100 protein-coding genes (2 of these 100 cut by a window edge) are annotated in these 114868 nt (G+C 72.2%); 48 read left to right on the top strand and 52 right to left on the bottom strand.

The genetic code is table 11. The features are described from left to right. Positions 1-1221: the 3' portion of a protein kinase domain-containing protein gene (locus tag N7925_RS02920; RefSeq protein ID WP_274342923.1), read on the top strand. It extends 408 nt beyond the left edge of the window; the window shows 1221 of its 1629 coding nt (coding positions 409-1629); the start codon falls outside the window, past its left edge; it ends in the stop codon at positions 1219-1221. 90 nt (positions 1222-1311) lie between these two features. Here the strand turns inward: N7925_RS02920 and N7925_RS02915 are convergent, their stop codons facing one another. The 7 genes from N7925_RS02915 to N7925_RS02885 form a co-directional block, all read right to left on the bottom strand. Further along, the gene (locus tag N7925_RS02915) at positions 1312-1557 is read right to left on the bottom strand and encodes a hypothetical protein (protein ID WP_274342922.1); all 246 of its coding nucleotides are present in this window, start codon (positions 1555-1557) and stop codon (positions 1312-1314) included. 71 nt (positions 1558-1628) lie between these two features. Further along, entirely contained in the window at positions 1629-2033 is a 405-nt protein-coding gene (locus tag N7925_RS02910; protein ID WP_274342921.1) for an SHOCT domain-containing protein, read from the bottom strand. 104 nt (positions 2034-2137) lie between these two features. Next, entirely contained in the window at positions 2138-2638 is a 501-nt protein-coding gene (locus N7925_RS02905) for a nucleotide triphosphate diphosphatase NUDT15 (RefSeq protein ID WP_265597914.1), read from the bottom strand. 113 nt (positions 2639-2751) lie between these two features. Then, positions 2752-3651 carry a hypothetical protein gene (locus tag N7925_RS02900; RefSeq protein ID WP_274342920.1) on the bottom strand — a complete coding sequence of 300 codons (900 nt, stop codon included), beginning with the start codon at positions 3649-3651 and terminating at the stop codon, positions 2752-2754. After that, on the bottom strand, positions 3648-4661 hold the full coding sequence (locus tag N7925_RS02895) for an SPFH domain-containing protein (protein ID WP_274342919.1): 1014 nt from the start codon (positions 4659-4661) through the stop codon (positions 3648-3650). The genes N7925_RS02900 and N7925_RS02895 overlap by 4 nt, the downstream gene beginning before the upstream one ends. Before the next feature lie 56 nt (positions 4662-4717). After that, entirely contained in the window at positions 4718-5512 is a 795-nt protein-coding gene (locus tag N7925_RS02890) for an SDR family oxidoreductase (RefSeq protein WP_274342918.1), read from the bottom strand. A gap of 388 nt (positions 5513-5900) precedes the next feature. Continuing rightward, entirely contained in the window at positions 5901-6530 is a 630-nt protein-coding gene (locus tag N7925_RS02885; RefSeq protein ID WP_274342917.1) for a TetR/AcrR family transcriptional regulator, read from the bottom strand. A 160-nt stretch (positions 6531-6690) separates the two neighbouring features. On the opposite strand from N7925_RS02885, the gene N7925_RS02880 reads away from it, so the two are divergent. Continuing rightward, complete coding sequence (locus N7925_RS02880; protein ID WP_274342916.1) at positions 6691-7734, top strand: phosphatase PAP2 family protein; 1044 nt, start codon at positions 6691-6693, stop codon at positions 7732-7734. Next, a complete protein-coding gene (locus N7925_RS02875; RefSeq protein ID WP_274342915.1) occupies positions 7731-8705 on the top strand; it encodes a hypothetical protein in 975 nt (324 codons plus the stop codon). The genes N7925_RS02880 and N7925_RS02875 overlap by 4 nt, the downstream gene beginning before the upstream one ends. Here the strand turns inward: N7925_RS02875 and N7925_RS02870 are convergent. Next, positions 8620-9114, bottom strand: a complete 495-nt coding sequence (locus N7925_RS02870) for a hypothetical protein (protein ID WP_274342914.1) — start codon at positions 9112-9114, stop codon at positions 8620-8622. The two genes, N7925_RS02875 and N7925_RS02870, sit on opposite strands and share 86 nt — an antisense overlap. Positions 9115-9475: 361 nt before the next feature. Here N7925_RS02870 and N7925_RS02865 point away from each other — a divergent pair, with 361 nt between their 5' ends. The 4 genes from N7925_RS02865 (at position 9476) to N7925_RS02850 (ending at position 12830) form a co-directional block, all read left to right on the top strand. Then, the gene (locus tag N7925_RS02865; RefSeq protein ID WP_274342913.1) at positions 9476-10528 is read left to right on the top strand and encodes a glucose 1-dehydrogenase; all 1053 of its coding nucleotides are present in this window, start codon (positions 9476-9478) and stop codon (positions 10526-10528) included. After that, positions 10467-10817 (top strand): YetF domain-containing protein, encoded by a 351-nt coding sequence (locus tag N7925_RS02860; protein WP_331618191.1) that lies wholly within the window; start codon positions 10467-10469, stop codon positions 10815-10817. The genes N7925_RS02865 and N7925_RS02860 overlap by 62 nt, the downstream gene beginning before the upstream one ends. Before the next feature lie 9 nt (positions 10818-10826). Next, positions 10827-11339, top strand: a complete 513-nt coding sequence (locus tag N7925_RS02855) for a gluconokinase (protein ID WP_274342912.1) — start codon at positions 10827-10829, stop codon at positions 11337-11339. A 216-nt stretch (positions 11340-11555) separates the two neighbouring features. Further along, positions 11556-12830, top strand: a complete 1275-nt coding sequence (locus tag N7925_RS02850; protein ID WP_265597904.1) for a cation:proton antiporter — start codon at positions 11556-11558, stop codon at positions 12828-12830. Between the two features lie 153 nt (positions 12831-12983). Here N7925_RS02850 and N7925_RS02845 read toward each other — a convergent pair whose 3' ends face one another. Continuing rightward, positions 12984-14999 (bottom strand): NADPH-dependent 2,4-dienoyl-CoA reductase, encoded by a 2016-nt coding sequence (locus N7925_RS02845; protein WP_274342911.1) that lies wholly within the window; start codon positions 14997-14999, stop codon positions 12984-12986. Between the two features lie 215 nt (positions 15000-15214). Between N7925_RS02845 and N7925_RS02840 the strand changes: the two genes are divergently transcribed. After that, entirely contained in the window at positions 15215-15742 is a 528-nt protein-coding gene (locus N7925_RS02840; RefSeq protein WP_274342910.1) for a DoxX family protein, read from the top strand. Beyond that, positions 15742-16317, top strand: coding sequence for a DUF7144 family membrane protein (locus tag N7925_RS02835; RefSeq protein ID WP_274342909.1), 576 nt, complete (start codon positions 15742-15744; stop codon positions 16315-16317). The genes N7925_RS02840 and N7925_RS02835 overlap by 1 nt, the downstream gene beginning before the upstream one ends. On the opposite strand, the gene N7925_RS02830 is transcribed toward N7925_RS02835, so the two are convergent. The 3 genes from N7925_RS02830 to N7925_RS02820 all read right to left on the bottom strand — a co-directional run bounded on the left by N7925_RS02830 (position 16275) and on the right by N7925_RS02820 (position 19770). Then, a complete protein-coding gene (locus N7925_RS02830; protein ID WP_274342908.1) occupies positions 16275-18416 on the bottom strand; it encodes an MMPL family transporter in 2142 nt (713 codons plus the stop codon). The genes N7925_RS02835 and N7925_RS02830 overlap by 43 nt on opposite strands. A 146-nt stretch (positions 18417-18562) precedes the next feature. Then, positions 18563-19063 carry a MarR family winged helix-turn-helix transcriptional regulator gene (locus tag N7925_RS02825; RefSeq protein ID WP_265597899.1) on the bottom strand — a complete coding sequence of 167 codons (501 nt, stop codon included), beginning with the start codon at positions 19061-19063 and terminating at the stop codon, positions 18563-18565. Positions 19064-19191: 128 nt separating this feature from the next. Further along, positions 19192-19770 (bottom strand): fasciclin domain-containing protein, encoded by a 579-nt coding sequence (locus N7925_RS02820; protein ID WP_274342907.1) that lies wholly within the window; start codon positions 19768-19770, stop codon positions 19192-19194. A 169-nt stretch (positions 19771-19939) separates the two neighbouring features. Between N7925_RS02820 and N7925_RS02815 the strand changes: the two genes are divergently transcribed. After that, entirely contained in the window at positions 19940-20782 is an 843-nt protein-coding gene (locus N7925_RS02815; protein ID WP_274342906.1) for a DUF1206 domain-containing protein, read from the top strand. Here N7925_RS02815 and N7925_RS02810 read toward each other — a convergent pair. Next, on the bottom strand, positions 20767-21312 hold the full coding sequence (locus N7925_RS02810) for a DUF4383 domain-containing protein (protein WP_265597896.1): 546 nt from the start codon (positions 21310-21312) through the stop codon (positions 20767-20769). The genes N7925_RS02815 and N7925_RS02810 overlap by 16 nt on opposite strands. A 214-nt stretch (positions 21313-21526) precedes the next feature. Here N7925_RS02810 and N7925_RS02805 point away from each other — a divergent pair, with 214 nt between their 5' ends. Continuing rightward, the gene (locus N7925_RS02805; protein WP_274346385.1) at positions 21527-22507 is read left to right on the top strand and encodes a MerR family transcriptional regulator; all 981 of its coding nucleotides are present in this window, start codon (positions 21527-21529) and stop codon (positions 22505-22507) included. A gap of 21 nt (positions 22508-22528) precedes the next feature. Here the strand turns inward: N7925_RS02805 and N7925_RS02800 are convergent, their stop codons facing one another. Continuing rightward, positions 22529-23737 (bottom strand): cysteine desulfurase-like protein, encoded by a 1209-nt coding sequence (locus N7925_RS02800; protein ID WP_274342905.1) that lies wholly within the window; start codon positions 23735-23737, stop codon positions 22529-22531. Between the two features lie 574 nt (positions 23738-24311). Here N7925_RS02800 and N7925_RS02795 point away from each other — a divergent pair. The 6 genes from N7925_RS02795 to N7925_RS02770 are packed head-to-tail and all read left to right on the top strand — an operon-like array spanning position 24312 to position 40510. Beyond that, entirely contained in the window at positions 24312-25253 is a 942-nt protein-coding gene (locus N7925_RS02795; protein ID WP_274342904.1) for a sterol desaturase family protein, read from the top strand. 57 nt (positions 25254-25310) lie between these two features. Continuing rightward, positions 25311-34826: a non-ribosomal peptide synthetase/type I polyketide synthase gene (locus tag N7925_RS02790; protein ID WP_274342903.1), complete on the top strand. Its 9516-nt coding sequence runs from the start codon at positions 25311-25313 to the stop codon at positions 34824-34826. Next, positions 34816-36498, top strand: a complete 1683-nt coding sequence (locus N7925_RS02785; RefSeq protein ID WP_274342902.1) for a phytoene desaturase family protein — start codon at positions 34816-34818, stop codon at positions 36496-36498. Before N7925_RS02790 ends, N7925_RS02785 begins: the two co-directional genes overlap by 11 nt. After that, positions 36495-38219 (top strand): phytoene desaturase family protein, encoded by a 1725-nt coding sequence (locus N7925_RS02780; protein ID WP_265597891.1) that lies wholly within the window; start codon positions 36495-36497, stop codon positions 38217-38219. The genes N7925_RS02785 and N7925_RS02780 overlap by 4 nt, the downstream gene beginning before the upstream one ends. After that, the gene (locus N7925_RS02775) at positions 38216-39271 is read left to right on the top strand and encodes an MDR family NADP-dependent oxidoreductase (protein WP_274342901.1); all 1056 of its coding nucleotides are present in this window, start codon (positions 38216-38218) and stop codon (positions 39269-39271) included. Before N7925_RS02780 ends, N7925_RS02775 begins: the two co-directional genes overlap by 4 nt. Before the next feature lie 48 nt (positions 39272-39319). Continuing rightward, positions 39320-40510, top strand: a complete 1191-nt coding sequence (locus N7925_RS02770; RefSeq protein WP_265597889.1) for a cytochrome P450 — start codon at positions 39320-39322, stop codon at positions 40508-40510. 118 nt (positions 40511-40628) lie between these two features. Here the strand turns inward: N7925_RS02770 and N7925_RS02765 are convergent, their stop codons facing one another. The 6 genes from N7925_RS02765 to N7925_RS02740 form a co-directional block, all read right to left on the bottom strand. Further along, positions 40629-41666: a hypothetical protein gene (locus N7925_RS02765; protein ID WP_265597888.1), complete on the bottom strand. Its 1038-nt coding sequence runs from the start codon at positions 41664-41666 to the stop codon at positions 40629-40631. Between the two features lie 29 nt (positions 41667-41695). Further along, positions 41696-42976, bottom strand: a complete 1281-nt coding sequence (locus tag N7925_RS02760) for a TRAP transporter large permease subunit (protein WP_265597887.1) — start codon at positions 42974-42976, stop codon at positions 41696-41698. 4 nt (positions 42977-42980) lie between these two features. Further along, positions 42981-43613 carry a hypothetical protein gene (locus N7925_RS02755; protein WP_265597886.1) on the bottom strand — a complete coding sequence of 211 codons (633 nt, stop codon included), beginning with the start codon at positions 43611-43613 and terminating at the stop codon, positions 42981-42983. Continuing rightward, the gene (locus tag N7925_RS02750) at positions 43610-45739 is read right to left on the bottom strand and encodes a hydantoinase/oxoprolinase family protein (RefSeq protein WP_274342900.1); all 2130 of its coding nucleotides are present in this window, start codon (positions 45737-45739) and stop codon (positions 43610-43612) included. Before N7925_RS02750 ends, N7925_RS02755 begins: the two co-directional genes overlap by 4 nt. Before the next feature lie 222 nt (positions 45740-45961). After that, on the bottom strand, positions 45962-47575 hold the full coding sequence (locus N7925_RS02745; RefSeq protein WP_274342899.1) for an FAD-dependent oxidoreductase: 1614 nt from the start codon (positions 47573-47575) through the stop codon (positions 45962-45964). 86 nt (positions 47576-47661) lie between these two features. Then, positions 47662-48762, bottom strand: coding sequence for a LacI family DNA-binding transcriptional regulator (locus N7925_RS02740; RefSeq protein ID WP_274342898.1), 1101 nt, complete (start codon positions 48760-48762; stop codon positions 47662-47664). Between the two features lie 426 nt (positions 48763-49188). On the opposite strand from N7925_RS02740, the gene N7925_RS02735 reads away from it, so the two are divergent. Continuing rightward, positions 49189-50466 (top strand): pyroglutamyl peptidase, encoded by a 1278-nt coding sequence (locus N7925_RS02735; protein WP_274342897.1) that lies wholly within the window; start codon positions 49189-49191, stop codon positions 50464-50466. Between the two features lie 6 nt (positions 50467-50472). On the opposite strand, the gene N7925_RS02730 is transcribed toward N7925_RS02735, so the two are convergent. Beyond that, positions 50473-50934, bottom strand: coding sequence for a ribonuclease domain-containing protein (locus N7925_RS02730; RefSeq protein ID WP_274342896.1), 462 nt, complete (start codon positions 50932-50934; stop codon positions 50473-50475). A gap of 157 nt (positions 50935-51091) precedes the next feature. On the opposite strand from N7925_RS02730, the gene N7925_RS02725 reads away from it, so the two are divergent. Beyond that, positions 51092-51385: a barstar family protein gene (locus N7925_RS02725; protein ID WP_265597880.1), complete on the top strand. Its 294-nt coding sequence runs from the start codon at positions 51092-51094 to the stop codon at positions 51383-51385. Positions 51386-51465: 80 nt separating this feature from the next. Here the strand turns inward: N7925_RS02725 and N7925_RS02720 are convergent, their stop codons facing one another. Beyond that, on the bottom strand, positions 51466-52164 hold the full coding sequence (locus N7925_RS02720; protein ID WP_274342895.1) for a hypothetical protein: 699 nt from the start codon (positions 52162-52164) through the stop codon (positions 51466-51468). Positions 52165-52459: 295 nt separating this feature from the next. Between N7925_RS02720 and N7925_RS02715 the strand changes: the two genes are divergently transcribed. From N7925_RS02715 to N7925_RS02705, 3 genes are read left to right on the top strand one after another with little or no spacing between them, the layout of a single operon-like run. Next, positions 52460-53947, top strand: coding sequence for a DUF4331 domain-containing protein (locus N7925_RS02715; protein WP_274342894.1), 1488 nt, complete (start codon positions 52460-52462; stop codon positions 53945-53947). Continuing rightward, on the top strand, positions 53944-55206 hold the full coding sequence (locus N7925_RS02710; protein WP_274342893.1) for a tetratricopeptide repeat protein: 1263 nt from the start codon (positions 53944-53946) through the stop codon (positions 55204-55206). The genes N7925_RS02715 and N7925_RS02710 overlap by 4 nt, the downstream gene beginning before the upstream one ends. A gap of 3 nt (positions 55207-55209) precedes the next feature. After that, positions 55210-56895 (top strand): nickel/cobalt transporter, encoded by a 1686-nt coding sequence (locus tag N7925_RS02705; RefSeq protein WP_274342892.1) that lies wholly within the window; start codon positions 55210-55212, stop codon positions 56893-56895. Between the two features lie 40 nt (positions 56896-56935). Here N7925_RS02705 and N7925_RS02700 read toward each other — a convergent pair whose 3' ends face one another. The 3 genes from N7925_RS02700 to N7925_RS02690 form a co-directional block, all read right to left on the bottom strand. Further along, positions 56936-58891, bottom strand: a complete 1956-nt coding sequence (locus N7925_RS02700; protein WP_274342891.1) for a SpoIIE family protein phosphatase — start codon at positions 58889-58891, stop codon at positions 56936-56938. 612 nt (positions 58892-59503) lie between these two features. Next, positions 59504-60172 (bottom strand): class F sortase, encoded by a 669-nt coding sequence (locus tag N7925_RS02695; protein ID WP_274342890.1) that lies wholly within the window; start codon positions 60170-60172, stop codon positions 59504-59506. A 52-nt stretch (positions 60173-60224) separates the two neighbouring features. Beyond that, entirely contained in the window at positions 60225-60857 is a 633-nt protein-coding gene (locus N7925_RS02690; protein ID WP_274342889.1) for a hypothetical protein, read from the bottom strand. A 497-nt stretch (positions 60858-61354) separates the two neighbouring features. On the opposite strand from N7925_RS02690, the gene N7925_RS02685 reads away from it, so the two are divergent. Next, positions 61355-61930, top strand: a complete 576-nt coding sequence (locus N7925_RS02685; protein WP_274342888.1) for a DUF6479 family protein — start codon at positions 61355-61357, stop codon at positions 61928-61930. 284 nt (positions 61931-62214) lie between these two features. Here N7925_RS02685 and N7925_RS02680 read toward each other — a convergent pair whose 3' ends face one another. Continuing rightward, positions 62215-63768, bottom strand: a complete 1554-nt coding sequence (locus N7925_RS02680) for an FAD-dependent oxidoreductase (protein WP_274342887.1) — start codon at positions 63766-63768, stop codon at positions 62215-62217. A 772-nt stretch (positions 63769-64540) separates the two neighbouring features. Between N7925_RS02680 and N7925_RS02675 the strand changes: the two genes are divergently transcribed. Together N7925_RS02675 and N7925_RS02670 are read left to right on the top strand one after the other, a co-directional pair. Further along, a complete protein-coding gene (locus N7925_RS02675) occupies positions 64541-64969 on the top strand; it encodes a hypothetical protein (RefSeq protein ID WP_274342886.1) in 429 nt (142 codons plus the stop codon). 140 nt (positions 64970-65109) lie between these two features. Next, a complete protein-coding gene (locus tag N7925_RS02670; RefSeq protein WP_274342885.1) occupies positions 65110-65784 on the top strand; it encodes a DUF6766 family protein in 675 nt (224 codons plus the stop codon). A 45-nt stretch (positions 65785-65829) separates the two neighbouring features. On the opposite strand, the gene N7925_RS02665 is transcribed toward N7925_RS02670, so the two are convergent. Next, a complete protein-coding gene (locus N7925_RS02665) occupies positions 65830-66051 on the bottom strand; it encodes a DUF6480 family protein (protein ID WP_265597868.1) in 222 nt (73 codons plus the stop codon). Positions 66052-66207: 156 nt separating this feature from the next. Between N7925_RS02665 and N7925_RS02660 the strand changes: the two genes are divergently transcribed. From N7925_RS02660 to N7925_RS02585, 16 genes are all read left to right on the top strand, one after another. Then, entirely contained in the window at positions 66208-66624 is a 417-nt protein-coding gene (locus tag N7925_RS02660) for a CBS domain-containing protein (RefSeq protein ID WP_018955605.1), read from the top strand. Positions 66625-66970: 346 nt separating this feature from the next. Further along, on the top strand, positions 66971-67957 hold the full coding sequence (locus tag N7925_RS02655) for an NAD-dependent epimerase/dehydratase family protein (protein ID WP_274342884.1): 987 nt from the start codon (positions 66971-66973) through the stop codon (positions 67955-67957). An 11-nt stretch (positions 67958-67968) separates the two neighbouring features. Further along, complete coding sequence (locus N7925_RS02650; RefSeq protein ID WP_265597866.1) at positions 67969-69603, top strand: carbamoyltransferase family protein; 1635 nt, start codon at positions 67969-67971, stop codon at positions 69601-69603. A 29-nt stretch (positions 69604-69632) separates the two neighbouring features. Continuing rightward, the gene (locus N7925_RS02645; RefSeq protein WP_331615446.1) at positions 69633-70598 is read left to right on the top strand and encodes a glycosyltransferase family 2 protein; all 966 of its coding nucleotides are present in this window, start codon (positions 69633-69635) and stop codon (positions 70596-70598) included. Then, positions 70595-71149 (top strand): D-glycero-alpha-D-manno-heptose-1,7-bisphosphate 7-phosphatase, encoded by a 555-nt coding sequence (locus tag N7925_RS02640; protein WP_265597864.1) that lies wholly within the window; start codon positions 70595-70597, stop codon positions 71147-71149. The genes N7925_RS02645 and N7925_RS02640 overlap by 4 nt, the downstream gene beginning before the upstream one ends. Further along, positions 71146-72153, top strand: coding sequence for a glycosyltransferase family 9 protein (locus tag N7925_RS02635; RefSeq protein ID WP_265603728.1), 1008 nt, complete (start codon positions 71146-71148; stop codon positions 72151-72153). Before N7925_RS02640 ends, N7925_RS02635 begins: the two co-directional genes overlap by 4 nt. Next, a complete protein-coding gene (locus N7925_RS02630; RefSeq protein ID WP_265597863.1) occupies positions 72150-73112 on the top strand; it encodes a glycosyltransferase in 963 nt (320 codons plus the stop codon). The genes N7925_RS02635 and N7925_RS02630 overlap by 4 nt, the downstream gene beginning before the upstream one ends. Continuing rightward, on the top strand, positions 73109-74347 hold the full coding sequence (locus N7925_RS02625; protein WP_274342882.1) for a glycosyltransferase: 1239 nt from the start codon (positions 73109-73111) through the stop codon (positions 74345-74347). The genes N7925_RS02630 and N7925_RS02625 overlap by 4 nt, the downstream gene beginning before the upstream one ends. Then, positions 74344-74973: a D-sedoheptulose-7-phosphate isomerase gene (locus N7925_RS02620; protein ID WP_274342881.1), complete on the top strand. Its 630-nt coding sequence runs from the start codon at positions 74344-74346 to the stop codon at positions 74971-74973. The genes N7925_RS02625 and N7925_RS02620 overlap by 4 nt, the downstream gene beginning before the upstream one ends. Next, positions 74970-76433: a D-glycero-beta-D-manno-heptose 1-phosphate adenylyltransferase gene (gene rfaE2, locus N7925_RS02615; protein ID WP_265597860.1), complete on the top strand. Its 1464-nt coding sequence runs from the start codon at positions 74970-74972 to the stop codon at positions 76431-76433. Before N7925_RS02620 ends, rfaE2 begins: the two co-directional genes overlap by 4 nt. 5 nt (positions 76434-76438) lie before the next feature. Next, positions 76439-77455, top strand: a complete 1017-nt coding sequence (locus N7925_RS02610; RefSeq protein WP_265597859.1) for a glycosyltransferase family 9 protein — start codon at positions 76439-76441, stop codon at positions 77453-77455. A 49-nt stretch (positions 77456-77504) separates the two neighbouring features. After that, on the top strand, positions 77505-78395 hold the full coding sequence (locus N7925_RS02605; RefSeq protein WP_274346384.1) for a glycosyltransferase family 2 protein: 891 nt from the start codon (positions 77505-77507) through the stop codon (positions 78393-78395). Beyond that, complete coding sequence (locus N7925_RS02600; protein ID WP_265597858.1) at positions 78392-79288, top strand: glycosyltransferase family 2 protein; 897 nt, start codon at positions 78392-78394, stop codon at positions 79286-79288. The genes N7925_RS02605 and N7925_RS02600 overlap by 4 nt, the downstream gene beginning before the upstream one ends. 544 nt (positions 79289-79832) lie before the next feature. Further along, positions 79833-80210, top strand: a complete 378-nt coding sequence (locus tag N7925_RS02595; RefSeq protein WP_274342880.1) for an ANTAR domain-containing protein — start codon at positions 79833-79835, stop codon at positions 80208-80210. Positions 80211-80477: 267 nt separating this feature from the next. Next, positions 80478-81293, top strand: coding sequence for a SigB/SigF/SigG family RNA polymerase sigma factor (locus N7925_RS02590; RefSeq protein ID WP_274342879.1), 816 nt, complete (start codon positions 80478-80480; stop codon positions 81291-81293). Positions 81294-81470: 177 nt separating this feature from the next. Continuing rightward, on the top strand, positions 81471-83750 hold the full coding sequence (locus N7925_RS02585) for a catalase (protein ID WP_274342878.1): 2280 nt from the start codon (positions 81471-81473) through the stop codon (positions 83748-83750). Positions 83751-83896: 146 nt separating this feature from the next. On the opposite strand, the gene N7925_RS02580 is transcribed toward N7925_RS02585, so the two are convergent. From N7925_RS02580 to N7925_RS02550, 7 genes are all read right to left on the bottom strand, one after another. Continuing rightward, the gene (locus N7925_RS02580) at positions 83897-85165 is read right to left on the bottom strand and encodes a cytochrome P450 (protein ID WP_274342877.1); all 1269 of its coding nucleotides are present in this window, start codon (positions 85163-85165) and stop codon (positions 83897-83899) included. 51 nt (positions 85166-85216) lie between these two features. Continuing rightward, on the bottom strand, positions 85217-86017 hold the full coding sequence (locus N7925_RS02575; protein WP_265597853.1) for an SDR family oxidoreductase: 801 nt from the start codon (positions 86015-86017) through the stop codon (positions 85217-85219). Then, complete coding sequence (locus N7925_RS02570; protein ID WP_274342876.1) at positions 86014-87039, bottom strand: polysaccharide pyruvyl transferase family protein; 1026 nt, start codon at positions 87037-87039, stop codon at positions 86014-86016. Before N7925_RS02570 ends, N7925_RS02575 begins: the two co-directional genes overlap by 4 nt. Then, a complete protein-coding gene (locus N7925_RS02565) occupies positions 87039-88172 on the bottom strand; it encodes an FUSC family protein (protein WP_265597852.1) in 1134 nt (377 codons plus the stop codon). Before N7925_RS02565 ends, N7925_RS02570 begins: the two co-directional genes overlap by 1 nt. An 82-nt stretch (positions 88173-88254) precedes the next feature. Then, positions 88255-89049 (bottom strand): SigB/SigF/SigG family RNA polymerase sigma factor, encoded by a 795-nt coding sequence (locus N7925_RS02560; protein WP_274342875.1) that lies wholly within the window; start codon positions 89047-89049, stop codon positions 88255-88257. Between the two features lie 342 nt (positions 89050-89391). Then, positions 89392-89625 carry a DUF2945 domain-containing protein gene (locus N7925_RS02555; protein WP_274342874.1) on the bottom strand — a complete coding sequence of 78 codons (234 nt, stop codon included), beginning with the start codon at positions 89623-89625 and terminating at the stop codon, positions 89392-89394. 84 nt (positions 89626-89709) lie between these two features. Continuing rightward, positions 89710-90120 carry a four-helix bundle copper-binding protein gene (locus N7925_RS02550; protein ID WP_265597849.1) on the bottom strand — a complete coding sequence of 137 codons (411 nt, stop codon included), beginning with the start codon at positions 90118-90120 and terminating at the stop codon, positions 89710-89712. Between the two features lie 213 nt (positions 90121-90333). Between N7925_RS02550 and N7925_RS02545 the strand changes: the two genes are divergently transcribed. Further along, positions 90334-90813 carry an SRPBCC family protein gene (locus tag N7925_RS02545; RefSeq protein WP_274342873.1) on the top strand — a complete coding sequence of 160 codons (480 nt, stop codon included), beginning with the start codon at positions 90334-90336 and terminating at the stop codon, positions 90811-90813. Between the two features lie 65 nt (positions 90814-90878). Continuing rightward, positions 90879-92513, top strand: a complete 1635-nt coding sequence (locus N7925_RS02540) for a phytoene desaturase family protein (protein ID WP_274342872.1) — start codon at positions 90879-90881, stop codon at positions 92511-92513. Here the strand turns inward: N7925_RS02540 and N7925_RS02535 are convergent. From N7925_RS02535 to N7925_RS02495, 9 genes are all read right to left on the bottom strand, one after another. After that, a complete protein-coding gene (locus N7925_RS02535) occupies positions 92498-93625 on the bottom strand; it encodes an amidinotransferase (protein WP_274342871.1) in 1128 nt (375 codons plus the stop codon). The genes N7925_RS02540 and N7925_RS02535 overlap by 16 nt on opposite strands. Before the next feature lie 248 nt (positions 93626-93873). Beyond that, on the bottom strand, positions 93874-94815 hold the full coding sequence (locus N7925_RS02530; RefSeq protein WP_274342870.1) for an SDR family oxidoreductase: 942 nt from the start codon (positions 94813-94815) through the stop codon (positions 93874-93876). Positions 94816-94986: 171 nt separating this feature from the next. Then, a complete protein-coding gene (locus N7925_RS02525) occupies positions 94987-95490 on the bottom strand; it encodes a hypothetical protein (protein WP_274342869.1) in 504 nt (167 codons plus the stop codon). Further along, a complete protein-coding gene (locus tag N7925_RS02520; protein ID WP_265603726.1) occupies positions 95487-97970 on the bottom strand; it encodes a molybdopterin oxidoreductase family protein in 2484 nt (827 codons plus the stop codon). The genes N7925_RS02525 and N7925_RS02520 overlap by 4 nt, the downstream gene beginning before the upstream one ends. A gap of 63 nt (positions 97971-98033) precedes the next feature. Next, on the bottom strand, positions 98034-98633 hold the full coding sequence (locus N7925_RS02515) for a flavodoxin family protein (protein ID WP_265597843.1): 600 nt from the start codon (positions 98631-98633) through the stop codon (positions 98034-98036). Between the two features lie 122 nt (positions 98634-98755). Next, positions 98756-100231, bottom strand: a complete 1476-nt coding sequence (locus N7925_RS02510) for an aminotransferase class I/II-fold pyridoxal phosphate-dependent enzyme (RefSeq protein WP_265597842.1) — start codon at positions 100229-100231, stop codon at positions 98756-98758. 53 nt (positions 100232-100284) lie between these two features. Beyond that, on the bottom strand, positions 100285-101172 hold the full coding sequence (locus N7925_RS02505; RefSeq protein WP_265597841.1) for an SDR family oxidoreductase: 888 nt from the start codon (positions 101170-101172) through the stop codon (positions 100285-100287). A gap of 123 nt (positions 101173-101295) precedes the next feature. Then, positions 101296-102351, bottom strand: a complete 1056-nt coding sequence (locus N7925_RS02500) for an NAD-dependent epimerase/dehydratase family protein (protein WP_265597840.1) — start codon at positions 102349-102351, stop codon at positions 101296-101298. Between the two features lie 39 nt (positions 102352-102390). After that, entirely contained in the window at positions 102391-103575 is a 1185-nt protein-coding gene (locus N7925_RS02495) for an alcohol dehydrogenase catalytic domain-containing protein (protein ID WP_265597839.1), read from the bottom strand. Positions 103576-103713: 138 nt separating this feature from the next. Between N7925_RS02495 and N7925_RS02490 the strand changes: the two genes are divergently transcribed. Beyond that, a complete protein-coding gene (locus N7925_RS02490) occupies positions 103714-104250 on the top strand; it encodes a cysteine hydrolase family protein (protein WP_265597838.1) in 537 nt (178 codons plus the stop codon). Positions 104251-104319: 69 nt separating this feature from the next. Here the strand turns inward: N7925_RS02490 and N7925_RS02485 are convergent, their stop codons facing one another. The 5 genes from N7925_RS02485 to N7925_RS02465 form a co-directional block, all read right to left on the bottom strand. Continuing rightward, positions 104320-104727, bottom strand: coding sequence for a VOC family protein (locus N7925_RS02485; protein WP_265597837.1), 408 nt, complete (start codon positions 104725-104727; stop codon positions 104320-104322). An 81-nt stretch (positions 104728-104808) separates the two neighbouring features. Beyond that, complete coding sequence (locus N7925_RS02480; protein WP_265597836.1) at positions 104809-105789, bottom strand: TIGR03557 family F420-dependent LLM class oxidoreductase; 981 nt, start codon at positions 105787-105789, stop codon at positions 104809-104811. A gap of 198 nt (positions 105790-105987) precedes the next feature. Next, entirely contained in the window at positions 105988-106656 is a 669-nt protein-coding gene (locus tag N7925_RS02475; RefSeq protein ID WP_265597835.1) for an HAD family hydrolase, read from the bottom strand. A 22-nt stretch (positions 106657-106678) separates the two neighbouring features. Continuing rightward, the gene (locus N7925_RS02470; RefSeq protein WP_274342868.1) at positions 106679-107152 is read right to left on the bottom strand and encodes a DUF5709 domain-containing protein; all 474 of its coding nucleotides are present in this window, start codon (positions 107150-107152) and stop codon (positions 106679-106681) included. A 52-nt stretch (positions 107153-107204) separates the two neighbouring features. Next, complete coding sequence (locus tag N7925_RS02465; RefSeq protein ID WP_265597833.1) at positions 107205-107531, bottom strand: plasmid stabilization protein; 327 nt, start codon at positions 107529-107531, stop codon at positions 107205-107207. Between the two features lie 322 nt (positions 107532-107853). On the opposite strand from N7925_RS02465, the gene panD reads away from it, so the two are divergent. After that, on the top strand, positions 107854-108294 hold the full coding sequence (panD, locus tag N7925_RS02460) for an aspartate 1-decarboxylase (RefSeq protein WP_265597832.1): 441 nt from the start codon (positions 107854-107856) through the stop codon (positions 108292-108294). Between the two features lie 46 nt (positions 108295-108340). After that, a complete protein-coding gene (locus N7925_RS02455; RefSeq protein WP_274342867.1) occupies positions 108341-108694 on the top strand; it encodes a GNAT family N-acetyltransferase in 354 nt (117 codons plus the stop codon). Positions 108695-109347: 653 nt separating this feature from the next. On the opposite strand, the gene N7925_RS02450 is transcribed toward N7925_RS02455, so the two are convergent. The 4 genes from N7925_RS02450 to N7925_RS02435 form a co-directional block, all read right to left on the bottom strand. Then, positions 109348-110727 carry a diaminopimelate decarboxylase gene (locus tag N7925_RS02450; RefSeq protein ID WP_274342866.1) on the bottom strand — a complete coding sequence of 460 codons (1380 nt, stop codon included), beginning with the start codon at positions 110725-110727 and terminating at the stop codon, positions 109348-109350. Positions 110728-110818: 91 nt separating this feature from the next. Then, entirely contained in the window at positions 110819-111616 is a 798-nt protein-coding gene (locus N7925_RS02445) for a family 1 encapsulin nanocompartment shell protein (protein WP_265597829.1), read from the bottom strand. Further along, on the bottom strand, positions 111616-112689 hold the full coding sequence (locus N7925_RS02440) for a Dyp-type peroxidase (protein ID WP_265597828.1): 1074 nt from the start codon (positions 112687-112689) through the stop codon (positions 111616-111618). The genes N7925_RS02445 and N7925_RS02440 overlap by 1 nt, the downstream gene beginning before the upstream one ends. Positions 112690-113021: 332 nt before the next feature. Then, on the bottom strand, positions 113022-113555 hold the full coding sequence (locus N7925_RS02435) for a DUF5709 domain-containing protein (protein ID WP_274342865.1): 534 nt from the start codon (positions 113553-113555) through the stop codon (positions 113022-113024). A 257-nt stretch (positions 113556-113812) separates the two neighbouring features. Between N7925_RS02435 and N7925_RS02430 the strand changes: the two genes are divergently transcribed. Beyond that, positions 113813-113956, top strand: a complete 144-nt coding sequence (locus N7925_RS02430; protein ID WP_265597826.1) for a hypothetical protein — start codon at positions 113813-113815, stop codon at positions 113954-113956. 333 nt (positions 113957-114289) lie between these two features. Further along, a protein-coding gene (locus N7925_RS02425) for a UDP-N-acetylmuramoyl-L-alanyl-D-glutamate--2,6-diaminopimelate ligase (RefSeq protein WP_265597825.1) crosses the window boundary here: on the top strand, positions 114290-114868 show its 5' portion. The gene runs 897 nt beyond the window's last position; only the first 579 of its 1476 coding nucleotides appear in the window; it begins with the start codon at positions 114290-114292; its stop codon lies off the right edge, out of view.

The raw sequence follows: 114868 nt of genomic DNA, 5'->3' as shown, positions 1-114868 counted from the left end.
GACGTCAAGCCGTCGAACGTGCTCCTGCCCGTCGAGGGGCCGCGCCTGATCGACTTCGGCATCTCGCAGGCGCACGACCTCACCCGTACCCAGTCGGCGCTCGGCACCGTGGCCTACGCCGCGCCGGAGCAGGCGCGCGGGGAGCCGACGTCCGAGGCGTCGGACATGTTCTCCTTGGGTGCGACGCTGTTCTACCTCGCGGTGGGCCGGCCCCCTTACCGGGACATCGAGCAGATCTCGGCGATGGAACTGCTGGTACGCGCGGCCACGGGAGACGTCGACACCTCCGGCCTGCCACCTGCCCTGGCCCCCTTGGTGCTGCCCTGCCTCGACCTCGACCCGCGCTCCCGCCCCGCCCCGGACGAGCTCATCGCCTACTGCGCCGACCACCTCGGCGGCAGCCCGGGGGCGCACGGCGGCGGGGGCCTGCTGGACTCCCGCTGGACCGACGCCGTCGAACGGCACCGGGCCGAGCGCACCGATGCCCTGCGCCACGCGATCCGCCGCGTCGACGCCTCCGCGGAGCTCTCGACCGCGCGGCACCGCGCCGGACCGGATGAGCCGACCCGTCCCGTCGGCTCTCCGCCCGCCACCGCGCGCCTCACCGGAAAGCCGGACGTCGAAGCACCCTCGGAGGTGCCGCGGCGACGGCGGCGGTCCCTGGCCGCACTGGCCGTGGCCGGACTGCTGGTGGCGGGAGTGCTGCTCTGGCAGCCGTGGGATGGCAAGGGAGGGGCCGAGGCGGCGGGCGTTCCCGACGAGCCGGTGCGGTTCCTCGAAGTGGAGAGCGAGCAGCCCGGCGCCTGCCCCGCCCCGGACGACACCGCCGCCTCCGACCCCTTCACCACGCCGCGGCCGGCCGTGCCGGAGGGCCGGGGCTTCACCTCGGACGACCGTGAACTGTGTGTGGTCGTCTCCACCGCGACCGGCTTGACGGTGGACAGGTTCGAGAAGGTGACGGTTTTCGAGGACGAGGCGCAGGAGGGGTGGGCGGTGCGGGTGGTGTTCCAGGACGACGACGCCGAGAAGTTCGCCGAGCTGACCGGCGCGGTCACCGGCCGCACTCCGCCCGCCAACGCGCTGGCCATCGTCCAGGGCGAGAACCGTCTCCTCGCCAGGGTCGCCGTCCTCGGCCGTCTCGCGGGCGGCGACGCGGTCATCGCGACGAAGCTTGGCCACAACGAGGCACGCTTCCTCGCCAATGTGCTCGGGGCGGCGTAGCGGGGTATCGGTCGGGGTCCCGACGCGCGGCGGGACGGCATGCTCCGTCCACTGGAAAGTGGGCGTGGACCACGCGGGACCGACCGCGGGTCACGGCTGGGTGTGGAATGTCGTGATCAGGCAGGGAGACACCGGCACGGCGGTGGCCGCGGCCGCCTGCGCCACGGAGATCGCGCTGGAAGGGGGCGTGCCCTGCGGCTGCGGCGAGGACCGGCCGACCAGACAGAGCAGGCTGACCACGGCCACCAGGAGCACGAGCAGACCGCGCAGCGCGACGGTGGCCGCCGCGGAGGTCGTCGCTCGCCTCATGTACGCCTGCTCTTCCTCGAAGATCACCCCACGATAGAACACGCGAGCAGGGCTCCGGCCCTCGGCCTCGGGCGAGGGCCGGAGCCCGGAGCCCTGCCTCAGGCGAGCAGCTTCGCCTTCGCCCGCTCGTACTCCTCGGGGTTGAGCGCGCCCTTGTCCTTGAGCTCGGCGAGTTTCGCCAGGTCCTTCACATGGTCGCTGCCGCCGGATCCGCCCTGGCTCGTCGCGGCTTCGCGCACGTAGTTGCGGAACGCCGCCTCCGAGTCCTTGGCCAGCTTCTCGTCGCGTTCGTGCATGCTGCGACCGCGGGCGATCAGGTAGATCAGTACGCCCAGGTACGGCAGCAGGATGACGAGGACCAGCCAGCCCGCCTTGGCCCAGCCGTTCAGCGAGTGGTCCCGGAAGAGGTCGGTGACGACCTTGAACAGCAGGAAGAACCACATGACCCAGAGGAACAGGTACAGCATGGTCAGAAAGACGTCCAGGAGCGGGTAATCGTCCATGGGCCTACTCCCTATCGTACGGATGGTCCCCTATTCATACAGTGGGTCCGATTAGTTCGCATCTGTGGTTACGGGGGAGGCCTGCGAGCGGCGAGGGCGATGCGTCAGGCGCGGTTCTCGTCCGGGGCGATGCGCAGCACATGCGCGGGCGGGTGGGTGATGCCCAGCTCCGGTCGCCAGACGGCGAGGATCTGCGCCGACGGGTCGAACAGCGGGGTCGGCAGGTCCTCGGGCGCGGTCCACCGCCAGGCGCTGATCAGGTGCGGTTCGGTCACCTCGGGGACGCCGGAGGCGAGCCGCACGACGGCCGCCATGCTGATGCGGTTGATCCCGCCGATCACGTCGTGGACCATCGCGACGACGTCCACGGCTGCCTCGTCGACGACCAGGCCCGTCTCCTCGCGCAGCTCCCGGGCGGCCGCGGCGGCGATCGACTCGTGCGTCGCGTCGACCTTCCCGCCCGGCAGCTCCCACGTACCGCTGTGGTGCCGGCCCAGCAGCACGCGTCCCCGGCCGTCCTCGACGATCACGCCGACCCCGAGGGCCGCCTGCGCGGTGGGCGGGCGGGTGTTGCGGGCGGGCTCGGTGACAGGGTCGGCTGACATGGTGCTGGTTCTCCGCTCTCCGGTGCCGGGTCCGGACCACCGTAGCGAAGCGGCACGGGCGGCCGGGGCGGCGATGGCCCGGGCGCCCGGGGCGGCGGCGGTGGCGGGTGCGCTCAGGTCACCAGGCGCAGCGACCTCTCCGCGATGCCGAGCCGTACGCTCTGCCCCCAGGTCAGCTCCAGGGCGTCGGACTCCATTCCGTCCCCGAAGACCACGACCCGGTCCGACTCCACGGTCAGCCGCAGCCCCTGCCCGCGCCCCAGCTCGCCCGCCACCCTGGACGTCCCGGTCGCCGGGGAGGGCCAGGCCTCGCGGACGAACCACAGGAGGCGCGCGTCGCAGGGCGCGGGCAGCGGCAGGGTGCCGCCGCGCTCCAGCCACAGCGAGCGGAGCCACCCGGTGGCTCCCGTGCCGGTGCCGACCAGCACCCCGGAGGAGGCCTGCGCTTCCCCGGGGGCGCTCTCGCCGTCGGGGCCCAGGCGGTAGCGGGCCGTCTGGTGGCCGGGCGGTCCGAGGTAGATCTCGTTCAGGGCGAGGAGGCGCTGCGTGTCGTCGGCGACGGCCTCGACCATGGTCAGCTCCTCGGCGCTCCCTCCGGCGGCGGTCGCGGCGCGCAGCAGGGCGGCCGCGTCGGCGTGGCGGTGGCGGACCAGGACGCCGGGGTTGCGCCCCGGGTCGGTGTCGATGCCCACCACCGGCTGTCCGGACAGGTACTTCGCGGTGTTGGCGACCAGCCCGTCCTGGCCGACGACGACCACCACGTCCTCCGGGGCGAACAGGAAGCGGTCCAGGTCCGCCCGCTCCACCCGGGAGCTGCGCCAGGTGAGCGGCACCGCCGCCGCGACCTCGCGCAGCGCCCGCCGGGTGTCCTCGTGGCGGCGGGCCACCTCGTCGATCGAGCGCCCCCGGCTGGACAGGAAGAACGCGGCCTGCCCGTGCGTCCCGTGCCGGGCGAGCAGCTCCTCGTACTCCGTCCGCCGGTGGACGAGCACCGCCCGGGGCGCCAGGCTCACGCGCCCGCCCCGCCTTCCGGACGCCCGAGCTTGGCGAGCAGCCCGGTGAGCACGTCGGGGGAGAGGGTGATGCTCTCGACGCGCGGCAGGTTCTCCGCGAGCCGGGTCGCCGCCAGGGCGTGCAGCGTGGCCGGATCGGCATCGCCGTGCACCCGCAGCCAGGAGGCCTGGGCCTCGGCCCGCGCCGCGCCCGTCTCGCGCGCCGCCTCGGCCTCCGCGCGGGCCAGGCGTACCTTGCGGGCCGCCTCCGCCTCGGTCCGTACGCCGTCGGCCGCGGCCTTCTCCTCGGCCTCGCGGCGGGCGTTGGTGCCGCGCTGGTCGACCAGCTGCTCCTCGCGCCGGGCCAGTTCGATCTGGCTGGCCAGCTCGTTCTCGGCGATGGTGCGTTCGCGCTCGACGGCCACGGCCCGCCGTTCGTAGGTGGCCCGGTCCGCCTCCTGCTGGATCTGCTCGCGGGCCGGGGTGCGCAGGGCGCGCTCGACTTCGGCCTCGGGGCGGATCGCGACGACGCGCACGGCCACCACGTCGATGCCGGTGGCCGGGAGGCGGGGCTCGGCGGTGAGACCGGTGGCGACCCGTTCGCGTACGGAGGCGACGCCGTCGACCAGGGCCGCCGCGAGCGGCGTGCGGGCCAGTACGTCCAGCGTGTGCTGCTGCGCGGTCTCGGTGAGGAGGGTGGCGATCTGTTCCAGCGGTGCGCCGCGCCAGCTCCCGGTGTCCGGGTCCACGGAGAAGTCGAGCCGGTTCGCAGCCTCGGCCGGATCGCTGATCCGGTAGGTGACGGTGGCCTGCACGGTGACGTCCTGGAAGTCGGCCGTACGGGCGTGGAACGCCATGGCCAGCTCCCGGTCGTCGACCGGCACTTCGGAGAGCGCCGCCGACAAGGACCGGTACCAGAAGCTGAGCCCCTGGCCGTCGTGGGTGAGCCGACCGCGGTGGTGGTGGCGGATGTGGGCGGTGGGCGCGGAGCGCAGGTGGCGCCAGCCGAAGCGCCGGGTGATGTCGGCCATGATGGGGACCCCCTCGATTTCGTCAGTACGACGATAAGGGATGGGAGTGAATAGAGTCAAGGTGACGAAAAGGGGGGCGTGGTCCGGTGGGGCGCATGCCTGGCCGGGATCTCGCCGCCGCCGTGGACGGCGAGATCGGCGCCGTTGACGTACGAGGAGAGGTCGCAGGCCAGCCAGAGGCAGGCCCGCGCCACGTCGTCCGGTTCCGCCAGTCGTCCCATCGGGACGATGCCCGCCATCGCGGCCCCGTCGTCGTCGCCGTACAGCGCGGTGGCGTTCTCGGTGCGGATGAGGCCCGCGGTGATGTGGTTGACCCGGACCCGCGGCGCCCATTCGAGGGCCAGCGCCCGGGTCAGCCCGAGCAGGCCCGCCTTGGCCGCGGAGTAGGCGGCGGTGCCCGGCTGCGGGTCGTGGGCCGAGACGCTGCCGATGTTGATCACGCCCCCGCCGTCCGGCTGCTCCCGCATCACCAGGTTCGCCGCCTGGGCCGTGTAGAAGGGGGCGAGGAGATTGAGCGCGACCACCTTCTCGACGAAGCGCGGCGATACGGTCGCCGCGTCGGCTTCGGGGGAGCCGCCGGCGTTGTTCACGAGGACGTCCAGCCGGCCGAACCGCTCGACGGTCGCGGTGACGAGGTCCGCGGCCTCCGTGGGGTCCCGCAGGTCCGCGACCCGGAACGAGGCCTCGCGCCCGCCCGTCGACGGCAGGGTCGCCGGCGTGGAGCGGCCGCAGACCATGACGTCCGCACCGCTCGCGAGGAAGGCCCTCGCCAGCGCGGCCCCCAGGCCCCTGGTGCCGCCGGTGACCAGCACCGCTCGTCCGGTGAAGTCCATCGCGCGGGACTGATCCATGGTCCGCCCTCACTTCTGGCTCCGGGGTCCCGTCTTCTGGGGCCTGGCCTTCCGAGTCCCGCCTTCTGAGGCCTGGCCTTCCGGGTCCCGGTTTCTGGAGTCAGGCGTTCCGGGGTCCCGCCTGCCGGAGTCCCGCCTTCCGGGGCCCTGCCGGGGAATCACCCCGCCCCTGCGGCTGCCCCTTCCAGAATCTACCAAGCGCTTGTTAGAGGATCCAGGGGATGGACGGTCCGGGTAATAGGGGCGGGCCGTGAAGAGGCGCGGACACACGGGCGGCCGGTGGCCTCCGCAGAGGTCACCGGCCGCCCGGGCGGTGCGCCGCCCCCGTCCCCACGGTGCGGCGCGGGTGGACCGCCGCCCATCCGCTGGGGCGGGCGGTCCACGTCTGTCAGGACTCCGGCGCTCCCGCCGTGAGTCCGAGACTCGGAAGGATCGCCATCTCGACGAACCGGGTCAGATACGCCGCGTCGGCGTAACGCCCCTCCAGCAGCGGCCGGGCGCGCATCACGCCGAGCAGCTGGGCCGCGACGAACTCGGCCCCCGGAAGGTCCGCCGGGATCTCGCCGCGCTCCCGGCCCCGCCGGACCATCGTGTCGATCGCCGCGATCTCCGGCAGGATCAGCGCCTCGCGCAGCGCGCACAGCAGCTCGGGGCTCTGGAGCGCCGCATGGCTGAGAGCGTGCATCAGCGGGGTGTCGCTCCCCGAAGCCTCGCCGATCGTCCGCGCGGCCTCCAGCAGGTCCCCGGCCAGCGTCCCGGTGTCGATGTTCGGGAGCCGCATCCGCCGGGTGCCGTGCAGTGCGGCCACGACCAGCTCCGGCTTGGAGCCCCACTGCCGGTACAGCGTCGACTTGCCGCACCGCGTGCGCGAGGCCACGCCCTCCATCGTCAGCGACTCGTAACCGCTCTCCCGCAACAGCTCCAACACCGCCCCGTAGAGCTCCTGTGCCCGCTCCGGTGTGATCTTCGACCGGCGGGACGTGAGGGCTGACTCCTGTGCGGAATCGGGCGACGGCATGGGCTGTACCTCCTGCGGCGGTGCGGTGAGGTTCTCGATACGCCAGTGTACCGATACGCACGTGTACCGATACGTCGGCGTATCGGTACACTGGCGTATCGATACGGCGTGGAGTTCACCGGGCCGTCCTGACACCGCTTCGCATCCAAGGGGGCACCGGGTGACCTACGCCCGCACCGAGCCCACGGACCAGGAGCCGGACATACGTGCCCGACCGCCCCTCGTCCGCGAGTTCTTTCTCGTGGCCGGACTCTTCCTGGCCTACAAGTTCGGCCGCAGGGCCGCCAACGGTCATGTCGAGGAGGCGTTCCGCAACGCGGGGAACGTATGGGACCTTGAACGTGCCCTGCACCTTCCCGGCGAGGGCGCGGTCCAGGGGCTGCTGCTGCACAGCCAGCCCCTGATCCACGCGGCGAACACCTACTACGCCGCCGTGCACTTTCCGGCCACGGCCCTCTTCCTGGTCTGGCTCTACTGGTGCCGCCCCCGCCACTACGTCCGGTCGCGCCGCGTTCTCGCCGCGCTCACCGCCGCCGCCCTGGTCCTGCACCTGCTCTTCCCGCTGGCCCCGCCCCGGATGCTGCCGGTCGCCGGACTCGTCGACACCGGCCAGGTCTACGGGCCGACGGTGTACGGACAGACGCCCGCGACCGACACGATGGCGAACCAGTTCGCCGCGATGCCCTCGTTGCACGTCGGCTGGGCCGTGATGGTCGCCGTCGGCCTGATCGGCGCCACCCGTTCCCGGTGGCGCCGGCTGTGGCTGCTGCACCCGGCGCTGACGCTGCTCGTCGTCGTGGGCACGGCGAACCACTACTGGCTCGACGCGATCGTCGTCGGGGCGATGGTCGCCCTCGCCCTCGCCGTCTTCCGGTTGCCGCTGTCCGCCCGGACCGCCCGGACTGCCCCCGCGCGGCTGCCCCGGCCGGCTCCGTGGGGCAGTGGGGAAGGGTCTCCCGTGCCGGCGTACGCGGATGGCGCGGCGTCCAGGGTCTTCGCGTCGGCTGTCCCGGCGGGGTCTGCGGGGCCTGCCGCCGTCCCCGAGGTCTTCGCGTCGGCCGTCCCGGCGGGGTCCGCGGGGTCCGTCACCGTGCCCGGGACCTTCGCGGCGGCCGGTCCGCCGCCGTCCTTCGGAGCCGCCGGGCCCGCGAGCGGCGCGGATGCCGGATCACAGGCGCCCGCCCGGGCCGGAGCCGCCCGATGAACGCCACGCTGCTCGCCGTCGCGCTCTCCCTGGTCTCGGCCGGCGCCTACGCGGCCGCCGCCGTGGCGCAGTCCCGGCTCGCCGCCCGCACCGACCCGTCCACCGGACTCCTCCGCCTGCTGGGCCGGGGCGCCTGGTGGTCGGCGGTCGGCCTCAACGCCGCGGGTGCGCTGCTGCACGTCGCCGCGCTCAACTACGGCCCGCTCACCCTGGTCCAGCCGCTGGGCGCGCTCACCCTCGTCGTCGCCGTCCCGCTCGGGGCGCGCGCCGCCGGACGCCGGGTCGGCCGCGTCGAATGGCGGGGCACGGCCCTGACCCTGCTCGGCCTCGGCGCGCTGCTCCTGACCGCGGGCGGCTCCGCGCCCCATGAGACCCTCAGCCTTCCCGAGGCGCTCGGCGTCGGCACGGCGACCATGGCGGTCGTCGCCGGACTCAGCCGGCCCGGGGCCCGCCCGGGGCTGCGGCACGCGGCGGCCTCCGGGATCACCTCCGGGGTCGCCTCCGCGCTCACCCAGACCCTCACCGTCGCGGTCACCGACCACTCCGGCGGCCCGCTGTTCAGCTGGCGGCTGCTGACGGTGGCGCTGCTCGTGTCGGCCTTCGCGATGGGCGGCCTGCTGCTCTCCCAGACCGCGTACCGGGGCGGGCTCGGCGCCCCGCTCGCGGTGGTCACCCTCGCCAACCCGGTCGCCGCCGCCGCTATCGGTCTGGCTCTGCTCGGCGAGCGCCTCCAGGGCGGACCGGTCAGTCTCGTGCTCGCGCTCCTCGGCACGGCGGCTGCCGTGCGCGGGGTGATCCTCCTCAGCCGGGCCCAGGCGCGGAACACGGACCCGGCCACCCCGCCCGAGGCCCCTGTCCCGGGTGACCAGGTCCCCTCCAGGGTCGTCATCGGCAGCCCCCGGCGCGCGGACCCCTCACTCCCGGCGGGCGTCCCGGAACCCGCACCCGTACCCGCGCACGCGAGCGGCTGACCGGCCGAGCGGGGGCGACGGGCAGGGCAAGCCGGGCATCCCGCTCGCCGAGCCCGCGGTAGAGCGCCAGTCCCGGCGCGCTGGTGACGCCGTGGACGACGGTGCCGGCCACGACGACCAGGGCCCCCGCCGCCAGGACAGTCGGGTCGACGCCGAGCCGGTGGGCCTCCAGGGTCAGGGAGAACAGCGCCGAGACGCCGATGGGCCCGAACCAGAGAACTCGTGCAGTAGCTCGTGCCCCTCCAGCACGGTGGGCAGGTCGACGACCCCCCAGCACCTCGGGGCCGAAAGCGATCCCCGTCACCAGGGCCAGGAGCGGCGCGCTCAGAGGCGCACGCTGAACCCACCGGGAGAGGGCGGCGACGACGAGGGCCAACGAACCGACCACGGTCAGCAGAACATCGAGCATGACGGAGCGGCTTACCGATCTCCGGCTGGTGGGATGTCCTTCTGGCGGCCTGGTACCTCCAACGGCCGAGCCCCGCGCCGGTGGCCGGGTGATCGGGTGTCCTGCCACCAGGCCGGGCCTGGGCAGCGGCTCACTCTTCCACGGTCTCGGCCGTGCGGAGCCGTTTCTCCGAGCGCGTCAGGAGGCTTATCGGTCGACCGGGCAGGTATACGTATCACCGTGCGTTCCGCTCGGCGTCCTCGACGCAGTCGGGCCCGGACGGCCCACCTGGCGCCGGGCAGGACGGCCCCGCCCCACTCCGCGGCTGCCGTCGCCTGCCGCCAGCCGATACCGGTACGACCATGAGAGAGGCGGCACACCCGTGCGCGCACTGACCGTGAAACCTGGCCGGCAGAACAGCCTCGACGTGCGGGAGCTGCCGGACCCGTCCCCGGCCGACGGAGAACTGCTGGTACGCGGCCTCGCCATGGGTGTCTGCGGGACGGACCGCGAGATCACCGGAGGCCAGTACGGAAGGGCGCCGTCCGGTCGGGACTGGCTGATCCTCGGTCACGAGTCGCTCGGCAGGGTCGAGCGGGCCCCGTCGGGCAGCGGCTTCTCGACCGGTGACCTGGTGGCCGGGGTGGTGCGCCGGCCCGACCCCGTGCCCTGCGGTGCCTGCGCCCGGCAGGAGTTCGACATGTGCCGCAACGGACGCTACACCGAACGCGGAATCAAGGAGCTCGACGGCTTCGGCGCCCAGGCGTGGTGTGTGGAGCCCGACTACGCCGTGCGGTTGGAACCCCACCTGGCAAGCGTCGGCGTACTCATGGAGCCCACCTCGGTCGTGGCGAAGGCCTGGGAGCAGGTGGACCGGGTCGGGGGGCGCTCCTGGTTCGAGCCGCGTCGGGTCCTCGTCACCGGGGCGGGACCGATCGGACTGCTGGCAGCCCTCCTCGGCGTCCAGCGGGGGCTGGAGGTGCACGTCCTGGACCGCGTGAACGACGGCCCAAAACCCTCGCTGGTCCGCGATCTCGGCGCCGCCTACCACTCCGACGACGCGGAGCGGGTGATCGACGACGTCTGCCCGGACGTCATCATCGAAGCGACCGGAGCCAGCACCCTGGTCTTCGCCTCGCTGACCGGAACCGCCTCGTACGGGGTGGTGTGCCTGACCGGTGTCTCGCCCGCCGGCCGTCGCATCTCCGCGGACGCCGGCGCCATCAACCGGGACATGGTGCTGCAGAACGACGCCGTGGTGGGCTCCGTCAACGCCAACCAGCGCCACTTCCGGCAGGCCGCCGCCGCTCTGGCGAGGGCGGACAGGAGCTGGCTGGAACGGCTGATCACCAGGCGCGTCCCCCTCGAACGCGCTGCCGAGGCGCTGGAGTCCCGGCCGGACGACGTCAAGGTGGTCATCGACCTGGAGGGGTGAGCGCCCGGCCAGGGCCGAACCGACCCTGCTGCTGTGCGACGGCCGCATGCTGCACGACGCGATGCGACGCCGGCGGGCCACGGTGGACGAAGTGCGCCAGGCGGTCCGTACGCAGGGGACCGGAGGGCTGGAGCTGGTGCACGCGGTGGTGCTGGAGACGGACGGCACCTCCAGCCTGATCCGCCACTCCCAGCGCGGCTCCGGGAGCGCCTTGGCCAACGCGGACCGGGCGCAGGCCCGCGACGATGTCGCCGACCGTCCCTCGGTCCCGCGGACCGCGCCGCGTTAGCCTGATGCGATGGCGCAGAACGAGAACGTCCCGTTGGTTGTGGTGATGGGCGTGTCAGGGTCCGGCAAGACGACGGTGGGCCAGTCCCTGGCGGCGTCGCTGGGCGTGCTGTTCGCTGAGGCCGACGATTTCCACCCCCCGGAGAACGTGGCCAAGATGCGTGCGGGGACCGCCCTCAGTGATGAGGACCGGCGTCCCTGGCTCGACGTCATCGCCGGGTGGCTCCGGGAGCACACCTCTGACGGAGGAGTCATCACCTGCTCGGCCCTGAAGCGGTCCTACCGCGACCGCCTCGTCTCGGCGGCACCACAGGTCTTCTTCGTCCACCTGGACGGCCCCGCCGAGCTCATCGCCGAGCGCATGGCTGCCCGGCGAGGACACTTCATGCCCGTCGAGCTCCTCCGGTCCCAACTGGACGCGCTGGAGCCGCTCACCGACGAAGAGCGGGGAGCGATCGTTCCCATCACCGGCACGGTGGAGGAGACGACGCACTCCGCGCTCGCCGCCGTCCGCGACCGCTGACGCTCCCGCCCTCGGGGCCTGTCGACCACCACGGCGCGCCGCCGGGGGAGGCGGTCAGGCCCTGCGCACATCCGGACGCCGACATCCGTACCGGGGCCGCACGGGTGACCGGCGTTTCGACGGGCAGACGTTCCAGGTCGAGTCCTCTCCAACCGGGCAGAGTGACCGACCGGGGCCGACGCCGGTTCGGTCGATCGACAGCGGGGAGCGCGTCAGGTGGTCTTGGTCATCGTCTTCGGAGTGGCGCTCCTGGTGGCCGTGCTGCTGTCCGGGCTCGCCGCCCGGTCGGTGCTCTCCACATCGCTGCTGTTCCTGGTGGGCGGCGCGCTCGTCAGCGACGGCTTCCTCGGTCTGATCCACATCACCCCGGACAGCGACATCGTCAGGGTCACCGCCGACCTGGCGCTCTTCGCGGTGCTGTTCACCGACGGCATGCACGTCTCCTTCCCCGCGCTGCGACAGGCGTGGCGCAACCCCGCCCGCGCCCTCGGCCTCGGTCTGCCGCTGGCTTTCATCGGCGTCGCCCTGCTGGCCCACTTCCTCGTCGGCCTCGACTGGACGACCTCCTTCCTCGTCGGCGCCGTGCTGGCGCCGACCGACCCCGTTTTCGCCTCGGCCATCGTGGGCCGGGAAGAGGTCCCCGCCCGGCTACGGCAACTGCTCAACATCGAAAGCGGCGTCAACGACGGGCTGGCCCTGCCGTTCGTCCTCATCTTCATCGCGGCCGCCGCACCCACCGGCCATGCCGAGGACGCCGGCTTCGTCTCGATCGGCGGTGAACTCCTGCTCGGACTGGTCTTCGGGGTGACCCTGCCGCTGCTGGTGCACTGGCTCGTCCGGTTCCGTCTGCTGGGCGCGGAACCCAGGCTCCAGCCCCTGTTGCCGCTGGCGGTCGCGGTCATCCTGTACGCGGCCTGCCACCTCACCCACGCCAACCCGTATCTGGCCGCCTTCTCCGCGGGCGCGGTGATCGTCGCCGTCGCACCCGAGGCCAGGACCGCCTTCGAGCCGCTGGGCGAAGCCCTCGCCGAGCTGGCGAAGTTCGCGGCACTCCTGGTCTTCGGAGCTCTGCTGACCCCGCAGCTCTTCGGCGAGTTGCCGATCGGCGGCTACGCGGTGGCGGTCCTGGCCATCTTCCTCATCCGTCCGGCCTCGCTGCTGCTGTCCCTGGTGGGCACCGACTTCGACCGCAAGGAGAAGCTCACGGCGGCCTGGTTCGGCCCCAAGGGCTTCGCCTCCGTGGTCTACGGGTTGCTGGTGCTCCAGGCGGGCATCCCCCAGGGCGAGGAGGCGTTCACCCTGATCGCCGTCACCATCGCCTTCTCCATCGTGGCCCACAGCAGTACGGACGTCCCGATCGCGCGGCTCTTCGACGTCGAGAAACTGGTCGGTATTCCCGACGACGACAAGAGACCGCGGCGACGGGCGCCCTCCCGTGGCGTGGACAGCGGGACGCCCAGCGACCAGGGGACCGAGGGCCGACCCGGCTGAGATCCGGCGAACCCGGCTCCACCCGCCCGGCTCCACCCGCCTGGTTCCAGCCTCCCGCCCCCGCTTCACGGACGTACGGAGGCCAGGGTGAGGCCGGACGGGGACCGGCCGCCGACGCGGCCCGCCCCTGCGCCCTCCTGCGGCACCCGCCGCTCAGAGCCGCGCGGCCAGCTCCGTGCCCTGACGGATGGCCCGCTTGGCGTCCAGCTCGGCCGCCACGTCCGCGCCGCCGATCAGATGGACCGGGACGGCCCGCGCGCGCAGCTCCTCGTACAGCTCGCGGCGCGGTTCCTGGCCCGCGCACAGCACCACCGTGTCGACCGGCAGCACGCGCCGCTCACCGTCGACGGTGAGGTGGAGGCCCTCGTCGTCGATGAGGTCGTAGGAGGCTCCGGCGATCATCTCGACGCCCCGGTGGCGCAGTTCGGTGCGGTGGATCCACCCCGTCGTCTTCCCGAGCCCCGCACCGACCTTGGTGGTCCGGCGCTGGACCAGGTGGACCGTGCGCGGCGACTTGGGGCGCTCGGGAGCGCGGAGCCCGCCGCGTTCCGCGTAGGCGGTGTCCACGCCCCACTGCCGGAAGAACGTGTCCGCGTCCAGGCTCGCCGCGTGGCCGCCGTCGGTCAGAAACTCCGCGACGTCGAAGCCGATGCCGCCCGCCCCGACGATCGCGACCCGTTCGCCGACCGGCGCCCCGTCGCGCAGCACGTCCAGATAGCTGACGACGTTCGGGTGGTCCGTGCCGGGTATCGCCGGGGTACGCGGCTCGACGCCGGTGGCGAGCACGATCTCGTCGAAGCCGTCCAGCGAACCGGCGTCCGCCCGGGTGCCCAGCCGTACGTCGACCTCCAGCTCGGCCAGCCGCGTACGGAAGTAGCGCAGCGTCTCGTCGAACTCCTCCTTGCCCGGCACCCGGCGCGCCACGTTCAGCTGACCGCCGATCTCGTCCGCCGTGTCGAACAGGGTCACCGCGTGCCCCCGCTCCGCCGCGGTCACGGAGCACGCGAGGCCCGCCGGCCCGGCGCCGACCACGGCGACGCGCTTACGGGTCCGGGTCGGGCCGATGACCAGCTCGGTCTCGTGGCAGGCGCGCGGATTGACCAGACAGGAGGTGACCTTGAGGCTGAAGATGTGGTCCAGGCAGGCCTGGTTGCAGCCGATGCAGGTGTTGATGGCGTCCGCCCGGCCCGCCGTCGCCTTCGCGACGAACTCCGGGTCGGCCAGGAAGGGGCGGGCCATGGAGACCATGTCGGCCCGGCCGGAGGCGAGGATCTCCTCGGCGACCTCGGGGGTGTTGATGCGGTTGCTCGTCACCAGCGGTACGGAGACCGCGCCGCGCACCTTCTCGGTCACCCAGCTGAACGCGCCGCGCGGCACGGAGGTGGCGATGGTCGGGATCCGCGCCTCGTGCCAGCCGATGCCGGTGTTGATGATCGTCGCGCCCGCCGCCTCGATCTCCTTCGCGAGCGTCACGACCTCCTCCAGCGTCGAGCCGCCCGGCACCAGGTCCAGCATGGAGAGCCGGTAGATCAGGATGAAGTCGTCGCCGACCCGCTCGCGGACCCGGCGCACGATCTCGATGGGCAGGCGCATGCGGTTCTCGTAACCGCCGCCCCAGCGGTCGGTGCGGTGATTGGTCGCGGAGACGATGAACTCGTTGATCAGATAGCCCTCGGAGCCCATGATCTCGACGCCGTCGTAACCCGCGAGGCGCGCGAGACCGGCCGCGCGCACGAACTCCTCGATGGTCTCCTCGACCTGGTCATCGGTGAGCGCGTTCGGAGTGAATCCGCTGATCGGGGCCTTGAGCGCGCTCGGCGCCACCAGGTCGGGGTGGTGCGCGTACCGCCCGAAGTGCAGGATCTGCATCGCGATCCGGCCGCCCGCCGCGTGCACCGCCGAGGTGATCTCCCGGTGCTGCTCCGCCTCCGCCTCCGTCGTCATCTTGGCCCCGCCGGGGGAGGAGCAGGCCCGCTCGCTGGGGGCGATGCCGCCGGTGACCATGAGGCCGACGCCACCCCGGGCGCGCTCCGCGTAGAACGCGGCCATCCGCTCGAAACCGCGCTCGGCCTCCTCCAGACCGATGTGCATCGATCCCATGAGGACCCGGTTGGGGAGGGTGGTGAACCCGAGGTCCAGCGGGCTCAGCAGGGTCGGGTACAGGCTCATCCGGGGTCTCCTCCGCGCGGGGTCGTCGCGTCAGTTGTAGACCACCCCGAGTCGGCTATGCAACAAGTTGCATAATGATCTGGCTCGCACTCCGGGCCGCGCCCCGCCGGGGCCCTTCCCCGTACGGCCCAGTCCGACCGGGCCCCGGCGCTCCGGGCCGACGACAGTGGGAGCCGTAGGAAACCACCCCGAACCCACCACCCCCGGGAGTCCTCATGGTCTGCGTCAACCGGCGTGATCTCGGTCTGCTCGCCCTGCGCGTCGGCACCGGTGCGGTGCTCGCCGCCCACGGCAGTCAGAAGCTGGCCGGCTGGTTCGGCGGCGGAGGTATCCAGGGCACCACAGCCGCGATGGAGGCGATGGGATTCCACCCGCCCAAGCACAGCGCCGTGGCCGCCGGGCTCGGCGAGGCGGGCGGCGGTGTCCTGCTCGCCCTGGGCCTCGCCACCCCGGCGGCGGGCGCGGCGGCCGCCGGCGCGATGGCCGGCGCGGTGGCCGTGCACGCTCCGGCGGGCTTCTTCGCCCAGGGCGGCGGCTACGAGTACCCGGCGTTCCTCGGCTTCACCGCGGCGGCCATCGGGCTGACCGGTCCCGGGCGCTACTCCGTGGACCATGCCACCTGCCATGTCTTCGACCGCGCCTGGATGGTCGCGCTGGCCTTCGCGGGCAGTGCGGTCGCCGCCGCCGCGGTGGTCGGCAAGCGCTCGAAGGCGCAGTCCGACCGGCCGCAGGAGGAGTTCTGATGGGCGAGGACCCCTCCCGGGCCGCCGACCCGTCCGGCCCCGCAGCCGCGTCCGGCCCTGGCGCCCCGACGCCACCGGAGGGGTTCGCGCAGGGGCCCCGGAACGGGCCCGGTCAGGGGGATGCGCCGTGGCAGCGCGCCGACGGCCCGGCCGGCCCCGCACCGGTGCCGGATCCGGACAGCCTCTGGGTGACCGGCGGGGTGCTCCTCGCCGGGATCCTGATGCTCTGCCAGGGCGCCGTGGCGGCCCTGGCGGGCATCGCGGCCCTCGCCGACGGAGACGTCTACGGTGACGTCGGCGCGTACCTCTACCGGATCAGCCTCACCGGCTGGGGCTGGATCCACCTGCTGCTCGGCGTCTGCGTGGCCGTCACCGGGGCCGCACTGCTCAAGGGGGCGGGCTGGGCGCGGGTGGCCGGTATCCTCTTCGCCTCCCTGAACCTCTTCGCGCACTTCCTCTTCCTGCCGTACGCGCCCCTCTGGTCGGTGATCGTCATCGCCCTGGACATCTTCGTCATCTGGGCCCTGGCCGCCTACCGGGACTCGGACCCGGCCTCCGCGACCGTGCCGCGCTGACCGTCCGACCCCTCCCGGCTCAGCGCCCCCGGCCACCACGCCTTGGGCCCGATGTCCCGTACCAGCGCCGGGACGAGGAGCGACCGGACGACCAGCGTGTCCAACAGGACGCCGAACGCCACGATGAACGCGATCTGGAGCAGGAACGCCAGCGGGATCACGCCCAGCGCGGCGAAGGTGGCCGCCAGGACGACGCCCGCCGACGTGATGACCCCGCCGGTCGTGGTGAGCCCGCGCAGGATGCCCTCCCTGGTGCCGTGGAGCAGCGACTCCTCCCGGACCCGGGACATCAGGAAGATGTTGTAGTCGACGCCCAGGGCGACCAGGAACACGAATCCGTACAGCGGCACCGACGAGTCCGTGCCGCTGAAGCCGAACACATGGGTGAAGACCAGTGAGGAGATGCCGAGGGTGGCGAGGAAGTTCAGCGCCACGGTCGCCACCAGCAGCACCGGCATCAGCAGCGACCGCAGGAGGAAGACCAGGATCACCAGGATGATCACCAGCACCACCGGCACGATCAGCGTGCGGTCGTCCTCCGCCGTCCGCTGGGTGTCGTACTGCTGCGCGGTGTAGCCGCCGACGAGTGCGTCCGAACCGGGCACGGCGTGGACCGCGGTACGCAGCGCGGCCACGGTCTCCTTGGCGCCGTCGCTGTCGGCCGCGTCCTTGAGCGTCGCGTCGATGCGGACCCTGCCGTCGACGACGAGCGGTTCGCCGCCCGGCCGCCCGCTCGCGCTCACCGGCGCGACGGAGGCCACCCCGTCGGTACGGCCGGCGGCCTCGCTGACCTCGGTCACCCGGTCGGCCGCCGAGATGATCACGACCGGATTCCCCGAACCGCCGGGGAAGTGCTCGCTCAGCGTCTCCTGGGCGGCCACGGACGGGGCGTCGTTGACGAAGATCTCGTCGAGCGGAACCCCCTTGGAGGTGAGCGTGGGGGCGAACGCGGCACAGGTGATCAGGGCCGCCAGGGTGATCGCCCAGACCTTGCGGGGCGCCCGGTCGACGAGTACGGCCACCTTGTGCCAGATGCCGTGGCCGCCGGACACCTTGTCGTCGGCGGGCCTGGGCTTCGCCGGCCAGTAGGCCTTGCGGCCCAGCAGCACCAGGGCGGCGGGCAGGAAGGTGAGCGCGCTCAGGACCGAACAGACGATGCCGATCGCGCCCACCGGCCCGAGGGCCCGGTTGTTGGTGAGGTCGCTGAGCAGCAGGGCGAGCAGGCCCGCCGCCACCGTCGCCGCGCTGGCGGTGATCGGACCGAAGGACTCGCGCAGTGCGATACGCATCGCGGTGAACCGGTCGCCGCGGAGGGCGAGTTCCTCCCGGAACCGGGCGGTGAGCAGCAGTGCGTAGTCCGTCGCCGCCCCGATCACCAGGATCGACAGGATGCCCTGCACCTGACCGTCCACACGCACGATGTCGTGGTCGGCGAGGACGTAGACGATCGCACAGGACAGGGCGAGGGCGAACACGGCGCCGAGGATGATGACGAAGGGCAGCAGCACGCTGCGGTAGACCAGCAAGAGGATCACGAGCACCGTGATCAGGGCGACCCCGAGCAGCAGGCCGTCGATGCCCGCGAAGGCGTCGGACAGGTCGGCCTGACTGGCGGCGGGCCCGGCGAGCTGGACCGTCGTGCCGGGCACCGACGAGCCGGCCTCCTCGATGCTCGCCAGCACCGTGGGCAGTTCGTCCCCGAGGCCGGGGCTCAACTGCACGATGCCCTGGAGCGCGAGGCCGTCCTTGGAGGGCAGCGCGGGGGAGGGCGCTCCGACGACGCCGTCGCTTCCGGCGAGCGGGGCGAGGGCGCCGGTGGCGGCCTCCCGCTGTTCCTCGCTCACCGGCGTGCCCTGCTCCGCCGAGGTCCAGACGACGATGACCGGCAGGGTCTCGTTCTGCTGGAACGCCTTCTGCGCGTCGATGACTTGGGTGGACTCCGCGTTCTGGGGCAAGAAGGCGGCCTGGTCGTTCGTGGCGACCTCGCCGAGCTTCCCGGCGTACGGGCCGAGCCCGCCGCCGACGCCGAGCCACGCGATCAGCAGCACGACGGGGACAAGCCAGCGGATCGACCGTGCGGAGCGTGCAGGGGTGGACATGTCTCTCCCGGGGGTGGAGATATCTCAGCAGTGAACAATCTCAATCGTTGAAATACATTACGGTACCGCTCGTGCGGACGACCGCAGGGGGTGGGCTCGGCGGCCGCCCGGCCTTCCATGGACGCATCCGGCCGGGCGGGGAGGGCTCAGCGACGCGCCGTGGGAACGTCGCCCAGCTCCTCGTTCATGGCTGCGAGGAAGCGCAGGACGGTCGCCAGCTCAGTCTCGCTGAAGCGTGCTCTGGCTCGCGCCGTGGCCTCGGCGAGCGGCATGAAGTAGTCGCGGGCGGCCGTCCGGGCGCTTGCCTCGTAGTGCACGTGCACCACCCGGCGGTCGGTGCTCTCCCGGGCCCGGCGGACATGGCCGGCCCGCTCCAGCCGGTCCAGACAGGCGGTCACCGCGCCGGAGGTGAGACCCAGATGCTCGCGCAGCGCCCCCGGGGTGAGGGGCGACGGGGCGTCGAGGATGGCCGCGAGCGCGCTCACGTCCGTGGGATGCAGCTGCTGGTTCGCAGCGAAACCGTGGGTCATCCGGTTGATCTCGCCGTTCATCCGGCGGAGCTCCACCGCGAACGCCTGGAGGTCCGCGAGCGATGCCCCGGGATCCGGGGGGCCGCTGCGGGTCGGTCGGTCGTCGGCGCTGGTCACGCCCTCAGCGTATAGAAGCGTAGAGAACGGGCGCGCGGGGGCCGTGCCCGGACCCCGCGCCGTGCCCGGACCGTCGCGGGGTCCGGGCACGGGATCCTCTGTGTGCGGAGGCGGCGGCGCAACCGTCTCTACGACGGCGGCATGAGCACGGTGTCGACCAGATTCACCGTGGCGTTGGCCGTCGGCACGTTGCCGCAGACGATCTTCGAGGAGTCGTTCACCGTGAACTCGGTGCCCGAGCCCTTCGTCATGAGGTCGCTGCCCTCCAGCGTCTTGAAGGTGCCGTCCTCCATCTGCTGGGTCGTGACCTTCTCGCCCACCACGTGGTACGTCAACACCTTGGTGAGCTCGGCCTTGTCATTGAGGAGTGCCTCCAGATCGGCCTGCGGGATCTTGTCGAAGGCGGCGTTGGTCGGCGCGAACACCGTGATGTTCTTCGCGTTGTTGAGCGTGTCGACCAGGCCGGCCTTCTTCACCGCGCTGACGAGGGTGGAGAGTTCGGGGTTGTTGGACGCGGCGGTGGCGACCGGGTCCTTCGCCATGCCCTCAAGGCTGCCCGCGCCCTCCTTCGGTACGGAGGAGCAGGCGGGGCCGTACGGTTCGGCGGGTGCCTCGGCCTGGGCCTGCGGAGCGAAGAACGCCAGGGAGGCGGGGAATGCCAGTGCCGCGGCGCCTGCCACGGTGCGCTGCAGTCGGGTGATCGTCATGATGTCCTACCTTCTTGATGTCTCCTCCGGCGAGCGGGGGTGGGTCTTCTCCTTCTCTCCCACGCTGCCGCACGTCTGCCCGGACCGCCCGCCGCGTCGATTCTGCGTCGAAAGTCACGTTCCGATGCGCTCATGACATCTATCCATCGGACCGGGGCAGCTGGGATGCATGAATACCCGTTCAGTAACAGCGCAGGGACGCGGCCAGGCCAGGAGAGCCGCGAACAGCACCGCGATGGAGGCCGGGGCTCGCGCGGGCTTCGTGGCCCGTGGGGTGATCTACGTTCTCGTGGGCGCTCTCGCCCTGCGGATCGCGCTGTCCGGAGGCGGTGGGAAGCAGGCCGACCGGGGTGGCGCGATCGGTGAGATAGCCGAGAAGCCCTTCGGGAAGATCCTGCTGTGGGCGCTGGGCATCGCCCTGGTGGGGATGGCGCTCTGGCGGCTGTCCGAGGCCCTGTTCGGCGCGGCCGGGTCCGACGGCCGCAAGCCCACCAAGCGGGCCATGGCGGCGGGCCGTGCCGTCTTCTACGGGTTCGTCGCCTACTCCGTCCTGTCCTTCGCCGCCGGTGACTCGGGTAGTGGCGGCGGATCGTCGGACCAGCAGTCGAAGGACATCACCGCCAAGGCGCTCGGCTGGCCCGGAGGCCAGTGGATCGTCGGGATCGTGGGTGTGGGGGTGGCCTGCGCCGGTCTCTGGATCGCGGTCCGGGCGCTTCTGCGGAAGTACCACAAGCACCTGAAGATGTCCGAGATGTCTAAGCGAGTCCGCCAGGTGGTCGACTTCACCGGAGTCTTCGGCGGTACGGCGCGTGGCATCGTGTTCGCCACGGCGGGCGGGTTCGCGGTGGCCGCCGCGATCAAGCATCAGCCGGACGAGTCCAAGGGCATGGACGACACCCTGCGCTCCTTCACCGAGACCCCCGTCGGCCCGTGGCTCCTGGTGGTCATCGCCCTCGGACTGGTCGCCTTCGGGGTGTTCTCCTGGGTCAACGCCCGCTACCGCAAGGTCTGAGCGCCACCCCGCCCGAGCTGTCCGCCCGCCGCCGCGCGCCCACGCGCGGCGGTGGCCTCGCGGTCCGCCTGCTCCGGGTGGCGGCGGCGCCAGTACGGATTGTCGTGCGGCAGGCCGCCCGCCACTCGTCCGTACATGCCGAACGTGAGGATCAGCAGCCCCATGACGAAGCTGAAGACGACGTTCGGCATCCCGAAGTCCAGGATGTTCGCGGCGCGGTCGAGGATGAAGAGGTGGCCGAAGCCGCTCAGCAGGAAGAGCGAGCCGATCGTCATGTTCAGGGTGGACGCCACGTTTCCGCCCACCGCGGCCCCGGCGATCAGCAGCCCGCCGACGACCACCGAGATCAGGCTCAGCAGACCGTTGGTCGACAGTCCGGCGATGTGATCGCCGCTGGTTTCGAAGAAGCCCAGCCGACTCGTGAAGCCGAGGATGCCGAAGGCCAGCAGGATGGCCCCGCAGAGGCCCGCGCCGACGCGGTACACCGTCGCCAGCCGGTGATCGACGGGAAGTTCGTCGCTCAGTTTCATTGCCGTCTCCTGTCCATCCCGCTGAGGTTCGGGGCGGGGGCGATGCGGCGGGAGGGCATCACGCAGGGCCCCGGTGCTTCCAGCGAACCGCGCGGCGACACACGGGGCAACATGCACCGTTTTTGCATCGTATGGTGGGATTCATGGAGCTTGTGATGAACTCCGTGGTGGACCAGTGACCGACCCCGTGATGGAGCTGGTGTCGGACTCGGCGATGGGTCCGGAGGGCTACCGCGCCGCTGCCGGTGGTCGGCCCCCGCAGGCGTCGGCCGACGGAGGGCTGACCACGGGTGCCGTGGCCCGCCTCCTCGGGGTCGCGCCGACGACGCTGCGTTCGTGGGACCGCCGCTACGGCATCGGCCCGGCCGCACGGGAGGACGGCCGGCACCGTCGCTGGACCGGGGCCGACATCGCCGCCCTGCGGCACATGTGCCGCCTGACGAGCGCGGGCCTGCCGCCGGCCGAGGCCGCTCGTGCCGTCCTGGCCGGAGCGTCCCGCGCCACGGCCGCGCCACGGCGCGGGCACCCGCCCCGGGCCGCCGGGCCGCTTCCGCCCGGCAGCGCCCGCCGGGAATGCCGAGGCCTGGCCCGGGCGGCGCTCCGGCTGGACGCGCCGGCCATGGAGGAACTGCTCACGGAGGTCCTCGACCGTTACGGGCTGCCGGCCGCCTGGGACGAGGTGATGGCGCCGGCGCTGCACGCGGTGGGCCGTAAGTGGGAGACCGGGGGGGAGCGGTACATCGAGGTCGAGCACCTGCTGTCCTGGCACGTCTCCGGCGCGCTCCGCGGTGTCCGTGCCACCGGGCCCCCCGTCCCCGGTGCGGGCCTCTCCCTGCTGGCCTGTGTACCCGGTGAGACCCACACGCTGGCTCTGGAGGCACTCGCCGCCACGCTCACCCGGCACGGACTGCCGGTCCGTATGTTCGGCGCCGCCCTGCCCGTCGAGGCGCTGGCGGAGGCGGTCCGGCGCACCGGACCCGACGCGGTGGTGCTCTGGGCCCAGTCGCACGGCACGGCGAGCCGCTCGCTCGCGGCACGGGTAGGGGCGATCGAGTGGGGCGTACGGGGCGCGCGCAGGCGGCCTGTCGTCTTCACCGCCGGACCCGGCTGGGCCGGGCGGCAGCCCCCGGGAACCCGGCACCCGTCCGGGCTCGCCGACGCGCTGGACGCACTGGCCGCACTCGGTGCGCGGTGACGACGGCCGCCGTCCCCGCCGTCACCGCAGCCAGTCCGCGAGTCCCGTCAGGAGGCGCTCCACGTCGTCCGTGTCGTTGTACGCGCAGAGTCCGACGCGCAGGCCGCCGCTGTCGCCGAGCCCCAGGTGACGGGAGGCCTCCAGGGCGTAGAAGGAACCGGCGGGCGCGTGCACCCCGGAGCGGGCGAGAGAACGGTAGGCGTCCGCCGCGTCCCGGCCGTCGAAGGTGAGCAGCAGGGTGGGGGTGCGTTCGACGGCACGGGAGTGGACCGTCGCCCCGCCCAGTCCGCCCACCGCCTTCTCGATGCTTTCCCGCAGTGCCGTCTCGTGGGCGTCGATCGCCGCGAACGCCGACCGCAACCGCGCCCGGCGCCCGCCCGCCGCGGCCGCGCCGGCGCCCAGGTCCGCGAGGAAGTCCACTGCCGCGCGGGTCCCCGCCATCGTCTCGTAGGGGAGGGTGCCGAGTTCGAAGCGTTCCGGCACGGCGTCGGTGGAGGGCGCCAGCTTGTCCGGACGGAGAGTGCCGAGCAGTTCGGGCCGGGCGGCGAGCACCCCGTGGTGGGGCCCGAAGAACTTGTACGGGGAGCAGACGAAGAAGTCCGCCCCGAGCCGCTCCACATCCACCGCGTGGTGAGCCGTCAGATGGACCCCGTCCACATACAGCAGCGCGCCGGCCCGGTGGACCAGTTCGGCGATGGCCGGGATGTCGGGCCGGGTGCCGATCAGGTTGGAGGCGCCGGTCACCGCGACCAGCCGGGTCCGCCCGGTGATCTGTGCGCCGACCGCCTCGGGGGCGAGCTCGCCGGTCGACGGATCGAAGTCGGCCCACCGCACCACCGCCCCCGCTTGTTCGGCCGCGTGCACCCACGGGCGGATGTTGGCATCGTGGTCCAGCCGACTGACCACCACCTCGTCCCCCGGGCGCCAGGCCCTGGACAGGGTGCGCGAGAAGTCGTACGTGAGCTGGGTGGCGCTGCGGCCGTACACGATCCCGCCCGGGTCCGCGCCCAGCAGGTCCGCCATCGCCTGCCGGAACCCGCGGACGATCTCCTCCGCGTTCACCTCCCCGGGCAGCGCGGTACCCCGGATCGACAGGGGCCCGCTCATCGCCTCGCCGATCGCGGCGATGACGGAGGCCGGGGTCTGGGTGCCGCCCGGCCCGTCGAAGTGCGCCGTACCGGACCGCAGGGCGGGGAACTGTGCGCGCACCGCGCCAACGTCGTACGACAAGGGGGCTCCTCGATTCGTTCGCTGATGTGCTGCCGGATCTCGCTGTGATCATCGCAGGGCGATGTCCTGCGGTGGAAGAAGGGGGGAGCGCTCAGGCCGGTCCCCGCTCCGAGGTCTCGCTTCGGGGGCGCTTTCGGGGAGCCAATTTCGCGCGGGCGCACCGCCCTCCCTCCGACATACGCCGGAGCGTGGGGAAGCGTCTCCCGGCGCACCGGAATGCGCCGTCCTCAAACGCCGCGATGATCCTACGAAAGAATTGTTCGCACAAATGAACTCGCCTTGGCTGTGCGATCCTTCTCGCATTTCCGCACGGACGAATGCGCCGGATGATTTCTCCGAGTCGCGCGTGATTAAAGCGGTGGGAACGGGAAATAGATGATCTGGGCTGATGGGGTCGGGGGCATCAGTCCACGCCACGGCCGCATTCCATCGAGGTCGGGTGTCTGAAAGTCGCCAGCGCGGGGGCCGTGGCCGCCGCCCGGAGTTTCCTGTCACGTCCTAGGAATGCTCTGGCCTGCTCTGATGCGATGCGATGGTCTCTCCCCCCATCACCGTCACTTGTGGAGGGTCACGGATGGACGAGCGCGAGCACTCCGCCGATGGCGGAATCTATTCGACCGGCTATTCGGTCGGCCGGAAGGGGTGGTCCGGTCATTCTTCCGCTCGACTTGTTCGCGCTGGAGCGTACCCGGCTCTCCTCCTCGCGGTCGTATCCGTGGGGGCGGCCGCATTGTGGCTGCAGTGGGATCCGGCCTGGGTCAGTTCACTTTTCCTGGTCGGGGTCATCGCCTATCTGGCTCTCCTGGAACGGCTGATTCCTTATGACCGGAACTGGCACCCCGGAAAGGCCGAATGGCGCTGGTACGGCATCTACTTCCTGCTCACCATGGCCGGAAGCGGAGTGGCGCAACTCCTGGTCGCGCTGGCTGTCGGCCTGATCTCGCCCGCGGAACCGGCCCGCCATCTCATGGTCGAGATCCCGGCCGCGCTCCTCGCCGGATCTCTCGTCAGCTACACGGTGCACCGGCTGGGTCACCGGAACGCCCTTCTCTGGCGCCTCCACGGAGTGCACCACGTGCCGGAGAAGGTCAACGTCGCCAACAACGGGGTCAACCATGTGCTGGACATCGTCCTGGCGCAGGCCCTCGTCCAGCTGACTCTGGCGTTCGCGGGATTCTCCCGCCCCGCGGTGCTGGTGGTCGGACTCTTCGTCGCCGCCCAGGGCTACTTCATCCACGCCAACATCGATGTCCGCATCGGACGGCTCAACCATCTGCTGGCCAGTCCCGAGCAGCACCGTCTGCACCACAGCACCGATCTGGCCGAAGCCGGCCACTACGGCTCCGACCTGTCGTGCTGGGACCACCTCTTCGGCAGCTTCACCTGGTACCCCGGCCGCGAGCCCGGCGCCGTGGGCCTGCACGACCCCACGTCATTCCCCGGTACCGGCGAGATCCTCGCCGCCCTCGCACATCCCTGGCGCCGCCGACCGGTACGGGCCTCCCGACCGGAGTGACCGCCGCCCCCTGACGCTCCACCACGACTTGCTCCACCACGACTTGAGGAGTTCGACATGGCCGACGCGAACAACCGGGCGTTACGGAACAAGGTGGCGATCATCGGGATGGGCTGCCGCCTGCCCGGCGGCGCCTCGGACCACCGCACGTACTGGCGCAATCTGGTGGAGGGCAAGGACTGCATCACGCCCACACCGCCCGACCGGTACGACGTCAGCACACTCGGCAGCCGGTTCCGCGACAAACCGGGGCGCCTCGTCGGCGGCCGCGGTGGATACATCGACGGCTTCGACGAGTTCGACCCCGCGTTCTTCGGCATCAGCCCCCGCGAGGCGGACCACATGGACCCGCAGCAGCGGAAGCTGCTCGAAGTGGCGTGGGAGGCCCTGGAGGACGGTGGCCAGCGTGCCGCCGACCTCGCCGGCGGCAACGTCGCCGTCTACGTCGGCGCGTTCACCCTGGACTACAAGATCCTGCAATTCGCCGACCTGGGCTTCACCTCGCTGGCCGCCCACACGGCGACCGGCACCATGATGACGATGGTGTCGAACCGCATCTCGTACTGCTTCGACTTCCGCGGCCCCAGCCTCTCCATCGACACCGCGTGCAGCTCCTCCCTGGTCGCCGTCCACCTGGCCTGCCAGGCCCTGAACAACGGGGAGAGCGACCTCGCGCTGGCCGGCGGCACCCTGCTGCACATGGCCCCGCAGTACACCATCGCGGAGACCAAGGGCGGCTTCCTGTCGCCCGAGGGCCGCTCCCGTACGTTCGACGCCGCCGCCGACGGCTACGTACGGGCCGAAGGCGTCGGCCTGGTCGCGCTGAAGCGGCTGGACGACGCCGTACGGGACGGGGACCGGATCCACGCCGTGATCACCGGCAGCGGCGTCAACCAGGACGGGCACACCAACGGCATCACCGTGCCCAACGCCGACGCCCAGGTCGACCTCATCCGCCGGGTCTGCGCCGAGGCGGGCATCACCCCCGGCGACCTCCAGTACATGGAGGCGCACGGCACCTCGACCCCCGTCGGCGACCCGATCGAGGCGAACGCCCTGGCGCGCGCGCTGGCCGTCGGACGCGCCCCGGGCGCCCGCGCCTACGTCGGCTCGGTCAAGACGAACATCGGCCACACCGAATCCGCCGCCGGGATCGCCGGGCTGATCAAGACCGTCCTGAGCATCAAGCACCGCACGATCCCGCCCCACATCAACCTGGAGAACCTCAACCCCGCCATCGACCCGGCGACCCTCCCCTACGAGATCCCCACCCGGCCCACCGCCTGGCCCGAACACGAAGGGCCCGCCCGCGCCGGGGTCAACTCCTTCGGATTCGGCGGCACCAACGCCCATGTCGTCCTGGAGGAAGCCCCCGAGGTCCTGCCGGACGTCCGCCCCGCCGCGCCCGCCGGGCGACGCTGGAGCATCCTGCCCCTCAGCGCCCGCAACCCCGACGCCCTGACGGAGATGGCGGCCGGGATCCGGGGCGAGCTGGCGGGCGACAACGGCCCGGCCGTGGCCCTCGACGATCTCGGCCACACCCTGGCCCACCGCCGCCAGCACCTCCCCGAGCGGCTGTCCGTCGCCTACACCTCGCGTGCCTCCCTCGACGAGGCCCTCGCCGCCCACGCGCGCGGCGAGGCCCACCCCCGGGTCGCCCGAGGCCGCGCCCGGGACGCCGCCGACCGGCGGCTGGTGTGGGTCTTCACCGGCATGGGCCCGCAGTGGTGGGGCATGGGCCGCCAACTGCTGGAGGAGGAGCCGGTCTTCCGCGACGCCGTCGCCGCCTGCGACCGGGCGCTGCGGGAGTTCGCCGACTGGTCCCTCATCGAGGAGATGACCGCCGACGAGTCCGTCTCCCGGATGGCGGAGACCTGGCTCGCCCAGCCCGCGAACTTCGCCGTGCAGGTGGGCCTGGCGGCCCTGTGGCGGTCCCACGGAGTGCGCCCGGACGCCGTGGTCGGCCACAGCACCGGGGAGATCGCCGCCTTCCACGCGGCGGGCGTCTACTCCCTGCGGGACGCGGCCAGGGTCGTCGTGCACCGCAGCCGCCTCCAGCAGACCCTGGCCGGCACCGGCGCCATGCTCGCCGTCAGCCTCTCGGAGGACGAGGCGGAGCGCCGGGTACGCCCCTACAGCGACCGGGTCTCCATCGCCGCCGTCAACAGCCCCACCGCGATCACCCTGGCCGGGGACGAGGCCGCGCTGACTCTGCTGGCCCAGGAGTTGCGAGCCGAGCAGCAGTTCGCGAAGTTCCTCACCGTCGAAGTGCCCTATCACAGCGTCGTGATGGAACGGATCAAGGACGAACTGCTGGCCTTGCTTGCTCCGTTGGAGCCGCGAGCAGCCCAGGTTCCGTTGTACCTGACGGGTGTCGAGGGAACCGCCCGGGGCGAGGAACTGGACGCCGCGTACTGGTGGAAGAACGTCCGCGAGCGGGTGCGCTTCCGCTCCGCGGTCGACCGCATCGCCGACGACGGCCACCAGGTGTTCCTGGAGATCGGCCCGCACCCGGTCCTCGGCCACGCGATCCGCGAATGCCTCGACACGGGCGGAACGAGCGGACTCACCCTGCCCTCGATCCGCCGCCGGGAGAACGAGAGCGAGCGCTTCGCCGCCTCCCTCGGATCGCTCCACAACCTGGGCGTCCCCATCGACTGGAGCGTCCTCCAGCCGGCCGGCCGGCCGGTCACCCTGCCCCGCCACCCCTTCCGGCGCGACCGCCACTGGACCGAACCCCGGCCGGTCGCCCAGGTCCGGCTCGGCCACCGCGACCACCAACTCCTGGGCCGCCGCACCGACCGTACGGAGCCCACCTGGCAGGCCCGCCTGGACACCGAGGACCTGCCGTACCTCGCCGACCACCGCATCCAGGACACCGTGGTCTTCCCCGCCGCCGGTTATCTGGAAATGGCCGCCCAGGCCGTCCTGCGGCTCACCGGCGGCACCACCGCCGTCCTCGCCGACATCGATCTGCGCAAGGCCCTCTTCCTGCCCGACGGCGAGGACCGGACCGTGGAGGTGTCGCTCTCCCTGGAGAACGCGGCCTTCACCATCGCCTCCCCGACCGGGGACGACGGGGAACGGGCCGTGCACGCGAGCGGGATCGTCCGCACCGGGCAACGCCGCCGCACCGCCCCGCCGCTCGACGCCCCCGCGATCCGGGCCAGGTCCCTCCGGCGCCTCGAAGGACCCGACTGCTACACCGCGCTGGCCGCCCTCGGCTACCACTACGGCCCCGCCTTCCAGGCCATCGAGGAGGTCTGGATCGGCTCCGGCGAGGTCCTCGCCCGGATCCGCCCGCCCCGGGCGATCGGCGACGACGCCGCCGGCCACCACCTCCACCCCGTCCTCCTCGACGCCTGCTTCCAGACTCTCCTGACTCCGCTCATCCCGCCGGCCCCCGAAGATCCCGCACCGGTCACCGGGATCAGGCTGCCGCTCTCCCTGGACGAGGTCGCCCTGGAACCCATCGGCGATCAGCCGTTCTGGGCCCACGCCACCCTGCTCCCCGGCGACGCCGACACCACCCTCGGCAACATCGCCCTGTACGCGGACGACGGGGCGCCGCTCGGCCGGGTCCTCGGCTTCCGCGCCGCCGACGTGGAGAAGGCGGCCACCGCCGTCGCCCGGACCACGATCGACTCCTGGCTCGCCGAACCCGTCTGGACCGACTGCCCGCCGCTGCCCGCCGATGACGCCCGGGCCCTGCCGCAGGACGCGAACGACGGTGACGTGAACGACGGTGACGTGAGCGACGGTGGTGACGTGCGCGACGACGGCGTACGAGGCGAGGCGTCGGGAAGCGCCGCCGAGCGCCGACAGGCACCGGCACCCGCGGCAGCGGCCCGCTACCACGACTGGCTGGTCCTCGCCGACACCGGGGGCGTCGCGGACGCCTTCGCCGCCCTGGCCGCCGCCCGGGGCGAACGCTGCCGCCTGGTACGCCGGGGCGCCGCCTACACCGCGTCCGGCGACGGCGCCACGTTCACGGTCGACCCCGCATCCGACGCCGATCTGCGCCGGCTCCTCGCCGACCTGGACCGCGACGGAGGTCCCTTCCGGGGGGCCGTCCTGCACCTGTGGAACCTCGACGCGCCCGCCCTCGCCGCGTGCGACCGGACCTCCCTGACCGACCACACCGGCGCGGGAGCGTACTCACTGATCGCCCTCGCCCGGCTCCTGTCCGCCCGGGGCTCCGGAGGCCGCCTGCACATCGTCACCCGCGGCGCCCAGCCGGCCCTGCCAGGTGAGGGGCCCGAACCCCTCGGCGCACCCGCCTGGGGCATCGGCCGCGTGCTGCGGCACCAGGAACTGATCGAACACCCCGGCAAACTCATCGACCTCGACCCCAGGCGGCAGCCGGGCCCCGACGGCGACCGGGCCGAGGCCGAAGCGCTCCTCGGCGAGGTCCTCAACGACGACGAGGAGGAGATCGCCCTGCGCGACGGCGGCCGCCGCACCAGCCGCCTCCGCCCCGCCGAGGGCCTGACCCGCCCGCTGCCGCTGCGCCTGCGGGCGGATGGAAGCTATCTGGTCACCGGCGCGTTCGGCGCGCTCGGCCGACTGCTGTGCCGCACCCTCGTACGCCGCGGGGCCCGCCGGATCATCCTGGTCGGGCGGACCCCCGTCCCGGCCCGGGAGAAGTGGGCCGGCACCGACCCCGCCACCGCCGAGGGCCGGGCCGTGGCCCTGCTCCGCGAGCTGGAGGCGCTCGGCGCGCAGCCCGTCCTCGCGACCCTCGACATCACCGACGAGGACGCCCTGGCCGGCTGGCTCGACGCCCACCGGCACAGCGGGGCGCCCCCCGTACGCGGGGTGTTCCACCTCGCGGGACAGGTCCGCGACACGCTCGTCGCCGATCTGGACCGGGCCGCCTTCGACGCCGTCCACGACCCCAAGACCGTCGGTGCCCACCTCCTGCACCGGCACCTGCGGGACGAGCCCCTCGAACACTTCGTGCTCTTCGCCTCCATCGCCTCCCTGCTGACCACGGCCGGCCAGACCAACTACGCCGCGGGCAACGCCTTCCTGGACGCCCTCGCCCACCACCGCCGCGCCCAGCAACTGCCCGCGCTCAGCCTGGACTGGGGCCCCTGGGCCACCGGAATGATCGAAGAACTCGGCCTCGTCGACCACTATCTGCACAGCCGTGGCATGAGCTCGCTGTCCCCGGACGCCGGCATGGCCGTCCTGGAACGCGTCATCGGCCAGGACCACGCCCAACTGGTCGTCGCCACCGTCGTCGACTGGCCCGTCTTCCTCGCCTGGTACCCGTCCCCGCCGCCGCTGGTCGCCGACCTCGCCGCGGCCGCCGCCCCGCCGGCCGACGCCACCTCGGGCAACGGATTCCTCGACACCTTCCGCGCCGCCGACGAGGAGACCCGCCGCACCCTGGTCGCCGAGCGGTTCGCCGCGCTCTCCGCCGCCGTGCTGCGCACCGGCACGGACCGCATCGACCCCGCCACCGGCCTCGGCGAACTCGGCCTCGACTCCCTCCTCGCCATGGAGCTGCGGGCCCGGATCCACGCCGAACTCGGCGTCGCCCTCCCCGTGGTCGCCCTGCTCAGCGGCACCCCGGCCGGGGAACTCGCCGCCCAGCTCCACGACGGCCTCACCGCCCTGGCCTCGGCCGACGCCCCCGACAGGGCCCCGGGAGCGGTGGAACTCCACAGCGACGAGGGGCAGTACCCACTGACGCAGAACCAGAAAGCGCTCTGGTTCCTCAAGCACCTCAACCCCGACGGTTACGCGTACAACATCGGCGGAGCCGTCGAGGTGACCGTCACGCTCGAACCGGACCTGATGTTCGAGGCCGTCCGCCGGCTCATCGCCCGGCACCCCGCGCTCCGCACCAACTTCCTCCTGGTGGACGGGCAGGCCGTGCAGCGGGTGTCCGAGGACGCCGCGACGGACCTCGCCCTCTTCGACGTCCAGGGAGAGGACTGGGAGTCCATCCACGCGACGATCGTCCAGGAGTACCGCAAACCGTACGACCTCGCCCAGGACCCACTGGTCCGCTTCCGGCTCTTCAAGCGGGGCCCGGACCGCTGGATCATCATGAAGGCCGTCCACCACATCGTCTCCGACGCCATCTCCACCTTCACCTTCATCGACGAACTCCTCGCCGTCTACGAGGCGTTGCGCCGCAACCAGGAACCCCAGCTCCCACCGATCGAGGCCCGCTACCTCGACTTCCTCAACCAGCAGAACGCCTTCCTGGCCGGGCCCGGGGCGGCGGGCATGCTCGACTACTGGCGCTCCCACCTGCCGGCCGAGGTCCCGCTCCTCGACCTGCCCGTCGACAAACCGCGCCCGGCGGTCCAGACCCACAACGGGGCCTCCGAGTTCTTCGTCCTGGACGACGCCCTCAGCGCCCGCGTCCACGCCCTGGCCCGCGCCCACGGCGTCACCCCGTTCATGGTGCTGCTGAGCGCGTACTACCTCCTGCTGCACCGCTACTCCGGGCAGGACCACATCATCGTCGGCAGCCCGGTGACCGGCCGCACCCGGCAGGACTTCGCCTCCGTCTACGGCTACTTCGTCAACCCGCTGCCCCTGCACGCCGATCTGTCCGAGGACCCGACCGTCGCCGAACTGCTGCAACAGGTCCGCCGGACCGTGCTCGGCGGCCTGGACAACCAGGAGTACCCCTTCGTCCTCCTCGTCGAGGAGCTGGGCCTCCAGCACGACCCCAGCCGCTCCGCCGTCTTCCAGGCGATGTTCATCCTCCTCACCCACAAGGTGGCCGCCGAACAGTACGGCTACCGGCTGGAGTACATCGAACTCCCCGAGGAAGAGGGGCAGTTCGACATAACGCTGTCCGCCTACGAGGACGAGGCCGAGGGCCGCTTCCACTGTGTGTTCAAGTACAACACCGACCTCTTCCTCCCCGAGACCATGCGCCGCATGGCCGCCCACTACATCCGCCTCCTCGACCGGATGACCCGGGTCCCGGGCGAACAGCCCGCCTCCCAACTGGAGATGCTCGGCGACCGGGAGCGTGAGCGGCTCGTCGGGGAGTGGAGCCGCCCGGCCCTGCCGTCCGCCGGAACCGGGGCGGAGCCGTTCGTCCCGGTCCAGACGCTGATCGGCCGCGTCGCCGCCGAACACCCCGCGGCCGTCGCCGTCACCCTGCCCACCGCACACGGCGGGGCGCACCGGCTGACCTACGCCGAGCTGGACCGGCGGGCCGCCGACAGCGCCGCCCGGCTGCGGGCGCTCGGCGTCGGCGAGGGTTCGGTGGTCGTGCTGTGCCTCGACAAGTCGCCCGAGCTGATCGTCGCCCTGCTCGGCGTCCTCAAGGCAGGCGCCGCCTACCTCCCGCTCCGGCCCGACCAGCCCGCCGACCGGCTCGCCCACCTCGTGACGACCACCGGCGCGGCGCTCGTCCTCGTCGCGGACGACGCCACGCCGGAGCAGACCGGGGCCCTGACCGTCCCGACGCTCACCCTCGCCGAGCTCGGACGCACCGAACCGCACCCGGAAGGACCGGCTGCCGAGGCCGGCCCCGACTCGCCCGCGTACGTCATCACCACCTCCGGATCCACCGGCCGGCCCAAGGCCGTCCGCGTCAGCCACCGCAACCTCGCCTCCGCCCACGCCGCGTGGCGCCAGGAGTACCGGCTGGACACCGACGTCCGGACGCACCTCCAGATGGCCGAACCGTCCTTCGACGTGTTCACCGGCGACCTGGTGCGCGCCCTGTGCTCGGGCGGCACCCTCGTCCTGGCCGACCGCGACCTCCTCTTCGACACCACCCGGCTCTACCGCACGATGCGTCAGGAGCGTGTCGACTGCGCGGAGTTCGTCCCCGCTGTGGTCCGCGGCCTGATGGACCACTGCACACGGGAAGGGCTGCGGTTGGACTTCCTGCGACTGCTGGTGGTCGGCTCGGACGCCTGGAGCGTGGGGGAGTACCGCCGGCTGGCCGGGCTCTGCGGACCCGGCACCCGCCTCGTCAACTCCTACGGTCTCACCGAGGCCACCATCGACAGCGCGTTCTTCGAGGGGCCCGTCGACGACCTGGAACCCGGCGCCATGGTCCCGATCGGCCGGCCGCTGCCCAACAGCGCCCTCCATGTCCTCGACGCCCACGGCGAACCCGTCCCGCCCGGCGTGCCCGGCGAACTCTGGATCGGCGGCGACGGCGTCGCCCTCGGCTACGCCGGAGACCCCGAGCAGACCGAGGAGCGCTTCGTCACCCGGGCGCTCGGCCGGACCGCCGACGCCCGGCCCGAACGCCTCTACCGCACCGGCGACATCGCCCGCTGGGACGCGCACGGCCGGGTCCACCTGCTCGGCCGCACCGACGGACAGGTCAAACTGCGCGGCCACCGCATCGAGATCGGCGAGATCGAGGCGCAGCTCGCCCAGTGGCCCCCGCTCGCCCGGGCCGTCGTCACCGTACGCACCGACACCGGGGGAGAGGCGGCGCTCTGCGCCTACTGCGTCCCCGCGCCCGGCGCGACTCTGGACGTCCGGGCCCTGCGCCGCCACCTGGCCCGCTCGCTGCCCTCGTACATGATCCCGTCCCACTTCACCGAAGTGCCCGCCCTGCCGCTGACGGCCAACGGCAAGGTCGACACGGCCGCCCTGCCCGCCCCCCGGGCCGGCGCGGGGGACCGGCCGCACGAGGAGCCCGTGACGCTGTACGAGGTCAGTGTCGCCCGCCACTGGAAGACCCTGCTCGGCCGTGAACAGATCGGCCTGGAGGACGACTTCTTCGAACTCGGCGGCAGCTCGATCAAGCTCATCGAACTCCTCCACCACCTGCGCACCGAGTTCGGCGTCGGCGTCCCCGTCAGCAGGCTCTACCAGGTCACCACGTTGCACGGCATGGCCGCCACCGTGGAGGACGTCCTGCTCGGCACCGCCGCCGACGAACTGCCCAGCCTCACCTTCAACGCCGGTCAGGCCTCCGCCCTCTTCTGCTTCCCGCCCGCCGGCGGCCACGGGCTCGTCTACCGGGGGCTGGCCGCACAGCTCCCCGACTACTCCGTCACCGGCTTCAACTACCTGCCCGGCGACGACAAGGTCAGCCGGTACGCCGACCTGATCGAGGCCGCCCGGCCCGACGGCCCGTATCTGCTCCTGGGTTACTCCCTCGGCGGCAACCTCGCCTTCGAGACGGCCAAGGAGCTGGAGCGGCGCGGCCGGGACGTCGCCCATGTCGTCATCCTCGACTCCCGCCGCATCCTCGCCGCCTACGAACCGGACGCCTCGGGCATCGCCGCCTTCGAGAGCGAACTCGCCGACCACGTACGCAAGCACACCGGCTCCGAGGCCGTCGCCCACGAGACCCTCGCCCACGCCGCCGAATACCTCGCCTTCTGTGGGCGCACCCCCAACACCGGCACGGTCGCCGCGACGGTCAGCGTGATCACCGACGAGGAGAAGGCCGCCCTGTACGCCGCCGGGGAGCACGGCACCTGGCACGGCAGCTCCACCGGCGCCACCGCCGTACTGCGCGGCTCCGGCATCCACGCCGACATGCTCGACGCCAAACACCTGCCCCGCAACGCCGAGCTGGTGCGCTCCGTCCTGAGGGGAGACGCGACCCATGGCGGATGACGACCCCACCGACTGGACCAGCAGGGAACGCGCCCCGGGCACCCCGCCCCGCGTCATCGTCATCGGCGCGGGCGTGGCCGGCCTCTCCACCGGCGTCTACGCGCAGATGAGCGGAGCCAGGACCCGCATCTTCGAGAAGCACGTGCTGCCCGGCGGCTGCTGCACCGCCTGGTCCCGCGACGGGTACCTCTTCGACTACTGCATCGAGTGGCTCATCGGCACCGCCCCGGGCAACGACGCCCACCGGGTGTGGAGCGAGCTCGGCGCGCTCGACGGCAAGACGGTCACCAACTTCGACCTGTTCAACAAGGTCGAGGACGCCTCGGGCCGGTCGGTGACGTTCTACAACGACCCCGACCGGCTGGAGGCCCACCTCCTGGAGGTCTCACCCGCCGACGCCCCGCTCATCCGGGCCTTCACCCGGGACCTGCGGCGCTTCATCGACATCGAGCTGTACCCGTTCCTGACCGCGCCCGCGCTCAGGACCGTAGGGGAGAGGGCCCGGACCCTGCGCACGGTGCTCCCTGCCTTCCGGCTGTTCTGGCGGACCGCCGCCACTCCGATGCACGTGTTCGCCGACCGGTTCCAGGACCCGCTGCTGCGCAAGGCGTTCCGCAACATCTTCTTCCAGGACCCCGAGGGCTTCCCGATGCTGCCGTACCTCTTCAACATGGCGGCCGCCCACCACGGCAACGCGGGCTTCCCCCAGGGCGGTTCGCTCGGCCTCGCCCGCTCCGTCGAGGAGCGCTACAAGAGCCTGGGCGGAACGGTCACCTACCGGGCGCGTACCGAGCGGATCCTGGTCGAGAACGACCGGGCGATCGGCATCGAACTCCGCAACGGCAGGCGTTACTTCGCCGAACACGTGGTCTCCGCCTGCGACGGCCACACCACCGTCTACGGACTCCTGGGCGGCCGGTACACCGGACCCAGGATCGACAAGCTCTACACCGACCTCCTCCACCGCCCCGGCACCCTCTTCCCCGCCGTCGTCTCCGCCTTCGTCGGCCTGCGCGGCGACCTGGAGCCCGAGGAGGCGCACAGCACCACACACCTCCTCGGCCCGGACGACGCGGCCCACCTCCCCGGAGCCCTTCAGGACAGCCTCGTCGTGCAGGCACGCTCCCGCTACTCCGGCGGCTTCGCACCGCCGGGCCACTCCGTCCTGCACTGCACCTACTTCAGCGACTACGCACACTGGAAGGACCTGCGCACCAGAGACCGCAAGGAGTACCGCCGGCGCAAGCGCGAAGTGGCCCACTTCGTCCGCGACTTCCTCGAACGCCGCACCCCCGGCATCGCGGATCGCATCGACATCGTCGAGGTCGCCACGCCCGCCACCACCCACCGCTACACCGGCAACCTCGGCGGATCCATCCTGGCGTGGAAGGCGTTCTCCGAAGCCGACGACGTCGCCGCGCGCCTCGTCGGCAAGGACCGGATGCGGCTTCCGGGACTGAGCAACTTCTCCATGGCCGGACAGTGGGTCGGCATGGGCGGCCTGATCCGCGCCGCCTCCACCGGCCGCTTCGCCGTCCAGTACCTCTGCCGCGACCTGGGCCTGGAATTCCGGGCCTGGGAGAGCAAGGGCGCCGAACCCTGGCACCCCGGGAAGCTGGGACACCTGCCCCAGCTCGACCGGTGGTCCGCACGGGAGAGCGAGGGCTCATGAGCGGCGACAGGAACGGACCCCGGACCGGCGGCCCCCGCCGGCCCCGGGAGACGATGATCATCATCGGGGCCGGTCTCGGCGGGCTCTCCACCGGCTGCTACGCCCAGATGAACGGCTACCGCACCCGCATCCTGGAGATGCACGAGATCCCCGGCGGCTGCTGCACCGCCTGGGAGCGCGGCGGCTTCACCCTGGACGCCTGCGTCAGCTGGCTCCTCGGCAGCGGCCCCGGCAACGAGATGCACCAGATCTGGCTGGAGCTCGGCGCCCTCCAGGGCAAGGAGATCCGTCACTTCGACGTCTTCAACATCGTGCGCGGCACGGACGGCCGGGCCGTCCACTTCTACTCCGACCCCGACCGGCTCGAAGCCCACCTCATCGACATCTCGCCCGCCGACGCCCGGCTCGTACGGAAGTTCTGCGCCCAACTGCGCAGCTTCCGCAAGGCGCTCGCGGTCTACCCCTTCCTCAAGCCCGTCGGACTGATGGGACGCCGGGAGCGCTGGCGGATGCTCGCCTCGTTCCTGCCGTACTTCAACTCCGTCCGCACCACGATCACCGTCCTGATGAGCGACTTCTCCCAGAAGTTCAAGGACCCCCTCCTGCGGGAGGCCTTCAACTTCATCCTGTACGAGAAGCACCCGGCCTTCCCCGTCCTCCCCTTCCACTTCCAGCTCGCCTCGCACGCCAACCTCTCCGCCGGAGTCCCCGAAGGCGGCTCCCTCGGCCTCGCCGAGTCGATCGAGGCCCGCTACCGCCGGCTCGGCGGCGAGGTCTCCTACAACACCAAGGTCGAGACGGTGATCGTCGAGGACGACCGGGCGGTGGGCGTCCGCCTCAGCGACGGTCGGGAACTGCGCGCCGACATCGTCGTGTCGGCCTGCGACGGCTACACCACGACCATGAAGTTCCTGGAGGGCAAGTACCTGGGCGAGGACTACCGCAAGCTCTACACCGAGACCATCCACGAACCCGGCATGGTCTTCCCCGGCTACTTCACCCTCTTCCTCGGCCTCTCCCGCCCCTTCCCCGAAGGGGACCCCTGCACCACCTACCTCCTCGACGGGGCGACGGCCGCCGAACTGACCGGCATCCGCCACCCCAGCATCAACGTCCAGTTCCGCAGCCGCCACTACCCCGAACTGTCCCCGGACGGCACCACCGTCGTCTACGCCACCTACTTCTGCGACATCGCCCCCTGGCGCGCCCTGGACGAGGGCCCCGAACAGATCACCCGCACCCGCGGCGGCCACGAGCTGCACACCCTGCCCGTACGGCACGGGCGCGGCTACTACGCGGCGAAACGACGGGCCCGCGAGACACTCGTCGGCTTCCTCGAAGAGCGCCACCCCGGCCTGCGGGACGCGATCGTCGTCCGTGACGTCTCCAGCCCCCTCACCCAGGTCCGCTACACCGGCAACTACGACGGGACCGTGCTGGGCTGGCAGCCCTTCGTCGAGAGCGGCGAGACCCTCGAAGAGCTGATCAAGAAGCACGGCCCGGGCCTCCCCGGACTGCGCGACTTCTACCAGTCCGGCGTCTGGGCCACCACCGGCGGGCTCATCCGGGCCGCCGCCGCCGGACGCCACGTCATGCAGTTCGTCTGCCGCGACGACGACCGGCCCTTCACCGCCTCGCTCGACCTCACCGCACCACCACCGACCCACCGGGTCATCCCCGTGCCCGTACGCCCCGCCGCACCGACCGAGAGGAAACCATGAAGATCGCGAAATGGGTGGTCCGCGAACACGTCGAAGGAGTCCCCGACGTGGACCGCGTCTACGAGAAGGTCGTCGAACACGTCGACGTGACCCTCGCCCCCGACGAGATGCTCCTGCGCACCCTGTACGTCTCCGTCGACCCCTACCTCCAGGGCATCGCCCTCGACACTCCCATCGGCCGGCACATGGGCGCCGACTCGATCATGGAGGTGATCGACGCGGGACCGCGCGCCGCCCACCGCGTCGGCGACCTGGTCCAGGGGTTCGGCGGCTGGCGCACCCATCTGATCAGCACCGGCGTCCCCGAACTCTGGCAGACCGGCACGTTCCCCATGGTCTTCCCCGCCTACCGCAGGCTCGACCCCCGGTGGTACGACGACGCCCTGCCGCTGACGACCGCCCTCAGTGTGATGGGCGGCCCCGGCATGACCGCCTGGGGGACCCTGACCAAGTACATGACGATCAGCCCCGGCGAGACCATCGTCATCAGCGGTGCCTCCGGCTCGGTGGGCACCCTCGTCGGGCAGCTCGCCGCGCTCGGCGGGGCCCGGGTCATCGGCACCACCTCCTCCCCGGAGAAGGCGGACTACCTCACCGGGCTCGGGTTCGACGCCGTGATCGTCTACCGCCACGGGGACGGCGCGGACACCGTCCGCGACGCACTCGTCCGGGCCGCCCCCGACGGCGTCGACCGCTACTTCGACAACCTCGGCGGCGCGGTCACCGACGCCGTGTTCCCCCTGCTCAACATCGGGAGCCAGGTGGCGGTGTGCTGGCAGTGGGCGACCCAGGTCGGCAACGAGAGCACCGGCCCCCGGCTCCTGCCCTACCTGATGTTCCCGCGCGCCACCGTCCGCGGCATCTTCTCCCTGGAATGGTTCACCGAACAGAACTGGCAGGACCTCCACACCGACCTGGGCGGCCGCGTCCGGCGCGGCGAGGTCGTCTGCGACCACACCCTGCACCACGGCTTCGACGCGATCCCCGCCGCCTACGGCAGCCTCTACGGCGCCCGGGCGGCCAACCGCGGCAAGGTGCTCGTCGAACTCTGAGCGCGGCCCTCCCTCCGCTCGATCCAACGGTGCTGTCCAGGAGGCACGTTGACCACCACCGACCCCACGCACCCGGCCCCGGAGCCGATGCACCGCCTGTTCTTCGATGAACCCGGGCCGCCCCGCCCCGCCGAGCTGCCGGGCGGCAGCCCCGCCTGGCTGGTCAGCCGGTACGAAGACGTCCGCCAGGTGCTCTCCGATCCGCGGTTCGGCCGGGCGCAGCTGTACGCCCCCGATGCGCCCGCCCTCTCCGGCGTACCCGACCTCGTGAACGACCCCGACCTGATGTTCAACCAGGACGGCCCCGACCATCTGCGGCTGCGCCGCACCCTGCGGCGCGCGTTCACCCCGAGGGCCGTCGCCCGCTGGCGGCCCTGGATCGCCGCGATAGTGGAGGAGCTCCTCGACCGGCTGGAGACCCGGCCCCGACCGGCCGACATCGTCGCCGAGTTCGCCCTCCCGCTGCCGGCGGCGGTGATCAGCCGCCTCATGGGGCTCGACGAGTCCGCATGGGTCCGGATGCGCCACTGGAGCGAGCACGCCTTCTCCGACGGCACCCACGAGAGCGCACAAGTGGCAGCGGTTCTCGAGGAGTTCAGCGCGTTCGGCGCGCACCTCCTCGCGGAGCGGCGCCGGACCCCGGGCGAGGACCTGATCAGCGGTCTGGTCGCGGCGGCCGACGAGGAAGGGGGCGTTCCCGAGGCCCAGTTGGTCACCCTGGTGTGCGGGCTGGTCGTCGGCGGCCACGACAGCACGATGACCATGCTCGCCAACGCCCTGCTCTACCTGCTGGGTGAACGCCGTGAGGCCTGGCCCCGCCTCGGCGCCGACGAGGAGGCCGCGGGGCGCCTCGTGGACCGCCTCGTCCATCTCGTCCCGCTGGGCGACGACCGGGGCAGCACCCGCCACGCCGCCGAGGACGTCGAGATCGGAGGAGTGACGATCCCGGCGGGCGCGGTCGTGCTCGCCGACTGCGGCATGGCCAACCGAGACCCGGAGGTCTTCCCGCCCGCCACCCGCCACGACCTGTTCGCCCCGCTGGAGGCCCCCACGCTCTCCTTCGGCGCCGGCCCCCACTACTGCCTCGGCGCCTGGCTGGCCCGCACGGAGCTCCAGCTCGCCCTGCACCGTCTGGCCGCCCGCTTCCCGGAGCTGCGCCTGGCCGCCCCCGTCGACGCGGTCGAGTGGCGGACCGGGACGACGTCCCGCAGCCCGCAGCGGCTCGGCGTCAGTTGGTAGGGCCGCCGAGGGCCCGTCGCAGCACCGCGATCCCCCGCGAGCGGCCCGGGCGACGCCGCCCAGCCGTACAGGTTGGCGGCGCGGGTGCGCCGGTTCGTCCGGCGCACCCCCGCCCCCGTCAGCCGCGTGCGACGGCTATCGAGCCCCCGAGCCGGTCGCCCGCCTCGTAGACCAGGTACGGTACGCCGCGGTCCGTGCCGAAGCTCGGTGAGGCGCTGCGGCCGTTCTCCGGGGCCGCGCTGCCCGAGTCGTAGAAGACGCCGAGGTGGTCGCGGCGGGAGAAGTCGTTGCCGACCTCGGTGATCAGGATGTTCCCCCCGTTCTCCTTGCCGGTGTGGTAGACGACGAACGTGCTGCCGCCCCGGGTCAGCAGATGCGGACCGCTGAGGTTGTTCACGCCGACGTCCGAGTGGCGGATCAGCGGCTGCTGGGCGAAGGTCCAGTCGCGGCCGTCCTTCGACCAGCCCCAGGCGATGTCGCGGTGGTTGGACTGATTGTTGATCATGAAGAGCATCACGTACCGCGCACCGCGCGCGGGCAGGTCGTGCCGGAACACCCGGGCGTAGGACGTCTCGCTGGTGCCCGCCGGAAGCATGTCCTTGGTGAGCACGGTCCTGTCGTACGTGAAGGTGACGCCGTCCTTGGACCGGGCGAGCCGGGTCGTGTGGTTCTCGCCGTGGAAGTAGAGCCACAGTTCCCTGACGTCCTCGTTCCACAGGACGTGCGGTGAGGAGACATGGCTGACCCGGTAGTGCGGCTGCCAGTCGTTGGAGACCAGCGGGTTCGCCGGGTACTCCGTGAACGGGCCCTCCAGCGAGTCGCCGTAGGCCAGGCAGATGCCACCGGGCGCGTCGTGCGGGGCGTAGTAGAGGTAGTAGCGGCCCAGCGGGTTCGCCAGCTTGTCGTACACGCCCCGGATGCACGGGAAGATGATCTCGCCCGTCGGGTTGTACTTCAGCTGGGAAGGTGTCAGCAGCGGCCCCAGGTGGCGGTAGTCCGGGAATCCGCCGGGGGCCGCGGCGGCGGGGGCGGCCCCCGCGCCGGTGGCAATCAGTCCGGCGGTCGCCGCCGTGCCGGCCAGCGCGCCCCGCAGGAAGATGCGGCGGCTCGGGTGGGTCGCGGGGGCCGCGACCGGAGTGTCCTCGTGCTGTGTCATGGTGTTCTCCGTCCCGAAGAGGTGAGCGTTCACAGATAACTGGCGGCGGTGACGCAGAAGCCGCCGAGCGCCACGGCCCAGACGTACGGCAGGGTCCGCAGCATCACCTGCTGCGGCGTCACCCCCGCGTACTGCGCGCTCCACACGGTCTGCGTGCTGGTGGGGTCCGACACCCCGAACACCTGGTTGTACGAGGTCGCCAGGCCCAGCACCGCGACGGCCGGGTAGATGCCGGCGGCGATGAGGACGCCCGCTATGCCCGCGCCGAGACCGAAGACGTTCAGCGGCCCCCGGTACAGGCAGAGCGGCACGAGCAGCGTGAAGACCAGGACGAACAGCACCGGGTTCTGCGGGCTGACGGCTTTGACCAGCGGCTCCAGCGACTCCACCGCACCGGGCAGCTTCACCGCGGCGAGCAGGATGCCGATGGCGATGAACAGGACGATCGGAGCGGCCGCGACCTCGAACGAGCCGTACAGCGTCCGCAGCAGCCGCTTGTTCATCTCGCGCGGCCGGGTGGTCGTGACGAGCGCGAACAGGATGCCCGCCAGCATCGACGGCAGGATCGCCACCTCAAGGCCGAGGGCGAGGACCAGCGGCACGACCGGGGTGAGGAGCGCGTACCACGGGGCGTCGCCCAACTGCTTGCGACGAGAAACCGGTTGGGGAGACGCGGACTTGAGCGACCAGGCGTGCTCGACACCGCGCCTGCGCGTCTCGATGAGGACGAAGAGGACGGCGGCGGCCAGCGCGAACGGGAACAGCTTGAACATGAAGCCGCGCACGGTCTCGACGGGTAGCTCCAGCGCGGTGGAGAAGAACTGCCAGAGGGGCAGCTCGAACGGCATGCCGGCGGCGATGCCCATCAGGATCGTCCCGGCCGCCGTGACCTTGGGGATGCCGACGGCGATCATGGCGGGGATGCCGATGATCCCGGCGAGCATCGCCGCGGGGGCCGAGCCGGTGACCGTGCCGACCAGGGTGGAGACGCCGAGGACGCCGAGGGCGACCACCACCGGCCGGTCCCCGCCGAACTCGACGATCTTGCGCACCAGGGTGCCCGCGATGCCGGTCTCGTCCAGCAGCCTGCCCAGCCAGGAGCCCAGCAGGATCGCGATCATCGTGGCGCCGAGAGCCGGCGCGCCTTCCTGGACGACCGTGTCCAGCACACTGTTCTCGCCGGTCAGCGGGGCGCCCGCGACGAAGGCGATGACGACGGCCAGGATGACGAGCGCGAAGGCCGTGGGCAGCCTGCGGGTGAGCATCGCGGCGACACCGGCCGCCATGACAAGAAGGATGACGACGCCCATGGCGTTACTTCTCTCTTCCGTGCGGGGATCCGGCTGCGGACCCGTGCCGAGGTTCGGCCGCGGTGGCCAGGGCGGCCGTCAGCAGGAGCGGACTGCGGCCCAGGCCGCAGACCGTGCGGGCGTGGGCATGGGCGGCGATCTCGTCGGCGCCCGCGACATGGCCGTACAGGGTGTGCCGGCCGGCGCGCAGCACGACGTGGCCCAGGGCGTGCTTGAGCGCCTTCTTCGCCGGACCGTGGTGGAGCCGCTCGTGCACCGCCTCGTGCGCGATCGCCGCCGCCCGGACCGACCCGGCCGGATACCGGTCCCGCCAGCCGAGCAGGTCGATCAGCTCGTCGGCGAGCGCCAGGGTGTCGGTGAACAGCTCGACGGTGGGCACCGGCCGGGACGTGTAGCGGGCCAGGAGCCCCTTCGCGAGGCCACCGTCGCTCTCCACGATCCGGGCCGTCGCCGCGACCGGCGGCAGCGCCGCGCCGAACGCATCGGCGGTACGGGCCCAGTGGCGCAGCAGCTCCGGGTCGCGCCCCTCGTGCGTGGGCGTGTTCGCGAGCAGCCGGGCGCCGAACTCGGTGTCGTCGTCGGCCTCCAGCGCCGAAATGGCTGTGCGTGCGGCCCGGTCGAGCAGGGCGGTCGTCATGAGCGCACCTCCACGACCGCGACGACCGGTTCGTCGGCGGCGCGGGCGCGCAGTTCGCTGCGGGCCAGCGCCAGCAGCGGATCCGGGTCGATCACCCCGGACAGGTCCGCGATCCGGGACCCGAGCAGCAGCCGCAGCGCCGGGGCACGGACGCCGCCGTCACCGTACGACGTGGCCTCCTTCACCAGCCCGGCGAGGACCTCGGGCGCCTGCCCCACGGTGGTCGTCTCCACCCGGGCGTCCGGCGCGTGCAGCCGTACGACGCCGTCCGCGTCCACGACCCGCACCGGGTGCCGGGCCGCCCGGAAACGCCGGTGCACCTCGGTGCCGTACACGGTGTGGGCCGGTGTGCCCGCGAGCACCCGCACCGAGGCCGGATCGGTCCGCAGGCTCGTCGCGGCGGCGCGCAGCCGGTCCGCCTCGTCGGCCCGGTGGGCACGGTCCTGGGTGCGCAGTTCGGTGGCGCCGGTCGCCACGGCCCGTACGGTGCTGGTCTGCGGGTCGACCGTGACCTCCACCTCCACCCCGTCGGGGGCGGCCCCCTGGGCCACGACGGCGGCCTCCGCCTCGGCGCGCACGGCGAGGATCTGCTCCTGGCCGGCGCCCGGAATGATCCGCTCGACCTGCTCCCGGATGAGGGCCAGGGCCACGCCGATCGGGCTGATCACCTCGTTGTGCTGGGCGATCCTGCCCTCCTGGCCGGTCACGGCCGCCAGATGCGGGGTCACGGAGGCCGCGCCGCCGCCCCCGCCGACGAGCAGCGCGGTGTCCTTGTCCAGCCGGTAGTCGCGCGTCATCTCCTCGACCACGGACTTCACCTGCTCAATGCCCGCGTCCAGGAGCTTCGTCGCGGCCGAGGCGACATCGGTGCCGAGCGCGGCGGCCAGCGGGGCGATCGCGGCCCTCGCCACCGCCGGGTCGCACCGGGCGAAGTCCCCCTCAGGCACCCGGCCCAGCGCGTTCGCCGCACAGGTCATGGTGATCGCGAACCGGCCCCCGGCGGCGTCGAGCACCGCGTAGTCGGCGGGGTCGTCCGCCAGCGGACGGATCGTGATGACCTTCGCGTCGCGGAGGTCGTCCTCGGTCGCGAAACAGGCGTAGGGCAGCCCCGCGATGTGCGCGCTGCGCGGACCGACGCCGACGACCCTGCCGCCGTCGACGCGGACCATCGATCCGCCGCCGACCCCGACGGTCCGCACGTCCAGCGCCGAGAGGTACGACGTCCGGCCGAGCATGGTGGCGTGCCGGACGGCGACCTTGCCCCGCCGCACGACGCTGATGTCCGTGGACGTGCCGCCGGTCTCCAGGAACAGGCCCTCGCTGACGCGCTCCTGCATCAGCGCCCCGGCGACCCCCGCCGCCGGTCCGGACAGCACCGTCAGCAAGGGTCTGCGCCGCATCTCGTCCAGCGACATCACCCCGCCGTCGCAGCGCATCACCATCAGCGGCGCGCTCACGCCCGCCTTGGTGATGGAGGCGTCGACCAGATCGGCGGTGGCGAGCATGCGCGGCAGGATCGCGGCGTTCACCACGGCGGTCCGGGTCCGCTTGTGGAGCCCGTACAGCGACGTGATGTCGTGCGCGGCGGTCGTCGGCAGCCCCCGCTCCTCGGCGGCGGCCACGACCGCGTCCTCCCCCTCGGGGCGGTCGACGCTGAACGGCTGGCTGGCGACGACGACTTCGGCGCCCTCCCGCACGACCGCGTCGAGTGCGGCGCGCACGGCGGGCGCGTCGTCCGGGTCGGCCACATGCCCGTAGACGAGCGGCAGCCGCTTGCCGGGTGTCAGTTCCAGCTTGCGGAACGCGGCCAGCCGACGGGTCAGCGTGGCGCTCGGGCCCGCGCCGATGCCGATCAGACCGACGGTGGCGACGTCGCCCTCCAGCAGGGCGTTGGTAGCCTGTGTGGTGCCGTGGGCGAGGAACGTCACGTCCTCGGGCGTGTGGCCGGTCTGCTCCAGCAGGCGGTCGAGAGCTTCGACGATGCCGTGGGCGACGCCGTCCTCGTGATGGTGGCTGGTGGGAACCTTCACCTGCCCCAGCAGGCTCAGGGTCGTGGCGTCTACGGCCACGGCGTCGGTGAAGGTTCCGCCCACGTCGATGCCGACGCGGATGCGGTGGGTGTTCATGGCTGGGCACCTCCTTGTGCGGGTGGCAGGGCGAGGGCGGCGGGTCCGGACGTCGCGAGACGGCCGGGGCCCGGGGCCGGGCGGGCACAGGTGGAGCTGCGCCCGCCCGGCGCTCCGCGCTCACTCCGGGGGCCGTGCGGTGAAGCGGGTGTGTGTGTCGCGTACCGCGATGAAGCGGATGACGCGTCGTCCGCGCCGTCCGTCGTGCGCGGACGGGGCCGGTCAGTAGCCGCGTACGTCCGGCCAGTGGCGCTGCACGCCGTCGCGCTCCAGCAGCGCGGCGAACGCCTCGAACCGCTTGTCCTCGGCCTGGACCCGGTGCGGCTCGACGCCCTCGGCGACACAGTGCGCGGCCAGCGCGCCGGCGACCTCGCCGATGTTCCATTCCACCGGGTGGAGCCGGTAGCAGCCGTTGGTGATGTGCGTCGTGCCGATGTTCTTGCCCGCGGGAAGCAGATTGCGGACGCGGCGCGGGATGAGCGCGCCGAGCGGGATCTCGAACGGCACCGAACCGATGTCGACGTAGTTGTCGCCGCCCGTCGAGGGGTGCAGGTCGATGCGGTAGTTGCCGACGCCCACCGAGTCCCGGTAGCGGGTGCCGCCGTAGGGACCGACGATGTCGATCGAGACGTCGTGCTCGGTGACCGTGGTGACGGCCTTGATCCGCCGCGACTCCCGTACGTAAGGGGCCTTGGCCAGACCGTCCGCCGTGCCGGTGACGTCCGGGCGCAGCCGCAGGCCCGGGAAGCCCGTGCCGCCGTCCGCCCGGGGGGCCTCGGTCTGGAGCCAGTACAGGACGGAGAGGGACAGCTGGCGGGCCTCGGCGAGCGCGGCGGCCGACGTCTCCTCGCCCCCGCCGATCAGCGGCTTCAACCAGTAGTCGTTCAAAGGCCAGTTGACCAGGGTGATGTCGGAGTCGAACGCACCGGGCCGGTGCAGCTTGCGGGCCAGGATCCGGCGGAAGCCGAACAGCTCCTTGTCACCGGCGTCGGCCGACTGGTCGGCGTTGACGTCCAGCGGATCCAGCTCCGGGTTGGGCACGAAGGTCCGCGGGACGGCCTCCAGGCTGCGCGGGTCGGGGGCGAGGAAGCCGAGCAGCGGCCCCGGCCAGAAGTCCGGCCGGTAGGAGCGCCAGAAGTCGTAGTCGGCGGGGCGCTCGATGGTGTGGTCCTCGCCCTCGTGGTGCGAGAGCGCGAAGCAGACCGTGATGCCCTGCTGGTTGAGGGGCTGCGCCTCCTCCGGAGCGTGCGGTTCGTCGAACTCGCTCCGCGCCTCGGCGCCGATCACATGCTCCACCCCGGCGACTTCGAGCAGTTCACCGGTCTCGGTGGCGTCGATGACGTAACGCGCGCTGATGGTCGTGCGGTTGCCACCACGCAGGTCGACCAGTGTGACGGACCGTACGGTGTCGTCGTCGCCGGCCTCGGCGGCCACCGGCCGATGCTCGGTGAGGAGCGTCAGCCGCCCCGAGGAGCGGTGCGGGGCGAGCATGGCCTCCATCACGGTCAGGGCGACGCGCGGCTCGTGGCACAGCTTGCTGACGCGCCCGGCGCCCGGATTGAGGTTCCGCAGGGCCAGGGCCTCGGAACGCATCGGGTACCACTGGCGGTAGTAGTCCCGGATGGAGTCGCGCAGGGTGCGGTACGAGGCGGTGGTGCCGAACTCCTCGACCCACGGGTGCTCGTCCGGCGGGACCGCCTGCGAGGTGAGCTGGCCGCCGATCCAGTCCGTCTCCTCGGTGAGGACCACGGTGCGCCCCGCCCGGCAGGCGGCGAGAGCGGCGGCCACGCCGCCGAGTCCGGCGCCCACGATGAGGATGTCGGGTTCGGATGTCACGGTTCTCCTTGAAGTGCTGTGTGAACGTGTTGCGTTGGAGCTGGTGCGACCGCCTCCGGGGGTCGGGTCGGAGAGATACGGGAGCGTCAGAGACGTACAGGGGCCGGGCCGGCCGTCGAGCCGGGCCGGAAGGCGCAGGCCACCAGGGGTTCCGCGGCCTCCTCCCCGGCCACCAGCGCGGCGAGCATCCGCACGGCGGCCGCGCCGAGTTGGGGCCGGGGGACGTCGAAGCCGGTGGGCACGGGCCCGTCCGCGAGATCCGGCGGGGGGCTGCCGAGCAGAGCGAGCGTGACGTCGCGGGGGCAGTCGATGCCGACGAAGTGCGCGGCGCCGTGCAGGGCGCGCCAGGCGTCACCGGTGTCGGTCTCCTCCGCGACGAACGCGGTCACGCCGTCGTCGAGCCAGCCGCGCAGCCGCTCGGCGGTCAGATCACGTTCGGGGTCGGCGGAGCGGAAGACGGCGGCGGGACCGCCGGGCAGCCCCGCCTCCTCCAGGCCCTTGAGGAAGCCGTGCTCACGGTCGGTGGAGGCGGGCGCCTCGTCGTCCTCCCGGACGAGCACGATGCGCCGGTGGCCGAGCGAGGCGAGGTGCGCGACGACCTCCTGGCTCGCGCTGACGTAGTCGGCGCCGACCCAGGCCAGCCCCTCCAGCTCGTCCCGGCGGCCCAGGTGGACCACGGGGAAGCCGTCGGTGACCAGCCGGAGCAGTTCGTCGGCAGGGGCGTGGCGTCCCAGGAACAGACAGCCGTCGGCGAGCCGCACCCGGTTGAGGGCGTTCGGCCCGGCGGCCCCCGCGCCGCCCGTGCTGGAGCCGGTGAAGAGCACCAGGTCGTAGCCCCGGGCCGCCGCTTCCTGCTCGACGCCGACCAGGAAGGGGTAGTACGAGTGCTGTACGTCGGTGGGAAACGTGGACGTGAAGCTGAAGACCCCGAGCAGATTGTTCCGGGCGGCGGCGAGACGGCTGGCGGCCGGATCCGGCACGTAGCCCAGCGCCCGGACCGCGTCGAGGACCTTCTGCCGGGTCTCCTCGGAGATCGTCGCGCCCTGCTTCCGGGCCCCCAGCACCAGCGAGACGGTGGCCTGCGAAACCCCGGCGAGCCGGGCGACCTCGGCCTGGCGCGGACGGGACGTACGGCCCGCGGGGGCGGGCGCCCGGCCCGGCCTGGACCGCTTCCTGGGTTCTTCCACGGTGTTCCTCCGGATCGCTAATGCGTATTACTAATGCGCATTAGTGAGTACTGTGAACCTCCGTTCCCCACGGGTCAAGGGATTGCGCAAGACTTCTTTCGGCCTTGTGGGCACAGGCCTGTGCGTGCGGGGCCCGGCGAGGTCCAGGTGGACGGCGGCCGCCATTCCGACCGGGGAGATGTCCGCCCGGGAGCGAGGGGACGGCGCGCGGAGGATGCCGAAACGGGCCCCGCGCACCGTCGGGACCCCGCCGACGAGTGGGAAGTGGCGGGGCGGGCGGCGCCCGCAGAGCACCGCCCGCTAGGGGGTGGGCGCGTTCTGCGTACTCCGTCCCCTTCTCCACGGGCTTGCACGGTTCTTGCCCCATGGCTTCGTCTCCGGCGGTGCCGCGATACTGCGACGAGCCGTAGACCCGAAGGGACCCACGTGACGCACTCATTCTCCGCGACCACCCGGCTCGGCCTCGGCGGTGTGGCGCTTCTGCTCGTCCTCGCGGGCTCCACCCTGCCCGCCACCGCCTCCCCGGCGGTCGCCGCCCCCACCCCCGACGCGACCACCGTCGAGGAGCAGCGCCTCGATCGGACCGCGCCGCAGGAGATCCTGCGGCGCAGCGGATTCGACTCCTCCGCCCCGCGCTTCGAGCGCGCCCTGCGGGACTCCGGCGGCTACGCGCAGGCCGAGCGGACGGTCACCCGCCACGGCTCGGCGCTGTGGCGGCGGGCCGTGGACCGTGCCCAGGGCCGAGGACCCGCCACGGGCGACTTGAGCCGGGGCGATGACCGCCCGCTGTACTGGGCCCGACTCACGCTCAGCCGTGAACTCCGTTCGTGGGAACCCCGGTTCGGGCTGAGCGACGCGCAGCGCAGGGCCTTGCACACCGCCCTGGAGACCTCCTCGCGCGGCCAGGACGACCTCCGCTTCCCGGGCCACCGGGCGAAGCGGGTCCTCGTCACCGGCTTCGACCCGTTCACGCTGGACAGGGACGTCCGGATCGGCAATCCCTCGGGCGCGAGCGCGCTCGCCCTGGACGGCACCCTGATACGGACCGCGGAGGGGCCGGCCCGGATCGAGACGGTCATCTTCCCGGTGCGCTGGGCTGACTTCGCGGAGGGAGCGGTCGAGCGGGCCCTGGCTCGGCAGCTGCCCCGCCTGGACCTGTTCACCACCGTCAGCCAGGGCCGCCAGGGCCGCTTCGACGTGGAGCGCACCAACGGCGCCTGGCGCGGCGGCTTCCCCGACAACGAGAACGCTGCGAGCACCGGGACCGTCCCGGTCGACGACCCCGGCTCGCAGCCGCAGTGGACGACGACCACGCTCCCGTACCGGCAGCTCACGGCAGCGGACACGGGCCGCTTCCCGGTGTACGACAACACCGAGGTCACCGAGATCCCGGCGGGCGGCACCCAACCGGTGACCAGGCCGGACGGACCCACGTCCGGCTCCGCGTCGCGGGCCGGCGGCGGCGGCGACTACCTCTCCAACGAGATCGCCTACCGGGCCACCCTGCTGCGCGACCGGCTGGGGTTGCCCGACCTGCCGGGCGGTCATCTCCACACTCCGGTGCTGCGGTTCGGCGCGGAGAACACGGACCCGCAGACAGGCAAGGTCACCGACCCGGACTTCGAGCGTAACCGGGCGGACATCGTCAGCCAGGTGGGGGAGTTGGTGAAGACGGCGTTGGGGACCCCGGCTGCGCGCCCGTAGTTGTCGTCACTCGCAACCGGACGCGATCTCCTGGAAGTTGTCGTAGTGGTCGCCGGTGTACCAGACGGTGTGCGTGTCCTGGTCACGGACGACACGTTCGGCGTCGCGGTGCTCCCCCCGGTTGCGGGGGTTGACGTCGTACTCGCGGTAGCGGCCCTCCAGGGGCAGGTCCCCGGAGCGGTTGCGGTAGACGTTGCTGCCGCGGATGACCAGGCGGGTGTCCGCGACGGGGTAGTCGGCGGGCCGGGAGGACTGCGGCCACGTCAGCTCCTTCCAGATCCCGCAGGCTTCCTGGACCTGCCCGGGGAACTCCTCGACCGGCAGGGCCGGTTCGATGATGTCGGCCGACCGCATCGAGGGGTGTGCCGGGGCCTGGAGGGGAGCGGCGGAAGAGGCGGCCGGGGCCGCGAAGACGGTCAGGAGCAGGGCGGCGGCCGCCACCTGGCGAAGGTTGCGCAGAGTAGTCACGCTTCTGCAACCGGATGCGAGCGCCGGGGACACGGTTCGATCCGGCTGAACTTCTTCCGATGCTGGTCATCGCCGTACGGGGAACCCGAACGGTGCTACCACCGGGCGGGCGCCCTAGTACGGTCAGCGGCGAGGGCGGTCCGGATAGGATGCCGATATGACGGAAAGTGAGCTGGTGGTCGACCTGCGTGGCCGCCGGATCGAGACGCTCGATGATTTCTGGGATGCGGTGACCGGGCCCTGCGGGCTGCCCGACTGGTTCGGCCGGAACCTGGATGCCTGGGAGGACACCATCCACGGGCGCGGCATCTCCGACGTGATCGACCGTCACAGCACCCTGTCCGTCCACGTCGACCGGACAGGGATCTTCGCTGCGAACGACCCGGACGCCCGAGCCCTGGGCGAGGTCTTCGACGGCGAACAGAACAAGCTGGTCGTCCACGCCGTCTGAGCGGCTCCTCGACCGGCGTCGGCCGGTTCAGTGACCCACGACGCCGGTCGAGGCTGCGCGGTGTCGCTGCGGGTTACGGGTTACGGGAAGGTCGGGAACGACGGCGGCGTCGCCGCGCCCGGGACGTAGTCGAAGTTGGGCGTGAGCGTGCCGAAGAGGCTGCCGGCGCGCGGAGCCGTCGCTCCGGTGGCTGCCGCCAAGAGGTCGGCAGCCTCCTGAGTGACGTAGAACGGCGCCTTCTTGATGCGGAAGCCGGTGGGGCTCGGGCGGGCGCCTGCCATGACCTCGACGTAGGTGGACTCGGCGATCACCACTTCCTCGCGGAGCTTCTCGCCGTCGATCGACACGCCCGCGGAGTAGGCGGGTGTCGGCATGACGCGGATGAACGTGGACTGCAGGGTGATGCTCTTGCCGGACGCCTGGTGCCTGATCCTGAGTCCACCGGGGTAGAAGATGCGTCCCTTGGCGTCGAGCCCGTCACCGGCCGTGGAACCGATGGGCATGCTGAAACCCCGGCCGTCGGCGTCCATCACGAACGGGCTGATGGCCTCCAGGGCGATGCCCTCGCGCTCCATCCAGGCGAGGGTCTCGTCACCGATCGTCACCTGGGCGGAGCCCCACGGGGAGATGTAGGCGCCCGGCAGCGGCGCGGCGGCTGCCGACTTGACGGCACCGGCCGGCTGCTGGGCGGCGGCCCCGGACGACGTCAGGCCGAGCGGGACGGAGAGCGCGGCCACGGCGGCCACGGCGATGAGACGGCGGATCGCGTGCATACCCATGGAGGGGTCCAGTCTGTGAGGAGGGTGGGGGAAGGCGTCAGATGCACTTCCCGGAGGGCCCACGAACGCGGGAACAAAACAGAGTTCGGCGTCGGGACGAAAGCCGGTCGAAGATCGACTTCGCCATGAGTATGCCTACCCATGCATGGTTTTTCGACCATGCGGGCCGGTCGTTGGTCCATCCGGTGGGAAAGTTCCACACGGCGAGTGATGCGCGACGCGGAGCAGTCACTCCAAGATCATTCGCACCGTTGGCTGTCACGACTCCCCTCCCACGACAGCCCTGGAGACACGCGTGCCCGGAACGCCCAGAACGTCCGCGAACAGCTCACCGGCCCGTCCACGATTCGGGCTCCTCGCCGCCACCACGGCCGCGCTCACCGCAGCCGCCCTGTCCGGGCAGTTCATGGGCGTCGGCCAAGCGGGCGGCCACATCGACGCCCCCTCCGCCGTGCTGGACTCCCCGGCGGACCTGACCGACGTGTACGCCTTCACCAGCCCGGACGACACGGACATGGTCACGCTCATCGCCAACGTCCGCCCTTTCCAGGTCCCCGGCACCGCGGCCAACGCGCTGGTGGACTTCCCGTTCGCGACCGGCGCCCGGTACGAGATCCACACGGACGCCGACGGCGACGGAGCATCCGACACCACCTACCGCTGGACCTTCCGGGACGAGGACCGCAGGCCCTTCGGGGTAGGACCGAAGGTCGGGCCGCTGCCGGTCAACTCGCTCGACGACCGGTCGCTCGGGGTACGCCAGAAGTACACCCTGGAGAAGATCGACGCGGACGGCGCCGGCCGGACGCTCCTGAAGGACGCGATCGCCTCACCCACCCACACCGGTCGGACGCTGATGCCCGACTACGGCAAGCTGCGGAGGCAGGCAACCCGCCAACTCCCCGGCGGCGGACGGACCGTGGCCACCCAGGCGGCGGAGGCGTTCAAGGCGGACACCCAGGTCTTCGGCCTGTACACGGTCGGCACCAGCGGACCCGTGCCCGGATGGCTGCCCGATGCCCAGCCGCTCTCGGCGCTGAACGTGAACAGCCTGATCCTGCAGGTCCCCAAGAAGGAGATCGCCCTGAAGGGCGACCCGGAACGCAACCCGGTCGTCGGCGTGTGGGCGTCCGTCTCCCGGCAGGGCGCGGACCTGGAGCGCAGCCTTGCGAAGCAGGCCCCCACCTTCCGGCAGGTGTCCCGGCAGGGCACCCCGCACATCGCGTTCGCCCTGTTCGGCTCCACCGTCGGCCTGGCCCGGCCCGGCGGGCCCGAAGACCGCTTCCAGGCGCGTCTGCCGAAGGACGACCACCTGGAAAGCGACTTCCTGGCCGCCACCCTCGACCCCGTACCGCCGCACCGGATCGAGAAGGCCCAGGGCCGTACGGCGCCGGCCACCCCGCGCCGTGACATCCAGGCCCTGTTCATGAAGGGCATCGGCAAGGACAACGGATCCACGTTCGGCTTGGACCTCAACACCCACACGATGAACGCCGACGCCGACCCCGAACGCATCGTGCTCGCCGAGCAGTTGCGCCTCAACCTCAGCACTCCCGTCACCGCCGGCCCGAAGAGCCAAGGTGTCCTCGACGGCGACCTCCAGGGCTTCCCGAACGGGCGGAGGCTCAACGACAACATCGACGGGCCGCTGATCCGCATGCTGGAGGGTGAGCCCGCCGGGCCGTCCGCCGCGGGCCTGCTCCCGCGGCCGGTCCTCAGTCTGCAACCCGCCGACGCCCAGGCCACGTTCCCGTACCTCAATCTGCCCCACGCGGGCCCGTGAGGCGTCTGATCACCGCCGCGGGTGCGGCGGCGGCCGTGGCCGGGTGCGTGGCGGGACTCCTCCTCCTCGGTCCCGACACCTCCCGGCCGTCGGCCACCACCGCGCCCGCGGGCGCCTCCAGTGAGGGCGCCGGCTCCGCCGACACCACCCGCAAGAGGACAGAGACCCACCCCGACGACCCGACGGCCTGGGCCGACCTGGCGCACGCCGAGATCGAACGGGCCCGCACCACCCTCGACGCGGGCCTGCTCGATCGGGCCGACACGGCGCTGCGCCGCTCCCTCGCCCTCGACGGCACGGACAACTACCGGGCCGTGACAGGCCGGGGACTGCTCGCCAACGCCCGGCACGACTTCGGCGAGGGGCGCCTGCACGGGCTGCGCGCCACCCGGATGGCTCCCGACCGGCCGGACGGATACGCCGTACTGGCGGACGCCGAGATCCAGCTCGGGAACTATCCGCAGGCGCGGCACGCCGTACAGCGGATGCTCGACCTCGCCCCGGCCACGGCCGCCTACAGCAGAGCCGCCTACGACCTGGAGACCGGCGGGCGACCCGAGGACGCCGCCATCGCACTCCAGCGAGCCGTGGACAGCGCGGTCACCCAGGACGAACGGGCCTTCGCCGAGGCCCGGCTGGGCGACCTGGCCTGGTCCAGGGGCGAGATCGACCGGGCGGCACGACACTACGGGCGTGCCCTGGGCGCCGTGCCGGCCCACCCCTACGGGCAGGCCGGACTCGCCCGGGTGGCCGCCGCACGCGGCCACCCGGACAAGGCGCTCGAGCTGTACACGCGGCTCGTCGAGCGGATGCCGCTGCCCCAGTTCCTGCTGGAGAGCCTGGACCTTCGGCGTGCGAGCGGACATCCCCACCGGGGAAGCGAGCGGGCAGTCCTGGCGGCGCAGCTGCGGATGGCCCGTGCGGACGACGGACCCGTCGACCCGCATCTCATCCTCTACGCGGCCGACCACGGCGACCCCGAGGTCGCGGTGGAGCTTGCGCGCAGGGAGTGGAAGCACGTCCGAAGCGTCATCGTCGCCGATGCGCTGGCCTGGTCCCTGCATCGCGCGGGCCGTGACACCGAAGCCCTCACCTATGCGCGCCGGGCGGCCGCCACCGGCTGGAAGAACGCTCTGTTCCGCTACCACCGGGGCACGATCGAGCAGTCCCTCGCCCTCCCCGAGGGGGCCCGCCGCCTGAGCGAGGCCCATGCCCTGAACCCGTATCTCTCCCTGTACCGACCCGACGCAGAGGGATAGTCGATGAAGTTTCCCTGCCGTGCGGCGGTCGTCGCGGCGCCCCTGCTCGTGCTGTCCGGCCTCACCGCCGCACCAACGGCCCTAGCCCACCCGCTGGGCAATTTCAGCGTCAACCACTACGACGGACTGCGCCTGTCGCACGACCGGATCGACGACACCGCGGTCGTCGACAGCGCGGAGATTCCCACCGCGCAGGACGAAGAAGCGACGGACACCGACCACGACGGCACGATCACACCGGCCGAAGCGGCGGACAGGGCAGCCGATCGATGCGCCCGACTCGCCGACCGCACCCGCGTCGCCGTGGACGGCAGGCACATCGCCTGGCACGTGACCCGCTCCACCCTGACCTACGGGAAGGGGACCGCCGGCGTCCCCGTAGCCCGGCTGACCTGCGCCCTGCGGGCCGAGGCCGATCTCTCCCGGCCCGCCGACATCACCTTCACCTCGGGGGCGGATGCGAAACGAGCCGGCTGGAAGGAGATCACCGCCGTCCCGGGCGACCGCGTAGGGCTGGCCGCATCGTCCGTTCCCGCGGACAGCCCGAGCGATGTCCTGCGCCACTACCCGGGGGAGGGGAGCGAACGGCCACTCGCCGTGGCCGGCGCGAAGCTGCGTACGGAGCCGGGCGGGGGCGCGGCCGCTGCTCCCGGCGCACCGGGAGCGGGAGCGGGCGCGCCGGGAGCGTCCCCGGCGGTTCAGGCGCTGGACCGGGGCACCGTGCTCTTCCCCGCGCTGGAGCGCCGGCTCACGGGCCTGACCTCGGGCCGGGACCTGACGTGGTCGGTGGGCCTTCTCGCCGTCCTGCTGACCCTGCTGCTGGGCGCGGGCCACGCCGCCCTGCCCGGCCACGCCAAACTGGCGGTCGCCGCCTGCCTGGCCAGACGGGAGGGCGGTGTACGCGCCGCGCTCACGGTCGGAACGACCGTCACGGCCACCCACACCGCCGGGGTCCTGGCGATGGGCCTGATCCTCACCGCGGGCGCCGGCCTGGCCGGGGAACGTCTGCTGGCCTGGCTGGGCGCGATCAGCGGTGCGTTGATCGCGGCACTGGGAACGGTCCTGGTGGTGTCGGCGGTACGGGCCATGCGCTCGGGCCGCCCACCGGCACACTGGCACCACGGACACGGACACAGCCACGGACGCAGCCACAGCCACGGGCACACGCACAGCGAGACACGGGAGCACGCCCTCGCGCACGGTCACGGGCCCGACCGCTCCCACGCACATCCGCACGACCACGCACCCCCGCACGGGCCCGGCCTTCCGCACGGGCCCGGCCTTCCGCACGGGCCCGACCTTCCGCACAGCCACGGCGACCACACACACGAGGCGGAGCTCCGCTCGCCGAAGACCCCGCGCCGCACCGGTCTTCCCGCCCTCGTCGGCGTAGGACTCGCTGCCGGTCTCGTCCCCAGCCCCTCCGCCCTCGTCGTCCTGCTCGGCGCCATCGCTCTGAGCCAGACCCTCTTCGGCGTCCTCCTCGTCCTCGGCTACGGACTCGGCATGGCCGTCACGCTCACCGCCGCAGGCCTCCTGCTCTCCGGAGGAGGGAGCAGACTCGCCGCACTGAGCGAACGACACCTGCCCTCCCTGCGCCGCTGGACTCGGTACGGGACCGTCCTCACCGCGCTCGCCGTCCTCACTGTGGGCATCAGCCTCACACTGCGGAGCCTTCTCACCCTCTGAACAGGAGCTCTCGGCCGCCGGCCCGGCCCGAGAGTCACGTTCACGGGGGCGTCAGTCGCTGCTCCGTCCAGATGGTCTTGCCCCGGTCCGTGTAACGGCTGCCCCAGCGTGTCGTCAGCTGGGCGACGAGGAAGAGGCCGCGGCCACCCTCGTCAGAGGTGAGAGCCCGGCGCAACCGGGGCTGTGTACTGCTCGGGTCCGAGACCTCGCAGACCAGCACACGGTCGCGGATCAGGCGCAATCCGATGGGCTCGCCGGCGTAGCGGATGGCGTTGGTGACGAGTTCGCTGACGATCAGCTCCGTGCTGAACAGCAACTCGTGCAGGTCCCACGCCTCCAGTTGGGCGTTCACATGGGCGCGGGCCTGATGGACGGCAGCGGGGTCGGCGGGGTACTCCCACAGCGCTGTGGATTCCTCCGGCACGGCTTGGGTGCGCGCGACCAGGACCGTGATGTCGTCGGTCGGGTGCTCCGCGTGGGGAGTGAGGTCCAGTACGGCCCGGCCCACGGCTTCCAGAGCGCGGCCGGCGACGCACTGCCCGGCCAGAACCGCCTTCAGATGTTCCGAGCCCTGTACGACGTCCCGTCCCAGCAGCCCGTCGCTGTAACACACGAGGGTGCTTCCGGGCGGCAGCGTCACCGTCGTGACCTCGAAGGGGTTGTCGCCGACGCCGAGGAGCGGGCCCGGTGCGACGGGTACGAAGCCGACGTCGCCGTCGGGTGTCACCAGGGCCGGCGGCGGGTGACCGGCAGAGGCCATCCGGCAGGTCCGGTCGACCGGGTCGTACACGGCGAACAGACAGGAACCGCCCACTGTGTCGGGCTCGTCCGCCTCCAGTTGCATTCGCCGAACCAGATCGTCGAGGCGGGTGAGCAGTTCGTCGGGCGGCAGATCCAGGTCGGCGAGCGTCTGGACCGCCGTGTGCAGGCGGGCCATGGTGGCGGCGGCTTCGAGACCGTGCCCCACGACGTCGCCCACGACGAGCCCGACCCGCAGCGAGGAGAGATTGAAGGCGTCGTACCAGTCCCCTCCCACGCTCAAGGCTCCGCCGGCCGGCACGTAGACGCCCGCCGTCTCGCCGGCCACGCTGCGGGTCGCCGACGGCGGCAGGAGGCTGCGCTGGAGGACGACCGCCGTCTGGTGCTCACGAGTGAAGCGGAAGGCATTGTCGATGGCGGTCGCGGTCCTGGCGCACAGGTCGTGCATCAGCTTGATGTCCGTACCGTCGAACGGAGTCGAGGCGCCGGTGCGATACACCTGTGCGTAGCCGAAGAACCGCCCGCCCCGGTAGAGCGGACAGCCGAGGGAGTCGCGCATGCCCTCCGGTATGAACTTCGCCAGCAGTACGGGGTCGTCGCCGAGGATCCGCCGGGCGAGCGCGGCGTCCGCGACGAGCACGCCGCCGACGGACTTGGCCGCCGTCTCCGGAGACTCCTTGACGCGGGGAACCTCCTCGCCGACCTGTACCAGCGGGCCCGGCCACGCGCCGTGCGCGGACTTCACCGCCACGCGGCGTGGCGCGGCGGCCTCCTGACCGTGGTATCCGTACGCCGGATCGCGGCCCTGCAGCACGTCGTCGGGGTAGTCGACCGCGGCGTGGTCGCCCAAGGCCGGCACGAGCACCGCGGTGAGGTCCTGCGCCACCTGGACGACATCGAGGGACTGACCGATGTCGAAGGCAGTGCGGTAGGCGTCGCCGAGGCGGGCCGGGCCGGCCTCCGGAACCCTCGTCGCCTCGACCATGACGCCGGCCGGCACGCCCAGGGCGCCGTCGACCCGGAAACAGGACAGCGACAGCGCTGACGCGGCGGCGCCGGGGCCGAGTCCGTAGACACGGGCCGCGACAGAGGACCCCGTGGCCGCCACGTGTTCGAAGGCGGCCCGGGCCGCACCGCCGCCGTCGCGCGCGACGAGCCGGCACAGCCAGCCGTCCTCCGCGCCCCGGGGCCGCAACGCGTCCATGGCCGCGTTCGTCCGTACGAGCTGCATGTTCATGTCGAACTGCGCGACACCGATGGAGTCCTGCGCGAGGAGGGCCCTGGCGATGTCCCGGTCCTGGTGGCCGTCGTCCGGCCCCGGCCCTTCGGATGGCGGCAGGGCGAGGAGCAGCCGTTCGTCCGAGCCCCTCGCCCGGCGATGTGGATGTCCGCTTCGACCACGTGCCCGGCACGGTGCCGCAGGCCCGTCCGGTGCACGACGGCCTGCGCGGCGCGGCAGAAATCGTCCTCGGCGTCGGCCAGAAGCCACCTTGCGGGCCGGCGGGCCATCTCCTGACCGGTCCAGCCGAGCAGCTCGTGCGCGGCCCGTGACCACCACGCGATATCGCCCTCGGCATCGAGCAGGGCTGCCGCGAGGCTGTCGAGGGGGGAAGCGCGCCTTGGGCGCGCGGCGTGCCCCGCCTCGTCTCTCGATCCCACAGGGCTCCCTTGTAGGGCAGGAGGCTTCCGGTCTTCCTCACAGCATGCGCCCGCTCGCGCGGCCAGGCACTCGGAGGAGCCAGGTGGGGCACGGTCGGATGGGCGCCGACGACCGCGCAGCTGCCCCCGCCTCGGTCGTGAGGGCGGCCGGCACCTTGTCCCCGAGGTACCGGCCGATCCCGAGCGGCGCTCAGACCGCCTTCTTCAACGACGTGAGATGCGCGAAGACCACCACGTTCGCCGAGTAACCCGCCTTCTCGTCAAAACGCCCGCCGCAGGTCAGCAGCCGTAGTTCGGGCCGCCCGGTCTCCCCGTACACCTTGTCGTCGGGGAACTTGTCCTTCGTGTACGTCTTCACCGCATCCACCGTGAACACCGCGGTCTTGCGGTCCGCACGCACCACGTTGACCTTGTCGCCCCGGCGCAGTGCGTTGAGGTTGAGGAAGATGGCGGGGCCGGTTCTGGTGTCCCGGTGGCCCACGAGCAGGGCCGTGCCGTTCTCACCGGGCGACGGCCCCTTCTCGTACCAGCCCGTCAGCTTGGGCTTGCTCAACGGCGGGGCTTCCAGCACGCCCTTCGCGTCGAGGCCGAGTCCGGTGACCGCCGCCTCGATGAAGATGGCGGGAATGGCGACCTTCAGCGGGCGGGAGGGCACCAGGGGAGCGTGCGAGGCGGGCACGTGCTTCTCCGGTTTGTGCGGTGCCCGCCGGAACGGCTCCCTCCCGCCGCCCGCGGCGTCGCTGCCGCGGGCGGCGGCGTCGCTGCCGCGGGCGGCGGCGACCGTCCGGGTGTCCTCGGAGGAGCCCGAGGACACCCAGACGATGCCGGCCACCAGAGAGAACGTCACGCTCAGCGTCATGGTGAGACGGCACGCGCGTGTCGGTCCTCGTCGTCGCCGTCGGCAGCGGGCGTTACGCCTCGCCACGGGCACGGCGACGTGCGGACCGGCGCATCATGACCAGGCCCGCGGCTCCGGCGGCCCCGGCAGCCAGCGCGGCGACCGCTCCGGCGTTCGAGTCGCTCTCGGAGCTGATGGGCTCCATGTCCGGGACACCGCCGCCGCCCGCGGGGACACCGCCGATCGGCCTCTGCGGCTTGTGGGGCTTGCCGCCGCCGTGACCGCGGTCGGGGCACTCGACCTTGAAGCTCTTCTGCTTCGGGCCCGCCGGGACAACCCACACCAGCTGGTACGTGCCCTCCGGGAGCAGGTACGTCTCGCTGCGCGCACTACCGTTGATGAGCGGAAGCGTGTCCAGCAGGGTGGTGCCCGGCGGCACGGTCGGGGGCTGCTCGGTGATCGTCCAGGGGACCGAGGGGAACGACTCGAAGTTGCTCGCAGCCAGCACGAACTTGCAGACCTCGACCCCGTCGCGGTCACTGCGCGAGTGCCAGCTGACCGAGCGGATGTCGATGTTGCCGCTGTCGCCGGGGAGGGCGTAGGCGGCGGGTGCTCCGGCCAGGGTGGCGCCGGCGACCGCGACTGCGACTGCGACCTTGGCGCCCGCGCGGGCGCTGCGGGAGCTGACGGAACTGGAGATGCGCATGAAGGCTCCTTCAAGCCGAGATGATTGTCGTACTGATCACCTGATCGCCTAAGACATGCCATGAATCGTGATGAAAGTCAGATAAGACACGAAAAATGTGACGGAAGTTCCCTGTTCGGCAGGCAGCATACGAGTGGCGTTTCCGCGGGCAGGAGCGCGCCGTGACTGGTGCCGTGTGTACAAGGGGAGGCTCCGTGATGCGCACCGCGGTGATCAGGCCAGCCGCCGGCCGGCATCAGTACCTGACGCTGCGACACCTCCGCCGCTCCGCCGGTCCGGCCGACAGGGCTGGATGCACCACGTCCCGGACGGACCCCACGGGGCGCGGGCGGCGGTTGCGTTCCTGTGGTGCCCGCAGCGTGGCGCGCGTCTCGGCGTGAGCAGTCATCCGGGTTCGGCGCACGCATTGCAGCCCTGTAGGTGCTGTTGCGGCTGCTTGCGGAAGGTGCCCGGGCATCAGGGTCCTGCCCGGCGCATCAGCAAGCCGCTCTGCCCGTGTGCGCGCCACTCAGGGGCTCGTGCAGCACCAGGCTCCCGCAGCCACTTCGGCAGGCTGTGACTCCGAGCCGGAGTTGGCCAGTTGGCAGCACGGCCGGCCGGTGCGGGCGTCGAGCCGGCCCTGTCGGGTCACTGCGCATGATTTCCACCGGGCAGAACGGGAACCCGCCCTGGAGCGCGACACACACGACAACGACACCGAAAGGAAACAGGTACTCGCCATGACGACGCTGCTCGAGCGGACCTCCACTGAAGGGCGACATCTCGCCGCCGAGGAGTGGGCCGGCGGAACCGTTCCGTTCATCGTGGGCCTTTTCGTGGTGGCCCTGTTGATCGGTACCGTTGTCTGGCGGACCCGCAAGGGAAGGAGTCGGCCGCCGCGCCCGGAGGAACAGCGGCACCGCTCCACGGCAGCCTTCAACGCGCCGGACGAGCCCCGCGCCGCCGACGACTTCGGAGGAGAGGGCGAGCGGCTCTCACCTCATCAGATGAAGGGGTACGGCAACTTGGGCGGGCCCGCCCGCTCGGAAGACGACCGGAGCGGCGGGCACGGCAGCGGAGGGCACGGAGCTTGACCCCGTCGGCCCGGGCAAGGCTGCACCTCCTGCCTTGCCCCCTGCGTCCGGACTTGTGACAGCCCTCGGGGCGGGGGTTGCTCTATCGGCGGGGCGTGTTCCTCACCGGCGACTGCCGCAGCACACGGTTCCGCCCCACGCTGCGGCCATGCGACGCGCCAGGGACAAGCGGGCATGCCCGTCGAGCGGTTTGGTGCCCACGCGAGTGAAGGCGCCTCAGCTCGGGCCAGGCTCTCCTCGACCGGGCGGTACGGCTCGGTGGGAGCCGGCGCCTCCGGCTGGGCTCACTCCACCTCGCCGGGGATCTCCAGCCTTTCCAAGGGGCGTGTCGCCGGCCCTTGGAGCACGGTGCCGTCGGTGTCGAACCGGGATCCATGGCACGGACACTCCCAGGTGGCTTCCGCGTCGTTGAAGGACACCAGGCAGCCGAGGTGGGTGCAGCGGGCGGAGACGGCCCGCAGCGCGCCGTCCTGATGCCGGTAGACGGCGCAGCGCCGCCCCTTCACCCGCACGACAGCGCCCGTGCCCGGCACGATGTCGCCCACCGAGTCGACGTGGGTCACCCGCATCCGGTCGCCGGCAAAGTGCTTGGCCACATCGGCTTGTTGCTTCAACAGCGCCGCACCCTCGCGCAGTACACCCGCGATACGTCGCGGATCGTACAGCTCCGCCCAGGCCGGCCGGGCTTCGGACTCGGTGATCAGAGAGGTCAACAGCCGGCCCGCAAGGACGCCGCCCGTCATGCCCCAGCCACCGAAGCCGGTCGCCACGTAGGTATGACGAGCTCCGATGTGCAGGGGGCCGATGAGTGGCACCGTATCGCTGGGGTCGTTGTCCTGTGCCGCCCACCGATATGTGGTGGCGTCCACCGGAAAGCGTTCGTGCATCCAGGAGTCGAGACGGCGGAAACCCTCCCGCGGATCACCCGTTCCCGGCGTGAAGCTCTCCCCGGTGACGATCAGCAGACGGTGGCTCTCGTCGAGCGGCGCCGAACGCACCGACCGCTTTCCCTCGTCCTCGGTGATGTACATCCCCTTCGGGGCCCGGTCGGTGGCCACCGGCGCGGCGACCACCAACTCCCGCCGGGGCGACAGCCGCGCGAAGAGCATCGCCCGGTCGAAGACCGGGTAGTGGGTGGCGACGACCACGTCCTGGGCCGCCACCACCCGCTGGTCCTCAGTGGTCAGACGACACGGCTGCCCTTCCGAGAGTCCGGTGACCCGGGTCCGTTCGAAGACGAGGCCCCCGAGGCCCAGCAGGTCCTCGGCCAAAGCCAGGAGGTAGGCGCGCGGGTGGAACTGCGCCTGCCCGTCCAGGCGGACCGCGCCGCCGACCGGGAAGGGCAGCTCCGTCTCGGTGACGTACGAGACCTTGAGACCCGCTTCGGCAGCGGCACGGGCCTCAGCCTCGATCGCCGCGCGGGAGGCGGGCCCTGCCGCGTAGGAGTAGGCGCTCACCCGCTCCAGATCGCAGGCGATGCCCACCTCGTCGACGATCGCCGCCAGCCGCTCCACCGCGTCCAGCTGCGAGCGGGCGTACAGCCGGGCGGCCTCGGCGCCATGGGCCCGCTGCAGCCGGTCGTACACGAGCGAGTGCAGCGCCGACACCTTGGCCGTGGTGTAGCCGGTGACGCCGGAGGCGATGCGGTCCGCCTCCAGCACCGCGACCCGCCGGCCTGTCCGGGCCAGCTCCCATGCCGTGCTCAGGCCGGCGATGCCGCCGCCCACCACGGCGACGTCCACGGCGATGTCCTCGGTCAGGCGCGGATAGGGCGACGCAACCGTCGTATCCATCCAGTAGGACTCGTCCTGCCCGGCGAAGGGGCGGGGGTCGGTCATGACGTCATCTCCCCAGATCGGTCGCGGCTCGGCGAGGCGTCTGCGTGGCAGCTCACCACGAGTGCGCGCGCGACGTGGTGTGCGTCCAGAGGCCCTGCTGTCGCCGGGTACCACCGTGGACCGCTGCCAAACTTCGCGTTCGTCCTGGGTGGGAGCCGGCCCGGCAATGCGCCGAGAAGGTGATCGGCCGACGAAGGCGCACCAGGAGAGGTGCGGGAGTGAGACGTCCTCCCTCGATCAGGGCAGAGACATGTTTGAGAGGAAGCCACTCGGGGACTCGGGTGGCGCACCGATCCAAGCGGAGGGAGCGATCGCGATGTCGAACCCGCAGCAGCCGGAACAGCGGCGCAGCGACAAGGGTGGGGCAACCCCGCAGGACAGCGCCGAAAGGAAGGCGCGAGAGCCTGGAACGCCCCGAGGCGGGGGTGCGCACGCGCACGGAACGGACAAGGGACGCAAGGGCGGAGGCCCCGGTGGCGGAGTCCCGCCCGAGGAGCGCCCGGATCACCCGTGAGCGGCGCCCGCACGCACCGCGTGACGGGGCCGCTCGAGCGGCGCCGTCACGCGCCTTCCCCGAGTTGTCGGTGGCCTCCTGGTGACGCGCCGCCCGCAGTGCCTGCCGACGGCCCCAGGCTCCGAGCCGGGGGCCGTCGGCAGCGCCGCTGCCAGGAGTCGGCCCGGGATTCGGCGCCGAGGCGTGTCGGAAGGGGTGGCGGGCGGCCTCACACGTCCATGATGTCCCCGGAGGGCCCGGTCGGTGGACGGAGACACGATGGCGTATCGCCGCTCCCCAGGAGCGTTTCCGGCTCCGCTCCTGGCTCCTCTGCTCGCGGCGATGCTCCTGCTGACCGGGTGCGGCGGGGCGGGCGGTCGCACGGCCGAGGTGCGGGACGCGGCTGTGGCCTTCCGGGAAGGGCTGCGCACCGAAGATGCGGCGACGACGTGCGCGTTGCTGGCCCCCGCGACCCGCGACACGCTCGAATCCTCTGAAGGGAAGCCGTGTGTCACGGTCATCGCGGGCGAGGAGCTGCCGGTGGCCGGCCCGGTCCGCAGGGTCGATGTGTACGGGAACCAGGGCCGTACCGTTTTCGACGGTGACACGCTGTTCCTGTCACGCTTCCCCGACGGGTGGAAGGTCGTGGCCGCCGGCTGCACGCCGGATCCGGGGCGGCCGTACACCTGTGTCGTCGAAGGTGGGTGACCGTGACGAAAGCGCTGTTCGTGCTCTGTCTCACCGGCGTCGTCTGCGGGCTCGCCTATTTCACCGCGCTGGGGCTGATGTACAGGTGAGGGGAGTGCCGCCTCGTCGACGAGGACGTGCGAGGGGGAAGGCCGCGTCCGGTGCGTAGATTCCTGCGGGACAACTCGCTCACTCTGGCTTTCGCCGCGGCCTTCCTGCTGACCCTCGCCGGACAGGCCCTCGTGGGCCACGCCGAGTTCAATAACGGGCTGCTCGTCGACTCCCTGGCGCCGGTGTCCCTGACCGCTTACCTGATGTCGTCGGACTTCGCCGTCGATGTGACCGAGAACTGGCAGTCGGAATACCTGCAGTTCTTCCTCTACATCTTCGGCACCGTCTGGCTGCTCCAGCGCGGCTCCCCCGAGTCGAAGGAGATGGACAGGGCGGGACCCGAGGACGACGAGACGCAGCGGGTCGGAGCCCACGCCCGTGACGACTCCCCCCGCTGGGCGGCGGCAGGGGGGATCCGCCAGAAACTGTTCTCGCGCTCGTTGGGCCTGGTCATGGCGGCGCTGTTCCTCCTGTCGTGGCTGGCCCAGTCCGTCGCGGGCACGGCGGCCCACAACGAACAGCGGCTCCGCGACCTTCAGCCGCCCGTCGACTGGAGCGGGTACGTTCTGTCGGCCGACTTCTGGAGCCGGACGTTACAGAACTGGCAGTCCGAACTTCTCGCGGTGGCCTCCATGGTCATCCTGTCGGTCTACCTGCGCCAGCGTGGTTCCCCGGAGTCCAAGCCGGTCGGCGCGCCGCACCACGCCACCGGCGTCGAGGGCTGAGAAGCCGTTGTCGGCGGGGGCTTCCCGTGGAAGCGGGCGCCGCGGTCACAGGAGCAGGGCGTAGACAAGGAAGAAGGCGGCCACCATCACGGTGACCGTGATGATGGCGATCAGCGGGCCCTTGGCCCACCCCTTGGGCGGTGCGTGACGCGGTCCTGCTTCGGAGGTGCTGCTCTCACCAGGGGGAGTGTCGCCGGGGGCGATTCCGCCGCCGGGCTCCAGGCCTGGCGTATCGCGCGGATCCGGGTCCGGGTTTCCTGTGCTCATGCACTCCGAGTACCCCTTCGCGCCGAAGCACACGTGGAATCAGCGGCCTTTCCCGGCAACCGTGCGGACGGAGGAACCGGGTGTTAGGAACGTCTCCGGTGGGGAACCCGCCGCGCCACGGACGATCCGCACGATCCCAGGAAGGGAACGAGACCCATGACTACCGCACGCGAGATCATGACCAGCGGCACGGAGTGCGTCGGTGAGAAGGAGAACATCCTGGACGCCGCGAAGAAGATGAAGGACCTCGGCGTCGGCGCTCTCCCGATCTGCGGTACCGACAACAAGCTGAAGGGCGTCCTGACCGACCGCGACATCGTGATCAAGGTGCTCGGCGCGGGCAAGGACCCGGCGGACTGCACGGCCGGCGAGCTGGCCCAGGGGGAGGCGGTGACCATCGGCGCCGACGACCCCGCCGAGGAGATCCTGCGCACGATGACCTCCCACAAGGTCCGCAGGCTGCCGGTCATCGACGGCCACACCCTGGTCGGCATGGTCGCCACCGCGGACGTCGCCCGCGCCCTGCCCGACCCCCAGGTCGGAGACCTCATCGAGGCGCTCTCCACCGACTGAAGCCACTGCCCCGAACCCCTGCGGGCCCGCCCGTTCCCCACCCGCGCAGACCGGGGAGCAGGCGGGCCCCTGCGCGCCCTGCCGCCGGAGCACACGTCCACCGCGGCGGGGCCGTTCGGGGGATACCGCAGAAACCGGCGGACTTCCGTGTGTGAAACGTACTCGCCAGGGAACTCAGCCCGCCGAGCCCGTCGGGACCACGGCGGGCGTCCTGGTACCGCCCGCCGTGGCGCCGCATCGTCCGGCGGTGCATCCCGGCCCGGCCCTTGCCGTCCCTTAACCGTCAACGGTCCGGCGCTGCCCAGGAGTCGTGTGTGACACCCCTGCACGGACGAAAGGCGGACCCATGTCCTTGATGACGACACCAGCCCCCTGGCGTCGCGCCGTCGTCACCGGAGGCGCCGGATTCCTCGGCTCCCATCTGTGCGAGCGGCTGCTGGATTCGGGAGTCGAAGTCGACTGCGTGGACAACCTGCTGTCCGGGTGCATGGACAACATCGCCCATCTGGAAGGCCGTCAGGGGTTCCGGTTCGTACACTGCGACGTCTCGTCCGGCCGGACGGCGGACGAACTGACCGGCCCCTACGACCTCGTCCTGCACTTCGCGTGCCCGGCCTCGCCCGCCGACTACCTGCGCCACCCGCTGGAAACCATGGACGTGGGCAGCCTCGGCACCCGCAACGCCTTGACGATCGCGCACCGCGACGGCGCCCGCTTCCTGCTCGCCTCCACGTCCGAGGTCTACGGTGACCCTCTCGTCCATCCGCAGCGCGAGGACTACTGGGGCAACGTCAACCCGGTGGGACCGCGCAGCGTGTACGACGAGTCCAAGAGGTTCGCCGAAGCGCTGGTCACCGCCCACGCCGGGACGAAGGGCATGAACGCCGGCATCGTGCGGATCTTCAACACCTACGGGCCGCGTATGCGCGCCCACGACGGCCGGGCCGTTCCGACCTTCGTCTGCCAGGCGCTCGCGGGCGACCCCGTGACCGTGGCGGGCGACGGCAGCCAGACCCGTTCGCTCTGCTACGTGGACGACACCGTCGACGGCGTGCTGCGCGTGGCGGCCAGCCAGGCCGTCCGACCCGTCAACATCGGCGGTGGCGACGAAGCCACGGTCCTGGACATCGCCCGCCGGGTGATCGCGCTGGCCGGGTCCACCTCCCCGCTCACCTTCATCGTGCGCCCCGAGGACGACCCCGAGCGGCGCCGGCCCGACACCACGCTGGCCCGCGAACTCCTGGGCTGGGAGCCGCGGGTGGGCTGGGAAGAGGGCATCAAGCGGACCATCGCCCACTTCTCCGCCCCCGCGTCCCCCGCCCCGCGAGACTGACGGAGGTTTCCATGCGCGTCCTCGGCGTCAACGCACTCTTCCACGACCCGGCCGCCGCCCTGGTCGTCGACGGCGCCATCGTCGCCGCCGCGGAAGAGGAGCGCTTCAGCCGTCGCAAGCACGGCAAGCGCCCCGTCCCGTTCTCCGCATGGGAGCTGCCCGAGCTGAGTGCCCGGTGGTGCCTCGAACAGGCAGGCCTGCGCCCCTGCGATCTCGATGTGGTCGCCTACTCCTACGACCCCGGCCTCGCCGCTCCCGCCGACCGGCTGGGCCTCGACGACCCGTGGGACCACCTGCGCCAGGAGTACGCACGCCGTGCGCCGGAGTTCCTCGCCGAAGCCCTTCCGGGACTCGACGCCGGGAAGGTTCGCTTCGTCCCGCACCACGTCGCCCACGCCGCGTCCGCCGGACAGGCGTCGCCGCACCCCGACTGCGCGGTGCTCGTGCTCGACGGACGAGGGGAGTGCGGCTCCCACCTCTCCGGCCGCTATGTCAACCGTCAACTGACCGTCCTGGCCTCGCAGCGGCTCCCGGACTCCGTCGGCCTGTTCTACGAGGACCTCACCCAGCACCTCGGCTTCCTGCGGAGCAGCGACGAGTTCAAGGTCATGGCTCTCGCCTCCTACGGGAAGCCGCGGTTCGTCGACCGGCTGCGGGAGTTCGTCCACACCGACGGCGCGGGCGGCTTCACCGCCCGCACGGTGCCGTGGCAGTCCCTGGTGCCGGGGCGGGCCCCGGGCGCTCCCTGGACGCAGGAGCACGCCGACGTCGCCGCGAGCGCCCAGGCACGGCTGGAGGAGGTCCTCCTGGAGCTGGCGTGGTGGCTGCACGGCCGCACCGGCGAGGACGTGCTCGCCCTCGCCGGCGGAGTCGCACTGAACTGCGTGGCCAACACCCGCCTGTACCGCGAGAGCCCCTTCCGGGAGATCTGGGTGCAGCCCGCGGCGGGCGACGCCGGTACCGCGCTGGGGGCCGCTCTCCACGTGGCGAACGAGAAGGAGCCGGTCGAGGCGATGCCGACCGCCGCGCTCGGGCGCGGCTGGAGCGACGACGAACTGCGCGGCTGGCTGGAGCGGGCCGCCGTGCCGTACGAGCAACCCGACGACATCGCCGAGACGGTGGCGGAGGAGCTGAGCCGGGACGGAATCGTCGCGTGGTTCCAGGGGCGTTCCGAGTTCGGGCCCCGGGCGCTCGGACACCGCTCCCTGCTGGCCCACCCCGGGCGGGCCGCGAACCTGGAACGGCTGAACGCGGTCAAGGGGCGTGAGGAGTTCCGGCCGGTGGCGCCCATGGTGCTGGAGGAGCGGGCGGCCGAGCTCTTCGACGGGCCGGTGCCGAGCCCGTACATGCTCTTCGTCCACGAGGTCGCCGAGGAGTGGCGAGAGCGCATCCCCGCGGTCGTCCACGTCGACGGCACCGCCCGCGCCCAGACCGTGAGCGCCGAGGCAGAGCCCCTCGTGGCCCGCATGCTCGCCGCCTTCGAACGGCGCACCGGTCTGCCCGTCGTGGTGAACACCAGCCTCAACACGGCCGGCCGGCCCATGGTCGACGACCCCCGTGACGCGCTGGAGTGCTTCGGGTCCGCCCCGGTGGACCTGCTGGCGCTCGGACCGTTCGCGGTGCGGCGCGGAAGGGCGTTCGCGTGAACCGGCCCCATGAACACGCTGCATACGCGGTGGTCGTTCCCACCATCGGCCGGCCCTGCCTGGAGGACTGTCTACGGGCCCTGGCCGCGTGCGAGGGGCCGCCGCCGACGGAGGTCGTCGTGGTCGACGACCGGCCCGCGCCCGGCAGCGCCCTGCCGCTGGGGTCCGCCGGAGACCTCCGGGCGCGCTCCGTCGCCACCGGCGGTCGAGGCCCGGCCGCCGCACGGAACGCCGGCTGGCGAACGGTGAACGCCCCCTGGGTGGTCTTCCTCGATGACGACGTCCAGGTGTCGCCCGACTGGCGCGACCGGCTCGCCGAGGACCTCGCGGCGGCCGGTGACGGCACCGGGGGAGTGCAGGGCCGGCTGTCGGTGCCGTTGCCCGCGCACCGCAGGCCCACGGACTGGGAGCGGGGCACCGCCGGTCTGGAAGGGGCCGCCTGGGCCACCGCCGACATGGCCTACCGGCAGACCGCGCTCAAAGAGGCCGACGGCTTCGACGAGAGGTTCCCGCGCGCCTTCCGCGAGGACGCCGACCTCGCCCTGCGCGTCATGGAGGCGGGCTGGTCGCTGCGACGGGGCGAACGCGTCACTTTCCACCCGGTCCGTCCGAGCGACCGTTGGGCCTCGGTGCGCGCCCAACGCGGAAACGCCGACGACGCCCTCATGAACCGCCTCCACGGAACCGGCTGGTGGGACCGGGCCCAGGCGCCACGAGGCCGCCTGCCCGGCCACACCGCCATCACCGCGCTGGCGGGAGCCGCCGTCCTCAGCGCTGCCGCGCGCCGCCACCGGCCCGCCCTGCTCGCCACCGGACTCTGGGCCGCGGCCACCGCGGAGTTCGCCCGGGCACGCATCGCCCCCGGCCCCCGTACCCGGCAGGAGGTGGTCACGATGGTCGTCACGAGCGTGCTCATCCCTCCCCTGGCGTGCTGGCACCGCCTCAGCGGCCGGTTCAGGCACCGCGCCGCCCAGCCCGTGGGAGGCGCCCGATGAGCAGCCTGCGACCGGCCCCCCGCCCGGTCTCCGCCGTCCTCTTCGACCGGGACGGAACCCTGGTGGAGGACGTCCCGTACAACGGCGACCCGGAGAAGGTGCGGTTGTTGCCCGGCGCCCGCGAGGCGGTCGCACTGCTGCGCGCCAGAGGGGTCGCCACCGGGGTGGTCAGCAACCAGTCGGGCATCGGCAGAGGGCTGATCTCCGAGGACGACGTCGTCCGGGTCAACCGCCGGGCCGACGAACTCCTGGGCGCGCTCGGTACCTGGGTGTACTGCCCGCACGTCCCGGAGGACCGGTGCGGCTGTCGCAAACCGAGACCGGGACTCGTCGTCGAGGCCGCCCGCCGACTGGGTGTGCGGCCGACCGCGTGCGTGGTGATCGGCGACATCCGCGCCGACGTCCTCGCGGCCCGGGCGGCCGGAGCACGGGGTGTCCTCGTCCCCAACGCGGCGACGCTGCCTTCGGAGGTGGAGCGGGAACGCTGGACAGCCCCCGATGTGCTGGGCGCCGTCCGGCTGGTACTGGAGCGCGAGGGGGACGTGTGGTGAAAGCGATGGTCGTGCGGCTGGACAGCTTCGGCGACGTCCTGCTGGCGGGCCCGGCCGTCCGCGCGGTCGCCGCCCACGCCTCCCACGTGACACTGCTCTGCGGCCCCCGCGGCGAGGCCGCCGCCCGGCTGCTTCCGGGGGTCGACGACGTACTGGTCTGGGACGCGCCCTGGGAGGGAGTGGAACCTCCGCCGGTGGACCCCGCCGACATCGACGGGATGGTCCGGCGGCTACGCGCCGAGGCGTACGACAGCGCGCTCGTCCTCACCTCGTTCCACCAGAGTCCGCTGCCCACCGCCCTGCTGCTCAGGATGGCCGGGGTCCCACGCATCGGCGCCGACAGCACCGACCACCCCGGCCGTCTGCTCGACGTCCGGCACCACAGACTTCCCGACCGCCACGAGGCCGAGGCGGCGCTGGACACTGCCGTGGCCATGGGCTTCGCCCCGCCGCCCGGCGACGACGGGCGGCTCCGCGTGCTGCCCGCCCCCGACACCGTGCCGCTGACCGGCAACGGCCCCTACGTCGTGCTCCATCCCGGCGCCAGCGCACCGGCCCGCGCCTGGAGCCCCGAGCGCTGCGCCGCCGCCGTGCGGAGCCTCGCGGACGCGGGCCACCGCGTGGTCGTCACCGGCGGCCCGGACGAGACGGCCCTCACCCGGCACGTCAGCGGTGAGGCGGCCCTCGACCTCGGCGGCCGCACCGACCCCCGGACGCTGGCAGGCGTCCTGCGCAACGCCGACGCGCTGGTCAGCGGCAACACCGGACCGGCCCACCTGGCCGCCGCCGTCTCCACCCCCGTCGTCTCCCTCTTCGCCCCCGTGGTCCCGGCCGAACGGTGGGCCCCCTTCGGGGTGCCGACCGTCCTGCTGGGCGACCAGTCCGCGAAGTGCGCCGACAGCCGCGCCCGCCACTGCCCCGTCCCCGGCCATCCCTGTCTCGACGACGTCACCCCCGAGGACGTCGTACGAGCCGTCCGGGAACTCATCGAGGAGCACGCATGAACATCCTCATCTGGCACGTCCACGGCTCCTGGGCCACCTCGTTCGTCCAGGGACCGCACACCTACCTCGTGCCCGTCACCCCGGACCGTGGGCCCGACGGCCTCGGCCGGGCGGCCACGTGGCAGTGGCCACCCAACGTGGTCGAGGTGACCCCGCAGGAGCTGGGCGAGCAGGACATCGACCTGATGGTGCTCCAGCGACCGCACGAGATCTCCCTGGCCCACGCGTGGACCGGGCGACGGCCGGGCATCGACGTTCCGGCGGTCTACGTCGAGCACAACAGCCCGGACGGCGCGCCCGTCGGCACCCGACATCCGCTCGCCGACCGGAATGACATCCCCCTCGTCCACGTCACCCACTTCAACCGGCTGATGTGGGACAGCGGCCGGGCCCCCACCGCGGTGATCGAGCACGGCGTCATCGACCCGGGGCCGCTGTGGACCGGCGCGGAGACGAGGGCCGCGGTGGTGGTCAACGACCCGGTGCGCCGAGGCCGTACGACCGGGACCGATCTGCTGCCGCACTTCGCCGCCATCGCTCCGTTGGACGTCTTCGGGATGCGCACCGAAGGGCTCGCCGTCCACCTCGGGCTGCCACCCGACCGCGTCCGCGCGCGCGACCTGCCGCAGGGTGAACTGCACCCCGCCATGGCCCGCTGCCGTCTCTACCTCCACCCGGTGCGGTGGACGTCGCTCGGCCTGTCGCTGCTGGAGGCGATGTTCCTCGGAATGCCCGTGGTCGCCCTGGACACCACCGAGGTGCGCGAGGCCGTGCCCGACGACGCCGGGGTCGTGTCCAACCGCCCGGAGGTCCTCGACGAAGCGGTACGCGCCTTCCTCGCTGACGCGGCCCAGGCTGCCTACGCGGGGGAACGGGCCCGGGCGGCCGTACAGGCCCGGTACGGGGTGCAGCGCTTCCTGGACGACTGGGAACACCTGATGAAAGAGGTCACGCGATGAGCCCCGTCCGACCGGCCCCGCCGCGTGTCGCTCTCGTCTCGGAGCACGCCAGTCCGCTGGCCGACCTCGGCGGACCGGACGCCGGCGGGCAGAACGTGTACGTCGCCCAGCTCGCCGACCACCTCGCCCTGCGCGGCCACGACGTCACCGTCTACACCCGCCGGGACGCCCGCGACCTGCCCCTCGAAGTGACCACGGCGGGCGGCGTGAAGGTCGTCCACGTTCCCGCCGGACCGGCCATGCGTGTCCCCAAGGACGAACTCCTCCCGTGCATGCCGGAGTTCGGGTCCTTCCTCGCGAACCGCTGGAGGGCCGCCCCGCCGGATGTGGTGCACGCCCACTTCTGGATGTCCGGCACGGCGGCACTGGCCGGAGCCCGGGGGCTGGGGATCCCCGTGGTGCAGACGTACCACGCGCTCGGCACGGTGAAGAAGCGGCATCAGGGAAGCGAGGACACGAGCCCACCGCGGCGTCTGGCGATCGAGGCGGCGATCGGCAGAGCGTGCCGCCGCGTGCTGGCGACCTGTGCGGACGAGGTCGCCGAGCTCATCGCGATGGGGGTGGACCGCGACCGCGTCTCCGTCGTGCCCTGCGGTGTGGACCCGCGGCACTTCGCACCGGTCGCCGACATCGCCCGTGCGGCTGCCGGGCCCCGGCGGCTGCTGGCGGTCGGCCGACTCGTACGGCGCAAGGGATTCGATCGCGCGATCGCCGCGCTCGCCGCCGTACCCGACGCCGAACTCCTCATCGCCGGCGGGCCGGAGGCCGATCTGCTGTTCGCCGAGCCGGAGGCGGAGCGACTCAGGAAGGTCGCCGAGGAGCACAGCGTCGCCGACCGGGTCACCCTCCTCGGCGCGGTGGCCCACGACCGGATGCCCCGGCTGATGTCGGGCGCGGACCTGGTCCTGTCGCTGCCCGACTACGAGCCTTTCGGCATCGTGCCGATCGAGGCCATGGCCTGCCGGACGCCGGTGGTCGCCACCGCCGTCGGCGGTCACCTCGACACCGTCGTGGACGGCGTCACCGGCGCCCTGGTGCCGCCCGCCGACGACCCGTCACACCTCGCCCAGGTCATCGTCGCGTTGCTCGACGATCCGGAACGGCTGGCCCGCTACGGCAGGGCAGGCCGTGAACGCGTTCTCGCGCACTACAGCTGGGACCGTGTCGCCGACGGAGTCGCGCGCGTCTACAGCGCCGTCCGCGCCTCCGCCTCACTCTCGGGAGCCGTCCGATGAACCCCACCCGCAACGCTCAGCACTGCGACGACCTCATGGAAGCCCTCACCGCGTTCCGGAGCTCCTGCTCCGTCGTCCACCGCTGGGGCGGCGAGCTGGCCGGCCGCCTCGGCGGCGGGGCCAGACTGCTCGTCGCCGGCAACGGGGGCAGCGCCGCGCAGGCCCAGCACCTGACCGCCGAACTCGTGGGCCGCTACCGGGAGGACCGGCCGCCGTTCTCGGCGCTCGCCCTCCACGCCGACACCTCCTCCACGACCGCCATCGCCAACGACTACGGCGTCCAGGAGGTCTTCGCCCGGCAGACCTGTGCGCACGGCCGTCCCGGCGACGTACTGATGCTCCTGTCGACCAGCGGCGCCAGCGCCAACCTCCTCTCGGCCGCCGCCGAGGCCCGCCGCATCGGCATGACCGTCTGGGCCCTGACCGGCCCGGCACCCAACCCGCTCGAAGCGGCCTGCGACGAGGCGGTGTGTGTGGACGCCCCTGTCTCGGCCACCGTTCAGGAGCTGCACCTGGTAGCGGTCCACATGCTCTGCGAGGCGTTCGACCAGAGGTGCGAGGAGAACGCGGCGGCCTCCCGGCGGTCCTCGCCCCCCGCGGTGGCCGTCGAGGGAGGCGCGCTGTGACCGCACCGGCCCCGCTGCTCGTCGTCGGGGACGCCCTCCTCGACCACGACCTGTCCGGCACGGCCGACCGGCTCGCCCCCGACGCCCCCGTCCCGGTGGTCCACGGAGCCCGCCGCGGCACCCGACCGGGCGGCGCGGCGCTGGCGGCCTGCTTCGCGGCTGCCGACGGCCGGGACGTCACCCTGGTGACGGCGTTGGGCGACGGCGAGGCCGCCCGTACGCTGCGGCGCCTGCTGCACGACCGCGTCCGCCTCGTCGAGATCCCCCTGACCGGCGAACTGGCCTGCAAGACCCGGATCCTGGCCCAGGGCGTGCCGGTGCTCAGGCTCGACGACGGCGACGGACGCGCGGCCGGGGCGACGGACGAGGCGAGGGAGGCGGTCGGCGCCGCCTCGGCCATCCTGGTCGCCGACTACGGCCGGGGCACCGCCGACGTCCTGCGGGAGGCGCTCGCCCGGGCCGCCCGCAAGGTGCCCGTGGTCTGGGACCCCCACCCCAGGGGCGGGCCGCCGGTGAAAGGGACCAGGCTCGTCACGCCCTCCGCGGCCGAGGCCCGCGCGTTCGCCGCTCGCACGGAGGAGGTGACGGCCGGGGGCGGTGCCCGCTGCGACGGCGGGCCGGACCGTCCACGGCCCGAGCTGCACCACGCGGCGGAGGACGCACGACGGCTGATCCGAAGCTGGGGCGTCAACTCGGTCGCGGTGACCCTGGGACCGGACGGGGCGCTGCTCTCCCACGGGGACGCTCCGTTGCTGGTGCCCGCACCCCACTGCGCGCCGGGCGACGCCTGCGGAGCCGGTGACCGCTTCGCCGCGACCGCTGCCGGGCTGCTGGCCGACGGCGCGCTGCCGGAGAAGGCGGTGCACGGGGCGGTGCACGCCGCCACGCGGTACGTCACCGACGGCGGCGCCGCCGGCCTGCGGCACGACCAGGATCCGGACCCACCGACCTCGGAGACCGTTCCCCACCCGGAACCGGCGCTGCTCGCCGACCGGGTCCGCACGCGGGGCGGAACCGTCGTGGCGGCGGGAGGCTGCTTCGACCTGCTGCACGCGGGCCACGTCGCTCTGCTCCAAGAGGCACGGCGCATCGGCGACTGCCTCATCGTGTGCGTCAACTCCGACGCGTCCGTCCGCCGGCGCAAGGGCGCGACCAGGCCGCTCGTGCCGGTCGCCGACCGCGTCCGGGTCCTCCGGGCCCTGAGCTGTGTCGACGCGGTCGCGGTCTTCGACGAGGACACCCCCGAGCGGCTACTGAAGGAGCTGCGCCCCCACATCTGGGCCAAGGGCGGGGACTACGCACTCGCTCAGCTTCCCGAGGCGCCGCTGGTGGGCAGCTGGGGCGGGGAGGTCGTCCTGCTGCCCTACCTCGACGGCCGTTCCACCACCGAACTCGCGGCCAAGGCGGCACTCGACCCGGCGGAGCGGCCCGCCGGCCGCGCCCGTGCGGCCGAAAGGTGACAGCCATGTCCGCCGCCCGCCCCCGGGTACTCGTCCTGCGCGCCCTCGGGCTCGGTGACCTGCTCACCGCTGTGCCTGCCCTGAGAGCGCTGCGCCGTGCCTACCCCGGTCACGAGATCGTGCTCGCCGTCCCCGCCCCGTTGCGGGACGCGGCCCTGGCGACAGGAGCCGTCGACGGCATCCTTCCGGCCCAGGCGCCCGGACGCGGGGTCCCCACCCTCACCGGCTGGCACGGGGGCCCGCCGGATGTCGCCGTCGACCTGCACGGCAACGGACCCGAGAGCCTCGCCGCGCTCTCCGCCCTCGGACCGCGCCGCATCATCGCGTACGCCTCCCCTTCCGCGCCCGGGGCGCCGGCCGCGCCGCCCGTATGGCGGCGGGAGGATCACGAGCGTGAACGCTGGTGCCGACTCCTGGAGGCGTACGGCATCAAGGCCGATCCGACCGATGTCCGGCTGCCGTCGCCCGTCGGCCCCTCGCCGGCCCCCGGCGCCGTCGTGGTGCACCCGGGCGCCGAAGCGGCCGCCCGACGCTGGCCGGTCCGTCACTACGCGACCGTCGTGCGCCGCCTGCTGGCGGCAGGCTGCCGCGTCGTGGTCACCGGCGGGCCGGGGGAGGACGGACTGGTCACGGACCTGGCCAGGGCCGCGGGCATCGGACGGCGGGACGCCCTGTCCGGTGGGCTGCCGTTCGCGGAGCTGTCCGCCCTGGTGGCCGACGCCGTCTGCCTCCTCAGCGGTGACACCGGGCCCGCCCATCTCGCCGTCGCCCACGGCACGCCGTCGGTGACCCTGTTCGGCCCCGTGGCGCCCCGTCTGTGGGGGCCGCCGCCCGGCCCGCGGCACACGGCCCTGTGGCACCCGGGCCCGCCGGGCGACCCGCACGGCGCCGTTCCGGACCCCGCGCTCCTGCGGATCGGCACCGTCGAGGTGCTCGCCTCCGTCCTGGGCCAGGTCCGCCGCGGGCGGGCGGAGCACCGGAGCGTGCCGGACGGGGTCATGGAGGTGAACCGCCGTGGGTGAGCGTTCCAGCGGGACCGCTGAACAGACCGACGCCCGGACGACCGTCGCCATGATCACCAGGAACCGGGCGGCAGGCGCCCTGCGTACCCTCGACCGGCTGGCCGAGCTGCCCGAGCGGCCGCCCGTCGTGGTCGTCGACAACGGCGACGACCCCGCGGTGACCTCTGCTCTCCGCGCCCACCGCATCGGCGCCAGGGTGCTGCAGCCCGGCCGCAATACCGGGGCGCTGGGCCGCAACCTGGCCGTACGCCACGCCACGACTCCGTACGTCGCCTTCAGCGACGACGACTCCTGGTGGGGGTCCGGCTCCCTGCGGCGCGCCGCCGACCTCCTCGACACCTATCCGCACCTGGGCCTGCTGGCGGCCCGCAGCCTGGTGGGCCCCGACGAGCGGGAGGACCCGCTGAACGACCTGCTGGCGCATTCGCCCCTTCCCCCCGAACCCGGCCTGCCGGGCCGCCCCGTTCTGGGCTTCCTCGGCTGTGCCTGCGTCGTACGCAGACAGGCCTACCTGGAAGTCGGGGGCTATCACCCGCTGCTCTTCTTCGGCGCGGAGGAAACCCTCCTCGCCTACGACCTGGCAGCCGCCGGCTGGGGCGTCTCCTACGACCCCTCGGTCACCGCTCACCATCACCCCGACCCGGGCGCACGACCCGGCCGAACCGCTCTCCTCCGTCGCAACGCCCTGCTCACCGCCTGGCTGCGCCGGCCGGCCCACGTGGCCCTGCGGCACACCCTGGAGCTGGGCATCGCCACGTTCCTGCGCGAGGACGGCGCCGCCACGGCGCTGCGAGGGGCGCTGGCCCGCGCGCCGCGCGCCGTACGGCAGCGCCGCCGGCTGCCCGCGCGGACCGAACAGCGCGTGCGGGTGCTGGAAAGGCACGCCCGCGCGACGAGGAAGGGCCTCAGCAGGGCCGCGGAGAGGGGAACGGCCGTATGAGCGACGACCGCGTCACGGTCGTGGTGATCACCCACGGCCGTCGCCCCGAACTCCTGCGTACGCTGCGAGCCCTACGCGCGCTGCCGGAGGCTCCGGAGGTCGTCATCACGGACAACGACTCCCGGGACGGCACCGCTGAGGCGGTGACACGCCTGTTCCCGGAGATGACCCTGCTGACCCCGGGCCGCAACCTCGGCGCAGTCGGCCGCAACCTGGCGGTCGAGCACGTACGCACTCCCTATGTGGCCTTCTGCGACGACGACACCTGGTGGGAGCCCGGCTCGCTGCGGCACGCGGCCGACCTCCTCGACCGGCTGCCGCCGCTGGCGGCGGTCACCGCACGCATCGTCGTCGAACCGTCGGGGGACGAGGACCCCGTCGTGGCGGAGCTGCGGGATTCACCGCTGGAGGGGCCCGCCTGGCTGCCGGGGCCCGCTCTCGGTTCGTTCCTCGCCGCCGCCACCGTGATGCGCACCGACGCCTTCCGGTCCGCCGGCGGCTTCCACCGCGGCCTGTGGCTGGGCGGCGAGGAGGAGCTGCTGGCCACCGATCTGCTCCGGCAGGGATGGTGGCTCAGCTATGTGCCCGAGCTGTTGATCCACCATGCGGCCTCTCCGGTCCGGGACAGCACCGCACGGCGGACCCTGGGACTGCGGAACACCCTGTGGTTCACCTGGCTCCGCCGCCCTTGGCCCTCCGCGCTGCGTCGTACCGCCCACCTGCTGCGGACCGTCCCCCGGGACGTGGCTTCCCTGCGGGCCTTCGGCCAAGCGGCGGCGGGGCTGCCCTGGGTCCTCCGTCAGCGTGCGGCGGTGCCCCGCGATCTCGAAGAGCGACTGCGGGCGCTGGAGCGGGCCCGGCGCACGTCGCCCGCCCGGCGCTACGTGGGTTGACAGCCCTCAGTGCGGCTCCGGGGCCGGGCCCGTGATCACCGCATCCGGGGCCAGCGTTCTGAAGAGCGCCGTGCCGAGCCACCGCGGCCAGGCCCTCCCCGTCGTCCGACACGGCCATCGGTCGTAGGCGTTCCTGGCCACAGCCGGCAGGCGAAACGATCCTTCAGGGCAGGGGCCGAGTCGGGCAGCGTGTCGGATTCCACGTGCTCCCGGGCCCTGCCTATGCTCCGTGCGGTGGAGGGACGTACCGGGCACACCGTTCCGTCATTCCACCGACAAGTCGGCCGGGCGAAGAAGTCAGCCAGCCGCGGCTAGAACCCCACGACGGCCGTCGCCGTGCCCGGGGTTCACCGGCGGGTGTGCTCGCCCCATGAGCCGCACCTGCCCCCGGGGCCCCTGCGACGCCCCCCCGCAGGGGCCCCTACCCACTTCCGGGGCGCCCGCCGCGAGGAACGTCGTCCGGTGCCTCGCTGCCTGCCAGGTCGAGCTGCCAGGTCGAGCCCGGTGAACAGGGGGGGCGGATAGCCGGGAAGGAGAAGCAGACGTGCGAGAACCACTCGACGAACAGGACCACAGCACACGGGTCGACAGCACACGGGTCGTGCCGTCGGGCCGAGGAACGCCCGCGCAGACCGTCGGCCCGCCGGGGGCGGACCTCGCCGCCCTGCGGAGCGAGCTGGAAGGGCTGCGCGCCGCGCTCAGCAGCCGCCCCGTCATCGACATCGCCCGGGGCATCCTCATCGCCTCGACGCCCTGCACGAGCCAACAGGCCTGGGACGTACTCGTGGCCGCGTCCCAGAACAGCAACATCAAGCTGCGGGACGTCGCGCACCAACTCGTCGAGAGCTTCCACGGCAGCCCGTTGCCCCCGGCGACACGCCGCGCCCTGTACACCGCGATCAGCCACACCCGTGCCCGCTGAGCCGACCACGGACACACCGCTCTGCTCCGGGACGGAAGGCAGGCGCCCCGCGTAGGCCGACAGCCTGGTCGGTGTCGACCGGCCGGGTGGTCGAGTCGGCCGGTGCGGTTCGCGGGCCCTGCCGAGTGGCAGGGCCACCGTGTGCTTTGGAGGTGAGGCACTGTCCCGGCGACGGACGCCGTGGGCGACGTGCACGGGTGTGCCCGTCACTTCCCCCACGCTCCTCCCGGTGTCAACGACCCCTGAACGCCGAGGAGTGAGAAGGCCATGGCCGTCGACAGCCGGTATGCCGACGACCCCGACACGGCAGCGGACTTCCGGCGGCTCGCCGAACTGGCCGACGGGCCGGTCAAGGAACATCTGCGGGGCAGGATCATCTGTGCCTGGCTCCCCATGGCCCACCGCCTGGCGGCCCGTTACCGCAATCGTGGTGAGAACCTGGAGGATCTGCGACAGGTGGCGGCCGTCGGGCTCGTCAACGCCGTCGACCGCTACGACCCCGCTGTCACCCCCGCCTTCGCGCCCTTCGCCATCCCCACCATCACCGGCGAGATCAAGCGGCACTTCCGTGACCGCATGTGGACCGTGCACGTCCCCCGCAGGATCCAGAACCTGCGCAACATCGTCCGCCTCGCGCGAGCCGAGCTGGCCGCCGCCGGCCTCCCGACGTCGCTCGCCCACATCGCCGAGCACACCGGCCTGAGCGAGGACGAGGTGCGCCAGGGAAACGAGGCACTGCACGGCTTCAGCGCCCTGTCCATCGACGCCGAGATCGCCGCCGGAGACGGTGACGCGCTGCTCGGCGACAGCCTGGGCGCCGTCGACGAGGCCTTCGACCTCGTGCTCGACCGCGAAACGGCGAGGCCCGGCATCCTCTGTCTGGCGGAGCGAGAGAAGCGCGTTCTCTACCTGCGCTTCTTCGCCGACCTGACGCAGAGCGCCATCGCCGCAGAACTGGGCGTGTCCCAGATGCACGTGTCCCGCCTCATCACGGAGTCCTGCCGCCGTATCCGTGAGCACACGGCATCCGAACCGGGTGCACGGGAGAAGCCCCCCAGCACTGGACGCCCGCGCCCCGGGTGACGCCGACGTCGCCGCCCGGGCGCACGTCAGCCGTACTCGGTCGGGCGTACCAGGAAGATCCGCCGTGTGAAGGGGGGCGGCCCGGGTACTCGGCGGCCCGTCTGTCTCCCGCCGTCCCGTGGGACGGCGGACGTCACGTCATCCGCCCGCGACTTCCACTTCACATACGGAGTTGTCATGAGCGACAAGAACCCTCTGAAAGCCGCCGCCGAGAAGGCCGCCGACATCCTGGGCGTCTCCTCATCACCCGAGGGCGGGGTCCCCGGCAAACCGGGCCCGCAGTCGCCTCCGGTCGACGAGCCCACCCGGCCACGGGAGCCGCTGCCGCCCAAGCACGACCAGCGGGGCCCGGCGCCGATGAGCCCTACCGGCCAGGATCTCGCCGTCGACCAGGCCGGCATGGCCCAGTCGGGCGCCTACCTGACCACCGCCCAGGGCGCCCGTCTGTACGACACCGATCACTCGCTCAAGGCGGGCGAGCGGGGCCCCGTGCTTCTTCAGGACCACCACCTGCGCGAGAAGATCACGCACTTCGACCACGAGCGCATCCCCGAGCGCGTGGTCCACGCCCGGGGCGCGGCCGCACACGGCGTGTTCGTGGGCTACGGCACCGCCACCGGCGTCTCGAAGGCGGCATTCCTCGCCGAGGGAGTCGAGACTCCCGTCTTCACGCGGTTCTCGACCGTGCTCGGTTCCCGCGGGTCGGCAGACACCGTCCGGGACACACGCGGTTTCGCCACGAAGTTCTACACCGCGGAAGGCGTGTTCGACCTCGTCGGCAACAACATCCCCGTCTTCTTCATCCAGGACGCGATCAAGTTCCCCGACATCATCCACGCCGGAAAGCCGCATCCGGATCGCGAGATCCCGCAGGCGCAGAGCGCGCACGACACCTTCTGGGACTTCGTCACCCTGCACACCGAGGCCGCGCACCACACCCTGTGGAACATGTCCGACCGGGGGATCCCCCGGTCGTACCGGACCATGGAGGGCTTCGGCGTCCACACGTTCCGCCTGGTGAACGCGGAAGGCTCCACGACCCTGGTGAAGTTCCACTGGAAGCCCAAGCTCGGCGTGCACTCCCTGCTCTGGGAGGAGGCACAGATCATCAACGGTGTGGACCCCGACTTCCACCGCCGGGACCTGGCCGACGCCATCGAGGCCGGAGCCTTTCCCCAGTGGGAGCTGGGCATCCAGACCTTCCCGGACACCCCCGAGCAGTCGTTCGAGGGCATCGACCTCCTGGACCCGACGAAGATCGTCCCCGAGGAGCTCGCCCCTGTGCAGCCGATCGGCCTGCTCACGCTGAACGCCAACCCGTCGAACTTCTTCGCCGAGACGGAGCAGGTCGCCTTCCACGTCGGCCACCTCGTGCCCGGCATCGACGTCACCGACGACCCGCTGCTCGCCGGGCGGCTCTTCTCGTACCTGGACACGCAGATCTCCCGGCTGGGCGGCCCGAACTTCGCCCAGCTGCCGGTCAACCGTCCCCATGCGCCGGTCAACGACATGCTGCGGGACGGGATGCACCAGAGCGCGGTTCACCGGGGTGTCGCGCCGTACCGCCCCAACTCGCTCGACGGTGGCTGCCCGTTTCTCGCCGGGGCGGACACGGGAGCCTTCATCGAGACTCCGGTCACGGTGCCCGAGGCGAGCAGGAGGCGCGCGGCCCCGGCCTCCTTCGCCGACCACTTCACCCAGCCCAGGCTGTTCTGGCTGAGCATGACGCCGGTGGAGCAGGAGCACATCATCGCGGCCTACACCTTCGAGCTGAGCAAGTGTTACGAGCAGGCCGTCAAGGAGCGGGCCCTGAAGGTACTGGCCAACATCGACCCCGTGCTCTGCGAACAGGTGGCGACCGGCCTCGGTCTGCCCGTTCCGCGGGCCACGGAACCGTTGGGCTCGCCGGAACCCAGCCCGGCACTGTCGCAGGTGGGCGAGGTCTGGCCCACGGACGGACGCGTCGTCGGCATCGTCACGGACCGGGAAGGCGACCTCGCCGGTGTCCGCTCGGTGCGCGACGCGGTGCTGCGTGCCGGCATGGTCCCGCTGGTCATCGCTCCGCAGGGCGGAGTGCTCGATGCCGACGGGGACCCGGTCACCGTGCAGCGGACGTTCGCCAACGCCCGCTCCGTGGAGTTCGACGCGGTGCTCCTGGCGGGCGCCCCCGGGCGGGGGGACGACGCGTACGGCGCCCGTGACGCGAAGGCCGCCGGGCCGGAGGCCGCGAACGGAGTGGCGACCGATCCTCGCGTTCTGCTGCTTCTGTCCGAGGCGTTCCGGCACGGGAAGGCCGTCGGCGGCTGGGGCGAGGTCGCCGGCGTGCTGGAGGCGGCCGGGGCACCGGCCACCCGGCCCGGCGTGGTGACCGGCGACAGCCCCGGCACCGTCATGGACCGGGTCGCCGAGCTCCTGGGCGCACACCGGGTCTGGGAGCGCTTCCCCGCCGCGATCTGACGACGCCGCGATCTGACGAGCGGGGTACGGCGGCTCTGTGCTGCGGGCATGGCACGGAGCCGCCGTACCCGCTCAGCCCCCCGTCGCCTCCCGCATCGACGGCTCGTCAGCGGCGCGATGGCCGAGGAGAGGCCACGCCGTGCGGGTCAGACGGGGGTCGCCCTCTCCGGGGGGCCCGCGGCAGACGGTGCCGCGACATCGCTGATGACGAATCCGCTGCGGGGGGCCGTCGGGATCCTCCGCAGCGGAATCCGCAGATCCTGCTCGGTGACGACGTACGGCAGCCGCGCCAGGAAACGGGCCACCGTCGCGAGGACGGCGACGGTCACGTTCTCCCCAGGGCAACGGTGGCCGTCCACCGGGCCACCGCCCTGGGGGACAAGCGCGTCGGCCGGAGTGGGGCCCGCCAGGAAGCGCGACGGGTCGAAGCGATAGGGCTCGGGCCACAGATCCGGGTCGTGATCGAGCCCGTACAGGTCCAGCAGCACCATCGTGCCGGGGGTGATCGTCCGCCCGGCCCACTCGAGCCGTTCGGCGGCCAGGCCTCCCACGAAGGGGGCGAACGGGTAGAACCGGCGCACCTCCTGGGCGAACGCCCGAGCGAACTCGGGGCCGTCGTCGCCTGCCAGGGGCTCCCGGTGTCCGGGGTGACGGTGCAGCGCATGCGCGGCGAACACGGCGAACCAGGTGATGGCCACCGTCGGCCGCAGCACATTGAGCAGTTCGACCGCGGCGGTGCGCGGCGTGAGCGGCGACCCGTCCGCGTTCCGGTGTTCCGCGATCGTCCGGAACACCGTGGGGCCGGGACCGTCGTCGCCAGGACCGGCGTCAGCGCGAGCGGCCTTCATCAGGGATGCCAGCCGCTCCTCCTGGCGCCCGCGGGCCCGTCGTGCCGCGAGATGGCGGGGGCCGACGGCGGCGAAGCCGTCGACCATGGCGATCAGGTCGCGCGCGGTGCGCGTCAGCGCGTTCTCGTCCAGGGGGACGCCGGCCCAGGCGTGCACGGCGCGGGTGAGCACCTTCGCCAACTCGTCGAAGAGCACGACGCGGTCCTCGCGCGACCATTGCGGCCGTGCCCGTTCCAGTTCCCCGCCCACCTGTCGCGAGAGGTCCCGCACCGCCGACGGGTCCTTGAGCAGGCCGGTGAACAGCGCCTTGCGTACCCGGTGGCGCTCGCCGTCCAGCGTGTGGACCGCGCCCCGGCCGAACAGCGTGTCGATCACCGGTTGGGGCAGCGCGTCGTGGCGCCGGATGTGCTTCTCGTCGTAGAAGAACCGCACCGCGGCCGGGCCGTGCAGGGCGATGGCCTTCTTGCCCAGGAGGCGCGTACGCACAGGCGCTCCGCCGCTGCGGCGCCTGCGGTCGGGAAGCCAGGCGTACCCCTGGAGAAGAAGCGGGAGAGTGCTGTCGACCATGGTTCCTCCGTGGTGCGCGCGGGCGGGTGCCGGCTGGGGCGGGCGGTCGCGTCAGGGGCGGCGCCAGTCGTCGGAGCGCAGGTGGGAGCCCGCCTGAGGCCCCATGCGCAGCATTCCGCCGTCCACCGCCCAGGAGACTCCGGTGGTGTAGGACGACTCCGGTCCGGCGAGGAAGGCGACCACGGCGGCGACCTCCCGGGCGTCGCCGGGCCGCCCGAGCGGGATGCCCGGCCGGTCCACGCCCTTCACCTCGGTGTCCTCCTGGCCCGTCATCGGCGTCGCGATCTCCCCGGGGGCCACCGCGTTCACCGTGATGCCGTACTCGGCGAGCTCCAGGGCCATCACCTGCGTCAGAAGGCCGAGCCCACCCTTCGCGGCACAGTAGGGGGCGGCGCCGACCCGGGGCTGGTGCTCGTGCACCGAGGTGATGTTCACGATGCGCCCGCCGTCCCCCTGGGCGATCATGCGGCGGGCCGCACGCTGCGAGCACAGGAAGGGGCCGATGAGGTCCACGTCGATCACCTGCCGCACGGTCGCGTGGTCCAGGTCGAGGAACCGGGTGGATGTTCCGGTGCCCGCGCAGTTGACCAGTACGTCGATCCGGCCCAGCTCGTCCGCCAGGGCATCCACCACGTCGGCGGCGGCCGGCAGTTCGGTGAGGTCCAGCCGGGCGATCGCGGCACGCCGGCCGGCGGCGCGGACTTCGGCGGCGGTGTCCTCGCCGCCCCGACGATCGCGGTGGTAGGTGATGCCCACGTCCATCCCCTGCCGCGCGAGCCGGACGGCGACCGCTCTGCCGATGCCCGAGTCCGCCCCGGTCACCAGGGCGACCGGGACGCTGTCGTCGGTCATGTCTCCTCCATGGGCGGTGTCGGGGAGGGGCGGGGGCCCGCTCCCGCTCCGGGCGTCGGGCGGGTACCACCGTCACCCGGAGGCAAACGTGCGGATCGCCCGGTCTCCATCGGCCGGCCGGACACCGCGGTCAGGCGCGCACTCCGTCGACGTGCGGCGGCGCTGCCCGCGGGGGACAGGCACCAGTTCCACCAGTGGTCCAGCAGCTCGGTCGACAGATTCTCACTGCCCACCGTCGCCGGCCAGCGCAGGATCCCGCTCTGCGCCGTGACCTTGGCGCCGCCCAGCACCGGGTCCACCGCGAGGGCCGGGACGCCGGCCCGCAGAGCGAGCACCAGGCCGTGCAGCCGGTCGGTGACCACCAGGTCGAGCCGTCCGATCAGGGAGAGGTACTGATCCGGCGTGCGGCAATGGCGCCAGTCGTCGTGGGCCAGACGGGTGTCGGCGTCGATCCGCGCGCAGTCCTGACGGGCCAGCCAGGGGAGGAGCATCCCGGCCACACGGTCGTGGGCGCGGCGGTCGCCGTACTCGCCCTGGCCGTACGTGAGAGCCACCCCCACGACGGGAGCGGCAGCCGAGACCGGCGCGTCCGTCGCGAGGTCGGGCAGCGCGGCGGCGTCCGGTCCGTCGCGGGCCAGGACGCGGTGGAAACCTCGGACCGCCCGGCTGTCGGGATCCACCACGCTCACGCCGACGGCAACGCGGCGACAGGAGGCGAAACGCTCATGGAGCCGTGTGAACGGTGCACCGTGGACCGGGCCGCACACGAACAGGAGCTGCTCATAACGCGACGGGAGCGCATCGTCGAGGCTCAGTCCGCCGGGGACGAATGCCGGGCTCCACGCGGTGTCGTGCACGATGCCCAGCCGGTCGAGCGAGGCCGAGACGGCCCGTTGGGCGAGAGCGTCGCCGGCGGTGACCTCGCCGTCCAGGAAGCTGAACCAGCCGGTGACGAGGACGCGCCCCGTTCCGCCGCGGGGCCCGAGCAGGTCGTGCAACCGGGTGTCGAGGGGCGATGGCATCAGAGGGGTCCCTCTCCTCGTCGTACACGGGCGGGCGGAACGTCCGCGTCCGCTCCATCGGGTGCGAGGTCGTCGAGCAGCGCCTGGCAGTCGGCCGTCAGGCTGCCGAGCGCGGCCCCGACCTCGGGGCCCTGACCGTGCAGGTGTTCCTTCAGGCCGGCGAGGGCCCGGTGGGCATCGGCCAGGGCGTCGTTCCTCCGGCCGCACCACTCCTCGTCCGCGCCGTGCGCCATGATGGCTTCGTCGGCGGAACAGACCTCCGCCGCGGCCGACAGGAGCCGGCCGGCATCGGCCAGGGCGCGGTGCGGCGGCAGGGGCAGGCCCCGCTGCTCGGAGGCGGTCTCCCACAGCGTCAGGGTGAGGGAGAGCAGCCGATTCGCCACCCGGGCCCAGACGATGTCCCACGCGGTGGACGGAGCGGGCGTCCGGCGGCGGAGCCGGTGGCCGGGGTTGAGCCGGAAGCTCTCGGAGTCCCAGCCCCGGGCCGCGTGGAGCTCGGACAGCGCGGCCAGCAGGTCGTGCGCGCCGCGGTGCCAGTGCTCCGCCCGCTCTGCGTCGTAGTCCCGCATGCCGTCGCCCATGTCGCGCAGCAGCTCCGCGCAGTCGCGCGGCAGCGCACACGCCAGCCTGCTGACGTGGAGCGAGTGGACCGGCGGCAGGACCGCGGCGTTCACCGCGATGCCCACCGCGGCTCCCACGGCCGTCTCCAGCAGCCGGTGCCCGACGGCCGGCAACGAGTACGAGCCGTAGGCCAGCACGAAGAGGGCGGTGGTCGGCGCGTACAGGCCCTGGCCGCCGACGGGCGCCAGGTTGCCGAGCAGCACGGTGAGGGGGAGGGCGATGACCATGGCGGCCATCGTGTTTCCCGTGAGGGCGGCGGCACCGGCGGCGAGCAGGGTTCCGGCCGTGATCATCAGGAGGAGCTGGGTCGCGGTGCGCACGGACCGGTAGACGGTCCCCTGCACCAGCGCCACAGCCGCCCAGGGAGCCATCAGCGCCATGGGCGCCGTCAGCCACCAGCCCGTCAGCGCCCAGGCGATGATGGCCGCGGCGGCCGCCTTCAGGGACTGCGTCACCTGGTACGTGTCGGGCCGGTGCATGCGCGGGGTCACGCGGGCGAGCGCCGTCCTCATGGCCTGCTTGCCGGCACGGTGGGCTTGAGCGGGACAACCGGCCGCCGGTCGCCCCGTCGGCGGGGAAGCGGCGTGGGGGCGGTCATGCCGCTCCCTGGAGGGCGTCGTCGCGCAGCCGCTCGCAGGACTGGCTGAGCAGGCGTGAGACGTGCATCTGGGAGATGCCGAGGCGTGCGGCGATGCTCACCTGCGTCATGTCGCGGAAGAAGCGGAGGTAGAGGATCGTGCGCTCCCGCTCCGGCAGCTTGCGCAGGGCCGGCTTCACGGCTTCCCGGTCGACGGCGACGTCCAGGGCCCGATCGGTGGACCCCAGCCGTTCGGACAGCGTGCTGCCGCCTTCCCCACCGGCCGGTTCGGCGTCCAGGGAGAGGGCGCTGTAGCTCTCCAGCGCCTCCATGCCCAGCAGCACGTCCTCCTCACTGAGCCCGGCCGCGGAGGCGATCTGCGCGCAGGTCGGCGCGCGCCCGCCCGCGGTCTGGCTCAGATCACGCCGGACCGTCCTGACCTGGTTGCGCAGGTCCTGGACGCGGCGCGGTACGTGGACACCCCAGGTGTGATCGCGGAAGTGCCGCTTCAGCTCGCCCGTGATGGTCGGAACCGCGTACGTCTCGAACGCCTTGCCGCGGAGCGGGTCGTAGCGGTCCATCGCCTTGACGAGGCCCATGGCGGCGACTTGTCGAAGATCGTCCATCGCCTCCCCCCGGTCGCGGAACCGTGACGCTATCCGGTGAGCCATGGGCAGCCACGCACAGACCAGATCGCTGCGCAGCTCGTCCCGCTCCCGGCCCGGAGGCAGCGCGCTCAGCCGCTGGAGAGCCTCGTGCGCGGCCGAGTCGTCCCCGTCCGTGCGTCCTTCGTGGCCAGGTGCAGCCTGCATACGAGTTCACTCCTCGACGATTACGTTGAGTCGCCGTAGGAGCGCGCGGAGTCGGACAGGAAGCCGCCCGGAACTCCCACGGGCGCGCCTCATGTCCGAAGCGCATTACTCGCATACCCGTACGAATGCTGGCCAAACGTGAGCGACTCGGGATGGGAGGGGAAACTCGCCCACCGCTCGGCCGCCAAGCCGAGTTCCCTTTCGCGGGAACCCCAAACGGGATCAACACCGCATCCGGACACGCGGCGGCGTGCGACTTGGCGTGCGGCTCGGCGCGTGTGTAGCCGCGGCTGACCGGGGCACCCGAAGGCGTCGAGCCCCTTCACCGTCCGCGCTCGTCTCTCACGACCGGCCTCTGTCCTTCTTTTTGTCCAGTGACTCCGGGCGATGGACGGCCTTCTTGCCCGTCTTGTCGCTCCGTACTTCGTACTGCGGTTCCTTCCGGGAGGCGTCGACCGTCCGGCCGGCCCTCTCGGTCCGCTCTTCGATCTCCCCGGTCACGGTGCCCTCGACGTCCTGCCCGTGGCTCTGCCAGACGACATCGTCGCCTTCGGAGAGCTTCTTCTTCTTCGCCATCCTGCGCTCCCTTCCGTTCTTGACCGTCGTCGATGTTCTCCAGGTGGCCCGCCAGGCGTGTGTCCGCCCCGGACCGACGAGCGGTCAGCCCAGCGCGGACAGGAGGTCGTCGCACGCCTGCTCGCAGCGCCGGCATGCTTCGGCGCAGACACGGCAGTGATCGTGCCGGTCCGCATGGGCCTCGCACTCCTCGGCGCAGGCCTTGCAGACGATGGCGCAGGCTCGCAGGAGCGCGCGGGTCACGTTCGCGTCGTACCCCGTGTGGCGCGAGAGCACGGCCGCGGTTGTTCCGCAGACGTCGGCGCAGTCCGTGTCGGTACGGATGCACTTGGTGAGCTCGGCGACCGCCTCCTCCGACAGACACGCGTCGGCGCAGGCCGTGCACGCCTGGGCGCAGGTGAGGCACTCCTCGATACAGCGGGCGAGTTTCTGGCGGTCCACCCCGCCCAGGTCGGCGGGGTAGGTGTTGAGCATGTCCTCGACCACGGTGGTCATGAGCGCCTCCCAGCGAGTAGGTCTCCGGTGCGGCGGGGTGCCGCCACTCCGTACGGGTAGACCGATCGCGGGTCGCGAAACGCCTGGGCGTCGGAAACCCGCGCGGGCCCGCCGGTCCGCGAACGGCGGGTTTGTTCTTCCCTATCGGTGGTACCCAGTAGCGGCACGGCGTCCGGCGTTCGGGACGCTCCGACCGACGTACCGAGGAGGAACATGGCCGCCCGGCACCATCTCATCGACCGTCCCCCGTCCGCCGTGTGGGCGGTGCTGGAGGACGAAAGCCTGTACGGGAACTGGGTGGTAGGGACCTCCGGGTCGCGCAGGGAGCAGGGCGACTGGCCCGAGCTGGGTTCCTCGATCACCTACAGCGTGCGGCTGGGGCCCAAGGAGTTCACCGGGCGCACGGTGGTCCGGCGCATCGAAAGGCCCCGGATGTTGGAGCTGGAGGCCGAAGCCGGTCCGCTGGGTTCGGCGCGCATCGCCCTGGACATCCGGTCGTGGGGCGACAAGACGCTCGTGACCGTCGACGAACACCCGCTGCGCGGCATCGGCGGCACACTCCACAACGTTCTGCTGGACTCGCTGATCCAGATCCGCCACCGCACCATGCTGGCTCGCCTCGCGCGGCTGACCGAGCGCACCACGCCGAGGGCGACGGGCGGACGTATCGACGCACCGGCCGACCGCCCATGAGTTCCCGTTGTACGTGAACCTCTCTGTGAGGGGTTCGTACCGCCGAAACGGAGGGTGAGGCTCCTATGGTCGACGCAGTAGTGGTCGGCAGCGGCCCGAATGGCTTGGTCGCGGCCAATCTGCTCGCCGACGCCGGCTGGTCGGTGGAAGTGCTGGAGGCGCAGGACGAGCCGGGCGGCGCGGTCCGCAGCGACCGCGGCGTCCACCCCGAATACGTCAGCGACCTGTTCAGCTCCTTCTACCCCCTGGCCGCGGCCTCTCCGGTACTGGCCGGAATGGACCTGCACCGGGAGGGGCTTCGCTGGAGCCACGCGCCCCAGGTGCTCGCGCACCCGCTGCTCGACGGCACCTGCGCGGTGCTGGACCGGGACCGATCGGCGACCGCCGCCGGCCTGGACCGGTTCGCACCCGGCGACGGCGAGGGCTGGCTGGCCCTCTGCCGGATCTGGGACCGGCTGGGCGAGGACATCGTCGACGCCCTCTTCTCGCCCTTCCCTCCTGTCCGGGCCGGGACCAAGCTCGCGGCACGGCTCCGGGCGGCGGGCGGACTGCGGCTGGCCCGAAGCCTCCTCCTCCCGGTCCGCAGGCTGGGAGAGGAGGAGTTCGCGGGGGAGGGCGGGCGACTGCTGCTGGCGGGCAACGCCCTGCACGCCGATCTGGCGCCGGAGGCGGCGGGCAGCGGCGGCTTCGGCTGGCTGATGTCGATGCTGGGGCAGTTCCATGGCTTCCCGGTCCCCGTCGGCGGCGCGGGGGCTCTCACCTCGGCGCTGGTGAGCCGGTTGCAGCGGCGCGGGGGAAGCGTGCGGTGCGGGCAGCGGGTCACCGAGGTCGTCGTGCGGCGGGGGCGCGCCGTCGGTGTCCGTACGGAGACCGGAGAGGCGGTCCCCGCCCGGAGGGCCGTGCTGGCCGACGTGTCCGCCCCGAGCCTCTACGGGGCGCTGGTCGCCGCCGAGCACCTGCCCGGCCGGCTGCTGGGCGACATGCGACGGTTCGAGTGGGACTTCGCCACGTTCAAGGTGGACTGGGCGCTGAACGGCCCTGTCCCGTGGAGCAGCGTGGCCGCCGCCTCGGCGGGGACCGTCCACCTGGCCGACGGGGTCGACGAGCTCACCAGATGCGCGTCCCAGATCGCCCGCGGCCTGATCCCGGACCGCCCGTTCCTCCTGGTGGGGCAGATGACCACCGCCGACGCGACCCGGTCGCCGCTGGACACCGAATCGGCATGGGCCTACACCCACGTGCCCCACGCGGTGAAGGCGGACGCCGGCGCGGACGGGCTCACCGGCGGGTGGGATGCCGATGAGCGGGAGCGGATGGCCGACCGGATGGAGGACCAGGTGGAGCGCTACGCTCCCGGCTTCCGCAGCCGGATCCGGGCCCGGCGGATCCTTTCCCCCGTGACGTTGCAGGACGCGGACGCCAATCTGCGTAACGGCGCCATCAACGGAGGTACGGCCTCGATGCACCAGCAGTTGGTGTTCCGGCCGGTGCCGGGAATGGGCCGCCCCGAAACGCCCGTGAAGGCGCTGTACCTGGCGTCCGCGTCCGCACATCCGGGCGGCGGGGTGCACGGCGCTCCGGGCGCCAACGCCGCCCGCGCAGCCCTCCGCTCCGGCCGGGGCACCGCGACCGTGCTCTCTGCCGCTCAACGACTGCTGGCCCGCCCGGAATCGCAGAACAGCCCTTACCGGTCGAAGTAGGACTCCAGGCTGCCACGACGACGGATGTCGAGCGTCGCGCAGTGGAAGGATCCGCCGAAGGGCGCGTAGTGCAGCAGGTCGCACGGGATGGGTTCGAAGCCCCAACTCTCCAGAGCGCGCAGCATGGTGGTGTGATGCCGTTCCGCGATGACGCGCTTTTCGTCGATCATGAGGATGTTCATGCTGAGCCACTTTCCGCACAGGGAAGTGAGCCGCAGCAGGGGATCGCGAATCGGATCGGGTGGGGGCGCGATGAGAATGTCCCAGGAACTGAGGACATCGGGCAGGCGATCGACGTCGACGTACTCGGGGTTGATCAGCGCCTTGCCGGGGGCGAGCACCAGAAAGGTGGTGTCGATGTGCATGGGGGTGCGGCATCGGCTCTCGATCTCGTGGACCCGGTAGTCCGGGCCCAGGTGGCGTCGCACCCATTCGATGCCCATGCGATTGGTGACGTTGCTCCGGGTGACGAAGAGATCCCGGCCCGCACGGACGAAATCCGCCGCGTCGAACACGGGCTCGAACTCGGTCAGGAGGTAGCGCATGGGTTCGCCCGGCCCGGGGGGCCGGTAGTCGGGGTCGTAGAGCGCATCGGTGAGCTGCGGTCTCGGCGCGGCGGTCCAGCGGGCGCCTCTGCGGAAGTAGTCCTTGAGCAATGCACGGTAGGAGTGGGTCTCGAAGTATCTGCACGGCCAGGCCATCGGGGTCTCGATGATCTCCTCCCCGATCACCAGCATGCTGTCCCGGGGGCAGGTGTTGCAGAAGCCGCGCGATGACCAGTGCGGCGTGGAGAACCGCCGCCGGTGGTCGACCGCGTCGGGGCGGGTGACCGTGATGCCGAGGGACTCGAGTAGCTCGACGAACTGGTCGAGTTCCCGCTGAGCCGGACCGATCAGGGCCTGTGGATATCTGAATCCGGCGGTGAGCCGCTGGAGCCCTGCGGCCAACGGCGGGACATTGCAGGAGACGACGGAATGCCGTGAGGGGGTGGTGGCCCCGTCGAGACGGCCGACGACGACCTCCTCGAGAGGATCCCACTCATTGTGCGAAGCGACGGGGGAACGAAGAGTCTCCGCGGCGCCGCCGGTCGGCGCTCTCGACGCGTCAGTCATGCGCGGCCCCTGACGTCGGCAGGGAGGTTCAACGGATTCGAGTTCCTCTTTCTCTCCATCGCGCTCACCACGCTCCTCCGTGTCATGCGTCGGCACGGCTTCCCGGCCGGCTGAGAGATGGCCTGGTACGTGAGTATCCCGTCGTGCCTGTTCGTAACGCTCCCGTCCTGTCCAGGACTCTCCAGGAATCGGGCCCCGGACTCGGGACTCGGGACTCGGACCGCGGTCGGGGACAGGGGTTGCACGTCCTACGGGTCGGTCGGGGGAGAGGGGCGGGAGGCCCGGTAGGAGTTCCAGTCGGCGCGCCCTCCGACGCCCAGGACCGTGCCGCTGGAAGACGCGGCCCCGTCGGGGTGGTCCCGTAGTTCGCGGCGGGTGGTCCGGGCGACGAGGGCCGGGAACAGGGGGCGGAGAGGCTGGCACCAGCGGAGCCAGGGCGGGGCGTAGAGGTTACGGCTGCGGCGGGCGATGCCTTGGGTGAGCCACTGGGCGACCTGGGCGGCGCTGTGGACGCGGCGGGCGGGGCGGGGTTGATTGCGGCGCAGGGTCGCGAGGACGGGGTCGTCGTCGATGCCGCTGAGCATGTCGGTGCCGGTCCAGTGCAGGTAGGCGATGCCGACCTGGATGCCGTCCGGTTCGACCTCGCCGCGCAGGGAGAGCGCGAACGACTCCGCTCCCGCTTTGGAGGCGCAGTACGCGCTCATCATGGGTGCGGCACCGAACGCGGCGGTGGAGGCGATCTGGAGGAAGTACCCGCGGGTGGCGGCGAGTTGGGGCAGGAAGGCGCGGGCGGTGTTGGCGGAGCCCGTGAGGTTGACGTCGATGACGCGTTGCCAGAGCTCGGCGGCGGTACGGTCGAACGGCCCGCTCACCGCGATGCCGGCGTTGGCCACGACCACGCTCGCGGGCCCGAGCTCCCTCTCCACGCGGCGTGCCGCCTCCGCCAGCGCCGTGCGGTCGGTGACGTCGCACTCGACGCATATGCTCCGGCCGGGGAGGGACTCGGCGGCCTTCAGCAGGGTCGCCCTTTCCCGGCCGAGCAGGGCGACCTGCATGCCGGCGCCGGAGAGGCTGCGGGCCAGCGCTTCGCCGACACCGCGAGCGGCGCCGGTGACGACCGCGACCCGCCCGCGCAGAGGATGGGAGGCTGCCGCACTCCGGGCCCGGCGCCCACCTGGGCTGTCGTCCATCGTTTCTCCTCGCTTCCTGACCGCGCCGCCGCAGGGCGCGCTCCCCGCACCACCGTCAGGCCAGGAGCCGGCCGCCGCAACCGGGACGGGAGCCCGGGGGCCCGGGCGACCGGTCCGGGGCCGGATACGGGGCCGGGTTCGGAGCCGGATTCGGGGAACGCGGCGCGCCCGTCACCCATCCTGCTCGTCACCGGCGGTGAGAAGCTGCGGGGACAGGTTCTTGATCATGGTGGTGGACCAGTGCATCTGGCGCAGCGTCCGGGGATGGCAGAAGGAGACGAGATCGAGAAGACGGGTGTCCTTCGACGCCTGCGCGGCCTGGCCCAGCATCACCCAGTGCAGTGAGTTTCCGACAGCGCCCAGATGCAGTTCTCGCAGGTCCCGAAGGAGCTCCGGTACGGGCTCCGGCGTTCGGCCGAAGACCTCGGCGGCGGGGTGGCGGTCGTTCGCCGGCGGCCCCGGCGGAGACGCTGACGGCACGTCGAGGCGCAAGCCGTGGTGCCGACCGGTGTCGGCCAGGCGTCGGCAGTGCTCGTTCGACCACAGAGCCAGATACCTGGTGACGTGGCGTACCTCGTGCTCACGCGGGTGCCGTGCGGCGATGACGGTCAGCTGCTCCGCCAGGGCCTGTTCGCCCCGGTGGAGCGCGTGCATCGTGAGCGCGACGCCCTTCATCGGGTGTCTCCCCGGGTGCGGTCGACGGGAGACCCGGGGGACTCCTGGACGTGGGCCGAGGCGCCGCCGCGGGTTGCTCGGACGCCGTCGCGGCGGGCGGGCGCCGACGCGGTGTTCGTCGGTGCGGGAGCCTGTTGCCCCGTGCTCTTCTCCAGCAGCCTCACCGCCGCGGTGGCGGTCTTGAACAGTGGCTGCTTGGACACCGGGTCCCAGTCGGTGACGGTGGCCTCGTTGGCCGCCCGGCCCGCTGTCGTGCTGTCCGGTCCGCAGCCCGAGACCGTGTCCCAGTAGCCGTAATGGAACGGAACGAAGAGCAGCCCGCGGCGGATGGCGGTGACGCGCACACGGGCCCGGACGGCACCGCGCGGTCCGGCGACCTCGACGAGATCGCCCTCGCCCATCCCCTGCTCAGCCGCGTCGGCAACGGACATCTCCACCCAGACGTCCGGTGCGGCGGCGTTCAGCTGGGGAGCACGTCCCGTCTTGGTGCGGGTGTGGAACTGGAAGATGGTGCGGCCGGTGGTCAGCTGGAAGGGAAACGCGTCACTCGGCGCCTCGTGCGGAGGCAGGTACGGGACCGCCTTGAGCATGGCCCGGCCCTCCGGGTTACGGGACCGGTACTCCGCCTCCGACGTGGAGGCACCGGTGACGAGGTCCTTGCCGTACGTCTCGCACAGGTCCGGGTGGGCCCACGCGACACCGTCCGTGTAGAGGCGATCGGTGCCCTCGGGCGTCCGATCGTCGCACGGCCACTGGATACCGCTGCCTCCGCGCAGCCTGTCGTAGGTGAGCGCGGTGTAGTCGCACGGCCGCCCCGCGCTGCAGCGCTTCCACGCCTCGAAGGCGGTTTCCGGGTCGTGCCAGGTGATCAGGGGAGCGCCGTCCTTGTCCCGGAAATCCATCCGCCGGGCGTAGTCGAGGAAGATCTCCAGGTCGGGTCTGGCCTCCCCGGGTGGCTCCACGGCCTTGTCGGACAGGTGCACGGTGCGGTCGGCGTTGGTGAAGGTCCCCGTCTTCTCGCCCCAGGTCGCGGCCGGAAGCACGACATCGGCCAGTTGCGCGGTCTCGGTGAGGAAGAGGTCCTGCACCACGACCAGCAGCCGGTCCTGGGAGAGGATCGAACGAATGCGCGACAGTTCGGGCAGGGAGACCGCGGGGTTCGTGCCGCTGATCCACAGCATGCGGATCGAGCCCTGCTCCGCGTAGCGGAAGATCTGCATGGCGTGCGTGGGCGGCGCGTAGTGCGGAATCGTCTCCGGATCGACGTTCCACACCCTCGCCAGGTCGGCCACGTGCTCGTCGTTCTGCCAGTTCCGGAAGGCCGGAAGGTCGCCGTCGGCGCCGCACTCGCGGGTGTTCTGCGCCGTCGGCTGCCCGTTCATCTGCAGGACGCCCGCGCCCGGCCGTCCGAGCATGCCGCGGATCAGGTGGATGTTGTTGATCTGGACGGCGGCGCCGGTGGCCTGATGGGACTGGTAGACGCCCTGAAGCACGGTGGACAGGAGCCGGTCGGCGGTGCCGAGCAGTTCCGCCGCCTCCCGGATCTTCTCTGCGGGGACGTCGCAGACGTCGGCCGCCCACTCGGGGGTGCATGGCTCGACCTCCTCCGACAACGCCGCGAAGCCGACCGTGTGCGCCTCGATGTAGCCGGGGTCGACGCGGTCGGTACGGATGATCTCGTGCAACAAGGCGTTGAGCAGCGCCACATTCGTCCCGCCGCGCGGAGCGAGATGGACGGCCGCACGTCGTGCGACGGCTGTCGGACGTGGATCGATACAGATCAGCCGCGGAGGATCGGTGCCATCGAGCCGGTCGAGGATGCGCATCCACTGCACGGGTTGCGTCTCCGCGAGGTTGTGCCCGTACAGCGCGATGACATCGGCGTGGTCGATGTCGTCGTAGCTGCCGGGCTGGCCGTCGCAACCGAAGGACTCCTTGAGGGCCTCGGCCGCCGTCGAGGTGCACAGGCGGGTGTTGCCGTCCAGATGGTTGGTGCCGACGCCGGCCCGGGCCAGAACCGCCAGCGTGTAGTACTCCTCCAGGAACAGCTGGCCGGACGTGTAGAAGCCGATCGAGCCGGGACCGCGCTCGTCGAGGAGCCCGCGCGAGCGCGAGACGATCACCTCCATCGCGGTGTCCCAGTCGCACTCGGTCAAGCGCCCGTCGCGGCGCACGAGCGGCCTGGTCAGCCGGGAGCGTGAGGCGTTGGCCTGCCAGCCGAACAGATCCTTGGGCCCGAGCCGACCGCGGTTGACCCGGTCCGAGGCCATGCCCCGTACGCCGACCATCGAACCGTTCCTGACGGCGACGTCCATGGCATCACCGTCGGAGTGCAGGATCGAAGCCGTCTGCACCCACCGCTCGACGTCCGAGGGCCTCACCCCCTCGGCCAGGAAGGTGTCGACCCTCGTCGGCCAGGTCTCGTGCCGCCCGTACGGCGTGCGCGTTCCCCACGGCTCAGCGATCCGGTCCACCGGCATATGCACCAACTCCCCTGACGGTCCTGACGTTCCTGACGACCTGGCCCTCGCCGCGAGCGCGGATCAGGCTGCCGGGTAGGGGCTGCCGGTGAGCCGGCGGGCCAGGTGGACGGCGTTGGCCGCGAGGGCCTTGGTGGTGGAGGCGACGGCTTCGGGGGTCTCGTCCAGGTCCTGGTAGTCGGTGCCGTGCATGGCTTCGCCGACCCAGTACGTGACGGCTCCGGGGGCGAGCGAGAAGCCGACGTCGTTGAGTCCCTGGAACACGTCGGCGCTCACCTTGTGCGCGCCGTCCTCGTTGCCGACGACGGCCACGGCGGCGACCTTGCCGTACGTGTGCGGGCGGCCCTCGTCGTCGGTCTCGGAGGACTCGGCGTTGAGGCGCTCCAGGACCAGCTGGCAGATGCTGGAGGGGTGCCCGAGCCAGATGGGGGTGGCGATGAGGAGGATGTCGGCGGCCAGGACCTTCTCCCGCAGCGCCGGCCAGGCGTCGCCGTCGCCCAGGTCCACCCCGATCCCCGGGCGGACGTCGTGGTCGGCGACCCGGACGACCTCTCCCTGGACGTCATGGTGCGCGAACTGGGCCATGACCTGCTCGGCGAGGTACTGGCTGCTGGAGGAGGCGGGTGAGGCGTTCAGGGTGCAGACGAGGGCGAGAGCACGCATGGTGGGGGCTTCTCCTTGATCTGAAGGGGCGGGGATCTGAAGGGGGCGGGCGGAGGCTGGGTCCGTCACGGGTGTTCCCGGGTTCGGCGTCGGTCGGGCCCGGAGCTGATCGGGCCTGGTTCTCAGGGGGCCTCGGTGCGGACGCGGATGGTCCGCAGGGTGGGGTCGGCGGGGTCGGGAATGTTCATGCCTGCCTCGACTCCGGAGCGCAGGTAGCTCACCAGGGGTTCGGTGATCCGCTCGCCGGGCAGCACGGCCGGAATGCCGGGAGGGTAGGGCGTGAGCATCTCGGCGGCGACGCGGCCCACGGCTTCCGACGCCGGGACGTCCTCCGTCGGGGCGAAGTAGGCGTCACGCGGCAGACATACCTGGTCGGGACGGAGCTCGGCGGGCGTGGGCACACACACCTCGGGAGCGGGGCGGAGCGTGTGCGCGTGGCGGGCCAGGTCGCGCAGGGCCGTCAGCAGCCGGTCGGCGGTGTCCTCGTCGTCGGCGTGGGTGAACTGGGCACTGATCCGGCGGTGGTCCACGAGGTGCATGTCGATGCGGTGGTGCTCGCGCAGCCAGTCGGCGGCCCGGTAGCCGGTGGTGCCCATGGCCTCGATGTCGATGATCACGGGCAGCGGGTCGAATTCCGCTGCCGCGCCGGGCCCGCAGAAGTCGTCCGGCCCGTTGACGTGCATTCCCTCGATCTCCTCGATGCGGCGGCGCACCGTCGCCACCAGGTCGAGTGCCCGGGAGAGCAGACCGTGGCCTTCCAGAACCATCTGCCGGCGCCAGCCGTCGATCCCGGCGTAGAGCAGCACGGAGGGGCTGGTCGTGCCGAGGAGGTCGGCCCGTGAGGCCAGGGTGTCGTGGTCCACCAGGTCGCCCTGGAGGTGGAAGACGGAGCCTTGTTCGAGGCCGCTGCCCATTTTGTGGATGCTGGTGACGCAGACGTCGGCGCCGGCGTCCATGGCCCAGGACGGCAGGTCCGGGTGGAACGGCAGGTGGGCACCCCAGGCTTCGTCGACGATCAGTGGCTTGGAGCGCCGGTGGCAGATGTCCGCCATGGCGCGCAGGTCGGCCGCCGTGCCGTACGGGGTGGGACTGGTGATCAGGGCGCCGCGTGCGTCCGGGTGCCGGGTGAAGGCTTCCTCCAGGGTGGAAGGGGAGGGCGCGTGTGCGAGATGCCGCTCCTTGTCCCACTGGGGTTCCAGCCAGACGGGCTCGATGCCGCAGAGGATGAGGCCGGCGATGACGGACTTGTGGGCGTCCCTGCCGACCAGCAGCTTCTGGTGGGGCGCGGCGACGCTGAGCATGGCGGCCTTGACCGACAGGGAGCTGCCACAGGTGGAGAAGAAGGTGTGCTCCGCGTGGACGGCGTCGGCCATGAGGTCTTCGGCCCGTTGCAGCACGGAGGACTTCTCCCGGCGGTCGTCCAGCCCTCCTGTGGCGAGGACGTCTCCGAAGAACATCGCGTCGCCCAGCAGGGCCCGAACGGCTGGGGCAGCACCCCGCGCTTGTTTGTGACCGGGCGGGGAGAAGCCCAGCTCGCCCCGGTCACGATAGGCGGTGAGAGCGTCGAGAACCGGCGTTTCGTTATGGTTCATCGTCATACGACACGCCTTCCCGGCCGACGCGCGGTCAAATCAGCCTCCCTTTCCCGGAATCAGGGGAGCGGTGTACCGCCGGTGGCGTTCATGATCTCGCCGGTGATGAACGAGGCATTGGCCGAGGCCAGGAATACATAGGCGGGCGCCATCTCCGCAGGCTGCGCGGGCCGGCCCAGCGGGCTCTGCTTCCCGAACTCGGCCGTGTCGGGCAGCGTCGCGGGGATGAGGGGCGTCCAGACGGGGCCCGGGGCGACCGCGTTGACGCGGATGCCGTCGGAGGCCAGCATCTGGGCCAGGCCCTGTGTGAAGGTGACGATCGCGCCCTTGGTCATCGCGTAGTCGAGGAGATGAGGGCTCGGCTTGTACGCCTGCACCGAGGTCGTGTTGATGATCGACCCCCCTGCCGGAATGTGTGGCAGGGCGCTCTTGCACAACCAGAACATGCCGTAGAGGTTGGTCCGCATCACGCGGTCGAACTGCTCGGTCGAGATCGCGGAGATCCCGTCGGGCTGCGACATCTGGTACGCCGCGTTGTTGACCAGGACATCGATGCGGCCGAACTCGGACACCGCGCGCTCGATGAGCGAGCGGCACTGCTTCTCGTCCCGGATGTCACAGAGGACGGGCACCGCCCTGCGGCCCGCCTGCTCCACCAGGCGAACGGTCTCCCGAGCCTCCTGCTCCTCCTCGGGAAGGTGGGTCAGCAGGACGTCGGCGCCCTCGCGTGCGAAGGCCAGCGCCACCGCACGGCCGATCCCGGAATCGCCCCCGGTGATCACGGCCTTCCGGCCGTCCAGCAGGCCGGAGCCGCGGTAGGACTCCTCGCCGTGGTCGGGCGGCGGGTCCATCGGTCCCGTCCAGCCGGGATGTGCCTGGTCCTGCTGGGGGAAGTCGGGGCGGGGGTGGAGCGTGTTGGGGTCCTGCGGCTGTTCACTGCTCGCCATGGTGGTCCTTCCTACGTCGTCCGTCGTCCGTCGTCGCAGAGGTCCAGTACATCGGACGCGCCCGGAGCCTGCGGCCATGCGGGCCGACCCGCCGGAGCTCCGCCGGCGGCACGGCCGGGTGGCTCAGCCGGTCTTCCGGCCTGCCAGCGGTGCGGTGTTCTCGCCCGCGCCGGTGCGAACGCCGCGCAGAAAGGCTTTCAGCGCGTCTTCGGCCGTACGGGTGGGCTGCCAGCCCAGTACGTCGCGGGCCCGGCTGGAGTCCAGTACGGGCAGTCGCAGCACCGCGTCGAACAGGTGCGGGGAGGCCGGGACGGCGTGGGCTCGCCACGCGGCCGAGAGCGCGGTGCGCACCAGGGCCCTGGGGATCCGCACGATCCGGGCGTCGAGCAGGTCCGCCAGCGTGCGGGCGTCGATGACCGGGTCCGCCGCCAGGTTGAAGGGGCCCCGTACATCGCGGAGCACGGCCAGCCGATAGGCGTCGGCGGCATCGGCGGTGTGAAGGACCTGGAAGCGCAGCCCGTCCAGGTCGGGTACGAAGGGCAGCAGGTCGGGCCGCAGAAGGGGCCCGGGGGCGTAGCGGCCCGCGAAGATCCGCCGCTGCTCGGGGGCGGCGGTCTCCTTGAAGAGGAATCCGGGTCGCATCCGGACCACCCGGATCTGCGGGTGGCGCAGCTCGAAGGTGTCGAGAACACGTTCCAGGTAGGCCTTCTCCCGGCAGTAGGCCGCGTCCGGCCAGCCGTCCGTGGGCCACTGCTCGTCGACGCCGGGCTCGTCCTTGGGGCCCGGGGAGTAGGCGCCGACGGACGAGGCGTGCACCAGGGCGGGGACCCCGCTGCGTGCCACGGCGTCGAAGACGCGCCGGGAGCCCAGCACGTTGCTCCGCCACGTCACCACAGGGTCGTGGGTGGGCTGGAAACGCCACGCGAGATGGACGACGGCGTAGGCACCGTGCAGCAGACCCGCGAGCCGGTCCTCGCTGTCGGCCCGGGACAGATCGATGGTGTCCCACTCCACCTTCGTGATCTCGAGCGCGGGCTTTCTGCGGGCCAGTCCGAGGACGGATCCGATGTCCGGTTCCGCGGCGAGCGCGCGGACCACGCTGGTTCCCACGTTGCCGGTGGCGCCCGTGACCACCACGCGCTTGCCCGGGTGCCGACTGCCGTTCTCCACGCTGAGCATCCTTCCTGGGGTCGCCGTGGTGTTGGCGTTGTGCGGGTCTCAGGGGACGAGCAGGGTTTTGATCATGCCGTCGGCCTTCTTCTGGAAGGTCTCGTAGGCCTTCGGCCCTTCCTCGAGCGAGAGGTGGTGGGTGGCGAAGGAGTCCACGCCCAGCGGGTCGTCGTCGGTGAGCAGGGGCAGCAGGTCATCCACCCAGCGCTTGACGTTGGCCTGGCCCATACGGAGCTGGATCTGCTTGTCGAACATGGTGAGCATCGGCATCGGGTCGGCGGAGCCGCCGTACACACCGGAGACGGAGATCGTGCCGCCCCGGCGGACCAGGTCGACGGCCGAGTGCAGTGCGGCGAGGCGGTCGACTCCCGCCGATTCCATGAGGCGCTGCGCGAGGGCGTCGGGGAGCAGACCGACCGCTGCGTGTGCGGCCTTGGCCACGGGGGCGCCGTGGGCCTCCATACCGACCGCGTCGATCACCGCGTCCGTGCCGCGCCCGTCCGTGAGCTCCCGGACGGCATCACCGAGGTTCTTGCCGTGACGGCGCAGGTCCAGGCAGGTGGCGCCGTACGCGCTGACCCGGTCGAGGCGTTCGGGAACCAGGTCCACGCCGACGACGAGGCCGGCGCCCCGGTGGAGGGCGATCCGGGCAGCCATGGCGCCGATCGGGCCCAGGCCCAGAACAGTGACGCTCCCGCCGGGTGGGATGTCCGCGTACTCCACGGCCTGCCAGGCGGTGGGCAGCACGTCGGAGAGATACACGAACCGGTCGTCCGCGGGGCCGTGCGGGACCTTGATGGGCAGGTCGTTGCCGAAGGGGACCCGCAGGTACTCGGCCTGGCCTCCGGGCACCTGCCCGTAGAGCTTGGTGTACCCGAACAGGGCTGCGCCCGTGCCGCGCTCGCGCACCTGGGTCGTCTCGCACTGCGAGTGCAGCCCCTGTCCGCACATGAAGCAGTGACCGCAGGACACGTTGAAGGGGATCACGACCCGGTCGCCCGGAGCGAGGGCGGTCACCTCGCTGCCGACCTCCTCCACCACCCCCATCGGTTCGTGACCCAGGATGTCGCCCGGGTCGAGGTAGGGCCCGAGTACCTCGTACAGGTGAAGGTCGGATCCGCAGACCCCGGTGGACGTGATCTTGACAATGATGTCCGTCGGATCCTGGATCCGGGGGTCCGGTACGGTCTCCACCCGGACGTCCCGCTTTCCCTGGTAGGTCAATGCGCGCACGGGTCCGCTCCTTCCGTCGCCGGTATTCCTGGACGAGTGTGCCGGGTTCCCACCCTGTCAATGGTGAAACACACAGACGTGAAACACACAGACAGGTCGTGGGCGGACCGCGAGCGGCCCCTTTGCGATGATGAAGGCATGAGGAACAACGCGCTCATCGTCGTCGACATGATCAATACGTACGATCACCCCGATGCCGACCTGCTCGTTCCATCTGTCCGGAGCGCACTGCCCCACATCGCGCGGCTCATCGCCCGCGCCCGCTCGGAACATGTGCCGGTCATTTATGTGAACGACAATTTCGGAGAATGGCGGTCCCACCACGGAGAGATCGTCGAGAAGACTCTCGCGGGAAAGAACGCGGAGCTGGTCGAACCCATCCTGCCGGACGATGAATCCCTCTTCGTCGTCAAGGCCCGGCACTCGATCTTCTACGAGACACCGCTCAGCTATCTGCTCTCCCAACTGGGCGCCGACCACCTTGTGCTGTGCGGGCAGGTCACCGAACAGTGCGTGCTGTATTCAGCACTCGATGCCCACATCCGGCGTCTGCACGTCACCGTCCCGAGGGACGCCGTGGCACACATCCACAGCGACCTCGCCGACGCGGCTCTGCGCATGATGGAACGCAACATGGGAGCCAGGATCACCTCCGCGGACGACGTCACCTTCTGACATCGGTACCCGAACCCGCTGCGGTAGCGTCCCGCCCGCAGCGGGCCGGGCCGTCCCGGACTGGGGAGTTCAGTCGAGGTAGTGGGCGTGCCCCTGGTCATCGAGGCCGACGGAGCCGGGGGCCTCGGGGATGACGCAGAACTCGTTTCCCTCGGGGTCGGCCATCACCAGGAAACCGCCGTCGGCGTACTCCTCCAGGCGTCGTCCTCCGAGCGCCTCGACCCGCTGCTGCTCGGCTCCCGGGTCGGGGCAGGAGATGTCGAAGTGCATGCGGTTCTTCCCGGGCTTGGGCTCACCGGCCCGTTGGAAGCCCAGGCCCAGCCCGTTCTCCCGCCGCAGCCAGACGTACGGGCCGGTACGGTCCACGATCGGACGGCCGAGCAACTCGGACCAGAACGCGGCGAGCCGCTCGGGACTGTCAGCGTCGATGATGAGGGCGTTGATCCGGGCGTTGATCCGCAAAGATGCCTCTGTCATGCGTCGATCCTCTGTCACCGGGCGACCTCACGGAACACCTGCGGTCGCCGCCTCGGACGATGACGCGCCGGGGCCCAGCTTTCAGGCTCGCGCGTTGTTCGGCTCGAGCTGTCGGATGCGCGCGTCGAGCTCACGCTGGTAGAAGTCGATGAAGCCGTCGGGGTCGGGGCCCGCGTTCTGCATGACCAGCCTGTCGAAACCCGCGTCGACGTAGCTCTGCGCGACCTCGATGTAGCGTCCGGGGTCCGCGCCGCAGGCGAACTTCTCCAGAATGTCCTCCTCGCGCACGGTGGTGGTCGCAGCATCGAAATTGACCGGATTGGGCAGCTCGCTCATCACCTTCCACCCGGTCAGCGCCCACCGCGACGTCTCCAGAGCGGCGCGCGCGGCGGTGTGCGCGTCGGGCGCCCAGGCCATCGGAACCTCGCCGTAGCACGGGCCGGTGCCGCCGGCGTCACGGTAGTGCTGGACGATGCTCGGCTTGTCCTCCGTCGCGAACAGGCCGTCGCCCAGTTCGGCGGCGATGCGCGTCGACAGGTGGCCGCTGGCGGCCACGGCGATCAGGGGCGGTTCGTCGGGGAGGTCGAAGACCCGGGCGTCCTGCAGCCGCAGATGCTTGCCCTCGTAGGACCGGTACCCCCCGCTCCAGAGCAGCCGGATGATCTCCAGGGCTTCCGTGAGCAATTCATGCCGGGGCTGGACCGCGTCGGGGAATCCCGGACCGACGACGTGTTCGTTGAGCCGCTCTCCCGAGCCGACACCCAGGACGAAGCGGCCCTCCGAGAGCAGGGCGAGCGTCGCGGCCGCCTGAGCGATGATGGCGGGGTGGTAGCGCACGGTGGGGCACGTGACCCCGGTCGCCAGACCGATCCGCGATGTCTTGGCGGCAATGCTCCCCAGCACCGTCCAGGCGAACGGCGAGTGTCCCTGGTTGTCGAGCCAGGGGTGGTAATGGTCGCTGATCTCGACGAAGTCGAATCCCGCCTCCTCGGCGAGCACGGCCTGCCTGACCAGCTCCGCCGGGCCGAACGCCTCCGCCGCCAGCTTGTATCCCACCTGCATGTGATCCTCATTCCGCACGTGTCATGGCCGCTTCTCCCGCAGGGGTACCCCCCGATCTCCGCACATAACGGTCAAGGGCGTGGACAGGGCGGGATGCAGCCCGGACCAGGCCCCTCCGCGCGATGTCGGGCGGCAGTCCTGCGAGGCGGTCATGTCCGGCCCGCAGGGCTGCGCGACCGGAAATTCGGGGTCAGCTCATCAGTCGGGGCCCGGTCCGAGAGGGCTGTCGTCGAGGCGGTCGAGCAGATCGGCGACATCCTGATAGACCGCTTCCGCTCCTGCCCGCTCCAGGTCCGCGCGAGGGATACCGCCCGACAGGAGAGCCACCGCGGTCACCCCGGCCCGGGCCGCCGCCTCCATGTCCCACACCGTGTCGCCGACGAACACCGCCTGCTCCGCACTGACTCCGGCCAGCCGGCATGCCAGCTCCACGGGCTCCGGGGAGGGCTTTCCCCGGTCGACGTCGTCCGAGCTCGCCGTGGCCCGGACCGCCTCGTCCGCGTCCACGGCCCGCCGCAGAGCCGCGAGCTCCGTCCCGCTCGCCGAGGTGGCGAGGACCACCCGCCAACCGCGGCCTGCCAGGGTGCGCAGCAGGTCGCCCGCGCACCGGAAGGCGGGGAGGCGGTCGAAGTACGTCGCGTAGAGCACCGTGTGCGCGGAGCTGATGGCCGCGTCCTGCCCCGCGTCTCGGTCGGGCCCCAGCAGCCGCTCGATGAGATCACCGGAGCCGAGGCCGACCGCCCGGTGGATCTCCGGCATCGGCACGGTGTGCCCGGCCTGCCGGAAAGCCTCCCACCAGGCCACCACGTGGAGGTGATTGGTATCGGTGAGCGTGCCGTCCACATCGAAGATCGCCGCGCCAGTCATGGTCTCCCGCTTTCACCGGCCGTCAGGCCTCGCGCCCCTGGATGTCCGCCTCGTCCGTGACGTGGACGGCCGCTTCCTCCGCCGACGCCGCGCCACCGTCGATGCCCACGTCCTCGGCGAAGACGTCGTTCTCCCGCCCGGCCGCGTCGTCCGCCGCGCTGAGCCGGCCTGCCCGTGGCTCGCGCTCGGCCCCTTCCAGGGGTTCGCCCTCTCCCTCGGCGAGGTCGCCGATGCCGTCACCGTCGAGCGGTTCCACGTCGTCGGTCTCCTGGGCGAGCCTCTGGTCCAGGGATTCACCGTGGCGTACCTCGGCCCCGGTCGTGCCGAACTTGTTCACGGCCAAAGGGCGTTCGGGCGGGGAGTAACCCTCTTCCATCCGGTCGTCCAGACCCCGTTCGTCCAGCGTGTTCTCCAGGTCGAGCTCGTCGTTCGGCGGATCGTTGCCGTCGTCGTCCTGCGGCTGGTACACGTCGTCGCCGCGTGCGTCTGCGGGCATGTCCTGTTCCCTCCGTCGTGTGGGCGGCCGGCCCCCGGGCCGCCGGTGGGCGTCAGCGTCCGACGGCCTTGCGGAGCTGGTCCTTGTTCATGGAGGAGCGCCCCTCGATGTTCTTCTTCTTGGCCTCCGCGTAGAGCTGGTCCCGTGTGGGGCCCTGCGCGCCCTTGTGGGAGCGCTCGCCGCCGCGTTCGTAGGCGGACTTCCTGTCCTGCGTCGACGTCTTGCTCGCCGTCTTCGACTCGCCCGACCGGGCGCGCTGCTTGTTGACGGTCCGGGCCGCGATCTCCTTCGCGCGGCTCTTCGGCGCGCCCTGCTCCTCCTGGCTCTCCTTGATGTGCTCGTACTGCCGCTCACGCTTCTTGCTGGATCCAGCCGGCATGGCGTACTCCTCCACTTCCGTCCCGGGTGCGTCGGGACACCGCGTTTCCCATACGGATCCCACTAAACAATGCCTATGGCGACGGCGCCCCCCGGAGGCCGGGAACCTCGCTGTCCGCAGCACGGAAGCCCCTGCGATCCGGCGGCACACGCGGCGACGCCGCCGTCTACACCCTGAAGCCACAGAAGAGTCGGCAAGTGGTCGGCGGCAGTCCTCAAAAACCCAGGGAGAGCTGACCGGACCCGCGCAGCGTTGTAGGCTGTGAGAACAGCCCTTGACCTGCAAGAACGCAGGCAGGGAGCCTACGACCAGGAGTACCTCGATGCTACGTACCCTATTCAAGTCCAAGATCCACCGGGCCACCGTCACCCAGGCCGATCTGCACTACGTCGGTTCCGTGACGATCGATGCCGCCCTGATGGAGGCCGCCGACCTGCTCCCCGGTGAGCTGGTCCATATCGTTGACGTCGACAACGGCGCCCGCCTGGAGACCTACGTCATCGAGGGCGAGCGGGGCTCCGGTGTCATCGGGATCAACGGCGCGGCCGCACACCTCGTGCACCCCGGTGACCTGGTCATCCTGATCAGCTACGCACAGGTCGACGATGCCGAGGCCCGTGCCTTCGTGCCGCGGGTCGTGCACGTGGACGCGGAGAACCGGATCGTGGCGCTCGGAACCGACGCCTCGGCGCCGGTTCCCGGGACCCGTACGGAGCGGAGCCCGCAGGCCGTCGTCGCGGGCGATCCAGGTCGCCGTCCGTAGTTCCGGGCGAGTGACGTCCAGGGTCACGAACGGGAAAGCAGGGGTCATGGCCGAGAAGGCAGCTGTGGAGATCAGGGACGACCGGGACCACGGCAGTCTCGTGGCGTACGAGGACGGCAGGCCGGCCGGGACCATCGCGTACTTCGTCATGGACCCGGCTCCCGGCGCGCTGGTGGCCGTGCACACCGTCGTCCGGCCCGAGCACGAGGGCAAGGGCATCGCGGGGGCGCTGGTCCGGGAGTTCTTCACCATGGCCGCCAGGGAGGGCGTTCCCGTCGTTCCGCTCTGCCCGTACGCGGCGAAGTGGGCGCAGCGCCACCCCGACGAGGCGCCCGAAGCGCCGGCCGAGCTCGTCCAGGAGGCGGAGCGGCAGCTCAGGAACCACCCCGAGCTCTTCTGAGAGCTGATCACTGGAACCGGCGCGGGTGGGGTGGGCGACGGTCGGAGCGGTTCTCCGACCGCCGCTCACCAGGCTTCCCGTCACGCGGTAAGTCGAGAACGCTGGGCAGGGGCATGCGGGACACCTTGCGCGTCGATGGCGCCCGTCGCGGATCCGGACGGGTCCAGCCAGGTCCGGGCAGCTTGCCGGAGTCCTGCCCACTCGGGGCGATCCGGCACGCGCCGGCCCACGCCGCTGCCGCCGGGCGTATGTGTGGACTCGGCAGGCGCGGGCAGCCGCTCCGGGAGACGGTGGAGGAAAGCTCCATCTGTCCCTTTCGTGCCGTTGTGGAGGATCGCGATGACCCACCCGTACCCCGACCCCGTACCGCCCTCGCCGACGCCTCCGCCCGTACCGGGCCCGCCCACTCCGGTGCCCAGCCCGCCGCCCGTGCCGCCGGGCCCCGGGCCCGTGCCACCCGGACCCGCGCCGGACCCCATCCCGCAGCCGCCCGCCCCCGGCCCGGACCCCGTACCGGATCCGGAGCCCGAGCCGCAGCCCGCCGGGACGTGACCGGTGGCCGGCCGGCCGTTCCGTCCTGGCCGTCCGGCCAGGACGGAACGGCCGGCCGGCCTCGGCCGTGCCGGCTCCGCCCCTTACATCAGCCAGCCCGCTCAATCGGCCCGTTCGATCAGCGCGTCCGCGTGCGCGAGACCGCTCTCCGCCGCGATGTCGTCCAGCGACTGCGCGTCCCGCACCGTCACGAACGTCACCTGTCCGTCGTGACCCGAGCCGTCCTTCAGCCCCGCCGCCCGGAAGCCGTACACCGCGGGGCGGGGCAGACTGTTGTACGCCCACGGGGTGGAGAAGTAGTACGCCCCCGTGTCGTACAGCACGACCACATCGTCCTCGGCCAGCTCCGGCAGCTCCCGGCCGTACGCCACCACGTCCCCCGCGAAGCAGCACGGTCCCGCGATGTCCTGCGCCAGCGGCGGGCCGCCCTTGGGCGTGCCGTCCGGGCCGAACGCCCCGATCCGCAACGGCCAGGCGTCGGGCATGAGGACGGTACGGGTGGCGGTCTGCGCTCCCGCGTGGGTGAGCGCGATCCGGCGGCCCCCGGCATCCTTCGTGTACTCCACCCGGGCCCCGATGAACCCGTTCTTCGCCAGCAGCGACCGGCCGAACTCCGTGACCAGGGAGTAGCGGCCCGAGAAGAGGCCGGGGGCGGCCGCCGTCAGCGTTGCCACGTAGTCCGCGTAGCTGGGGCGTACGGTCTCGTCGGCGAAGTTGACCGGAAGTCCGCCGCCGATGTCCAGGCTGGTGACCTGTCGGACGCCCAGCGTCGCGTTGATCTCCTCGGCCAGCTCGTACGTCCGTGCCACCCCGTCCGCGATCAGCTCCAACGGGCAGCCCTGGGAGCCCACATGGGCGTGCAGCCGGGTCAGCCACGGTCGCTGCCGGAAGGCCCCCACGATCGCCTCGCGGGCCCCCGGGTCGCGGAGCGCGACCCCGAACTTCGAGGTGTCGGTCGCCGTGCTCATCGGCCCGATGGAGCCACCGCCCACCTGAGGGTTGACCCGCAGTCCGAGGACCGAGGCGGTGGCCGGGTTGCGAAGGGCGTCGATGCGGCGCAGTTCGTCGAGGCTGTCGGCGTTGACGGCGACGCCGAGCGCGAGCGCCAGCCGGATCTCCTCCCGGGTCTTGGCGGGGGAGTCCAGGACGACGCGGGACGCGGCGAACCCGGCCTCCACGGCCAGTCGCAGTTCACCGGGGCTCGCCACCTCGCACCCCATGCCGCGGTCGGCGAGCAGCCGCAGTACCGGGACGAGGGAGCAGGCCTTGGCCGCGAAGGTGTGCAGTACCTCGGGTGTGGCGGCGAAGGCCTCGTGCAGGTCGTCGACGGAGGCGCGCACGCCCTCCGTGTCGATGAAACCGGCGACCGGGCGGCCCTCGCCCAGCAGCCCCTGTCCGACGGCCGCCCGGACGACGGCGTCGAAGCGGGCGGTCGGCGCTGTCGTGCCGCCCTCGTGGTGCGCGGGAGTCGTCTGCGTCATACGGCCAGAGTCCCTGATGGCTGCCCCCAGGTCTTCGGCGGAACGGGGGCGCTCGGTCGCCCGGGCACGCGCCGGTGAGCGCCCCCGGGTTTCAGGCGATCAGGCCGACCACGGCCTCCGGTGTCAGCATCCGGAAGGTGAAGGCCTGCTGGAAGTAGAGGTGGATGCTCGTGGCGTCGTGGTCCGCGTAGCCGATCGACAGGTCCTGACCGAGACAGAGCTCGAAGTCTCCGCCCCGGGTGGACAGGAGCACCCCGCCCTTGACCGCGGGCGCCCACAGGATCTCGTCGTCCACCAGGCGGCTCAGGTGTGTCTTGACCGGATATCCGTGGTCGGAGGTCTCGGCGGCCTCGGTGAACGCGTCCGCACCGAGCAGCAGCCGGTACGGTCCGTCCACACCGGCCAGCCGCAGCCGCGTCACGGCCTGGCTGACCGCCACCGGATAGTCCCGCGCGTCGGCGGGCAGCGGGAGGGGATCGTGGGACGAGCCGTCCCGCAGGCCGGTGATCCCGGCCGCCCCGTATCCGTCGATGATCGCCATGTCCTCGGCGAACGCGCAGGTGCGTGCCGCGTCCTTGACGGGCTGCCAGTCGCTGTCGGCCGAGCCGCGCTCCACGTCGTCCACGGCCCGGCGGGCCACCGTGAACGGCACCCGCCACTCGATGACCGGCATCGATGTCCGGGCCCGGGCCACCACGTCCGGGGTGGGCGGATCGATATCGGTCAGATGGCCGTCGCCGACGGCGGCCAGCGTCGGACCGTCCGGATCGGACACGTCCACGACACGGCGGCCGGCGACATGGCGGCGGAAGGTACGCCGGGCCTCCTCCTCGATCTCGTCCCAGGCGGACGGGGTGACCGGCGCGAGCTCGCGGTGCAGGTTGTTCATCACTGGGCGCTTTCTTGCAGGCTGCCGATGCGCAGCGAACCGTGGTCCGCCCCGGCCGCGAGAGACTCCTGCCGGACCGGTGCGGGCACCGGTTCCGGCCGGTCCCCGGCGCGGGTCAGAACGGGCGGGGGCGGCGGAGCGTCGAGGAAGTCGGCGCGGGGGGCGAAGAAGAGGGAACCGGTGACCGCCGTGGAGAAGTCGAGGATGCGGTCGTGCGCCCCGGGCGGATCGCCGAGGAACATGTTGCGGAGCATCCGCTCGGTCACGTCGGGATCGGCGGCGTACCCGATGAAGTACGTACCGAACTCGCCCTTCCCGAAGCTGCCGAACGGCATGTTCGCCCGCAGGATGTCCCGTTCGGTGCCGTCCGGGTCGGTGATCGTGTTGAGCGCGAGGTGGGAGTCGGCGGGTTTCTCGTCGTCGGGGAACTCCACGTCGTCCAACTTGGTGCGGCCGATGACGCGTTCCTGTTCCTCCACGGAGAGCGCGTTCCAGGACGTCAGGTCGTGCAGGTACTTCTGTACGACGACGTAGCTGCCGCCCTCGAACTCCGGGTCGTCCTCCGCCCCGACGAGCGCCGCCGAGCGGGCGTCGTCGCCCACCGGGTTCTCCGTACCGTCCACGAAGCCGAGCAGGTCCCGGTGGTCCAGGTAGCGGAAGCCGTGCGTCTCGTCCACGATCCGCAGCGCTCCGCCGAGCTTGTCGAGCAGCTGGGCCGCCCACGCGTAGCAGACGTCCATCCGCTCGGCCCGGATGTGCAGCAGTACGTCCCCGGGGGTCGCCGGGGCATGGTGAAGAGGGCCTCGCAGCTCCGGGAACGGGTGGAGGTGAGCCGGGCGCGGCCCGGCGAACAGCCGGTCCCAGGCGCTGGAGCCGAAGCCCGCGACACAGGCGAGACCGGCGTCCGGGTAGCGGAAGCCGAGCGACCGGGCGGCGGCCGCGAGATCCGGCAGCATGTCCCGTACCGCGCTTTCGCCGCCCGGCTCGATCGTGCCGACCAGGAACAGCGCCGCGCTGGTCAACGGAGCCACGACGGGCTGGACGGAGACGGGGTCGGGGACGGCGTCGGGCATGCGCGCACTCCACTACGACGGTGTACGGATGGCGGTGGATCGCCGGTGGCGGACGGTCGGCGGTCGCGGACCACGGTGAACAGGGCTCGCAGCCACTAACCCACGTCCCGTCCCCGACCGCACGCCGGGAGCGCCCGGCCGGGGGTCCGCGCCGGGGCGCGGACCGGGGGAAGGCGCTTCGGCGCGTTCCGTGCGTTCCGTGCGTCCGTGCGTCCGTGCTCCGTGCGTTCGGAGGCGCGTGGTGCGTTCGGCGGTGCGTGGTGTGCTTCGGGCAGGGGAGTACGGGCCCGGGGACAGCCGCGTTCAGGGGCGGGCGCTCGCCGACGGGCCGCTCACGGCGAGGGCGAGGCGGCCCCGCCACTGGTGGAGGGGCCGGTTCCGGGCGCCGGGCCGGCCTCCAGGAGAGCGGCGTCGTCCCCCGGCTCGGGGATCACGTGCATCGCGGCCTCCTCGGCCGACGCCGCAGCCCCGTCGATGCCCACGTCGCTGGCGGTGAGGGTGGCCGGGACACTTCCGTCCGCCTGCTGGGTCAGCCGTCCGGCGCGGGCGACGCCGACCTCGTCGTCCCACGGCTCGCCGTCGCCGTCCACCAGATCGCCCACGCCGTCGCCGGCGGTACCGTCCGGCTCGGGCACTTCCCTGGTCAGCCGGGCTTCGAGGGACTCGCCGGTGCGCCGCTCGTCGGCCGTGGTGCCGAGGCCGTCGACGACCCAGGGGCGGTCCGGCGGAGCGTAGCCCTCGTCCAGCGGGTCGCCGGTGCCGGACGGGTCCATAAGTGTGTCCCCGGCGTCGAGCTGTTCGCCGGGGTCGGAAGCCTCGGGTTCCTGGGGCTGGTAGACGTCGTCCCCCCAGTCGGTTTCGCTCATGGCGCGTCCTTCCCTCCGGGAGTACGAATACCACTGTCCCCTGTACGCAATTCCACTCCGGTCCCGCTCCGGCCGCAAAGGGAAGATCGGATTCCGGGGCCGGGGACGGGCCACACGGACCGGTCCTTGCGCAGGTCGCGGCCCGTTCGCCGCGCGTCCGGGGACGGGCCCCACCCGGGGCCCGCCCCCGGCCGTCCCCGGCCGACAGGGCCCCGGCGGCGGACCGGGGCCCTTCCCACCGCACGTACACTCGGCCCATGGGACCCAGCGCCGAACCGAGGACACGCCCGCACCGGGCCGCCTCCGCGCTGCCCCCGGCCGCCATCCGCGCGGCTGTGCCCCCGGCGCCCGCGGACGCGGCGCCCGGAACGGGCCGTACCGCACTGCACGGCCACGGCTAGCGGTCCACGCGGCGGTTCCCGACAGCAGCATCCGGCGCCCCCCGGCCCCCGGCGTGACCGCCCCGGCCCGCCGCCTCCTCACCCACACCAGCACACCACCGCACCGCCACAGCAGCGCCCCCCCCACCACCTCACCGCCACAGCTACGCCCCCCACCACCTCACCACAACTCCGGCCCGCTGAGCGCCGGAGCTGACCGTCGCCTCCGGCGCTCGCCGGACGCGAGAGTCACGAGCGGCTCCACAGCACCACGCGGCCCACGGCGCACCCGCCCGTGCCGCTTCCCGGCGACGGCCGCACCAGCCGGACGGCGCCGCACTCGAAGGGATCATCGTGAAGCTGAGCGACCTCATGGCCGGGCAGGACCACCACGTGCTGCGGGGAACCCCTGCCCACACGGACGTCACCGCCGGAGCGACGTTCGACGCGGACCGGGTCACCCCCGGCTCCGTCTACGCCGCGGTGCCCGGCCACGCCGCAGGCGGCCCGGAAGCCGTCGCCCCGGCGGTCGCCCGCGGCGCTGTCGCCGTACTCGTCGACGAACAGGCGCCGCCGCTGCCCGCGGCACTGGGCGAGGTGTGCGCCGTACGCGTCCCCGATGTCCGCAGGGCCGCGGCGGTCCTCGCCTCGCGCTACTTCGGCGAACCGGGCCGGGCGATGGACCTGATCGCCATCACCGGCACCAACGGCAAGACCTCCGTCTCGTACATGACCGAGTCGGTGCTGCGGATCGCCGAGGGGGCCAGGGTCGGGGTGATCGGCACTGCGGGCAGCCGCATCGGGGACGAGCCCATCCCGATGCCCCCCTCGGTGCTCACCACGCCGGAATCGCCCGATCTGCAGTACCTGCTGGGGCACATGCGTGACCGCGCCACCGGCAGCGTCGTCCTGGAGGCCACCTCGATGGGGCTG

This window comes from Streptomyces sp. CA-278952 (assembly GCF_028747205.1).
GTDB lineage: Bacteria > Actinomycetota > Actinomycetes > Streptomycetales > Streptomycetaceae > Streptomyces.
The sequence above is the reverse complement of the archived record's forward strand: the minus strand, read 5'-3'. Positions and strand labels throughout refer to the sequence as shown.

Coding starts and splice junctions, on each gene's coding strand:
- N7925_RS02910 (WP_274342921.1), bottom strand. CDS start 2,033: ATGGACGATTACCCGCTCCTGGACGTCTTTCTGACCATGCTGTACCTG.
- N7925_RS02905 (WP_265597914.1), bottom strand. CDS start 2,638: ATGTCAGCCGACCCTGTCACCGAGCCCGCCCGCAACACCCGCCCGCCC.
- N7925_RS02895 (WP_274342919.1), bottom strand. CDS start 4,661: ATGGCCGACATCACCCGGCGCTTCGGCTGGCGCCACCTGCGCTCCGCG.
- N7925_RS02890 (WP_274342918.1), bottom strand. CDS start 5,512: ATGGATCAGTCCCGCGCGATGGACTTCACCGGACGAGCGGTGCTGGTC.
- N7925_RS02885 (WP_274342917.1), bottom strand. CDS start 6,530: ATGCCGTCGCCCGATTCCGCACAGGAGTCAGCCCTCACGTCCCGCCGG.
- N7925_RS02875 (WP_274342915.1), top strand. CDS start 7,731: ATGAACGCCACGCTGCTCGCCGTCGCGCTCTCCCTGGTCTCGGCCGGC.
- N7925_RS02870 (WP_274342914.1), bottom strand. CDS start 9,114: ATGCTCGATGTTCTGCTGACCGTGGTCGGTTCGTTGGCCCTCGTCGTC.
- N7925_RS02855 (WP_274342912.1), top strand. CDS start 10,827: ATGGCGCAGAACGAGAACGTCCCGTTGGTTGTGGTGATGGGCGTGTCA.
- N7925_RS02845 (WP_274342911.1), bottom strand. CDS start 14,999: ATGAGCCTGTACCCGACCCTGCTGAGCCCGCTGGACCTCGGGTTCACC.
- N7925_RS02840 (WP_274342910.1), top strand. CDS start 15,215: ATGGTCTGCGTCAACCGGCGTGATCTCGGTCTGCTCGCCCTGCGCGTC.
- N7925_RS02835 (WP_274342909.1), top strand. CDS start 15,742: ATGGGCGAGGACCCCTCCCGGGCCGCCGACCCGTCCGGCCCCGCAGCC.
- N7925_RS02830 (WP_274342908.1), bottom strand. CDS start 18,416: ATGTCCACCCCTGCACGCTCCGCACGGTCGATCCGCTGGCTTGTCCCC.
- N7925_RS02820 (WP_274342907.1), bottom strand. CDS start 19,770: ATGACGATCACCCGACTGCAGCGCACCGTGGCAGGCGCCGCGGCACTG.
- N7925_RS02815 (WP_274342906.1), top strand. CDS start 19,940: ATGAATACCCGTTCAGTAACAGCGCAGGGACGCGGCCAGGCCAGGAGA.
- N7925_RS02810 (WP_265597896.1), bottom strand. CDS start 21,312: ATGAAACTGAGCGACGAACTTCCCGTCGATCACCGGCTGGCGACGGTG.
- N7925_RS02805 (WP_274346385.1), top strand. CDS start 21,527: ATGGGTCCGGAGGGCTACCGCGCCGCTGCCGGTGGTCGGCCCCCGCAG.
- N7925_RS02795 (WP_274342904.1), top strand. CDS start 24,312: ATGGACGAGCGCGAGCACTCCGCCGATGGCGGAATCTATTCGACCGGC.
- N7925_RS02790 (WP_274342903.1), top strand. CDS start 25,311: ATGGCCGACGCGAACAACCGGGCGTTACGGAACAAGGTGGCGATCATC.
- N7925_RS02785 (WP_274342902.1), top strand. CDS start 34,816: ATGGCGGATGACGACCCCACCGACTGGACCAGCAGGGAACGCGCCCCG.
- N7925_RS02780 (WP_265597891.1), top strand. CDS start 36,495: ATGAGCGGCGACAGGAACGGACCCCGGACCGGCGGCCCCCGCCGGCCC.
- N7925_RS02775 (WP_274342901.1), top strand. CDS start 38,216: ATGAAGATCGCGAAATGGGTGGTCCGCGAACACGTCGAAGGAGTCCCC.
- N7925_RS02765 (WP_265597888.1), bottom strand. CDS start 41,666: ATGACACAGCACGAGGACACTCCGGTCGCGGCCCCCGCGACCCACCCG.
- N7925_RS02760 (WP_265597887.1), bottom strand. CDS start 42,976: ATGGGCGTCGTCATCCTTCTTGTCATGGCGGCCGGTGTCGCCGCGATG.
- N7925_RS02755 (WP_265597886.1), bottom strand. CDS start 43,613: ATGACGACCGCCCTGCTCGACCGGGCCGCACGCACAGCCATTTCGGCG.
- N7925_RS02750 (WP_274342900.1), bottom strand. CDS start 45,739: ATGAACACCCACCGCATCCGCGTCGGCATCGACGTGGGCGGAACCTTC.
- N7925_RS02725 (WP_265597880.1), top strand. CDS start 51,092: ATGACGGAAAGTGAGCTGGTGGTCGACCTGCGTGGCCGCCGGATCGAG.
- N7925_RS02720 (WP_274342895.1), bottom strand. CDS start 52,164: ATGGGTATGCACGCGATCCGCCGTCTCATCGCCGTGGCCGCCGTGGCC.
- N7925_RS02705 (WP_274342892.1), top strand. CDS start 55,210: ATGAAGTTTCCCTGCCGTGCGGCGGTCGTCGCGGCGCCCCTGCTCGTG.
- N7925_RS02700 (WP_274342891.1), bottom strand. CDS start 58,891: ATGAACATGCAGCTCGTACGGACGAACGCGGCCATGGACGCGTTGCGG.
- N7925_RS02695 (WP_274342890.1), bottom strand. CDS start 60,172: ATGACGCTGAGCGTGACGTTCTCTCTGGTGGCCGGCATCGTCTGGGTG.
- N7925_RS02690 (WP_274342889.1), bottom strand. CDS start 60,857: ATGCGCATCTCCAGTTCCGTCAGCTCCCGCAGCGCCCGCGCGGGCGCC.
- N7925_RS02680 (WP_274342887.1), bottom strand. CDS start 63,768: ATGACCGACCCCCGCCCCTTCGCCGGGCAGGACGAGTCCTACTGGATG.
- N7925_RS02675 (WP_274342886.1), top strand. CDS start 64,541: ATGGCGTATCGCCGCTCCCCAGGAGCGTTTCCGGCTCCGCTCCTGGCT.
- N7925_RS02665 (WP_265597868.1), bottom strand. CDS start 66,051: ATGAGCACAGGAAACCCGGACCCGGATCCGCGCGATACGCCAGGCCTG.
- N7925_RS02660 (WP_018955605.1), top strand. CDS start 66,208: ATGACTACCGCACGCGAGATCATGACCAGCGGCACGGAGTGCGTCGGT.
- N7925_RS02655 (WP_274342884.1), top strand. CDS start 66,971: ATGTCCTTGATGACGACACCAGCCCCCTGGCGTCGCGCCGTCGTCACC.
- N7925_RS02650 (WP_265597866.1), top strand. CDS start 67,969: ATGCGCGTCCTCGGCGTCAACGCACTCTTCCACGACCCGGCCGCCGCC.
- N7925_RS02640 (WP_265597864.1), top strand. CDS start 70,595: ATGAGCAGCCTGCGACCGGCCCCCCGCCCGGTCTCCGCCGTCCTCTTC.
- N7925_RS02630 (WP_265597863.1), top strand. CDS start 72,150: ATGAACATCCTCATCTGGCACGTCCACGGCTCCTGGGCCACCTCGTTC.
- N7925_RS02625 (WP_274342882.1), top strand. CDS start 73,109: ATGAGCCCCGTCCGACCGGCCCCGCCGCGTGTCGCTCTCGTCTCGGAG.
- N7925_RS02620 (WP_274342881.1), top strand. CDS start 74,344: ATGAACCCCACCCGCAACGCTCAGCACTGCGACGACCTCATGGAAGCC.
- N7925_RS02610 (WP_265597859.1), top strand. CDS start 76,439: ATGTCCGCCGCCCGCCCCCGGGTACTCGTCCTGCGCGCCCTCGGGCTC.
- N7925_RS02605 (WP_274346384.1), top strand. CDS start 77,505: ATGATCACCAGGAACCGGGCGGCAGGCGCCCTGCGTACCCTCGACCGG.
- N7925_RS02600 (WP_265597858.1), top strand. CDS start 78,392: ATGAGCGACGACCGCGTCACGGTCGTGGTGATCACCCACGGCCGTCGC.
- N7925_RS02590 (WP_274342879.1), top strand. CDS start 80,478: ATGGCCGTCGACAGCCGGTATGCCGACGACCCCGACACGGCAGCGGAC.
- N7925_RS02585 (WP_274342878.1), top strand. CDS start 81,471: ATGAGCGACAAGAACCCTCTGAAAGCCGCCGCCGAGAAGGCCGCCGAC.
- N7925_RS02580 (WP_274342877.1), bottom strand. CDS start 85,165: ATGGTCGACAGCACTCTCCCGCTTCTTCTCCAGGGGTACGCCTGGCTT.
- N7925_RS02575 (WP_265597853.1), bottom strand. CDS start 86,017: ATGACCGACGACAGCGTCCCGGTCGCCCTGGTGACCGGGGCGGACTCG.
- N7925_RS02570 (WP_274342876.1), bottom strand. CDS start 87,039: ATGCCATCGCCCCTCGACACCCGGTTGCACGACCTGCTCGGGCCCCGC.
- N7925_RS02565 (WP_265597852.1), bottom strand. CDS start 88,172: ATGAGGACGGCGCTCGCCCGCGTGACCCCGCGCATGCACCGGCCCGAC.
- N7925_RS02560 (WP_274342875.1), bottom strand. CDS start 89,049: ATGCAGGCTGCACCTGGCCACGAAGGACGCACGGACGGGGACGACTCG.
- N7925_RS02555 (WP_274342874.1), bottom strand. CDS start 89,625: ATGGCGAAGAAGAAGAAGCTCTCCGAAGGCGACGATGTCGTCTGGCAG.
- N7925_RS02550 (WP_265597849.1), bottom strand. CDS start 90,120: ATGACCACCGTGGTCGAGGACATGCTCAACACCTACCCCGCCGACCTG.
- N7925_RS02545 (WP_274342873.1), top strand. CDS start 90,334: ATGGCCGCCCGGCACCATCTCATCGACCGTCCCCCGTCCGCCGTGTGG.
- N7925_RS02540 (WP_274342872.1), top strand. CDS start 90,879: ATGGTCGACGCAGTAGTGGTCGGCAGCGGCCCGAATGGCTTGGTCGCG.
- N7925_RS02535 (WP_274342871.1), bottom strand. CDS start 93,625: ATGACTGACGCGTCGAGAGCGCCGACCGGCGGCGCCGCGGAGACTCTT.
- N7925_RS02530 (WP_274342870.1), bottom strand. CDS start 94,815: ATGGACGACAGCCCAGGTGGGCGCCGGGCCCGGAGTGCGGCAGCCTCC.
- N7925_RS02525 (WP_274342869.1), bottom strand. CDS start 95,490: ATGAAGGGCGTCGCGCTCACGATGCACGCGCTCCACCGGGGCGAACAG.
- N7925_RS02520 (WP_265603726.1), bottom strand. CDS start 97,970: ATGCCGGTGGACCGGATCGCTGAGCCGTGGGGAACGCGCACGCCGTAC.
- N7925_RS02515 (WP_265597843.1), bottom strand. CDS start 98,633: ATGCGTGCTCTCGCCCTCGTCTGCACCCTGAACGCCTCACCCGCCTCC.
- N7925_RS02510 (WP_265597842.1), bottom strand. CDS start 100,231: ATGACGATGAACCATAACGAAACGCCGGTTCTCGACGCTCTCACCGCC.
- N7925_RS02505 (WP_265597841.1), bottom strand. CDS start 101,172: ATGGCGAGCAGTGAACAGCCGCAGGACCCCAACACGCTCCACCCCCGC.
- N7925_RS02500 (WP_265597840.1), bottom strand. CDS start 102,351: ATGCTCAGCGTGGAGAACGGCAGTCGGCACCCGGGCAAGCGCGTGGTG.
- N7925_RS02490 (WP_265597838.1), top strand. CDS start 103,714: ATGAGGAACAACGCGCTCATCGTCGTCGACATGATCAATACGTACGAT.
- N7925_RS02485 (WP_265597837.1), bottom strand. CDS start 104,727: ATGACAGAGGCATCTTTGCGGATCAACGCCCGGATCAACGCCCTCATC.
- N7925_RS02480 (WP_265597836.1), bottom strand. CDS start 105,789: ATGCAGGTGGGATACAAGCTGGCGGCGGAGGCGTTCGGCCCGGCGGAG.
- N7925_RS02475 (WP_265597835.1), bottom strand. CDS start 106,656: ATGACTGGCGCGGCGATCTTCGATGTGGACGGCACGCTCACCGATACC.
- N7925_RS02470 (WP_274342868.1), bottom strand. CDS start 107,152: ATGCCCGCAGACGCACGCGGCGACGACGTGTACCAGCCGCAGGACGAC.
- N7925_RS02465 (WP_265597833.1), bottom strand. CDS start 107,531: ATGCCGGCTGGATCCAGCAAGAAGCGTGAGCGGCAGTACGAGCACATC.
- panD (WP_265597832.1), top strand. CDS start 107,854: ATGCTACGTACCCTATTCAAGTCCAAGATCCACCGGGCCACCGTCACC.
- N7925_RS02455 (WP_274342867.1), top strand. CDS start 108,341: ATGGCCGAGAAGGCAGCTGTGGAGATCAGGGACGACCGGGACCACGGC.
- N7925_RS02450 (WP_274342866.1), bottom strand. CDS start 110,727: ATGACGCAGACGACTCCCGCGCACCACGAGGGCGGCACGACAGCGCCG.
- N7925_RS02445 (WP_265597829.1), bottom strand. CDS start 111,616: ATGAACAACCTGCACCGCGAGCTCGCGCCGGTCACCCCGTCCGCCTGG.
- N7925_RS02440 (WP_265597828.1), bottom strand. CDS start 112,689: ATGCCCGACGCCGTCCCCGACCCCGTCTCCGTCCAGCCCGTCGTGGCT.
- N7925_RS02435 (WP_274342865.1), bottom strand. CDS start 113,555: ATGAGCGAAACCGACTGGGGGGACGACGTCTACCAGCCCCAGGAACCC.
- N7925_RS02430 (WP_265597826.1), top strand. CDS start 113,813: ATGGGACCCAGCGCCGAACCGAGGACACGCCCGCACCGGGCCGCCTCC.